The organism is Roseomonas sp. OT10 (genome assembly GCF_020991085.1).
GTDB lineage: Bacteria > Pseudomonadota > Alphaproteobacteria > Acetobacterales > Acetobacteraceae > Roseomonas > Roseomonas cutis.
This window is the reverse complement of the sequence record NZ_CP087719.1, coordinates 4,945,001-5,057,942: the sequence shown is the minus strand read 5'-3', so window position 1 is coordinate 5,057,942 and position 112,942 is coordinate 4,945,001. Positions and strand designations below refer to the sequence as shown.

Here is a 112,942-nt window from a genome sequence, read left to right as displayed (position 1 = left end):
CGGCGCTGGCATAGTCGAGCCGGCCCGGCCGCGCCTTCGCCAGGGCCAGCAGCTCCTGCACGGAGTTCACGCCCAGCTTCGGCGAGACCACCAGCACCGTCATGATGCGCGCGCAGACGGCCAGCGGCGCGAGGTCCTTCAGCGGGTCGTAGCCGGCATTGGGGTAGAGTGCCGGGTTGATCGCCAGGGTCGCGGTGTTGGCGATGCCCAGCGTCTGCCCGTCCGGCCGCGCCTGCGCCACCTCCCGCGTGCCGAGCGAGCCGCCGGCGCCGGCGCGGTTCTCCACCACGCAGGGCTGGCCGAGCGCGGGGGTGAGCTGGTCCGCCACCAGCCGCGCCAGCGCGTCGTTGAAGGCGCCGGGCGGCGCCGGCACGACGATGCGCACGGGGCCGGTGGGCCAGCCGGCGCCCTGGGCCCCGGCGGGCCGCGCGGCCGGCGGCGCCAGGCCGCCCAGGACCCCGGCAGCAGCGGCGGCGAGGATGCCGCGTCGATGGGTGGCCTGCATGTCGTTCTTCCCTCCCCTTCCCCCGTCCCGCGCCGTCAGGGGCGCATCGCGGCGATGTCGTCCGGCGTGGCGCCCAGCCCGAAGCCGGGCGCGTCGCTCGGCTCCAGCCAGCCGTCCCGCGGCACCGCCATGCCGGGGAAGAGCCGCGTCTCGGCCAGCGGCACCCCGGGCGGCGTGCCGAGGAAGAACTCGCCCATCGGCGAGCCCGGCACGGCAAGGCCGAAATGCTGCCCGTAGGGCGTGTTCATCCCCGCATGCGGGATCACCGGAATGCCCGCGGCATCGGCGATGGCCGCGATGCGCAGCAGCCCCGTCATCCCCCCGGCCCAGCCGATATCCGGCTGGAACACGTCTACCCAGCGCCCCGCCGCCGCCTGGGCGAAGGGGGCGGGGGTGTACCAGTGCTCGCCCGTGGCGAGGCCCATCCAGGGCAGGCGGCGGCGCAGCGCGGCCTGGCCGTCGAGGTCGTCGGGCAGCAGGCAGTCCTCGATCCAGCGCAGCCCGTAGGGGCGCAGCCGCCCGGCCAGCCGCACGGCGTAGTCCAGGTCGAAGGCCATCCAGCAGTCGAGCATCAGCTCCACCCGCGGCCCGACCAGCTCCCGCGTGCGGGCCACCAGCGCCTCGTTCGCCTCCAGCCCCTCCAGGCCGTCGGCCGGGCCGTGCGGGCAGGCCAGCTTGGTGGCGCGGAAGCCCAGCTCCATGTGCCAGTCGGTGTCGTTGCCGGTGGCGTAGCAGGGGATGCGCGGGCGCGACGGGCCGCCGATCAGGCTCCAGACCGGCTGGCCCAGCACCTTGCCCTTCAGGTCCCACAGGGCGAGGTCGATGGCGCTGATCGCATAGGTGCCGAGCCCGGCCGGGCCATAGGGCGAGGCGGCGCGGCCCATCATGTCCCACAGCCGCTCCGTGGCCAGCGCCGGCTCCCCGACCAGGAGCGGGCCGAGATGGCCGTTGACCGTCTCGATCACCGGCGCGCCGTAGCGGCTGACGCCGAAGCCCCAGCTGCCGTCGCTGGCCGTGACCAGGCAGCCCACCCCGGGCCAGGAGGGCCGCCAGGCGGCGCGCAGCCGCTTGAAGCGGGGGTGGCGGGACATCGGGCCGGCGACCTCCGCCGCCGCCGTCCAGGCCGGGCGGCGCGGCGCCGTGGTGCCGGGTCCGCCGACGAGGTCGCTGCGGATGGCGAAGGCCTCGACCCGCGCGATGGTCAGCACGGGCGGTCCGTCCCGGCCCGTCCCCCGTCCCCGCCCTGGACGTCCTCGCAGCCTGGCACAGCGCGCCTCCCCTTGAATTAGCGCTAACATGACCGGCATGGCCGCGGCCGTAAAGGGCGAAGCCGGGCCGGATAGGCCGGCCGGCTTCCTTGCCAGCCCCCGGCCCCGGCGGCACCCTCCCCCGATGGCCGGCCCCCCCGACCCATCCCCCGATCCCGCTCCGGATCCATCCCTGAGGCCACCCCGGCCGCGCCGGTCGCGCGGCACGGGCCGCGTGCGCATCGAGGACGTGGCCCGCCTCGCCGGCGTCTCCGCCCAGACCGTCTCCCGCGTCCTGCGCGACCCCGAACGGGTGAGCGAGCCGGTGCGCGCCAGCGTCCGCGCCGCGGTCGCCCAGGCCGGCTACGTGCCCAACCTCGTCGCCGGCTCGCTGGCCTCCAACCGCAGCCGCATCGTGGCGATCATCGTCCCCACCCTGGCCAATGCCGTGCATGCCGGCTCGGTCGAGGGGCTCTCCGACGCGCTGCACGCCGCCCGGCACGAGGTGCTGGTGGGCACCACCGGCTACGACCGCGACCGCGAGCGGGCGGTGGTGCGCGCCTTCCTCGGCCGGCGGGTGGACGGGCTGGCCATCGCTGGCGGCGTGCTGGACCCGGAGGCGGCCGTGCTGCTGCGCGCGGCCGCCATCCCCACCGTCCAGCTCTGGGAACTGCCCGAGGCGCCGGTGGACATGGCCGTGGGCGTGCGGAACCGCGAGATCGGCATGGCGGTGGCGCGGCACCTGGCCGGGCGGGGGCGGCGGCGCCTGGCGGTGGTGGGGCATGCCGCCGCCTCGGACACCCGGGCCGCCGACCGCGTCGCCGGCTTCGTGGCGGAGGCGCAGCGCCTCGGCCTGCCCGAGCCGCTGCGGCTGCAGACCGCGCGCCCCTCCGCCCTGAAGGAGGCGGCGGCGCTGCTGGAGCCGCTGCTGCGCGGGGCCGCGCCGGCCGAGGCGGTGTTCTGCGCCGGCGACCAGATCGCCATCGGCCTGCTGCTGGGCGCGCGCCGCGCCGGGGTGGCGGTGCCGGAGCGGCTGGCCATCGTGGGCGTGGGCGACAGCGACCTCGCCGCCCTGGTCTCCCCCGCGCTGACCACGGTGCGCATCCCGCGCTACGAGATGGGCTTCGAGGCCGGGCGGATGCTGCTGCGCCGCCTGCAAGGCGAGACGGTGGAACCCCGCCGGGTGGATCTCGGCTTCGAGCTGATGGTGCGGGAGTCCGGCTGACCGGAACGGGTTTGACAGCGGCTTCGTCGCCGCCCTAGCGTGTTAGCGCTAAATCGCCGATCCGGAAAGCGACGGCGGGAGGAGGACGGCCATGGCCAGGACCGGCATGCCCCTGGAATCGCCCCGCGGCACATCGCGGAGGTCGGGCAAGGGCCGCGCGCCGCTGCCCGGCCGGCGGCTGGTCCTGTCCCTCGGCCTCGCGCTCGGCCTCGCCGGGCCCGCCGTGGCCCCCGCCATGGCCCAGGACCTCCGCCCGGTGCCGCGCAACCGCACGCTGATCACCCAGGGCTGGGACCTCTACAACCAGGTGCCCTCGCCCACGAACCTCAGCCCGTACAACGGCGTGCTGCTGCACGCGCGCAACGTGCTGCACTACACGGTCAACGAATCCCTCGCCTACACCAACCACATCACCAACGAGATCATCCCCTGGCAGGCGGAGAAGCTGGAGACCAGCGCCGACTTCCGCGAGGTGACGGTCACGCTGCGCCCCGGCGTGCGCTGGGCCGACGGGCAGCCGATGACCGCCGAGGACGTGGTCTTCACCATCGACACGCTGAAGGCCAACGCGCCCGGCATGGTGATGTCCGGCCCGATGCGCGACTGGGTGGAGAGCGCCACCGCCACCGATGCGCGCACCGTCCGCATCCGCCTGACCCGTCCCAATCCGCGCTGGGCGCAGGACACGCTGGCCACCGGCCAGACCACGCGCTTCGTCGTGCTGCCGAAGCACATCTGGGCCGGGAAGGATGCGGCGAGCTTCGGCTTCCTCGACATCGCCCAGGGCTGGCCCGTCGGCACCGGCCCCTATCGCGTGGTGCGCAGCGACGCCAACGGCATCGTCTTCGACCGGCTGGAGCGCTGGTGGGCGGTGGAGGCCGGGCTGGTCCCCGCCCTGCCGGCGCCGGAGCGCATCGTCTACCGCCCCGCCACCGTCGAGGCGCTGCCGCAGCTCTTCGCCGCGGGCGAGATCGACATGGGCCGCGCCCTGCAGGCGGGCGAGTTCGAGGCCGCCCGCGCCCGCAACCCACGCCTCGTCACCTGGGCGACGAAGGGGCCGGTCTGGGGCGTCAGCGCCGCCTGCCTCAACCGCCTCGCCTTCAACAACCAGGCGGCGCCCTTCGACAAGGCACCGGTGCGCCAGGCGATCGCCGCGCTGATCGACCGCGACCAGATCGTGGAGCTGGCCTGGGAAGGCGCCTCCCCCGCGGCGCTCGCGCCCTTCTCCTCCTTCGGCGGCGTGCAGGCGCATGTCCGCCCCATGGAGGCGATGATCCGCGAGGCCACCGCCTCGCCCGACCGACCGCGCGCCGAGCGGCTGCTGACCGAGGCAGGCTTCCGGCGCGGCCCGGACAACCGCTGGCGCCAGCCGGACGGCCAGCCCTGGCAGGTGACGATCATGGCCCGCCAGGGCGCGCCCATCGCGCCGGTGGTCGCGCGCCAGCTCCAGTCCTTCGGCATCGACACGGTGTTCCGCCCGATGCAGGACGCGCCCTATTTCGACGCGATCAACGGCGGCGGCTTCACCGCCGTGCTCTTCGACCATTGCGGCAGCCTCTACGATCCGTGGCAGACGCTGGAGCACTTCCACTCCAAGTACGCCGCCGCGCCGGGGGCGCGCATCCCGAACCTGCGCGCCATGACGCGCTACGCCAACCCCGAGCTGGACGCGCTGCTGGACCGCATGGAGGCCCGCGCGCCGCTGCCGCAGGATGCGGAGTACCAGGCGCTGGTCCGCGACGCGACGCGCATCGTCCTGCGCGACATGCCCCAGGTGGTGCTGACGGAGGAGATGTACCCCGTCACCTTCAACACGACCTACTGGACCGGCTGGCCCAGCGCCGCCGACCCCTACGTCGCCCCCTTCGCCGCCTGGGACGGCTTCGCCCTGGTGGTGCACCGGCTGCGGCCGCGTTCGTGAGGCGTGGCGCTGTCCCCCGGGGAGAAGGCGCTGCCTTCTCCCCGCTACCCCTCATCCGCCAGGAGCAGAGCCCCTGGACCCGCATTCACGGGGCGTGGTCGCGCCGGGGAGCATGGCTCCCCGGCGACGGCGGCGGCAGCCAAAGCGGCCTTGAGGGATCGTCTGGTGCCCCGCCTGTCCACGCTTTCCCTGGGTTCCACCCTCGCCTGACGGCTTCCGCGAGGGCCAACTCCCGGCGGGGCCCGGGGGGATACGATCCCCCCGGCCAAGGGAGGGTCCGGGAGGGAACGGCGTTCCCACCCGGGCGGCGGCGGAACGGGAACTGACCCATGGGCCGCTACATCCTGCAACGGCTGGGCATGGCGCTGCTGGTCGTGCTGCTCGCCGTCACCATCAACTTCGCCATCCCCCGCGCCATGCCGGGCGATGCGGTGGAGGCGCAGCTCGCGCAGCTTTCCGCCGGCGGCGGGCAGGTGGGCGACATGCGCGAGATCGCCGGGGCGATGCGCGCGCGCTTCGGGCTCGACCAGCCGCTGTGGCACCAGTACCTCGCCTGGGTCGGCGGCGCGCTGCGCTTCGACCTCGGCGTGTCGGTGGTCAACTACCCGCAGCCGGTCTGGGAGGTGATCCGGGACTCCCTGCCCTGGACGATCGGGCTGCTGGGGACGGCGACGCTGATCGCCTTCGCGCTCGGCACCCTGCTGGGCGGCGCCATGGCCTGGCCCGGGGTGCCCGGCTGGGTGAAGGCGCTGGGGCTGCCGCTGCTGGTGCTCTCCGCCGTGCCCTACTTCATCCTCGGCGTGGTGCTGCTGGCGGTGCTGGGGCTGGCCTGGGGGCTGTTCCCGGTGGCGGGCGGCTTCCCCTTCGGCGAGGTGCCGCGCCCCGACCTGCGCAGCCTGGGCCTGCTGCTGTGGCACGCGGCGTTGCCGGGGCTGTCGATCGTGCTGGCCTCGCTGGGGCTTTGGGCGGTGGCCATGCGCGGGCTGCTGGTGGGCGTGCTGGGCGAGGACCACATCACCCTGGCGGAGGCCAAGGGCCTGCCGCCGCGCCGCATCTTCCTGGCCTACGGGCTGCGCAACGCGATGCTGCCGCAGCTGACCCAGCTCGCGCTCAAGCTGGGGCAGCTCGTCTCCGGCGCGATCCTGGTCGAGGTGATCTTCGCCTATCCCGGCATCGGCTACCGGCTCTACCAGGCGATCCACCAGAAGGACGTCTTCGTGGTGCAGGGCATCGTGCTGCTGCTCTCCGTCTCCATCGCGCTCGCGATGCTGCTGCTGGAGCTGCTCTATCCGCTGGTGGACCCGCGCGTGGCCACGGGGAGGGCCGGGTGAGCGCCGCCACACCGCTGGCGGTGCCACGCCCTTCGCCGCTGCGCCGGCTGCTGGCGCGGGCCTGGCGCGAGCGGCTGCTGGTCTTCGGGCTTGGCCTGCTCGCGCTGCTGGCCCTCGCCTCGGTGGCGGCGCCGCTGGTGGTCGATCCGGCGCTGGCGGAGATCGGCGCCACCCGCCCGCGCCGGCCGCCGGGCGCGGAGCATTGGCTGGGCACGGACACCCAGGGGCGCGACGTGCTCGCCGCGCTGCTGCGGGCGCTGCCGCAGACGCTGAAGATCGGGCTGCTGGCGGGGCTGCTGGGGCTGGGGATCGGCGGGGTGCTGGGGCTGCTCGCCGGCTGGTTCCGCGGCGTGACCGACGCGGTGATCCGCACCCTGGCCGACGTGGTGATGACCATCCCCGCCATCGCCGTGCTGGTGCTGGTCGCCGTCAACGTGCGCTCCATGACCGTCTGGCTGATGGCGGTGATCGTCGCGGGCCTCGCCTGGATGCTGCCGGCGCGCGCGGTGCGGGCGCAGGTGCTGTCCCTGCGCGAGCGCCCCTGGGTGGACGTGGCGCGGCTGAACGGCGCCGGGCCGCTGCGCATCGTGGCGACGGAGCTGCTGCCCAACCTCGCGCCCTACCTCGCCGCCAGCTTCGTCACCGCCGTCTCCGGCGCGATGCTGGCCACCGTGGGGCTGGAGGCGCTGGGGCTGGGGCCGCAGAACGAGCTGACGCTCGGGATGATGTTCTACTGGGCGCAGTATTCCGGGGCGATCCTGCGCGGGCTGTGGTGGTGGTGGGTGCCGCCGGTGGTGGCGCTGGCGCTGATCTTCGTGGCGCTGCTGGCCGCCTCGGCGGGGATGGACCGGCTCGCCAATGCGCGGCTGCGGGTGGAATCGTGAGCGAGGCGCCCGTCCTCTCGGTGCGCGGGCTGGAGGTGGGCTTCGCCACCGCCCGCGGGCTGGCGCGCGCGGTGGCCGGGGTCTCGCTGGAGCTGCGGCCCGGCGAGCGGCTGGGGCTGGTGGGGGAGAGCGGCTCCGGCAAGACCACCACGGCGCTGGCGCTGATGCGGCTGATCCGCCCGCCCGGGCGCGTCCTGGCCGGCGAGGTGCGGCTGGAGGGGCGCGACCTGCTCGCCGCCTCGCCCGCCGAGTTGCGGCGGCTGCGCGGGGCACGGATCGCCCTGGTGCCGCAGGGGGCGATGAACGCGCTGAACCCGGTGCTGACCTGCGGCGCCCAGTTCGAGGACCTGTTCGACGCGCATGGCGTGCCCCGGCGGGGGCGGCGGGAGCGGATCGCCGCGCTGCTGGAGAGCGTGGGGCTGGAGCCGGCGGTGATGCATCGCCACCCGCACGAGCTGAGCGGCGGGATGAAGCAGCGCGTCTGCATCGCGCTGGCCATCGCGCTGCGCCCGGCGGTGATCGTGGCGGACGAGCCGACCAGCGCGCTGGACGTGATCGTGCAGAAGCAGGTGCTGCGCACGCTGCTGCGGGTGCAGCGGGAGATCGGCGCGGCGGTGGTGATGGTCGGGCACGACATGGGGCTGATGGCGCAGTTCGCCCAGCGCATCGGCGTGATGTACGCGGGCCGGCTGGTGGAGCTGGGGCCGGTGCGCGAGATCTTCGCCCGCCCGCGCCACCCCTATACCCGTGCCCTGATCGAGAGCCTGCCGGGCTTCGGCCCGCGCGGGGTGTTCCGCGGCATCGCGGGCGTCGCGCCCTCGCTGCTCTCGCCGCCGCCGGGCTGCCCCTTCCACCCGCGCTGCCCGCGCGCGGAGGCCCGCTGCCTGGCGGAGGCGCCGGGCGAGACCTGGCTGGCCCCGGACCATCTCGCCCGCTGCCATTTCGCGCGGGAGGCCGTTCCCCTTGCCGCTTGAGGTGCGGGAGGCGCGGGTGGGCTTCGGCGGCGGGCTGTTCCGCGGCCCGCGCAAGGAGGCGCTGCGCGGCGTCTCCCTGCGCCTGCCCGCCGACCGGCCGGAGATCCTGGCCGTGGTGGGGGAGAGCGGCAGCGGCAAGACGACGCTGACGCGTCTGCTGCTCGGGTTGCGCCGGCCGGATGCCGGGCGGGTGACGTGGCGCGGGCGCGACCTCGCCACGCTCGACGCCGCCGGCTTCCGCGACTACCGGCGCTCGGTGCAGGCGGTGTTCCAGGACCCCTTCGGCGCCTACAACCCCGCCTATCGCGTGGACCGGATGCTGCTGCTTCCGGCCCGCGCCTTCGGGCTGGCCGGAAGCGAGGCCGCCGCCCGCGCCCTGGCGGAGGCAGCGCTGGAGCGCGTCGGCCTGCGCCCGGCGGAGACGCTGGGCCGCTTCCCGCACCAGCTCTCGGGCGGGCAGCGGCAGCGGCTGATGGTGGCGCGGGCGATCATGCTGCGGCCGCGCGTGATCGTGGCGGACGAGCCCGTCTCGATGGTCGATGCCTCGCTGCGCGCGACCATCCTGGAGAGCCTGTACCGGCTGCGGCAGGAGGACGGGGTCTCGCTCGTCTACGTCACCCACGACCTGACCACCGCCTGGCAGCTCGCCGACCGGGTGATGGTGATGCGCCAGGGCGAGGTGGTGGAGGAGGGCGAGGTGGAGCAGGTGATCGGCACCCCCCGCCACCCCTACACCCGCGCGCTCCTCGATGCGGTGCCGCCGCCCGATCCCGCCCGGCGCTGGCTGGAGGAGGCGGCGTGATCCTCGACGCGCATTGCCATGCCTGGACGCGCTGGCCCTACCGGCCCGCCGTGCCCGATCCCGGCCGCGGCAGCGCGGCGAACCTGCTGTGGGAGATGGAGCGGAACGGGGTGGGCCGCGCCGTGGTGATCTGCGCGGGGATCGATGGCAATCCGGACAATGCCGCGGATGTCGCGGCGGAGGCGGCGCGCTCGGACGGGCGGCTGGTCCCCTTCGCCGATTTCGACTGCCGCTGGCACGAGACCCACCACGCGCCCGGCGCGCCCGGCCGGCTGGCGGCGCTGCTGGACCGCTTCCCCGGGCTGCGCGGCGTGACCCACTACCTGGACGAGGACGCGCCGGCCGGCTGGCTGCTCTCGGAGGAGGGGCTGGCCTGCCTCGCCCTGCTGGAGCGGACAGGGCTGGTGCTGAGCCTCGCCACCGGCCCCGCCCAGGCGGAGGCGGTGGCCGAGGCCGCCGCCCGGGTGCCGCGCCTGCCGATCCTGGTGCATCACCTGTGGCGGGTGCCGGCCGGCGACGAGGCGGCGCTGGCCCGCGTCGCCCGCGTGGCGACGGGGCGGCCGAACCTGTTCCTCAAGCTCAGCGGCTTCGGCTATGCGGTGGCGGAGGGCTGGGACTTCCCGCTCCCCGGCGCCCAGGCGGTGGCGCGCGCGCTGGCGGCGGCCTTCGGGCCGGACCGCCTGCTCTGGGGCTCCGACTGGCCCGTCTGCACCCGGTACATGACCCACCGGCAGGCGCTGGAGATCGTCCGGCGGCACGGCCCCGCCCTGCCGCCGGCGGCGATGGAGGCCGTGCTGGGCGGCACCATGGCGCGGCTCCTGGAGGGCTGGCGGCCCGATCGCGGGAGACCGGGCGCATGACCCGCGTGGCGGTGATCGGCGCCGGCTGGTACGCGGCGGCGAGCCACATCCCCACCCTCGCCTCGATCCCCGGCGTGGTGCTGGACGGCGTCTGCCGCCTGGGCGCGGCGGAGCTGGAGCGGGTGCGGCGGGAGTTCGGCTTCGCCTTCGCCTCGGAGGATGTCGCGGCCGTGCTGGCCCGCCGGCCGGAGGCGGTGATCGTCGCCTCGCCGCACCCGTTGCACCACGCCCATGCCGCCGCCGCGCTGGAAGCCGGGGCGCATGTGCTGGTGGAGAAGCCGATGACGCTGGACCCGGCCGGGGCCTGGGACCTGGTGGCGCGGGCGGAGCGGCTGGGGCGGCACCTGCTGGTGGCGAACGGCTACCACTGGCGGCCCGGGCTGGCGGAGATCCGCGCGCTGTTGCAGGGCGGCGCGGTGGGGCGGATCGAGCATGCGGCCTGCTCCTTCGTCTCCGCCACCCGCCCGGTCTTCGCCGGTGCCGTCGGGCTCCGGCGCTGGGGCGAGGCCTTCTTCCGCCCCGATCGCGGCACCTGGCAGGACCCCGCTGCCGGCGGCGGCTTCGCCTGGGGGCAGATGTCGCATGCGGTGGCGCTGCTGCTCTGGCTGACCGGGCTGGAGCCGAAGGCGGTGGCGGGGGCCATGCTGGGCGAGCCGGTGGACCTGGCCTGTGCCGCGACCCTGCGCTGCGCCGGCGGGGCGGTGGCAACCCTGTCCGGTGCCGCCGCCTGGCCGGAGGGACAGCGCGCCCTGCTGCGGCTCCTCGTGACGGGAGAGGCCGGATCGCTGGAGCTGTCGCTGGACCAGGACCGGGCGGCGCTGCACCGGCTGGACGGCGCGCCACGCGACCTGTCGCCCCCCGCCGGCGCCTGGAGCTACGACTGCGAGGGCCCGGTGCGCGCCCTGGTCGCGCTGGCCCGCGGCAAGACGGTGGAGAACCTGGCGCCCGGCACGCTCGGCGCGGGAACCGTGGGGGTGCTGTCGGCATGGCACGCCTCGGCCCATGCAGGGAGAGTGGCCGTGCCCGTCGCCGGGCCACCCACGAGATGAACGATGAAGGCGTGCTGTGGTGTTCCGGCAGTGGACTGGGAGGGGACGCCGTCCCCTCCCAGACCCTCCCCTGCTGGGGCCACAAGCGGGCCCCGTACCCCGCTGGGAGTCTAGTGCTGGCTGCTGCCGTCAGCCTGCGGGCTGATCCCTGACGGCGCGCGGACAGGCGGGACTCCGGAATAGCTTTGAAGGCGTCAGCGAGGGCTGAGGCCGGTCCCGCCGAGGAGCATAGCTCCTCGGCGCCTCGACCCCGTGTCCGGCTGTCCCGCGGCAGCGCCGATCGGGTCCAGGGCCCGCAGGGTCCTGGCGGAGTGGGGGTATCGGGGGCGAGGCAGAGCCTTGCCCCCGGGCCACGGGCGCCAGTCCGGCAGGCGGCAGCGCATCGCGCCGCGCGGATCAGACTCGCGCGGCGAAGGTCAGCGGGGGGGTCTGTCGCGGCACGGGGCGCAGCCCTGCCTCGCCATAGGTGTCCGGCTGCGCCCGGGGCAGGGCGGCGCCGGCAATGGTTTCGATCACCCGCGACTGCAGGGCGATGGCGCGTTGCAGCAGCCGGCGGTTCTCCTCCGACAGTGCGGAGAGCCGGGTGGACAGTTCCCGCGTCGCCTCGCGTTGGTCCCCTTCCACCCGGGCGCCCGTGCCGCGTGCCGCGGCGAAAGCGGCGGCGAAGGCGTCGGAGGCGCGCAGCTTCGCATCGGCCAGCCGGCCGGCGCCGGCGAAGTCGAGGCGGGCGAGGGCCTCGTTCTCCTGGGTCAGGGCCTCGGCGAGGCTTTGTCCGGCGGTGATCAGGGGCTGCATCATCCTGGCGAGTCTCCACCTGTCGTGGTTGAGGAAGCGTGTGCGCCGGGGGCCGCGGATTGCGTGCGCAGCATCTCGCGCAGCACGGCGTCGGCGAGGCCGATGCCGCCCTGCCTCGCCCAGCCCTGGGCATAGGCGTCCACCAGCATCGGCCGCCACGTGGCCTCCGCATGGCCGCCGCCGAAGGCGCCGCGATCGGCGTGCAACGTGGCGAAGGCGGGTTGCAGCAGGGCGCCCAGCGCCTGGGCCTCGAAGCGTTCCGCCGCCTGGCGCATCGCGGGCGTCGCCGCGGCGGTGGAGACGGGGGGAAGGATGCGGGCGGTGGTCATCAGCGCACCTCCAGCTCGGCCTGGAGGGCGCCGGCCGCCTTGATGGATTGCAGGATGGTGATCATGTCGCGCGGCCCCACGCCCAGCGCGTTCAGCCCGCGCACCAGGTCCTGGAGGGTGACGGAGCGCGGCAGGATGCCCATGCGGCGCTCCCGCTGGTCGTCCACCTCGATGCTGGTGCGCGGCGTCACCACCGTCTCGCCGTTGGACAGCGGGCCGGGCTGGCTGACCTGCGGCGTCTCGGTCACGCGGATGGTCAGGTTGCCCTGGGCGATGGCCACGGTGGAGATGCGGACGTCCGCGCCCATGACGATGGTGCCCGACGCCTCCTCGATCACCACGCGAGCCGACTGGTCCGGGGTGACGCGGAGCTGCTCGATATCGGAGAGCAGGCCGGGGATGTCGCGCCCGCCGGACAGCAGCACCACGGTGCGCGGATCGGTCGCGGTGGCGATCGGCCCCAGGCGCTGGTTGACCGCGGCGGCGATCCGCCGAGCGGTGGTCAGGTCCGGGTTGCGCAGGGACAGGCGCAGCCGGTCGCGCCCGGCCAGCTCGAAGGGCACCTCCCGCTCCACCACCGCGCCGGAGGCGATTCGCCCGGCGGTCGGCACGCCGCGCTGGACGGAGGCGGCGGCCCCCTTGGCCCCGATGGCGCCCGTCGCCACCGCGCCCTGGGCCACGGCATAGACCTCGCCGTCGGCGCCCAGCAGCGGCGTGACGAGCAGGGTGCCGCCGGTCAGGTTGGTGGCGTCGCCCAGGGCGGAGACGGCGATGTCGATGCGCGAGCCTGGGCGGGCGAAGGCGGGCAGGTTCGCCGTGACCATCACCGCCGCGACGTTGCGCGTGTCGAGCTGCCGCTCGTTGTCGCGGGTGTTGACGCCCAGGCGTTCGAGCATGCCGACCAGCGACTGCCGGGTGAAGACCGCCGAGCGCAGCCGGTCCCCCGTGCCGGGCAGCCCGACGACGAGGCCGTAGCCGACGAGCTGGTTGTCCCGCACCCCCTCCACGTCGGCGATGTCCTTGATCCGCACCTGCGCCGCGGCCGGCCCCGGCGGGAGCAGGACAGGCAGCAGGACGGCGAGGAGCAGCAGGGCGGTCTTCGCCCTTCGGAAACCGGATCGCGTCAGCATGGCGTCACCTCGTCGGCGCCGGGTGAGCGCAACCGGCATGCCAGCGGAACCGGCGGGGGAGGGCGGCAGGAAGTGCCGGGTGGGCGGCGAAACCCGCCGGGCCGCGGCAAAGGAGGCAGAAGGCCATGCAGGGAGTGGGCGAGATACGCGGCCATGGAGGGGCAGCGCCGTCCCGGCGCAGCCGGTCGCCGGGCGGCTTCGTCCTGCCGGGGCCGGAGGGGGCGGCGGGCGGCGCGGCGGGGGCCGGGCCTCTCTCGGCCGCCGCCCCGCTCGGCCTGCTGGCCATCCAGGAACGGCCGCCGGATCCGGGGGAGCGGGACGAGCGGGCGGCGCGGCGGGGCAGGCTGCTGCTGCAGGAGCTTCAGGAGATGCAGCAGGCGCTGCTGGGCGGGAGGCGCGATCCGGCGCGTCTCCAGCGGCTGGCGGCACTCGCGGAGGGCGAGCTGCCGGCCGATCCTGTCCTGCGGGAGGTGATGGAGGCGGTCGTCCTGCGCGCGAGGGTCGAGATCGCCCGTGCCGCCGCCGCAACATCGGCCAGGGAAAACTTGCCGTAACAGGAACTTCTCACCTGCCCTCTTGGCGGGGCAGCCATGCGGACTGTATGAGGCTCACGGTTTCGTGGACCGGGAATGCCGCCGGTGCCGCGAAATCAGAAGGGATTCGCGCGATGCTGATGACGCTGCCGCCGGACTATCGCCCCTCTGAAACCGAACCCTTCATGAATCCACAGCAGTTGCAGTACTTTCGCCAGAAGCTGTTACGCTGGCGCCAGGATCTTTTGCGCGAGGCGGGCGTGACCCTGTCCTCCATGGGCCAGGGCGGGATCATCGAGGCCGACCTGACCGACCGCGCCAGCGTGGAAACCGACCGCGCCCTGGAGCTGCGCACCCGGGACCGGGCCCGCAAGCTGATCTCCAAGATCGACCAGGCGCTGGAGCGGGTGGAGAACGGCACCTACGGCTACTGCGAGGAGACGGGCGAGCCGATCGGCCTGCGCCGCCTCGAGGCCCGCCCGATCGCCACCCTGTCGATCGAGGCGCAGGAGCGCCACGAGCGCATGGAGCGGGTCCACCGCGACGACTGAACCAGGGCCGGTCCCCGTCGGACGGGCCCGGCACCGCCGGGCGGCCCGCGATCGCGCCGCGTTCCGCCTCCGTCCCGCGCGCCCGGCTCCGGCCCCCGGCGCTGTTCCGGCGCTCAGGCCAGCAGCCCGCCCATCGCCTCCGTCGAATCGCTGTCCGGGAAGGCCCGGGCGATCGCCGCCGCCGGCAAGCGCAGGTGGTCGCGCAACAGCCCCTTGACCAAGGCGCGCAGATCCGTGGTCGGCTGCAGATCCCGGTTCTCGAACAGGCTCCCCGGCTTCAGCCCCGGCCAGTCCCCCGCGACCCGCCCGCCGGCCACCGCCCCGCCGGCCAGGAAGGCGACGCCGCCCGTGCCGTGGTCGGTGCCCAGGTTGCCGTTCACGCGCACGGTGCGGCCGAACTCCGTCATCACCAGCACCGCCGTCCGCGTCCAGGCCTCGCCGAGATTGGCCTGCATCCAGGCCAGCCCCTCGTCCAGCTCGCGCAGCACGCCGCGCAGCCGGTTCTGCTGCCCGGCATGGGTGTCCCAGCCGCCCAGCTCCAGCGCCGCCACCCGCGGCCCGTCCGGGGCGGCCAGGATCTGCCCGGCCGCGGCGGCGAGCGGCACGAAGCCGTTGCGCCGGGCGGTGCGGCCCAGCACCTCGCCCGCATAGCCGCGGGCGCGCAGCCCCTCCGCCACCGCCGGGCCCAGCACGGGATCGGCCTGGCTCAGCTCCAGCAGCCGGGCATAGAGGTCCGCCTCCGGCCGGGCGGAGCGCGGGGCGGCATACATCCCGACCGGGGCGGGGCCGCGCAGCAGCAGGGGCAGGTCCGTGCCCACCGCCAGCCCGGTCCGGGCCCGCTGCCCCTCCTGCGGCAGGCCGGAGATGGCGCGGTTCAGCCAGCCGGAGGAGAGGGTCCGGTCCGCCCCGCTCTCCAGCAGGTCCTGGGCGTCGAAATGGCTGCGGGTGCGATAGGGGCCGGCGACGGCGTGGACGACCAGCAGGCCACCCTCGCCATAGATGCGGTGCAGGTTGGGGAGGCCGGGATGCAGGCCGAAGCGGCCGCCCAGATCGAGCACCCCGCCCTCCTGGCCGGGCTCGGGCAGGGCCAGCGGGCCGCGCAGCTCCGCGAAGTCGGGTTCGGCATAGGGCTGCACCACGGCCAGCCCGTCCATGGCGCCGCGCAGCAGCACCACGACCAGGCGTGCCTCGCCGGCCGGCCCGGCGCCCAGCGCCAGCCGGGCGGGACCGGCCGCCGCCAGGGCGGAGAGGCCGAGCAGCAGCCCCCGGCGCCCCAGGGCGGTGCGGCCGATGGCGGGGAGATGGGAAGCAAGCTCGCTCATCGCCGCTGGAACTCCGGGCTGCCGAGGAGGAGGGTGAGGCCGTCGCGGTTGGAGCCGGCGCGCAGCACCGCCGTCCGCGTCTCCGGCCGGGCCAGGGGGCCGAGCGCCAGCTCCAGCGAATCGCGCGCCCCGACCCGGGCGTAGCGTCCGCTCAGCCCGTGCATCTGGTCCAGCCGCTGCAGCACGCCCTCGGGGCTGGCCCAGTCGGCGGCGCGGTCCGGCCAGCCGTTCGGCTGCGGCGCCACCCAGACCGGCTGGCCCAGGGCGTCGCACATGCCGCGCGCCCGGTCGCCATCCGCGGCCGTGGCGCCGAGCGCGCGGAAGGCGGCGACCGCGAGATCCTGCGGCGCCCGCAGCTTGGACAGCGGCGGGCTCCAGGCCGCCTCCAGCCCCACCAGGGCGCGGGCGGCGGCGGCGAGGTCGCCATCCGTGTCGCGCAGCACCCCCTCCAGCACCGCGACCGCCTCGGGCGGCGGTTCATCGGCCACGAAATGCCGCGCCAGCTTGAGGGCCAGGTGGCGGTGCGTCGCCGGGTGGCCCGCCAGCCAGCGGAGGGCGACGTCGATCGAGGCCTCGCCCGGCTCGAAGCGCCGGCCCAGGATGGTCTTGGCCCCGGGCTGGTGATTCGCCGGCCGGAAGAGCGGGCCCAGCGGGTCGCGGCTGCCTTCCACGCTCAGCCCGGTCAGCAGCTTCGCGAACTCGGTCACGTCCTGCTGGGTGTAGCCGCCGGCGGGGGAGAGGGTGTGCAGCTCGAGGATCTCGCGGGCCAGATTCTCGTTCAGCCCGCGCCCGCTGCGCCGGCCCCAGGGGCTGTCCGGCCCGATCGAGCTGTTCTGGTTCAGGTAGTAGAGCATGGCCGGGTGCCGCTCGGCCGCCACCACCATGTCGGCGAAGCGCCCCAGGACGTGCGGCCGGATCGCCTCGCGCAGGAAGGGGGCGGCCAGCACGGTGACCAGCCCCTCGCGCCGGCTGACCGTGAAGTGGTTCGTCCAGAAGGCAAGCAGCCGCTCCCGGAAGGGGGTGTCCGTGACGATGCAGCGGCCGAGCCAGGCCGCCTGCTCGGCGACGAAGAGGCGGCCGCGCCGGTAGGGGATGCCGGGGGCGGGCGGATTCTGCTGCTCCTCCCGCCACAGGGCCAGGCCTTCCAGCGCGTCGGGCGGCGCGGGCCAGCCCTCCGGGACGGGCGGCGGGGCATCGGGCCCCTCCAGCTGGCGCAGCAGCCAGGCCCGCGGGTCGTCGGGCGGCGCCTGGTCCGGGCGCGGGCCGAGGCCGAAGCGGATGCCGGCGATGAGGGCCAGTGGCTCCATGCTGCGGGCGCCCCCAAGGTTGCACCACTTGGCCTAGCACGCCGCGGGCCGGGGGGATGCAATCAAGTGTGACGCGGCCGCCGGGAAGATGCCCCCGCAGGCGCCCCGGGGAAGTGCCCCGGAGGCGATGGCCCGGCCCGGCGGCATGGCGGGCGGGCATGGCGGGGCGGCGCAGCGCCCGCTTGCAATCCGGCGCGTGACGGCGCACATGGGGCGCGTCAAACCGGGCGGCCGCAGCCCCCGGCCGGAACCCCATCCTGGTGAAATCCCAGGTCAGACACTTCGGCGGGCGAGGCGGCGGCAGCCGGCCCCGGGTCCCGCCGCAACGCTTGTACGCGGCTCGCGCCGCGACCCATGGAGGCCCACGTGGCGCGCACCCCACTCGAGCGGATCCGTAACATCGGCATCACGGCGCATATCGACGCCGGCAAGACGACCACGACCGAGCGCATCCTCTACTATACGGGCAAGTCGCATAAGATCGGCGAGGTCCACGACGGCAACACCACCACCGACTACATGGAGCAGGAGCGCGAGCGGGGGATCACCATCACCTCCGCGGCCGTGACCGCCGTGTGGAAGGACTACCGCATCAACGTCATCGACACGCCCGGCCACATCGACTTCAACATCGAGGTGAACCGCTCGCTGCGCGTGCTCGACGGCGCGGTGTTCATCATCGAGGGCGTGGCCGGCGTGCAGCCGCAGTCCGAGACCAACTGGCGCCTCGCCGACCGCTACAACGTCCCGCGCATCATCTTCATCAACAAGCTGGACCGCACGGGCGCCGACTTCTACCGCGCCGCCGCGACGCTGACCGAGAAGCTGGGCATCAACTGGGTCGCCCTGCAGCTGCCGATCGGCATCGAGGACAGCCTGAAGGGCGTGGTCGACCTCGTCGAGATGAAGGCGCTGATCTGGGAGGGCGACGAGCTGGGCGCCCAGTACCACGAGGCCCCGATCCCCGACGACCTGAAGGAGAAGGCGGACGAGTACCGCCAGATCCTGCTCGACACCGTGCTCGGCGTCGACGACGCGGCCATGGAGCAGTACTTCGAGAAGGGCGACGTGGACGTCGCGACCCTGAAGGCCTGCATCAAGAAGGGCACGATCTCCGGCGAGTTCCGCCCGGTCTTCTGCGGTTCCGCCTTCAAGAACAAGGGCGTGCAGCCCCTGCTCGACGGCGTGGTGGACTACCTGCCGAGCCCGGTCGACATCGAGGGCATCAAGGTCGCCCCCGAGGAGGGCCAGGACGAGGACGCCGAGCGCCGCGTGATCCCGGCGGACGAGAACGCGCCCTTCGCCGGCCTCGCCTTCAAGATCATCAACGACAAGTACGGCAACCTGACCTTCGTCCGCGTCTACCGCGGCGTGCTCCGCTCCGGCGACACGGTGCTGAACACGACCAAGGAGGGCAAGGAGCGCGTCGGCCGCATGTTCCAGATGCACGCCGACAAGCGCGAGGAGATCAAGGAGGTCTTCGCCGGCGACATCGCCGCCTTCGTCGGGCTGAAGGACACCGGCACGGGTGACACCCTGGCCTCCGCCGAGGACCCGGTGGTGCTGGAGCGCATGGCCTTCCCGGTGCCGGTCATCGACATCTCCGTCGAGCCGAAGACCAAGGAGGGCGTCGAGAAGATGACGCTCGGCCTGCAGAAGCTGGCGGGCGAGGACCCCTCGCTGCGCCTGAAGACGGACCAGGAGACGGGCCAGACCATCCTCTCCGGGATGGGCGAGCTGCATCTGGAGATCATTATCGACCGCCTCCGCCGCGAGTACGGCGTGGACGCCAATATCGGCGCCCCGCAGGTCGCCTACCGCGAGACGATCAGCAAGGCGCACACCGAGACCTACACCCACAAGAAGCAGTCGGGCGGCTCGGGCCAGTTCGCCGAGGTGAAGATCCAGTTCGAGCCGCTGGAGCGGAACAAGGGGATCGAGTTCGTCAACGCCGTCGTCGGCGGCGCGATCCCGAAGGAGTACATCCCGGCCGTCGACAAGGGCATCAAGGTCCAGGCCGACACGGGCGTGCTCGCCGGCTTCCCGACGGTGGACTTCAAGTTCACCCTGCTGGACGGCAAGTACCACGACGTCGACTCGTCCGCGCTCGCCTTCGAGATCGCCGGCAAGGCCTGCTTCCGCGAGGGCATGAAGAAGGCCGGCCCGGTGATCCTGGAGCCGATCATGGACGTGGAGGTCACCACGCCTCAGGACCATGTCGGCGACGTGGTGGGCGACCTGAACCGCCGCCGTGGCGTGATCCAGTCCCAGGACATGGCCGGCACCTCGGTCATCGTCCGGGCGCACGTGCCGCTGAAGGAGATGTTCGGCTACATCTCCAACCTGCGTGGCATGACGAAGGGGCGCGCCTCCTTCTCCATGCAGTTCCACCACTACGATCCGGTGCCGCGCAACGTCGCGGACGAGATCATGAAGGCCAGCGCCTGACCTGCCGGCGCGGCCCCGCTTCCGGCGGGGCCGCCTCGCACGACGGACTTCGGATGACGCGGGCGAGACCATCGCCCGCGTCATTCGCGTTTCCGCGCCCTGGTCCGGACGTGATCCCGGCGGGATGAGCTGACCCGTCTTGCTGCCGTGTGACCCCGCGGCGGACCGGGAGGGGACGCTGTCCCCTCCCAGACCCTCCCCTGCCGGGGCCACAAGCGGGCCCCGGTCCCCGCTGGGAGTCTGGTGCTGCGCGGCTGCCGTCAGCCTGCGGGCTGAACCCTGACGGAGCTCGGACAGGCGGGACTCCGAAAAAACTCAGAAGGGGTCAGCGAATGCTGCGGCCGTGCCCGCCGAGGAGCATGGCTCCTCGGCGCCTCGACCCCGTATCAGGCTGTCCCGCGGCAGCGCCCCTCGGGTCCAGGGCCCGCAGGGTCCTGGCGGAGTGGGGGTATCGGGGGCGAGGCGGAGCCTTGCCCCCGGGGAACGGGCACCCGTCCGGCAGACGTCAGCGCATCGCGCCGCCCGTATCAGGCCCCGACCTGCCGCAGCCAGTCCTGGAGGTTGTAGGCCATGCTCAGCCGGGCGATGCGTCCGTCGCGGATCGCGAGGAAGGCGCCGGCCGGCAGGGTGTAGCGCTGTCCGGTGGCGGGGGGCAGGCCCTCGTCGGTCGCGAGGTACTCGCCCTCCACCACGAACTCCGCCGCGGCGCGGGTGCCGGTGGCGTCCACCATCACGACGATGTCGCGCAGCCGCTCGCGGTAGCAGCGCTCCATATGCGCCAGGAAGGCGGCGAAGGCCTCGCGCCCCACCTGCCGCCCGCCCTGGTTCACGTCATGGGCGACGTCATCCGTCAGGCAGGCCAGCATGGCCGCCCAGTCGCCGGCGTTGAAGGCGTCGTAGTAGCGGCGGACCAGTGTCTCGGTCGGGTGCATCGGCATCCCCTCTCTGCCTGTTTTCCGGGCCTTCCTTGCCGGCCCCCCGGGGGCGCCGTTATGGTGCGCCGCGTCATGGACGCCAAGCCGCCCTCCTTCCAGGAGATCATCCTCCGCCTGCACTCCTACTGGAGCCGGCAGGGCTGCGTGATCCTGCAGCCCTACGACATGTCCGTGGGGGCGGGCACCTTCCACCCGGCGACGACGCTGCGCGCCCTGGGGCCGAAGCCCTGGGCGGCCGCCTATGTCCAGCCCTCCCGCCGGCCCTCGGACGGACGGTACGGCGAGAACCCGAACCGGCTGCAGCACTACTACCAGTACCAGGTCATCATGAAGCCCAGCCCGGCGACGGCCCAGGACCTGCTGCTGGCCAGCTACCGCGAGATCGGGCTCGACCCGCTGAAGCACGACTTCCGCTTCGTCGAGGACGACTGGGAGAGCCCGACGCTCGGCGCCTGGGGGCTGGGCTGGGAGGTCTGGTGCGACGGGATGGAGGTGGGGCAGTTCACCTACTTCCAGCAGGTCGGCGGCATCCCCGTGGTGCACCCCAGCTTCGAGATGACCTACGGCCTCGAACGGCTGGCGATGTACGTGCAGGATGTCGAGAACGTCTACGACCTGGACTTCAACGGCGCCGGCACGAGCTATGGCGACGTCTTCCTGCGGGCGGAGCGGGAGTTCAGCGCCTACAACTTCGAATTCGCGGACGTCCCGCGCCTGTTCCAGCACTTCGCGGATGCGGAGGCCGAGTGCAATCAGCTCGCCGACCGGGACCTGCCGCTGCCGGCCTATGACCAGTGCATCGCGGCCAGCCACCTGTTCAACCTGCTCGATGCGCGCGGCGCCATCTCCGTCACGGAGCGCGCCGCCTATATCGGCCGGGTGCGGACGCTGGCGAAGCGCTGCTGCGAGGGCTGGGTGGCGGGCGAGGATATTGCTGCGCCGCACAACCAGAGCGCGTGACAAGGCCTCCCCTGCCTTCTACCCTCCATCCTGACGCTTCTACCGGAGCCGCCCCTTGGGCCAGATGAACGTCAAGGACGAGGCCCTGATCGCCGAGGCCCGGGCCCTGGCGGAGCTGCTGGGCACCAGCGTGACCGGTGCGCTCCGCGAGGCGGTGCGCGACCGGCTGGCGCGGGAGCGCACGGCGCGGGAAGCCGTGGCAGAACGACAGCGCAAGCTCGATGCCATCCTGGCCATCACCGCCCGCACGGCGCCGCTCCTGGCCGGCTCGGAGGCGGAGTTCGATCACGGCCGGCTCCTCTACGACCCGGACACCGGGCTGCCGGCATGATCCTCGATACCTCCGCCCTGGTGGCCATCCTGCGCCGGGAGGCGGAGGGCGCGCGGTTCAGCACCCGCCTGGCCGAGGCCGCCCGCCCCGCCTTGTCCGCCGTGACGCTGTTCGAGACGGCGATGGTGGTCGAGTCGCGCGGCGGGCCGGCGGCCGGCCAGGGGCTGGACAGCCTGCTGGCCGAGGTGGCGGTGGAGGTGGTGCCGGTCACCGCCGAGACGGCCCGGCGCGCCCGGGACGCCTGGCGCACCTTCGGCAAGGGCCGCCATCCGGCCGCCCTCAACGTCGGTGACTGTTTCGCCTATGCCCTCGCCCAGGAACGCGGCGAGCCCCTGCTCTACAAGGGCGAGGATTTCGCCCGAACGGATGTGAAGCCCGCCCTCTGATGCCCGAACTCCTGCTCGAACTCTTCTCCGAGGAGATCCCCGCCCGCATGCAGGCCCGGGCGGCGGAGGATCTCGGCCGCCTCCTGGCCGAGGCGCTGAAGCCCGCGGGCCTCGTGCCGCAGGACCTGCGCACCTTCCACGGCCCGCGCCGCATCGCCCTCGCCGCGACCCTGCCGGAGGCCACCGCCGCCGTGTCGGAGGAGCGCCGCGGCCCGCGCGCCGACGCCACCGGCCCGGCGCTGGAGGGCTTCCTGCGCTCGACCGGCCTGACGCGCGAGCAGCTGGAGGCGCGCGAGGGCAAGGGCGGCACCTACCTCTACGCCGTGATCCGCCGCGACGGCCGCGCCACGTCGGAGGTGCTGGCGGAGGCCATCCCGCCGCTGCTGCGCCGCTTCCCCTGGCCGAAGTCGATGCGCTGGGGAGGGAGCTCCGCCTTCACCTGGGTGCGGCCGCTCAAGCGCATCCTCTGCGTCTTCGGCGGCGCCGTGGTGCCCTTCGACCTGCGGCTCGGCGAGGATGACGGCCACGGGCTGGCCTCGGCCGAGCTGACCGAGGGCCACCGGCTGCTGCATCCCGGCGCCTTCCCGGCGCGCTCGCTGGCCGAATGGCAGGCGGGGCTGCGCGAGCGCGGCGTGATCCCCGAGGCGGGCGAGCGCGAGCGGCTGATCGAGGAGGGCGTCGCCCGCCTGGCCGCCGCCGAGGGGCTGGAGGTGGTGCCGGACCGCGGGCTGCTGGCCGAGGTGGCCGGGCTGGTGGAATGGCCGGTGCCGCTGCTCGGCCGCATCGACGACGCCTTCATGGACCTGCCGCCCGAGGTGATGCGCACCACCATGCGGGTGAACCAGCGCTACTTCGCCCTGCGCCACCCGGATGGGCGGGCGGCGAACCGCTTCGCCCTCGTCGCCAACATCGAGGCGACGGATGGCGGCCAGGCGATCGTCGCCGGCAACGAGCGCGTGCTGCGCGCCCGGCTGTCGGATGCGCGCTTCTTCTGGGACCTGGACCGCAAGACCCGGCTGGAGGCGTTCCTGCCGAAGCTGGATAGCGTCGTCTTCCACGCCAAGCTCGGCACCCAGGGCGAGCGCGTGGCGCGGCTGGAGCGGCTGGCCCGCTGGCTGGCGCCCAAGGTCGGCGCCGATGCGGAGCAGGCGGCGCGCGCGGCACGCCTGGCCAAGGCCGACCTCGCCACTGGCATGGTGGGCGAGTTCCCGGAGCTGCAGGGCATCATGGGCCGCTACTACGCGCTGGCCGGTGGCGAGGCGCCCGAGGTGGCGGAGGCGGTCGGCGCGCACTACCGCCCGCTCGGCCCCGGCGATGCCGTGCCGTCGGAGCCCGTGGCGGTGGCCGTGGCGCTGGCGGACAAACTGGACCAGCTCGCCGGCTTCTTCGCGGTGGACGAGCGGCCGACCGGCTCCGGCGATCCCTATGCGCTGCGCCGCGCGGCGCTGGGGGTGATCCGCATCGTCCGGGAGAACGGGCTGCGTCTCTCGCTCGCCGATGCCTTCGCGGAGGCCTTCTTCGGCTACCCCGCCGCCACCGGCACCACCGCCGACCCACGCTTCGGCATGGCCGTCGCGACGGAGCGGCAGCAGGCGGGCTTCCGGCCGCCGGCCGGCTCGGCGCACCCGCCGATGGTCGCCTCCTTCGCCGACGGGCTGGTGGACTTCCTCGCCGAACGCCTGCGCGTGCAGCTCCGCGCCGAGGGGGCGCGGCACGACGTGCTGGCCGCGGTGCTGGGCAGCGGCGACGACGACCTCAACCGCCTCCTCGCCCGCGCCGAGGCGCTGCGCGGCTTCCTCGCCACGCCGGAGGGCGCCGACCTGCTCGCCGCCTATCGCCGGGCTGCGAGCATCCTGCGCATCGAGGAGAAGAAGGACGGCCCGCATCCCGAGGGCGCGGAGGCCCACCTTCTCGTCGCCCCGGCGGAGCGCGCCCTGGCGGAGGCCCTGGCCCAGGCCGGCCCCGCCGCGTCCTCCGCGCTGAGGCACGAGGACTTCGCCGCGGCGATGGCGGCCCTGGCGGCGCTGAAGCCGCCCGTGGACGCCTTCTTCGACGGCGTCACCGTGAACGACCCGGACCCGGCGCTGCGTCGCAACCGCCTGGGCCTGCTCAAGACCCTGCGCGGCGCGATGGACCGCGTCGCCGATTTCTCGAAGATCGAAGGCTGAGGAGCCCCGCATGAGCACGACGACCACCAAGTGGGTGTACGGCTTCGGCGCCGGCCGGAACGACGGCAAGGCCGAGATGCGCAACCTCCTCGGCGGCAAGGGGGCGAACCTGGCGGAGATGGCCTCGATCGGCCTGCCGGTGCCGCCGGGCTTCACCGTCACCACGGAGGTCTGCACCTACTACTACGCCCATGACAAGCAGTACCCGGCTGAGCTGAAGGACCAGGTGGCCGAGGGGCTGGCGCGTGTCGAGCAGGCGGTGGGCGCGAAGTTCGGCGACGCCGCCAACCCGCTCCTCGTCTCCGTCCGCTCCGGCGCGCGCGTCTCCATGCCGGGCATGATGGACACGGTGCTGAACCTCGGCCTGAACGACGAGACGGTGCTGGGCCTCGCCCGCCGCTCGGGCGACGAGCGCTTCGCCTGGGACAGCTACCGCCGCTTCATCCAGATGTACGGCTCCGTCGTGCTCGACGTGGACCACCACCGCTTCGAGGAGATCATCGAGCAGGCCAAGCTCGATTCCGGCGTCATCGAGGACACGGAGCTGACGGCCGCCGACTGGCAGCGCGTGGTCGAGGGCTACAAGGAGACGGTGGCCGACGCGATCGGCAAGCCCTTCCCGCAGGACCCCGAGGCGCAGCTCTGGGGCGCGATCGGCGCCGTGTTCGGCAGCTGGATGAACCCGCGCGCCAACACCTACCGCCGCCTGCACGACATCCCGGCGGACTGGGGCACGGCGGTCAACGTCCAGGCCATGGTCTTCGGCAACATGGGCAATGACTGCGCCACCGGCGTCTGCTTCACCCGCGACCCGTCGACCGGCGAGAACGTCTTCTACGGCGAGTACCTGATCAACGCGCAGGGCGAGGACGTGGTGGCGGGCATCCGCACGCCGCAGCCCATGTCCAAGGCCCGCGCCAAGCCCGGCGAGACCTCCATGGAGGAGGCGATGCCGGAGGCCTATGCCGAGCTGTGCAAGGTCCGCGAGACGCTGGAGCAGCACTACAGCGACATGCAGGACATCGAGTTCACGGTGCAGAGCAACAAGCTCTACATGCTGCAGACCCGCAACGGGAAGCGCACCGCGGCCGCCAGCCTGAAGATCGCGGTGGACATGGCCGAGGCGGGGCTGATCGACCGCACGGAGGCGGTGAAGCGCGTCGCTCCCTCCTCGCTCGACCAGCTCCTGCATCCCACCCTCGACCCCAAGGCACAGCGCAAGGTGCTGTCCAAGGGCCTGCCCGCCTCGCCCGGTGCCGCCTGCGGCGCCGTGGTCTTCTCGGCCGAGGAGGCGGAGGCCCGCGCCCAGAAGGGCGAGGCCGTCATCCTGGTGCGCATCGAGACGAGCCCCGAGGACATCGCGGGGATGCACGCGGCCAAGGGCATCCTGACCACGCGCGGCGGCATGACCAGCCACGCGGCTGTGGTCGCACGCGGCATGGGCCGCCCCTGCGTCGCCGGCGCCGGCGGGGTGGTGGTGGACTATGCGGCGCAGGCGCTGGCCGCCGGCGGCGTGACGGTGCAGGCGGGCGAGACCATCACGCTGGACGGCGCCACGGGCGAGATCTTCCTGGGCGCCGTGCCGATGATCGAGCCGCAGCTCTCGGGCGACTTCGCCACGCTGATGGGCTGGGCCGACGAGGTGCGCCGCCTGAAGGTGCGCGCGAACGCGGAGACGCCGCTGGATGCCGACACCGCGCGCAAGTTCGGCGCCGAGGGCATCGGCCTGTGCCGCACGGAGCACATGTTCTTCGACGCGGAGCGCATCGGCTCGGTCCGCCAGATGATCATGTCCGAGACGGAGGGCGGCCGCCGCGACGCGCTGGCCAAGCTGCTGCCCTTCCAGCGCTCCGACTTCGTCGAGCTGTTCCGCATCATGGCCGGGCTGCCGGTGACGATCCGCCTGCTCGACCCGCCGCTGCACGAGTTCCTGCCGCACAAGGACGAGGAGCTGGCGGAGGTGGCGGAGAGCCTGGGCACCGACCTCGCCACCATGAAGCGCCGGGCGGCGGAGCTGTCGGAGGCGAACCCCATGCTCGGCCACCGCGGCTGCCGCCTGGGCGTGACCTATCCCGAGATCTACGAGATGCAGGCGCGCGCCATCTTCGAGGCGGCGATCGAGATCGCCGAGGGCGGCGGCGAGGCGCCGGTGCCCGAGATCATGATCCCGCTGGTGGGCATGAAGAAGGAGCTGGAGATCACCCGCGCCCAGGTCGACAAGGTGGCGCGGGAGGTCTTCGCGGCGAAGGGCCGCACGCTGGAGTACTCGGTCGGCACCATGATCGAGCTGCCCCGCGCGGCGCTGACGGCGGACCAGATCGCCGAATGCGCGGACTTCTTCTCCTTCGGCACCAACGACCTGACCCAGACGACCTTCGGCCTGTCGCGCGACGATGCCGGCAAGTTCCTGCCGACCTATGTCGAGAAGGACATCCTGCCCAAGGATCCCTTCGTCTCCATCGACGTGGACGGCGTGGGCGCGCTGGTCGAGATCGCCGCGGAGAAGGGACGCAAGGTCAAGGGCACGCTCAAGCTCGGCATCTGCGGCGAGCATGGCGGCGACCCGGCCTCGATCCAGTTCTGCGAGAAGGTCGGACTCGACTACGTGTCCTGCTCGCCCTACCGCGTGCCGGTCGCACGGCTGGCCGCGGCGCAGGCCGCCCTTTCCGGCGGCGTGGACCGCACCGCCTGACGAAAGGCGCGCCGCGGGTGCCACCGGGGTCGCCCCGGGAGGCGATCCGGGAGGCGATCCAGGCCGGGAAGCGCCGGTAACGGGGCCGGGGAGGCGGGAGAGATCCGGTGGTGGACCGGGAGGGGACGCTGTCCCCTCCCAGACCCTCCCCTGCCGGGGCCACAAGCGGGCCCCGGTCCCCGCTGGGAGTCTGGCGCTTCGTGGCTGCCGTCAGCCTCCGGGCTCAGCCCTGACGGAGCGCGGACAGGCGGGACTCCAGAATAACTTTGAAGGCGTCAGCGCGAGCGGAGGCCATACCCGCCGAGGAGCATGGCTCCTCGGCGCCTCGACCCCGTATCCGGCTGTCCCGCGGCAGCGCCGATCGGGTCCAGGGCCCGCAGGGTCCTGGCGGAGTGGGGGTATCGGGGGCGAGGCAGAGCCTTGCCCCCGGGCCGCGGGCGCCAACCGGCAGACGTCACCGCATTACGCCGCGCGGATCAGACATGCCGCACGAAGCCACCCTGCTGATGGGGGCTATTGGGCCGGCGTGGACCTCCGCAGGATCATGGCACCGGATCGGCTGCCGCTCGCGGCGGGCTGGTGACGAGCCGCCAGGGCGGGCACGACTCCCCGGACGGTCACAGGAGGATACGCGTGAGGAAGCTGCTCAACGACCCGCGCCGCGTGGTGCGCGAGATGCTGGAAGGCGTTGCCGACCTCCATCCTGGCCTGGCGTTGCTGGAGGGCGAGGATGTCGTGCTGCGCGCCGACCTGCCGGAGCCGGCGGCGCGCCCGGTGGCGGTGATCTCCGGCGGCGGGGCCGGGCACGAACCGGCCCATGCCGGCTATGTCGGGACCGGGCTGCTGTCGGCGGCGGTGGTGGGGGACGTGTTCACCTCGCCCAGCGTGGACGCGGTGCTGGCCGGAATCCGGGCCGCCGCCGGCCCCGCCGGGGCGCTGCTGGTCGTCAAGAACTACACCGGCGACCGCCTGAACTTCGGCCTGGCGGCCGAGCTGGCCCGCGCCGAGGGGATCCCCGTGGAGATCGCCGTGGTGGCCGACGACGTGGCGCTGCGCGACACGGTCGAGCCTGCGCGGCGCCGCGGCATCGCCGGCACGGTGCTGGTCCACAAGCTGGCCGGTGCCGCGGCGGCGTCCGGCCTGCTTCTGGCCGAGGTCGCCCGGATCGCGCGGGAGGGCGCGGCCGCGATCGGCTCCATGGGCGTGGCGCTGGGTGCCTGCACCGTCCCCGCCGCCGGCCGCCCGGGCTTCGACCTGGCGGAGGGCGAGGTGGAGCTGGGCCTGGGCATCCATGGCGAAGCAGGGGTGGAGCGCGGCCCGCTGCGCCCGGCGGATTCGCTGGTGGATGGCATGCTGGACGTCATCCTGGACGATCGCGGCCTGGGTGAAGGGGCGCGGGTGGCGCTGCTGGTCAACGGGCTGGGCGGCACCCCGCCGATGGAGCTGGCCGTGATCGCCCGCCGGGCGCTGGCGCGGCTGCGCGAGCGGGGGCTGGTCGTGGAGCGCGCCTGGACGGGGAACTTCCTCACCGCTCTGGAGATGCCCGGCTGCTCGCTCTCGGTGCTGCCGGTGGATGCGGCGCGCCTGCGCCTGCTGGATGCCCCGGCGCAGGCGCCGGCCTGGCCCGGCGGCGGCATGGTCCCGGCCCAGCGCGCCGTGCTGCCGGTGCCGGGCGGGGACGCGGCGCCACCGCAGGGACCGGAACCCGGCCTGCCGCACGGGGCCGGCGCCCCGGCGATCCAGGCAGCGGTCCTGGCCGCGGCGGCGGCGCTGGAAGCCGCCGAGGCGGAGCTGACGGAGCTGGACAGCCACGCCGGCGACGGCGACCTGGGCATCAGCATGGCGCGTGCCGCCGCCGCGATCCGCGCCATGCCCGACACGGTCTGGGCGGATGCACCGACCGCCCTGGCGGCGCTGGGCCGCACGCTGCGGCGGGCCCTGGGGGGCAGCTCGGGACCCTTCTACGCGACCGCCCTGCTGCGTGCGGCGCGCGGGCTGCCGGCCACGCCATCGGCGGCGGACTGGGCCGGGGCGCTGCGACGCGGCGTGGCGGCGATCGCCGAGCTGGGCGGCGCCCGGCCCGGCGACCGCACCATGCTCGACGCCCTGCACCCCGCCGCCGAGGCCTTCGCCGAAGCCGTGGCGGCGGGGCAGGCGCCCATGGCCGCCTGGTCAGAAGCGGTCGCCGCGGCGGAGGCGGGGGCGGCCGGCACGGCCGGGATGCGGCCGCGCCTGGGGCGGGCAAGCTACCTGGGCGACCGTGCCCTGGGCACGCCCGATGCCGGAGCGGTGGCGGCCGTGGTCTGGTTGCGGGCAGCCTTGCCCGACCGGGGCGCCGCTTTCGCCGACGGGGCGGCCGACGGCCAGGGTGGGACGGGATGACGGCTGCGGCGCCGGTTCCGGACCGGCCGCGATGCCTCCCCTCCAGACGGCGCAGGCCGGGGGCCGCCATGTGGCGGCCCGGGCCCTGTGCCATCGAGGTAGGGGCCTGGCCGCCGGCCGCGGCTGTCTTGCTCCCCGGGCGGCGTGATAGGCTGCCATCCGGGCCCGGACGGCAATCCGGATATCCGGGCCCGACCCCTGGCGCGGCGGGAGCGACCCCATGAGCCCCGACATCCTGGCCCCCACCGGGCTCCCCATCGAGGCGCCAGCGGGCGCCTCCCCGGATGCCCCCTCGGCGCCCCCATCCGCCGACGCGGACGCCCTGCTCGCCGCCCTGCTGGCCGAGCTGGGTCCGCGCACCGTCCTGGCCGGGGCGGAGGTCCCCGCCCGCAACGGGAAGGACTGGAGCACCCTGGACCCGGTCCGGCCGCTTGCCGTGGTGCGCCCGACCACGGCGGAGGAGGTCGCCGCCACGCTGCGGCTCTGCGCGCGCTTCGGCGTGCCGGTGGTGCCGCAAGGCGGGCTGACCGGACTCTGCGGCGGCGCGCTGCCCGTGGCGGGCGGCATCGCCCTCTCGCTGGAGCGTATGACCGGCGTGGAGGAGATCGACCCGGCGGTCGCGACCATGACGGTGCGCGCCGGCACGCCGCTGCAGACGGTGCAGAAGGCGGCGGAGGAGGCAGGATTCTTCATGCCGCTCGACCTCGGCGCGCGCGGCTCCTGCGCCATCGGCGGCAATCTTTCGACCAATGCCGGGGGCAACCGCGTCATCCGCTACGGCATGGCGCGGGAGATGGTGCTGGGGCTGGAGGTGGTGCTGCCGGACGGCACGATCGTCCGCAACCTCAACAAGATGCTGAAGAACAACGCGGGCTACGACCTGAAGCAGCTCTTCCTCGGCAGCGAGGGGACGCTCGGCATCATCACCCGTGCCGTGCTGCGGCTGTTCCCCCGACCCGGCTGCACCATGGCCGCCCTCTGCGCCCTGCCCAGCTACGGCGACACCCTCCGCCTGCTCGGCGCCGCACGGCGGGGGCTGGGGCCGCTGCTCTCCGCCTTCGAGGTGATGTGGCCCGACTACTGGCAGGTGGTGACGACGCGGGTGCCGGGCGTGCGCGGCCCCGTCGCGGGCGGGCACGCCTCCTACGTGCTGGTGGAGGCGCAGGGCATGGAGGAGGCGGTGGACGCGCCGCGCTTCCAGGCCTGGCTGGAGCGGCAGGCGGAGGAGGGCATCCTGGCCGATGCCGCCGTCTCGCGGTCGCTGGCCGACGTGCAGGCCTTCTGGGGCGTGCGCGACGCCTGCGCCGAGTTCCCGCAGGTGCTGGGCCCGCACGAGGCCTTCGACATCGGCCTGCCGGTGGCCGCGATGGACGACTATGTCACCGCCTGCAAGGCAGGGCTGGAAGCGCGGCTGCCCGGCGCCGTCGCGTTGTTCTACGGGCATATCGGCGACGGCAACATGCACATCGTCGCCTGCCTGCCCGGCGCCTCGCCGCAGCCGAAGCTGGCCATCCAGGAGGTGGTCTACGAAACGGTCCGCCGCTTCGGCGGCACGGTCTCGGCCGAACACGGCATCGGCCTGACCAAGAAGCCCTGGCTCGGCCACGTGCGCAGCGAGGCGGAGATCGCGCTGATGCGGACGATCAAGGCGGCGCTGGACCCGCAGGCGCTGCTGAACCCGGGCAAGGTCATTCCATAGGCGCAGCCGGGCGCCGTTCCGTTCGCCTCATACCGACGGCGGGATGACCCGACCCCGTGGTGCTGTCGTGTTGGGGCGTGGGACCGGGAGGGGACGCCGGCCTGCGGCATCGACGCCGTGCGTCGATCCCCGTCCCAGACCCTCCCCTGCCGGGGCCACGAGCGGGCCCCGGTCCCCGCTGGGAGTTGGTTCTGTGCGGTGGGCGTCGGCCTCCGGGCTCAGCCCTGACGGCGCGCGGACAGGCGGGACTCCAGAAGAACTTCGTAGGCGTTCAGCGAGTGTGGAGGCCGTACCCGCGGAGGAGCATGGCTCCTCGGCGCCTCGACCCCGTCGCAGGCTGTCCCGCGGCAGCGCCAAATGGGTCCAGGGGCTCTGCTCCTGGCGGAGTGGGGGTATCGGGGGCGAGGCAGCGCCTTGCCCCCGGGCCACGGGCGCCCCCTACGCCGGCACGGATCAGTGATTGTCGCGCGGCACGCCCTTGGTCTGGGCGATACGCTGGTACTGCACGGCGGGCTCCAGCACTGCGCCGGACTCCATCTGGCCCACCATGCTGCGCTGGATCTCCTGCCAGGGGGTCTGGTGCGCGGGGTAGTGGTAGCCGCCGGCGGCGGCGAGGTCGATCCGGCGCTGTTCCAGTTCCTCCTCCGGGATCAGGATGTCGGCGGTGCCGCGGCGCAGGTCGATGCGCACGCGGTCGCCCGTCTTCAGCAGGGCGAGCCCGCCGCCTGCCGCCGCCTCGGGCGAGGCGTTGAGGATGGAGGGGGAGCCGGAGGTGCCGGACTGCCGCCCGTCGCCGATGCAGGGCAGGGAGGTCACGCCCTCGCGGATCAGGTAGTCGGGCGCGCGCATGTTCACCACCTCGGCCGCGCCCGGATAGCCCACGGGGCCGGCGCCGCGCATGAAGAGCACGCTGCGCGCGTCGATCCCCAGCGCGGGATCGTCGATGCGGTGGTGGTAGTCCTCCGGCCCGTCGAAGACGACGGCCTTGCCCTCGAAGGCGTCAGGGTCGTTCGCGTCGCTGAGGTAGCGGTCGCGGAACTCCTTGGAGATGACGCTCAGCTTCATGATCGCGGAGTTGAACAGGTTGCCGCGCAGCACCCGGAAGCCCGCATGCTCCTTCAGCGGCCGGTCGTAGGGACGGATCACCGCCTCGTCCTCGATGGCGGCGTTGCGGCAGTTCTCGCCGATGGTGCGGCCGTTCACCGTCATCGCATCCTCGGCGATCAGCCCCTGCTGCATGAGCTGGTTCACCACCGCCGGGACGCCGCCGGCGCGGTAGTAGTCCTCGCCGAGGTACTCGCCGGCGGGCTGGAGGTTCACCAGCAGCGGGATCTGCTCCCCGTACTTCTGCCAGTCGTCGATGTTCAGCTCCACGCCCATGTGCCGCGCCAGCGCGTTGAGGTGGATCGGCGCGTTGGTCGAGCCGCCGATGGCGGAGTTCACCCGGATGGCGTTGAGGAAGGCGTCGCGGGTGAGGATGTCGGAGGGCTTCAGGTCCTCGCGCACCATCTCCACGATGCGCTGGCCGGTGAGGAAGGAGACCTCCTGCCGGTCGCGATAGGGCGCGGGGATGGCGGCCGAGCCCGGGAGCTGCATGCCCAGCGCCTCGGCCAGCGAGTTCATCGTGCTGGCCGTGCCCATGGTGTTGCAGTAGCCGGTCGAAGGCGCGGAGGAGGCAACGAGCTTCACGAAGCCGGCGTAGTCGATCTCGCCCCGCGCCATCATCTCCCGCGCCTTCCAGACGATGGTGCCGGACCCCGTGCGCTCGCCGCGGAAGTTGCCGTTCAGCATCGGCCCGACCGAGAGGGCGATGGCCGGGATGTTCACCGTCGCCGCCGCCATCAGGCAGGCGGGGGTGGTCTTGTCGCAGCCGATGGTCAGCACCACGCCGTCGATCGGGTAGCCGTAGAGCAGCTCCACCAGCCCCAGATAGGCGAGGTTGCGGTCCAGCCCTGCGGTGGGGCGCTTGCCCGTCTCCTGGATGGGGTGGACGGGGAACTCCACGGCGATGCCGCCCGCCTCGCGGATGCCCTCGCGCACGCGCTTGGCCAGCTCCAGGTGGTGGCGGTTGCAGGGCGAGAGGTCGGAACCGGTCTGGGCGATGCCGATGATCGGCCGGTCGCTCTGCAGCTCCGCCTGGCTCAGCCCGAAGTTCATGTAGCGCTCCAGGTAGAGCGCGGTCATGTCGGGGTTGTCCGGATTGTCGAACCAGGCGCGGGAGCGGAGCTTCGAGGCAGTCTTTGGCATGGTTTGGGGCTCCCAAGGCACGTCTGGACGGTTCTGCGGAGGCTGGACGCCGCGGGGCCCGGGCCGGCCGGACCGGGCATCACCGGCGGATCATGCCCCCGGTCGGGGGTATCCGGCCAGCACCCCGGGGCGGGCAAGGCTGCGGACGGGGCCCCGGTCCGGCTTCCGCACGCCCCACCCGCCCCGGATGATGGGCGCTGCCGCGAGGGCGCCGCGGCGTTCGCCTCCGGCGCACTTTCCGGCCGCTGGGGCAGGGTCCACACTCGGGGCAATAGAGGGGTGGAAACGCGCGTTGAGAGTGCCTTTGTGGGCCAGCGCCCTGGCCGCGACGCTGATCGTCCAGATCGTCAGTTCCTTCGCCTCCCTCGCCATTCCCCTGATAGGCCCGCCGCTCATGGCGCGCGCCGGGCAGCCCCCGGAAGGCATCGGCGTCGTCTCTGCCATGACGTCGGCCGGCATCTGCTGGTGCCTGGCTTGCGGGGGCCCGATGCTCGGCCATCACGGGCCGGTGCGCACGCTGCAGATCGGCCTGGCCTGCATGGCGCTCGGGCTTTTCGTGCTGTCGCAGCCCCTGGGCCCGCTCGGGCTGCTGGGGGCGCTGGCCATCGGCTTCGGGGCCGGCCACAACACGCCCGCCGGCAGCCAGATCCTGGTCCGCTCGGCACCGCCGCGGCATCGCACGCTGATCTTCTCGATCAAGCAGGCGGGTGTCCCGCTGGGCGGCGCCCTGGCGGGGCTGGTGATGGCGCCGCTGGTGGTGGCGCAGGGCGTGCCCGCCGCCATCGGTGCCGTCATCGGCCTCGTCCTGCTCACGATGCTGGCCGTGCAGCCGTTCCGCCGGCGGCTGGACCGCGACCGGGGGGCGGACCAGCCGCGCTGGCCCCGCGCGCTCTTCTCTCCCGCCACGGCGATGCGCGCCGTCGGCGTGCTGCGCTCGCATCCCTCGCTGCCGCTGCTGACCGCCCTGGGTGCCTCCTTCTCGGTGGTGCAATCCTGCCTGGTGGCCTTCACGGCCACCTACGCCGTCACGCGCCACGATGCCTCCCTGACCGAAGCCGGCGGGATCCTGGCCACGATGCAGGGGGCCAGCATGCTGGGGCGCATCGCCCTGGGCTGGCTGGCCGACCGGACAGGGCATGTGCTGCGGCACCTGGCATGGCAGGCGATGGCCTCCGCCGTGGCGGTCGTGCTGCTGGTCTTCGCCGCCGACCAGGCATCCTGGGCGCTCCACGCCTGCGCGGCCCTGGCGGGCGCCACCGCCATCGGCTGGAACGGCGTGCACATGGCGGAGCTGGCACGCGTGGCGCCTTTGCCCCTGGTGAGCGACGTGACCTCCGCCGCGACCCTCTTCGGCTTCGTCGGATCGATCTGCGGACCGCTGGCCTTCTCCCTGCTGGTGAGCTGGACCGGCAGCTACGACCTGGCCTTCCTCGTCGTGGCAGCCCAGCTTGCCGGCTTCGGAATCGCCACCGCCCTGATGCTGGGCCGCGAAGCCCCGCAGATGAGGGATCCCTCCTGAGACGCGCAGCGTGATGCCCGGAGTCCCTGGGGGCGTGGTAACCGTGGCCCGGGGGCAAGGCTCTGCCTCGCCCCCGTACCCCCCACTCCGCCAGGACCCTGCGGGCCCTGGACCCGATCAGCGCTGCCGCGGGACAGCCTGACACGGGGTCGAGGCGCCGAGGAGCCATGCTCCTCGGCGGGACCGGCCTCCGCTCGCGCTGACGCGCTCTGAACCTTTTTCGGAGTCCCGCCTGTCCACGTTCCGTCAGGGTTCAGCCCGGAGGCTGACGGCAGCAGCCAGCACCAAACTCGCAGCGGGGGCCGGGGCCCGCTTGTGGCCCCGGCAGGGGAGGGTCCGGGACGGGGATCGACGCACGGCGTCAGGCCGGCGTCCCCTCCCGGTCCCACGCCCGAACACCACAGCACGACAGGTCAGCTCATCCCGCCGCCGGTATGATGTCGCGGCACCATGGCTGTGGCGGAACGGCCCCTGGGGACGCCTTGCCCCAGGGGAGTCTCCATCAGGGGAAGGTCACGGTGCTGACGTTGCACAGGTCCACGTTGCGCCGCTCTTCGGCCCGGCCGCCCTCGTACTCCACGCGGATGTCGTAGTCGCACTCGCCGGCCGGCAGGCGGATGGCGAAGGTCTGGCCCGGCGCGATGGTGGAGTTGCCCAGCCGGTCTTCGCCCCAGCTGCTGTCGCTGGACAGGGAGGCGCGCACCACCAGGATCGGGGAGCGGGTGTTGTTGACCAGGTTGAAGGACGGGTTGCCGGTCCGCGAGGCCTGGGCACCGCCCTTGCCGCTGCTGCCACCCCCGGCGGCCGCCTGGCCGAACACCACCTCGCGCAGCGTGCAGGTGTTGATGTTGCGGCGCTCCTCCGCCCGGCCACCGTCATAGACGACGCGGATGTCGTTCACGCACTGCCCGCGCGGCAGGCGGACGGGGAAGGAGCCGCCGGCGTTCAGCACGTTGTTGCCCAGCAGGTCCTGGCCCCAGGTCGACACCTGGGCGGAGGAGACATAGGCCTCCATGATCGTGTCGCTGGTGCGGTTCACCAGGTTGAAGCTCGGATCGTTCTGCCCGCCGCCCTGCGCCGCCGCGGGATGGATGCCGCAGACCACCGCCAGCAGGGCGAAAAGCGTGATCCGGCGCGGCAAGAGGGCGACCATGATTCGTTCTCCGTGCAATGGCATCAGGACCCTAGCGTCGTGCATTCCGCTTCGCATGGCTACAAGCCCGTGAGGAAGGCCGGAACGGGTGCGCCGGGAGGGACGAGGGCGGATAACTATATTGTAACATTTACCTGACGACACGCTTCGCTCATCTGTGCTGCACTGCGGCAGAGGCTGGCCGGCAGCGGATGTTCCGCAGGCCCTGAACCTGGGAACAGGGCCATGACGCTGCAGATCCTCTTCGGCAACGATAGCTGGGCCGGGCAGTGGTACCTCGCGGGGACCGACATCAGCACCCTGCCGGACCCGCTGACCGGCCTGCCGCGCGGCAGCTCCGTCCTGCAGCCGCCCGCCCTGCCGCCCTTTCCGTCCACGCTGTTCGGCGGGCTGGTGCGCCACCTGGGCAGCGCCGCGGGCTTCGCCCACGCCTTCGATGCCACCACCGTCTGGAATGCCGTGAAGAACGCCCAGGCGGTCAGCGACACGGCCGAAAGCCTGCGGCTGGACGGCTTCGTCCATGCCGACGTGGTGCTGGGCGGAACCGCGGGCGAGGGCTCGGTGGTGGAGATCCTCGGCGCGAAGCGCGGCAACGTCGTCACCGGCGCGGGCGACGACACCGTCACCCTCCGGATGCTGACCAACGGGGCCGACTGGTCCACCGGCTTCCGCATCAGCACCGGCGCGGGCGACGACACGGTGGTGCTGACCGGCCTCGACCTGGCCGCGAAGCGGGCGGAGGGGGATGTCACCTACCTGGGCGGCGCGCCGGGCGGCACGTCCTACAGCAGCTCGGGCGACACGCAGAGCAGCTTCACCGACCTGGGCGCGGGCAACGACCGCTTCACCGGCCATGGCAGCCGGGATACGGCGGCCGGTGGGTCGGGGAACGACCGGCTCGACGGCGGCGGCGGCGATGACGTCCTCGCCGGCGGCGACGGGCAGGACACGCTGCTGGGCGGCACGGGGCGGGACAGCCTCTCCGGCGAGGCCGGCCAGGACAGCCTTTTCGGCGGGGATGGCGACGACACCCTCCTGGGCGGCGAGGGGAACGACACCCTCGTCGGCGGCAACGGCGCCGATTCCCTCGTCGGCGGCGATGGTACGGATACCGTGGCCTATGCCGGCGCGCCCACCGGCGTGGTGGTCAACCTGGCCGACCCCGCCGCCAACACCGGCTGGGCGGCGGGCGACCGCTACACGTCCATCGAGCGGGTGACGGGCACCGCCTTCGCCGACCGCCTTACCGGCAGCAGCGGATCGGACACGCTGGTCGGGCTGGCCGGCGCGGACACGCTGTATGGCGGGGCGGGCGCGGACCGGCTGGAGGGCGGGGACGGCAACGACCACCTGCAGGGGCAGGACGGCAACGACACGCTGGTGGGCGGCGCCGGCACCAACTTCCTCAACGGCGGCGCCGGGGCCGATCGGCTGGAAGGCGGCAGCGGCACCGACGTGGCGCAGTATGTCGATGCGCCCGCCGGCGTGGTGGCCAGCCTGGCCGACCCGGCCGCCAACACGGGCTGGGCGGCGGGCGACACCTACCGGGCGATCGAGAGCCTGCACGGCTCCGCCTTCGCCGACCGCCTCTCCGGCGATGGCGGGGTGAACGGCCTGTACGGGCTGGGTGGGAACGACGTGCTCGCCGGCGGCGGCGGCGGCGACCGGCTGGAAGGCGGACAGGGCAACGACACGCTGGCCGGCGACCTGGGCGACGACACGCTGTCGGGCGGCGCTGGGGATGACAGCCTCTCGGGCGGGGCGGGCAACGACCGCCTCTCCGCCGATGACGGGCATGACCGGCTGGATGGCGGCGCCGGGGACGACCTCTACCTCGTCCAGGGCACGGCCGGGGCCGGCGCCGGTCCCGGCATCTACATCGAGGATTCCGACGGCACGGACACGCTGGACGCCTCCGCCGCCGCCGGGCCGCTGATTCTGGACCTCGACAGCGGCGGCAGCGTGGGCGGGCGCAGCATCGTCCTCTCCGGCGGCGACACGGTGCTGACGCCGCTCGACGTCGTGTTCCTGCAGGATCTCTCGGGCTCCTTCTCCGACGACGTCGTCACGGTGCGCGGCCTGGTGCCGAAGCTGGCGGATGCCATCACCGCGGTGCAGCCGGACAGCCGCTTCGCCCTGGCCTCCTTCGTGGACAAGCCGATCGCCCCGTTCGGCGACCCCGGCTCCGGCGACTACGCCTACCGCACCGACCTGGCGCTGACGAACGACGATGCGGCGCTGCAGCGTGCCTATGACGGGCTGGCGGTGCTGGGCGGCAACGACGCCCCCGAATCCCAGATGGAGGCGCTGCTCCAGGTCTCCGTGCGGCAGGCGGAGATCGGCTACCGCGCCGGCTCCACCCGCGTCGCCATCCTCTTCACCGACGACACGGCGCACGAGGCGGGGGATTTCGCCGGCGTGCCGGCCAACGACGGCGACGCCGTGCTGGACGGCACGCCGGCCTCCACCGGCGAAGACTACCCCGGCCGGGCGCAGCTCCGCGACGCGCTGCTCGCCGCCGACATCGTGCCCGTCTTCGCCGTGGTCGAGGGCATGCAGACCTACTACCAGGGGCTCGTGGCCTCCCTGGGCTTCGGCAGCGTGGTGACGCTGGACAGCGACAGCGCCAACATCGTGCAGGCGGTGGAAAGCGCGCTGCGCTACGTGACCACGGCGGTGGTGGAGAACGCGGTCGGCACCGCCCGGGACGACACGCTGAAGGGCAACGCGGCGGACAACCGGCTGACCGGCGGGCGCGGCGCCGACACCTTCGCCTTCGAGGACGAGCTCGCCGGCCGTGGCATCGACTTCGGCCAGGACGTGGTCACCGACCTGAACCGGGCGGAGGGCGACGTCATCCGGCTGGAGGGCCTGGGGGTCGGCAGCTTCGCCGACCTGGCGATCGCCGTCAGCGGCGGCAACAGCCTGATCACCATCGGCAGCGGCACGATCCAGGTGCTGGGCCGCACCGACCTGGGCGCGTCGGACTTCCTCTTCGCCCCCTGACGCCGGCCCGGCGTGCGGAGCCGGCGCGCCGGCTGCGCCGGGCGTGGGCATCCGCCCAGCGGCCGGGCAGGCGGATGGCGGCCGGGGCCGCTTTTCCGGCCGGGCCGGGCTGCCGTCCGCCCCCGCCGCGCGCCATCCTGCCCGCCGATCGGGAGAACCACATGACGACACGACGATTCCTCGGCACCGCCCTGCTGGCGGGCCTCGCCGCGCGGCCGCTGCGGGCGCAGACGGCCGGCAGTCCCCCCTGGCCGGACCGGCCGGTGCGCTTCCTGGTCGGCTTCGCGCCGGGCGGCTTCAGCGACATCATGGCCCGCGCCACCGCCGAACAGTACACCGCCGGCCTGGGCCAGACCTTCGTGCTGGAGAACCGCTCCGGCGCCTCCGGCACCATCGCCGCCGATGCCGTGGCCAAGGCCAGGCCGGACGGCTCCATGCTCCTCTTCGGCCATTCCACCTCGAACGCGGTGGCGGCGGCGCTCTTCTCCAACCTGCCCTATGACTGCACCCGCGACTTCACGCCGATCGCCCAGGTCGCGGTGCACCCGCACCTGCTGGTGGTACCGGCCGCCTCGCCCCACCACGACCTCGCCTCGCTGCTCGCGGCGGCCCGGGCGAAGCCGGGGGCCATCAGCTTCTCCTCGGCCGGCATCGGCTCCGTCCACCACATCGCCTGCGCCGCCCTGGCGCAGAAGACGGGGGTGGAGTTCACCCACGTCCCCTATCGCGGCAGCGCCCCGGCCATGGCCGACCTGCTCGCCGGGCGCGTGGACATGACCATCGAGGGCATCGCCGCGGTCGGGCCGCTGATCGCCGACGGCAAGCTGCGCCCGATCGCGGCCGGCACCCAGGCCCGCATCGCCCGCCTGCCCGACCTGCCCACGCTGAAGGAACTCGGCGTGGACGGCATCGACGCGGCAAGCTGGGTCGGCGTCTTCGGCCCGCCGAACCTGCCGCCGGAGATCGTGGCGAAGCTGGTCGCGGCCACGGACAAGGCCATGACGGCGCCAGCCATGCAGAAGGTCATCGCCGACGGCGGCTCCATCCCCGCCACGCGGCGGGGCACGGAATTCGCCGCCTTCGTCGCGGAGGAGGTGGAACGGTACAAGGCGGTGCTGGGGAACGGACAGATCGCCCTGTGACCCCGGGGGCAAGGCTCTGCCTCGCCCCCGATACCCCCACTCCGCCAGGACCCTGCGGGCCCTGGACCCGATCGGCGCTGCCGCGGGACAGCCGGACACGGGGTCACGGCGCCGAGGAGCTTGGCTCCTCGGCGGGTACGGCCTCCACCCTCGCTGACACCTTCTGAAGCTTTTTCAGAGTCCCGCCTGTCCGCGCTCTCCCTGGGTTCAGCCCGGAGACTGACGGCTGCCGCGCAGCACCAGACTCCCAGCGGGGGCCGGGGCCCGCTTGCGGCCCCGGCAAAGGAGGGTCTGGGACGGGGATCGACGCACGGCGTCGATGCTGCAGGCCGGCGTCCCCTCCCGGTCCCCCGCCCGAACACCACAGCACGACGGGTCAACCCCATCTCACCGTCGCTATCAGCGCGCGGGCCGAACCGTCACCGGGCGGGACCAGCCTCCCGCCGGGGTCCGGGGGCCGGCTCGCCCCCGGCGGAGGGGGTATCGGGAGAGGCGGGGCCTCCCCCGGGGAACGGGCGCGATGCCACGAGGGAGGCTTTACCCCGCGAAGGGATCGCTCATCAGGATGATGTCGTCACGCTCGGGGCTGGTGGAGAGCATGGTCACCGGCGCCTCGACCAGCTCCTCGATGCGGCGGACGTACTTCACCGCCGTCGCCGGCAGCTCCGCCCAGGAACGGGCGCCGCGGGTGCTTTCCTTCCAGCCTTCCATCGTCTCGTAGACCGGCTCCACCGCCGCCTGGGCGGCGGGCGAGGCCGGCAGGCGCCGCAGCACCTCGCCGCCCAGGCGGTAGCCGGTGCAGACCTTCAGCTCCGCGAGCCCGTCCAGCACATCGAGCTTGGTCAGCACCAGCCCGGCCACGCCGCCGACCTTGACCGCCTGGCGCACCAGCACGGCGTCGAACCAGCCGCAGCGGCGCGGGCGGCCGGTGACGGTGCCGAACTCGTGGCCGCGCTCGCCGAGCTGCCGGCCGATCGCGTCGTGCAGCTCCGTCGGGAAGGGGCCGGAGCCGACGCGGGTGGTGTAGGCCTTGGCGATGCCCAGCACCGTGCCGATGGCATGCGGCCCGATGCCCGCCCCGGCGGCCGCGTTGCCGGCGACGGTGTTGGAGGAGGTGACGTAGGGGTAGGTGCCGTGGTCCACGTCCAGCATCACCGCCTGGGCGCCCTCGAACAGCACGCGCTTGTTCTCGTGCCGCGCCTCGTCAAGCCGCTCCCAGGCGGCCTCGGCATAGGGCAGCAGCTTGGGCGCGAGGTCGAGCAGCTCGGCCAGCAGCGCCTCCTTGGTGAACTCCTCCGCCCCCAGCCCGCGCAGCAGCGTGTTGTGGTGCAGCAGCAGCTCGTCGAGCTTGTGCGCCAGCGTCTCCGGCTCGGCCAGGTCGCACAGGCGGATGGCGCGCCGCGCCACCTTGTCCTCGTAGGCCGGGCCGATGCCGCGCCCGGTGGTGCCGATCTTGTTGTCGCCCCGCGCCGCCTCGCGCGCCTTGTCGATGGCCGGGTGCACCGGCAGGATCAGCGGCACGTTCTCGGCGATGCGCAGGTTGTGCGGGCCGACCTCCAGCCCCTGCGCGCCGACCTTCGCGATCTCGGAGAGCAGCGCCTTCGGGTCCAGCACCACGCCGTTGCCGATGATGCCCAGCTTGCCGCGCACCACGCCGGAGGGCAGCAGGCTCAGCTTGTAGGTCTGGTTGCCCACCACCAGCGTGTGGCCGGCATTGTGGCCGCCCTGGAAGCGCACGACGATGTCGGCCCGGCTGGCGAGCCAGTCCACCACCTTCCCCTTGCCCTCGTCGCCCCACTGGGCGCCGATGACGGCGACATTGGCCATGGTTCAGTCCTTTCCGGCGACCGACAGGACCGCCTCGCGCCCCGTCGGCGCGGCGATCGGCACGGCGTCCCCGCCGCGCAGGAAATGGGTGCAACGCAGGGCGCGGGGATCGTCCGCCGCCGAGAGCGCGGCGATGGTGACGTGGCCGGCCGCGCGCAGGGCGGCCGCGTCATCCGCCTCCGCGTCGAGCGGCACGAAGACCCGCAGCGGCTCCGGCGCGCGGGGCGCCGCGCGCAGCACGGCGTCAGGATAGAGGGTCAGGCCCGTCGCCGGCTCCTCGCCCGAGCGGTAGCGCCCGCCCTTCGCCAGCTCGCCGGTTCGCCCCGGCCCGTAGACGGTGTAGGCGACGCCGGTGTGGTAGCCGAGGCCGCGGAACTCCACCGGGTCCAGGGTGATGCGCAGCCCCGGCGCGCGGCGGCGGATGGCGGCGATCACCGCCGCCGCGTTGTCCGCGATGGCCCGCGCGGCGGGCGGCAAGGCACAGCGCTCCAGCGCGGCCAGGGCGGCGTCGGCCGGGCCGGTGGCGGCCAGCAGCTCGGGCAGGAAGTGGGCGGGCGGGCCGGCGGCGATGGCGAGGCGGGTGACGGCGGCGGCGTCCTTGCGGTCCAGCGCGAAGGCCAGGGCGTCGCGGTCCTCGCCGGTCAGCCCGGCCGCGTCCAGCAGGGCGGGCGACATGGCGGGCAGGGTGATGTCCAGCCCGACCCCGGTGACGCCGATCCGCGCCAGCGCCTCGATGCCGACCAGCGCGACCTCCGCGTCGGCGGCGGGGCTGTCGTGGCCGATCAGCTCGATCCCCGCCTGCGGCAACTGCCGCTCGGGCGCGAGCTGGGTGCCGCGCACGCGCAGCACCTGGCCGGAGTAGGAGAGCCGCAGCGGCCGGGCGAGGTGGCGCAGCCGGGTGGCGGCGATGCGCGCGACCTGCGGCGTCGTGTCCGCGCGCAGGCCCATCATGCGCTGGCTGACCGGGTCCATCAGGCGGAAGGTCTGCTCCGCCACGGCGGCGCCGGAGCCGGCGAGCAGCCCCGTCTCGAACTCCAGCAGCGGCGGCTTCACCCGCTCGTAGCCATGGGCGGCGAAGACGGCGAGCATCGCCTCGACCAGCGCCGCCTCGCGGGCCGCGTCGGGGGGCAGCAGGTCGTTCAGCCCGGCGGGCAGCAGGGCCGGGTTCGGACCGTCGGCGGGCATGGCCTTCCCCTCCTCCTGGCTCCGAGGGCGCGGCTGTGTGACAGGCACGGGCGCGCGCGGCAAGGCCGGAGCGCCGAGCCCTGGGTTGCGGCCGCCGCGCGGCGCATGCCCGCCCGGAGGCGGCCACCCGAGTGTGACAATCGGCCCGGGCGCGTTGTGCGCTGCCGGCCGGCTTGCCCAGAATGCCGGCATGACACGATTCCGCCCGCTCCTTGCCGCCGCGCTGGGCCTTGCCACCCTGGCCGGCGCCGGCTGCTCCACCGACCCGTCGCAGCCCTACCTGTTCGGCCTGGGGGATCCGGTCCGGGCGGGGGCGCTGTCGGCGCCGTGGGATTTCGGCCGCACCGGCCAGCTCGCCGGCCAGCCCACCGCCGCGGCGCTGGCCGCCTTCCGGGTGGAGCAGCTCGCCCGCGCCGCCGAAGTCGAGCCGCTGTGGCAGGTGGATGTCGACCCGCTGCTGCAGCCCCGGCTGCGCATGGCGCGGGCGCAGATGCGCGAGGCGCTGGGGGTCGCGCCCTCCGTCCCGCCGGAGGTGGCGATGGGCGCCTTCTACGCCGCCTTCACCGCCCTGCGGCGCGACGACCGCGCGGCGGCGGCGGCGGCGCTGGCCGTGCCGGGCTTCACCCTGGGCGGCGAGGGCACGCTGGCCCGGCTGGACGACCTGCCGCGCCTGCGCCTGGTGGACGAGGCGGCGCAGGCCGTGGCGCAGGAGGCGAGCCACCCGAGCTGGACCTCGCGCGGCCGGCGGCGCTAGCCCCACGGAAGGGGCCGGGCCGGGCCGGGACCGGGACGCAAGGCGGGCCACCTCCCCTCGCCCGGGCCAGGCGGCCCGCGCCGGAGGCCGGCGCCCGTCACGCGCCGGGACGCATGACGCCCGCAGCCGCGCGGTCCGCCTCGCCCGGCCGGGGGCCGGCGCCGGCCCTGGCGGTGCTGCGCGAGGCCGGCTTCGGCACCCTGCGCGCGGCGGCGAAGACGCCGTTCAACCCGGTGCCGGAGGCGGGCCCCCGATCGGGCCGGCGACGGGCGGGACGAAGATGGCGTCGATCCGCGCATCCAGGCGGCCATCGCCACCGGGCCGCAGCATCAGCGCGTCGCCCAGCACCGCCAGGCCCGGCGCCACCGCCCACCCCGCCCACTCGCCCGCGGGCATCGGCGGGCCGGGCAGGCGTGCCCGGTGGGCCGGGTCGAGCACGGAGACGAGCTCCACCGGACGCTGCTCCAGATAAGCGCGCAGCTGCACCGCCAGCCCGGGCGGCGGCCGCCAGCCGGGGCGGTGCAGCAGGGTGAAGGGCCGCTCGTCCCAGCCGGCGTAGAGGGCGTCCAGCGCCCGGCCCAGCCCGTGCGACAGGCGGCCGGCCGCGCCGGGCGGCAGGGCGGCGAGCGGCCGGGGCTCCGGCCCCAGCAACCCCTCCACCACGGTGGTCACGGGCGAGGCCCGCCGGGCGGCCTCGAACCCCACCGCCCCCGGCCGGGGCGGCAGCCGGGCCGCGCGCGGGAAGGCGGCGACCAGCGCCGCGGCGTCCACGCGCGGTGCGCGCGGCTCCGCCCGGGCCAGGTCGTCGCGCCCCAGCCGGTCCAGCGGCCAGGGGGCGCGGGGGGGGTTGTCCACCTCGCCGTACCAGTCCTCGAACTTGAAGCGGCCCGCGACGTCCGCCGGATCGCCCAGCCACAGGCTCGGCCGCCCCAGCGCCTCGGCGAAGACCAGCCCGTGCAGGCTCTGCGACAGCACCACCTCGGCGCCGATGATCCGGCGCAGCGGCTCCAGCCCATCGGTGCGCATGTCCACCAGGGTCACGTCGTCGCCCAGGCCGGGGAAACCGCGGAAGGCGGGGTGGCCGGTCATGGACCAGTGCGGCACCAGCGCGGCGCGATGGCGGAAGCCGTCGCGCCGCACCTCCTCCTGCCAGGCCCGGACCTGCGGCAGCCGGGCGACCAGGACGCCCGGATCCCCCAGCGGCACCTCCGGCACGCGCAGCCCGCCGGCGCGCAGCGCCGCGACGGTCCGCCGCCCCCGCAGGGCGGCGATCCGGCCGGGGGCCAGCGGCGGCATTGCCGCATCCGGCCGGTGCAGCCCCACCCCCCAGGCATGCGAGGCGGCCGTCGCCAGCCACAGGATGCTGCCGATCGGCAGCACGTGCTCCTGCCCCGGCGGCACCGCGACCGCGGCGAGGCCGAGCACGTCGCGCAGCAGCCAGGCGGCGACGGCATCGCCGCAGTTGCGCAGCGGATTCCAGGTGCGGATGCCGACGCGCTGCATGTCCTCGCCGCCAGGGATGCCGGATCACACCCCGCGCGCCCGCCACGGGCAAGCGCGCCGCCCCGGATGGGGGGGGAGCGGCGGGAGGCATGCGGCTTGCAAAGCCCCGGGGGCCGCGCCGCCACGACGCCGCGCCTTCATCGGGACAGGGAGCCGCACAGCGTGAGGACATCGAGGATCACGGCCGCCCTGCTGGGCATCGGCGTCACGCTTGCCGCGAGCCTCGCGGCGCCGCGCGAGGCCGTGGCGCAGGGCCAGCCCGGCGTCCTGCGCATCGCCATGACGGCGGCGGACGTGCCCACCATCACAGGCATGCCGAACAACGGCTACGAAGGGATGCGCTTCCTCGGCTACCCGGTCTTCGAGAGCCTGGTGCTGTGGGACCTCTCGCGCGCCGACGTGCCGGCGCCGCTGAAGCCTGGACTGGCCGAGAGCTGGGCGCAGGACCCGGCCGACCCGAAGATCTGGCGCTTCACCCTGCGCCAGGGCGTCACCTTCCACGACGGCACGCCCTTCAACGCCGATGCGGTGATCTGGAACCTGGACCGCTTCCTCAAGGACGGCGCGCCGCAGGCCGAGCCGCAGGGGGCGGCCATCACCCGCGGGCGGCTTTCCGGCATGGTCGCGGGCTACCGCAAGGTGGACGACCGCACGGTGGAGTTCACCACGCCGCGGCCGATCTCCTACTTCCCCTACATCAGCACGGTGATCCTCTTCGCCTCGCCGAAATCGTGGGAGGATGCGGGGCGCGACTGGGCGAAGGTGGCGCAGACCGGCGCGGCCGGCACCGGCCCCTTCCGCATCACCCGCTTCACCCCGCGCCAGAGCGTGGAGCTGTCGCGCTTCGACGGCTACTGGGACGTGCCGCGCCGGGCGAAGCTGGACCGCGTGCTGCTGCTGCCGATCCCGGAGGCGAACACCCGCCTCGCCGGCCTGCGCTCCGGGCAGGTGGACTGGATCGAGGTACCGCCGCCCGACGGCATCCCCTCGCTGAAGCAGGCCGGGTTCAGCGTCGTCACCAACTCCTACCCGCATGTCTGGCCCTGGATCTTCGCCATCGGCAGAGCGAGCAGCCCCGCCGCCGACCTGCGCGTGCGGCAGGCGCTGAACTACTGCGTGGACCGCGACGGTCTGGTCGGGCTGCTGAACGGCACGGCGGAGCCGGCGGTGGGCTTCTACAACCGCTCCAACCCGCTCTTCGGCAATCCGCAGAACCAGTACCGCCTGGACCCCGCGAAGGGGAAGGCGCTGCTGGCCGAGGCGGGGTACGGCCCGCAGCGGCCACTGAAGCTGACGGTGGGCATCTCCACCTCCGGCTCCGGCCAGATGCTGCCGCTGCCGATGAACGAGGCGCTGCAGGAATCGCTGCGCGAGCATTGCGGCGTGCAGGTGGAGTTCCGCACGGTGGAGTGGAACACCCTGCTCACCGGCCTGCGCTCGGCGGTGGACAGCCCCGCCTGGCTGGGGGCGGATGCGCTGAACATCTCGCTCGTCTCCTCCGACCCCTCGGTGATGGCGCGCTGGTTCCTCGCCTCCGCCATCGCGCCGCGCGGGCAGAATGCGGGCGGCTTCGACGATCCCGGCTTCGAGGCGGCCTTCGCCCAGGTCGAGACGGCGACCGACCCGGCGACGGCGAACGCCGCGCTGACCCGCGCGCATGAGCGGCTGGTCGACGCGGCGCCCTGGCTCTACATCGTGCACGACCTCAACCCGCGGGCCATGGCGCGCAACGTGACCGGTTTCGTCTCGGCGCAGAGCTGGTTCCAGGATCTCGCCACGGTGGACAAGCGATGAGCGCCCCCCTGCACTTCGCCACCGTCGCGGAGCTGTCTCGCCTGATCCGGATGCGCCGCCTCTCCCCGGTGGAGCTGGCGGAGCACTGCTTCGCCCGCATCGACGCGCTGGACGGGCGGCTCTGCACGGTCATCGCCCCGATGCGCGAGGCGGCGATGGCCGAGGCCCGTGCGGCGGAGGCGGAGATCGCCGCCGGGCGCTGGCGCGGCCCGCTGCACGGCATCCCCGTCGGGCTCAAGGACATCTACGAGACGGAGGGCGTGCCCACCACCGGCGGCTCCGCGCTGTTCCGCGATCACGTGCCGCTGGAGGATGCGGAGACGGTGCGCCGCCTCCGCGCGGCAGGGGCGGTGATCCCGGCCAAGCTGAACACCTGGGAGTTCGCCGTCGGCGGCACCTCCTTCGACCTGCCCTGGCCGCCCTCGCGCAACCCCTGGGACACGGAGCGCGACCCGACCGGCTCCTCCACCGGCTCGGCGGTCGCGGTCGCGGCGGGGATGCTGCCGGCGGCGCTGGGCTCGGACACGGGCGGCTCGATCCGCGGCCCCGCCGCCTGGTGCGGCATCGCCGGGCACAAGCCGACCTACGGGCTGGTCAGCCGGCGCGGCGTGCTGCCGCTGGCCTTCTCGCTCGACCATGCCGGGCCGATGGCCTGGACGGCCGAGGACTGCGCCCTGCTGCTCCAGGCGCTTGCGGGCTACGACCCGCGCGATCCCGGCAGCGCGGAGGTGGCGATCCCCGACTACGCCGCCGCCTGCGCCGAGGGGGCGGAGAAGGGCCTCGCCGGGCTGCGCGTCGGCGTGGTGCGCCACTTCTACGAGGAGGATGTGGCCTGCGAGCCGGCGGTCCTCGCGGCCATGGAGGATTCGCTCCGCGCCCTGCGCGACCTGGGCGCCAGCCTCCGCGACGTGACGCTGGCGCCCTTCGGCACCTGGGCCTCGGTCGGGCTGCTGATCTCGCGCTCGGAATCTCACGCCATCCACGCGGAATGGCTGCGCGCCACGCCGGAGCTCTACGGCGCCTATGGCCGGGAGCGGCTGATGGCCGGCGCCTTCGTCCCCGCGCCCGACTACGTCAACGCCCAGCGCCACCGCACCCGGCTGGTGACGGAAGCGGCGGCGGTGATGCGCGAGGTGGACATCCTGGTCTTCCCCACCTCCCGCCAGGTGGCCTCGCCGATCGGCGAGGACATCTTCGGCAGCGGCAACGGCTCCGCCTTCTTCAACCGGCCGCACAACCTGCTGGGCTGGCCCGCCCTGTCCGTCTGCAACGGCTTCGACCCGGCCGGCCTGCCCATCGGCCTGCATATCGGCGGCCGCCCCTTCGAGGACGCGCTGGTGCTGAAGGTCGGCGCGGCGATGGAACAGGCGCTGGGCACGCGCGGGCGCCGGCCCGCCATCGCCCTGGAAGGAACGGCGGCATGAGCGAGACCCCCTTCGAGGCCCGGCTGCGCGCCCTCGGCCTGCGCCTCTCGCCCGAGGATGCGAAGCGGATGGAGGCGACCGTCGCCGCCATGGAAAGCGCCCTGCAGGTCGTGCGCGTCCCCCGCCCGGCGGCGGAGGAGCCCCTGGTCGCCTTCCGCCTGCCCTGGCCCCGGCAGGGCTGACGCGCCCCTCGCCGGGGGGGGTCAGCGCCCCGCCGTCCCTTCCCGGGGCTCTTCCGGCACCGGCGCGCGCAGCTCCGGCGGGATCACGCCGCGCCCGTCCCACTGGCGGATCCGCTCCACCTCCAGCGCGGCGGGGCCGCCGCCCAGGGCGGGCGACAGCGCGACCGAGGCGGCGCGGGCCTTGCCCAGCTCGCGTTCCGCCACCACGCGCCGGAACGCGTCGCCGGGATCGATCCCCGTCACCACGAAGGACACCACCTCCACATGCAGCAGCGCCCGGGCCCGGGCGCGGAGGTCGGCGGTCAGCGCCTCCTGGAAGGCGGCATTGTCGCGGATGGCGCGCTCCAGCCCGAACTGGCCCAGCACCGCCTGCACCGCGCCCGCCATGAGCTGCGGCATCATGGTCAGCGGGCTGCGGGTATGGGCATAGCGCCAGCGGATGTCCTCCTCGGTGCCCTCGCGCCAGAAGGCGGCGCCGAAGACCGTGGCGGTGTAGCCCTCGGCGCTCACCGCCGTCATGCCGCGGCTGTCGGATGAGCGGTCGGCCATCACCAGGGCGGTGTCGAAGACCGTGCGGCGGAGCGACCAGGGATTGACCCAGCGGTCCTGGCCGGGGCCGTAGACCGCCATGACCTCGCCGCCGCGAGAGATCACGACCCGCTCCGTCGCCCCGGGGCGGACCATGAAAAGACGGTCGAGCAGCAGGCCGGCGACCAGCGCGACGACCAGCCCCGCCACCACCCAGCCGGCCCGGCGCCGGCGGGGCGAGGCGCTGCGGCCGGCCGGTGGCGGCGGGGCCTCCTCCGGCGGCGGCGGGCGCAGGTTTCGTGTCTCCGTGCGGTTGTCCATGCCGCTGCCGACGGCCTCCCTGCTCCTGGCCCACCGCCGCCCGCCGATCGGATCGGCCCGGCTCTGGCCCTCACAGCGCGCGGGAGGAGGATTCGTTCCCACCGGGGCGGTGGGGGCCGGGCCGGAATGTCACGGGATTGTCAGCCGAAAGTCATCCGAATGAATCATCGCCGGTCCTATCCTGTGGCCACACCATGACCTCCGATCCTCCCGACAAGGCCCTCTGGCACCGGATCCGGTCCGCGCTGCTGGCGGAGATCCGCGATGGCCGCCTCGCCCCCGGGGCGCGGCTGCCGACCGAGACGGCCCTGATGTCCCGCTTCGGCGTCGGCCGGCACAGCGTCCGCCGCGCCTTGGAGGCGCTGGAGACGCAGGGGCTGGTCAGCATCCGGCACGGCAGCGGCAGCTATGTCCGCCCTGCCGGGGTGCTGGACTACCGGCTGTCGGAGCGGACCCGCTTCTCGCAGAACCTGCTGGAACAGGGGCGCGAGCCCTCCGGCACCCTCCTGTCCGGGATCGACATCCCCGCCCCGCCGGGCGTGGCCCTGGCGCTGCGGCTGCCGGAAGGGGAGCCGGTGCACTGCCTGCGCCGCCTCGGCCTCGCCGACGGCGCGCCGGTCAACCTCTCCACCGCCTGCTACCCCGCCCGCCGCTTCCCCGGGCTGCTGGAGGCGTTCCGGGACGGGGACGGCATCAGCAGGGTGCTCGCCGCCTATGGCGTGGCCGACTACCTGCGCCTCACCTCCACCATCACCACCCGCCTGCCCAGCGCCGGGGAGGCGCGCCACCTCGACCAGGCCGCGACCGACCCGGTGCTGGTGGTCTGCAAGGTGGATGCGGACCTGTCCGGCGTGCCCATCGCCTGGTCGGAGACGGTCTGGGCCGGGGCGCGGGTGCAGCTTTCGATCGACAATTCGGCCCTGCTCGGCCGTGACGGAGATGCCGCCGATGTGGCTGGGTAACCTGCGGCTGGTCCTGCCGGATCAGGTCGTCGCGCGCGGCGCGGTGCGGATCGAGGGCGGCACCGTCGCCGCCATCGCCGAGGGCGAGGCCCCCGGTCCCGCGATCGACGGGCGCGGGCTGACGCTGATCCCGGGCCTCGTCGACCTGCATGGCGACATGATCGAGAAGGAGGTGGAGCCGCGCCCCGGCGCCCCCTTCCCGCTGCCCGTCGCGGTGGCCGAGCTGGACCGCCGCCTCGCCGCCTCCGGCGTCACCACCGCCTATGCCGGCGTCTCCTTCGCCGAGACCCGCGACCGCGGCCACCTGCGTTCCGAGGAGAAGGCGCGCGGCATCGTCGAGGCGGTGATGGCCGCGCGCGACGGGCTGCTGGTGGACCTGCGCGTGCACGCCCGCTTCGAGGTGACCAACGCGCGCGCCGAGCCCGTGCTGCGGGAGCTGGTGGGGCGGGAGCTGGTGCACCTGGTCTCGCTGACCGACCACACGCCGGGCCAGGGCCAGTACCGGCAGCTCGAGCACTACGTGAGCTACTACGTCCGCGCCCATGGCCACGACGCGGCGGCGGTGGAGGCGGAGGCGCGCGCCCGCATGGCCGCGCGCGAGGCCACGCCGCTCGCCTGGGAGGTGGCGCAGGGCGTCACCGGCCTGGCCCGCGAGCGCGGCATCCCCATCGCCTCGCACGACGACGACACGCCCGAGAAGGTGCGCGTGATGCAGGCGCTGGGCGCGACGATCAGCGAGTTCCCCGTCACCGTCGCCGCCGCCGCCGAGGCGCGCCACCTCGGCCTCGCCACGCTGATGGGCGCGCCCAACGCCCTGCGCGGCGGCTCCATGACCGGCAACATCTCCGCCCTGACCCTGGCCGAGGCAGGCCTGCTCGACGCGCTGGCCGCCGACTACCACCAGGGCGCCATGCTGCCGGCGGTCTTCGCCTATGCCCGCACCGGCGTGATGCCCCTGCCGGAGGCGATCGCGCTCGTCACCCGCAACCCGGCCCGCGCCGTGGGGCTGGAAGACCGTGGCGCCGTCGCGGAAGGGCAGCGCGCCGACCTCGCCCTGGTCGAGGACCGCGGCGACGCCCCGCCCCGCATCCGCGCGACGCTCCGGGCCGGGGTGCCCGTCTATTCGGATGGCACGCTGCGGCTGGACGGGCTGGTGGCGTGATGCGTGGCGCGACCCCCCGGGGGAAAGACGCCGTCTTTCCCCCCATCCCCCCTATCTGCCAGGACCCTGCGGGCCCTGGACCCGGTGGGTGCTGCCGCGGGACAGCCGGACACGGGGTCACGTCGCCGGAGGTCGTGGACCTCCGGCGGGTTCGGCCACCGCGCTCGCTGCCGGATTCTTCCGCTTTCTCTGCGCTCCGCCTGACCACGCGCTCTCCGGGTTCGGCCCGAAGGCCAAACCCCTGGCCGCGCGGAGCCAGACTCCTGCCGGGGTCCGGGGGCCGGCCCGCCCCCGGCGGAGGGGGAATGGGGGGAGGCGGCGCCTCCCCCGGGGAACGAGCGCAACGGCAACGGGGACCGCAGCCATGACCGAGGCGAGACGCCGCTGGATGGGGGTGCTGGCCCGGGCCGGCGCCGGGGAGATCGAGGCCCGGCTGGAGGCCACGCCGCTGCCGGCGCACACGCGGCTGCGCGGCCCGGAGACGGGGCTGGTGATGGTGCGCGGCCGGGCCGGGGGGGACGGGGCGCCGTTCAACCTGGGCGAGATGACGGTGACGCGCTGTGCCGTGCGGCTGGCGGACGGGGCGGTGGGCCATGCCTACCGCGCCGGGCGGGATGCGCGGGCGGCGGAGCTGTCCGCCGTGCTGGACGCGGCCTTGCAGGACCCGGCGCGGCGCGGCGCGCTGCTGGACGGGGTGATCGCACCGTTGGCCGAGGCACAGGAGGCCGCGCGGCAGGTCCAGGCGCGCAAGGCGGCGGCCACGCGGGTGCAGTTCTTCACGATGGCGAACATGCGATGAGCGACCTGCTTCCCGGCTTCGCCGACCCCGTCGCGGGGCCCCAGGCGACCTTCCGCGCGGTGCTGGAGGCGATGGCCCGGCCGGGCCGCGTCTTCCGCCTGCCGCTGGCGCCGAGCGGTCCGGCGCCGCTCTCCCCCGCCGCCGCCGCGGTGCTGCTGACGCTGGCCGATGCCGAGACGCCCGTCTGGTCCGATGCCGGCGCGGCGGCGGCGGAATGGCTGCGCTTCCATGCCGGCTGCCCGCTGGTGGATGGCGCCTCGGGGGCCGCCTTCGTCCTGGCGACCGGCACGCCGCCGGCGCTGGGCACGTTGGAACCCGGTAGCGACGAGGAGCCGCACCGCTCCGCCACGCTGGTCCTCCAGGTCGCGGCGCTGGAGGAAGGTGCCGGCTGGCGCCTGACCGGGCCGGGGATCGAGGCGGCGCACCGGCTGCGCGTGACAGGCGCGCCGGACGGGTTCCCGGCGGCATGGGCGGCGAACCGGCGGCGCTTCCCCTGCGGCGTGGACGTCGTCCTCTGCGCCGGGGACCGGGTGGCGGCGCTGCCGCGCAGCGTCGCGATCGCGGAGGGCTGAGGCGATGTACGTCGCGGTGAAGGGTGGCGAGCGCGCCATCGACAACGCCCATGCCTGGCTGGCCGAGGAGCGCCGCGGCGATCCCGCCGTGCCGGAGCTGGGCACGGAGCAGATCGCAGGCCAGCTCACCCTGGCGGTGGACCGGGTGATGGCCGAGGGCTCCTGCCACGACCGGGACCTCGCCGCGCTGGCGATCAAGCAGGCGCGCGGCGACCTGATCGAGGCGGTCTTCCTGCTGCGCGCCTATCGCACCACCCTGCCGCGCTTCGGTGCCAGCGCGCCGCTCGACACGGCGGCGATGCGGGTGCAGCGGCGGGTGTCGGCCACCTACAAGGACCTGCCGGGCGGGCAGGTGCTGGGGCCGACCTTCGACTACACCCACCGCCTGCTGGACCCGGCCCTGGCCGGAGAGGGCAACGCCCCGTCGCCGGCCCCGCAGGCCGAGCCGGGCGAGGACGCGCCGTGCGCCCGGGTCAACGCACTGCTGGCGGCCGAGGGGCTGATGCAGGCGGAGGCGTCCTCCGACGCGGAGCCGGGCGACCTGACGCGCGTGCCGCTCGCCTTCCCCGCCGGGCGGGCGCTGCGGCTGCAGAACCTGGCGCGCGGCGACGAGGGCTTCCTGCTCGGCCTCGCCTATTCCACCCAGCGCGGCTATGGCGGCAACCACCCCTTCGTCGGCGAGGTGCGGCAGGGCGCGGTGACGGTGGAGTTCACCCCGCCGGAGCTGGGCTTCGCGGTGGAGCTGGGCGATCTGGTCGTGACGGAATGCCAGATGGTGAACCAGTTCGCCGGCTCGCGCAGCGAGAAGCCGCAATTCACCCGCGGCTACGGCCTGGTCTTCGGCCGCACCGAGCGGCGGGCCATGGCCATGGCAATCGTGGACCGCGCCCTGCGCGCGGGCGAGCTGGGCGAGGAGGTGCTGGGCCCGGCGCAGGACGAGGAGTTCGTCCTGTCGCATTCCGACAATGTCGAGGCGACCGGCTTCCTCGAACACCTGAAGCTGCCACACTACGTCGATTTCCAGAGCGAGCTGGAGAGCGTGCGCGCCATGCGCGCGGCGGCGGAAGCGACGCCCGACGAATCCTTCCGGGAGGCCGCGGAATGAGCGACGCCGCGATGAACGACACGCCGACCTCCGGCTACAACTTCGCCTATCTGGACGAGGGCACGAAGCGGATGATCCGCCGCGCGCTGCTCAAGGCCGTGGCGGTGCCGGGCTTCCAGGTGCCCTTCGGCTCGCGCGAGATGCCGCTGCCCTATGGCTGGGGCACCGGCGGCATCCAGGTGACGGCGAGCGTCATCGGCCCGGACGACACGCTGAAGGTGATCGACCAGGGCGCGGACGACACGACCAACGCCGTCTCCATCCGCCGCTTCTTCGCCCGCGTCGCGCCGGGGTTGCGCACCACCGAGCGCACGGAGGAGGCCACGGTGATCCAGACCCGCCACCGCATCCCCGAGACGCCGCTGCGCGAGGGGCAGGTGATGGTCTACCAGGTGCCGCAGCCCGAGCCGCTCTACCGGCTGGAGCCGCGCCGCGCGGAGACGCGCCGCCTGCACGCCCTGGCGGAGTACGGGCTGATGCAGGTGAAGCTCTACGAGGACATCACGCGGCACGGGCGGGTCGGCTCCTCCTACGACCATCCGGTGATGGTGAACGGGCGCTACCTGATGTCGCCCTCGCCCATCCCCGGCTTCGACAATCCCAAGCTGCACCGCTCGCCCGCGCTGATGCTGTTCGGCGCGGGGCGCGAGCGGAGGCTCTACGCCGTGCCGCCCTACACGGCGGTGGCCAGCCTGGATTTCGACGACCATCCCTTCGTGCCGCTGCGCGCCGACGGGACCTGCGAGCTGTGCGGCTCGCGGACCAGCTACCTCGACGAGGTGGTGACGGACGACAAGGGCGGGCGGATCTTCGTCTGCTCCGACACGGATTACTGCGGCCAGCGGCAGCAGGCGCTTCCGGAGGCAGCGGAATGAGCGAAGACCCCATCCTTTCCGCCCGCGACCTGCACCTGCGCTACGGCGCGGTGCGGGCGCTGGACGGCGCGGCGCTCGACCTCTGGCCCGGCGAGGTCCTGGCCATCGTGGGCGAATCCGGCTCCGGCAAGTCCAGCCTGCTGCGCGTGCTCTCGGGCGAGGGCCGGCCGGATTCCGGCACGGTGCTCTACCGCGACCCGGCCGGCGGGACGCTCGACGTGCACGGCATCGGCGAGCCGGCGCTGCGGCGGCTGGCCCGCACCGAATGGGGCTTCGTGCGCCAGGACCCGCGCGAGGGGCTGCGCATGGGCGTCTCGGCCGGCGGCAATGTCGGCGAGCGGCTGATGGGCCAGGGCGCCCGCCATTACGGCCGCATCCGCGAGGAGGCGGCGCAGTGGCTGGAGCGGGTGGAGATCGACCGCGCCCGGCTGGACGACGCGCCGCGGCTGTTCTCCGGCGGCATGCGCCAGCGCCTCCAGATCGCCCGCGCCCTGGTGACGCGGCCGCGCCTGGTCTTCATGGACGAACCGACCGGCGGGCTCGACGTCTCCGTCCAGGCGCGCCTCCTCGACCTGATCCGTGCGCTGGTGGGCGAGCTGGGCCTCGCCGTGCTGCTGGTCACGCACGACATCGCCGTGGCGCGGCTGCTGGCGCACCGCATCGTGGTGATGCGCCACGGCCAGGTGGTGGAGGAGGGCCTCACCGACCGGGTGCTGGACGATCCGCGCCACCCCTACACGCAACTCCTCGTCTCCTCGGTGCTGGCGGCATGAGTCCTTCCGACAACGACTGGATCCTCAAGGCCGAAGGGCTGGCCAAGGGCTTCACCCTGCATCTGCGCGGGGCGACCATCCCCGTGCTGCGCGATGTCGGGCTGACCGTCTCGCCCGGGGAATGCGTGGCGCTGTCCGGCCCCTCCGGGGCGGGCAAGTCCACGCTGATGCGGCTGCTGCAAGGCAATTACGGGGCCGATGCCGGTTCCATCCTGGTGCGCCGGCCGGATGGCGCGGTGGTGGACCTCGCCGCCGCCCCGCCGCGCGCCGTGGTGGCGCTGCGCCGCGACACCATCGGCTATGTCAGCCAGTTCCTGCGGGTGATCCCGCGCGTCTCCGCGCTCGACGTGGCGGCGGAGCCGCTGCTGGCCCGCGGCGTGGCGCGGGAGGAGGCGCGGGCGCGCGCCGCCGCCCTGCTGCGCCGGCTGAACCTGCCGGAACACCTGCACGCGCTGCCGCCCGCCACCTTCTCGGGCGGCGAGCAGCAGCGCGTGAACCTGGCGCGCGGCTTCATCGCGCCCTTCCCGCTGCTGCTGCTGGACGAGCCCACCGCCAGCCTGGACGCCGCCAACCGCGCCGTGGTCATCGGGCTGATCGACGAGGCCAAGGCGCGCGGCGCCGCGCTGATCGGCATCTTCCACGATGCGGAGGTACGCGACCGCGTCGCCGACCGGCTGTTCGAGGTGCTGCCGCTGGCGAAGGCGGCATGACCCTGCGTGGCGCCCTGGTGGCGGTGGTCGGTCCCTCCGGCGCCGGCAAGGACACGCTGCTGACGGCGGCCCGCGCGGCGCTGCGCGACGATCCGCGCTTCGTGGCGATCCGCCGCGCCATCACCCGCGGCCCCGACCCCGCGGGCGAGGATCATCGCCCCGTCTCCGTGGAGGACTTCGCCCGCGAGCGCGAGGCCGGCGGCTTCGCCCTGTGGTGGGAGGCGCACGGGCTGCTCTACGGCATCCCGCGCGCTCCGCTGGAGGGCGCCCTGACCGAGGGCCGGGTGGTGCTGGCCAACCTGTCCCGCCACATCCTGCCGGAGGCCGACGCCCGCTACCCGCTGCGCGTGATCGAGGTCACCGCCCCCACCGAGGCCCTGGCCGCCCGCCTCCTGGCGCGCGGGCGGGAGGATGCGGCATCCGTGGCCAGGCGCCTCGCGCGGCAGGTGCCGCTGCCGCCGGGGCTCGACCTCGTCACGGTGCTGAACGATGGCCGCGTCGAAGACGGCGTCGCGCGGCTGGTGCAGGAGTTGCACCGCATCGCAGCAGAAGCAGCCGTGGGCCGGGCGGCCTGAGCCCCCTCCACCAGGGTCCGAAGCCGGGCCACCAGCGCGATGGACGCCTCGGGCCGACGCGCCCGTACCAGGCGGACCGCGGGATGTCGCGCCCGGCGGCCCGGCGTCGGACCGGGAGAGGACGCCGTCCCCTCCCAGACCCTCCCCTGCCGGGGCCACAAGCGGGCCCCGGACCCCGCTGGGAGTTTGGCGCTTCGTGGCTGCCGTCTGCCGTGGGCTGAACCCTGACGGGGCGCGGACAGGCGGAACTCCAGAATAGCTTTGAAGGCGTCAGCGAGTGCTGCGGCCGGTCCCGCCGAGGAGCATGGCTCCTCGGCGCCTCGACCCCGTATCAGGCTGTCCCGCGGCAGCGCCAAATGGGTCCAGGGCCCGCAGGGTCCTGGCGGAGTGGGGGTATCGGGGGCGAGGCGGAGCCTTGCCCCCGGGCCACGGGCGCACCCCGCACCGGCAGACGTCAACGCATGACGCCACGCGGATCAGGCGGCGCCGCCATCCAGGACGATGGTCTCGCCGGTCATGTAGGTTGCGCCCACCGCCAGGAAGAGGATGCCCTGTGCGATCTCCCCGGCGCGGCCGAGGCGATGGAGCAGCGTGCGATCCACGGTCCCGGCCTTACGGTCTTCCGGCCAGGAGGCTGTCCACGGCGTCTCGATCAGGCCGGGCGCGACGGCGTTCACTCGCACCTCCGGCGCCAGGGCGCGGGCCAGGCTGCGGGTCAGGTTGATCAGCCCGGCCTTGCTCGCCGAATAGGCGATGCTGCTGCCGCGCAGCCCGAGGCCCGCGACGGACGCGGTGTTCACGATCGCTCCCCGGCTGGCCCGCAGCGCCGGCGCCGCCGCGCGCGCGCAGCGGAAGGGGCCGAGCAGGTTGGTCGAGAGCAACGACTGCCAGAACTCCTCGGTCATCGCGTCCAGGTCGGCGAAGGCGATCGGCCGGGGCGCCCCCGGCATACCGGCATTGTTCACGAGGATGTCGAGGCCGCCGAGGCGGTCCAGCGCCCCCTGCACCAGGGCTGCGGAGCCGGCCGGGTCCGCGACGTCGCCCGGGGCGGCGATGACGTCGAGCCCCTGCCGGCGCAGGCGGGCGCATTCGGCCTCGCCCCGCGGATCGGCTGCCAGGTGGTTCAGCGCGACCCGCGCGCCGCAGCTCGCGAGAAGCTCGACCGTCGCGAGGCCGATGCCCGAGGCCCCGCCGGTCACCAGAACCCTGCGGCCGGCCAGGTCGGCTGTCAGCATGGCGTTCCCCCCTGCTCCCTTGCCGGGGATCATGGCAGGTCTGGCGGCGGCGGTCGCGGCCCTCGCGGCACGGGCCCCGGCTAGCCCTCCCGCCGGCCGACGCCCCCCGCCAGGGCGGCGCGCAGGCGGCTGGAGACGGTGTCGATCAGCGCCACCACCAGCAGGATCAGCAGCACGATGAAGGCGACCACGCCCCATTCCAGGGTGCGGATCATCTCCGACAACATCAGTCCGATCCCGCCCGCCCCGACGATGCCGATGATGGTCGAGGAGCGGGTGTTGGATTCGAACAGATAGAGCACGTGCCCCGCCATCACCGGCAGGACGGCGGGCAGCACGCCGAAGCGGATGCCGTGCAGCCGGCCGCCGCCGGCGGAGGCGACGCCCTCGACCGGCCGGCGGTCCGCCGCCTCGATCGCCTCGGAGAACAGCTTGCCGAAGGTGCCGATGTCGCTGGTCATGATCGCCAGCACGCCGGCGAAGGGGCCGAGCCCGACCACGCTGACCCAGATCAGCGCCCAGATCAGTGCGTCGACCCCGCGGATGCAGTCCAGCCCCCGCCGGGAGAGGAAATGCACCACCCGCCCCAGGGAGGTGTTGCGCGCCGCGAGGAAGCCCAGCGGGAAGGCGACCAGGGCCGCGCCCAGCGTGCCGAGGAAGGCGATGGCCAGCGTCTCGGCCATCAGGCGCAGGATCAGCAGGAAGCGCGACCAGCTCCCCGGCTCGGGCGGGATCATCAGCCCCAGGAAGCGCAGCAGCTGGTCCAGCCCGCCCACGATCCGCGCCGGCGAGAAGTCCAGCCGCCACAGGCCGAAGGCGAAGAGGCCGATGGCCGCGGCCAGCAGCGCCATGCCACGCAGCCGCGCCGGCGAGAGCAGGCGGAAGGGCGCGGGATGCCGCGCGCGCAGCCCGGCCAGGTCGGCCAGCGCGGCGTCGTGCAGCGGGCGTGGCATCCGCCGGGGCGTGGCGAGGCTCATCGCGCGCCCTCCAGCGTGCCGATCAGCCGGTGCCGCATCCATTCGGTCAGCAGGTCGATCAGCGACACGGTCAGGATGATCAGCAGCAGCAGCGCCGCCACGTCGTTGTAGTAGAATTTGCGGATCGCCTCGATCAGGTCCTGGCCGATGCCGCCGGCGCCGACGAAGCCCAGCACCGAAGCCTGCCGCACGTTGATCTCGAAGCGCAGCATCGCGTAGCTGGCGAAGTTCGGCAGCACCTGTGGCAGGGCGGCGAAGCGGACGATGGCGGGCCAGGAGGCCCCGGCGGCCCGGGCGCCCTCGACCGTCCGACCGTCGATGTTCTCCACCACCTCGGAGAACAGCTTGCCCAAGGCGCCCATGGAGTGGATGGCGATGGCCAGCACCCCCGACACCGGGCCCAGCCCGAAGGCCATCACGAAGATCAGCGCGAAGACGATGTCAGGGACGGTGCGGCAGAATTCCAGGAAGCGGCGCACCGCCCCGCGCAGCCAGGGGTCGGCCACCAGGTTGCGCGCCGCGGCGAAGCTCAGCAGCCCGCCGCCGACCGCCCCGGCGACCGTGCCGAGATAGGCGATCAGCAACGTGTCGCCCAGCAGGACGAGCCACTTGCGCCAGCCCCAGAGCCACTCGCCCGGTGCCTCCCAGACGCGCAGGCCGGGCGAGGTCTCGGACTGGGTGAGGCGGTCGAAATAGCCGAAGAACTGGCCGATGTGCTCGCCCAGGCGGAACAGGTCCACCTCCGCCACGCGGGCGCTGAGCAGGGCGAGCGCCGCGATGACCAGCGCGGTCAGCAGGGCGCGCCGGCGCGGGCCGCGCTGGGCGGCGCGATAGCCGCCCAGGAGCTCGTCGAGCCGCGCGCCGGGCAGGGTGTTCGGGGTGGCCGTCATGCTCGTTCAGGGATTCTGCCTGCCGCCCCGGCCGGCGGCGCCGGGGCGGCAGGCCGGGGCGCGGTGGTCAGGCGCGGCGGCGCAGGTTGTCGACGAAGCGGTTCAGCTCGATGATCGGCTGGTACGCGGCGTTGTCGACCGCGACCCAGGGGCCCTGCTTGCCCTCGTAGATCTTCGTGAAGCCGGCCGGGTCCTCCTTCGGCATGGCCAGCGTGGCGGTGCGGATCGCGTTGCGCAGATCCTCCGGCAGCGAGGTCAGGTAGGCCATCGGCGAGTTCACGATCTGGTCGGACTTGAAGATGATGCGGAAGTCGTCCGCCTTCACCATGTTCTTGCGCGCCATGCGCAGCAGGTTCGACTCCTGCTCGTCGTTCCACCAGTTGGCGGCCATGTCGACCGTGCCCTGCTGCAGCGCGATGACCGCGTTCTCGTGGCTGCCGGTGTAGACGACCCGGCCGAAGAACTCCTCCGGCGTGATCCCCATCTTGTTCAGGGCGAAGCGCGGCACGTTGTTGCCGGAGGTGGAGTTCGGGTCGACCAGGCCCAGGTTCCTGCCCTTCAGGTCCTCGACCTTCTGATAGGGCGAGTCCTTCTTCACGTAGAAGACGGAGTAGTAGCCCTTGGTGCCGTCGAGGTTCGTCTCGATGGCGAAGGCCTCGATCCGCGCGCCGGTCATCAGCGCCCGGGCGAAGGAAGGCGGGCCGTAGGAGGCGATGTGGATGTTGCCGGCGCGCTGGCCCTCGATCACCGCGGCGTAGTCGTTGGCGATGCGCAGCGTGACCTTGGTGCCGAGCTTCCTCGACAGGTAGTCGGTGAAGGGCGTCCAGCGCTCGATCACGCCGGAGGCGTTCTCGGAGGGGATGATGGCGAAGACCAGCTCGGGGTAGCGGCTGGCCCAGCCGGCTTGCGCCCGCGCCGGGGTCGGCACGGCCAGGGCGGGCATGGCCAGGGCGCCGGCGGTGGCGCCGAGCAGCAGGCGGCGTTGCAGCATCATGGGTCGTTCACTCTCTCGGGGGAGGGGCGGCCGCGGCGCGGCCCGCCGGAATTCAGGGCCGCGCGGCGGCGGTCAGGGCGGAGGAGACCATCGCCGCGACATGGGCAGGCACGGGGATGGGCTCCGCCACCTCGGCCGTCTCGAAGCCGTAGAGGGCGCGCACCGTGGCATCGTCCAGCGCGGCGGGCGGCCCGTCGAAGACCAGCCGCCCGTCGGCGAGGCCGATCAGCCGGTCGCAGTAGCTGCGCGCGATGTCGAGCGAATGCAGGTTGCACAGGACGGTGATCCCGTCCTCGCGATTGATCCGGGCCAGCGCATCCATCACCAGCTTGGTGTTGCGCGGGTCGAGCGAGGCGATCGGCTCGTCCGCCAGGATGATCTCCGGCTCCTGCACCAGGGCGCGGGCGATCGCCACGCGCTGCTGCTGCCCGCCGGAGAGGCTGTCGGCCCGCTGGGCGGCCAGCCCGGCCATGTCGAACCGCTCCAGCGCGGCGAGCGCCATGGCGATGTCCGCCTCCGACCACAGCTGCAGCAGGGCGCGGTGCGCCGGCACCCGGTTCAGCCGCCCCACCAGCACGTTGGTCAGCACGTCGAGCCGGCCGCAGAGGTTGAACTGCTGGAACACCATGGCGCAGCGCGCGCGCCAGTCGCGCAGCGCCCGGCCGCGCAGCGACGTGACCTCCGTGCCGTTCCACGCGATGCGCCCCTCGCTGGGATCGACCAGCCGGTTGAGCATCCGCAGCAGCGTGGACTTGCCGGCGCCGGAACGGCCGATCACGCCGACGAAGGACCCCTGTTCGATGCGCAGCGACAGCCCGTCCACGGCCCGCCGGCCGCCGTAGCTTCGGGTCACATGATCGATCGTGAGCATGGCGGCGGTGCTACGCGGATTTGCCTGCGGTCTGATGACAGCCGCGTGAAGGCGTCGTGACACCTGCCGCCCGGCGGCGGCGCCTAGCGGCCGGTCAGACGAACTGTCCCCGCAGGAAGCCCAGGGCCGGCAGGGGCCGCCAGCCGCGCGGCAGGTCGGAGCGGCGGATGGGGGACACGCTGTAGTTCGGCACGGGCATGCGGGCGCTGCGCAGGAAGCCGGCATAGGCGCGGACCTGCTGCTCCCGCCAGTCGCGATCCGCGTCGGCCGCCGCGCGGCTGGGGTAGATGTTCGCGATCCGCGAGCGCCGGCCGACCGCGGCCACCACCGCCCAGAGCCGGTCGTCGCGCAGTTGGCTGAAGCTGACGACCTGATCCGCCGTCCCCGGATAGGCCTCCCGGTTCACGCCCCGGCCTCGTGCTGGCGGTCCCTGGCAATGGTCACGACGGTCCTCCGGCAGGGGAAAGCCATGGTCCGGGGCATGGGCTGGCCACCGGCCCCTCGGCAACAGGAGATAGGAAGGCGGCCGCGGGCTGCGAAGGGTCGCCGGCCCCGGTGCGGCGGGGGGGCCAATCGGGGGGCCAATCGGGGCGCCCGCCTCCGGGATCCGACGGCGTGGCGGCGCGGCATCAGGCGGCCGCCCCTCCCCCATGAGCCGGCCCGGGGGCCTGCATCGCTTCCGGTGGCGCCAAGACACCCTCCCGCCCCATGCCGGGCCGTCCTGTCCTGATGGGAACGGTAGAGGGCTGGCCCGGCGCTGTCGTCGGCCGGGCGTCCCCCGGCGTTGCGCCGCTGCCGCCGGGGCGGCCCTGCTGCCGGTGCGGGCGGAGCGCGGGCGGTTGGAGCTGGGCGCCGTGGCGGTGGGAGTGACGCTGGGGCTCTGCGGCACCGAGATGGTGGCGCGAGCACTGGCGGCGTCGGGGCTGATGCTGGGGACGTTGGCCGCACCCAGGATGGGCGGGGTGCTGGCAGGGGTCGGGGTGGAGGCGTGCCTGTGGGCGTCGGCAGTAGGTTCGCGTGCAGGCCGGGGTGCTGCGGGGGTTGGTGGGGCAGCCGGGGGGTGTGATCCGCCCCTCCCCCTACCCGGCCCGAGCCGTCACGATCCCGCCAGCCAATCCTCGCAACGCAGCCCCGCCACCCGGCCGAACTCGCCCAGGTTGCCGGTCACGACCACCAGCCCACGGCTGCGCGCCTGCCCGGCGATCATGAGGTCATAGGGGCCGATCACCGCGCCCTGGCGCTCCAGCTCCGCGCGGATCTGCGCCGTGTGGGCGGCGGCCGCGTCGTCGAACGGCAGCACGGCCAGCCGGGCGGCAAAGCGCTCCACCTCCCGCCGCACCTCCGCCGGCCGGGCCGAGCGCTCCGCGCCGTACAGCAGCTCGTAGCGCACCACCTCGGAGGTGCAGAGCGCCTCGGCCTCGGCATTGAAGCGCTCCCGCAGGCCCGCCGGCCGGTCGCGCAGCACGCGGATGCACAGGTTGGTGTCGAGCAGGTAGCGCGGCGTCACAGGGCCTCGCGGTCCTGCATCGGCGGCTGTTGCCGTTCCCCGAGATCGACACCGGGGGCGGCGAAGAAGTCGTCCCACGCCGCGTCGGCCGGGGCGATCACGCGGCGGACCCCGTCGCGCAGGATGACCACCTCGCGCACGCCGGCTTCGAAGGCGACGCCCTTCGGCAGGCGCACGGCCTGGGACCGGTTGGACAGGAACAGGGTGGTGCGGGTTGGCATGCCGTCATTGTATATCCCATCGGGATATCAAATCCAGCCCGTCGCTGAACCATCGCGCCGCCGCCGCGGCAGTCGGTCACGCCGGGGCGCGCTGGGCTCGTGTCAGCGGGGGTGATGAAGGCGACCGTCGGGCGCGGCCGTTGCGGGGCGGCGGTTGGAGCGGGGCTAGCGGCGGGGGTGTGGGCCGGGTTCGACCCACTCCAGCCCTCCCGCTACCCCCGCCCCACCCGCTCCAACCCCATCAGCACCCCGCCGGCCACCAACCCCCAGAACGCCGCCCCGATCCCTCCGAACGCCACCCCCGAGGCCGACACCGCGAAGCACACCACCGCCGGCAGCCGGTCGCGCGTGTCGGCCAACGCGGCGGCCAGCGCGCCGCCCAGGCTGGACAGCAGCGCCAGCCCCGCCACCGCCTGGATCAGCAGCGGCGGCGACGCCGCGATGAAGGCCGCCGCGAAGCTCGCGAACAGCCCCAGCACGACATAGGCCGCCCCCGCCGAGGCACTCGCCACCCAGCGCCTTGCCGGGTCCGGATGCGCCTCCGGTCCCGCGCACAGCGCGGCCGTGATGGCGGCCAGGTTCACCAGATGCCCGCCGAACAGCCCGATGATCCCGCTCGCCACCCCGGTCGAAACGAAGATCGGCGCGATGGCCGGGCTGTAGCCATTGGCCCGCAGCACGGCGAGGCCGGGCAGGTTCTGCGAGGCCATCGTCACCAGGAACAGCGGCAGGGCGATGCCGATCGCCGCCCCGGCGGTGAAGACGGGCGGCACGAACACCGGCTGCGGCCACACATCGTGCAGCGCCCCTGCCGGGATCGGCGTCGCCAGCACGACGAGGACGGCCGTGACCAGCACCGCCAGCGGCACGGCGAAGCGCGGCGCGAAGCGTCCGGCCAGCGCCCAGACCAGCACCACCGGCAGGGCCAGCGCCGGCATGGCCCCCACCGCCCGCACGGGGGCGAAGCACAGCTCCAGCAGCACCCCCGCCAGCATGGCGGCGGCGAGGCTCATCGGGATGGCCGCCACCGCCCGGCCGAAGGGGCGCCACAGCCCCGCCGCCACCACCAGCGCCGAGGCCAGCAGGAAGGCCCCCACGGCGGCGGGAAAGCCCCCGGCCGGCACGCCGGTCGCGACCAGCAGCGCCGCGCCGGGCGTGGACCAGGCGATGGAGATCGGCATCCGCGTCCACCAGCCCAGCCCGATGCCGAGCAGCCCTTTGACGACGCACAGCGCCAGCAGCCCCGACGCCGCCTGCGCCGGGCTGGCCCCCACCGCCGCGAGGCCGGCGAGGACGATGGTGAAGGAGGAGGCGAAGCCGACGACGCCGGCCAGCACGCCGGCGGAGACGGGTTGCAGCAGGGAGGCGGGCGAGGCGCCGGGAACGGGGTCGCGGGGCATGGGGCGGTCCTGTCGGCGGGCGGGGCTAGCGCCCCTTCCACACGGGCGGGCGCTTGCCCAGGAAGGCGTCCATCCCCTCGCGGAAATCCTCGCTCATGTAGCAGGAGAGCAGGATGTCGCGCGTCTCCTCGGGCGCCATCCGCTCCTTCACCCGCCGCACCGCCTCCTTCGTCGCGCGCAGCGTCAGCGGCGCGTGCGAGGCGACGAGGCGGGCAAGCTCCAGCGCCCGCGGCATCAGGCCCGCGGCATCGGCCACCACCTCCGACACCAGCCCGACCGACTTCGCCTCCTCCGCGCCCAGCAGGCGGGCGGTGAAGATCATCTCCTTGGTCCGCGCCGGGCCGATCAGCGACACCAGCCGCGTGATGTTGGAAACGGACAGCGTGTTCCCCAGCGTGCGCGCCACGGGGAAGCCGATGCGCGTCCCGGGCTCGGCGACGCGCAGGTCGCAGCACAGCGCGATCCCCGCCCCGCCGCCGGTGGTGGCACCGTTCAGCGCGGCGACGGTCGGCACCGGACAGGCCTCCAGCGCGCCCAGCACGCGGTCGATCCGCTGCTCATAGGCGATGGGGTCGGCCTCCGTCTTGAAGGCGCGGAACTGCGAGATGTCCGTCCCGGCGGCGAAGGCCTTCTCCCCCGCGCCGGTCAGGATCATGGCGCGGATGCTGCCGGAGCGCCTGACCTCGGCCCCGATCTCGGAACAGATCTCGGCCAGCCGGTCATACATGGCGAAGGTCAGCGCGTTGCGCGCCTGCGGCCGGTTGAAGGTGACGAAGGCGAGGTCGCCCTCGACGCGATAGAGCAGTTCGTCGGTCATGCGGGCCGTCCGTGGCTGGCGAGTCGGAAGCGGGGCCGGGTCGGCGCCCTGCCCCTTCCTACGCCCAGGAAGCGCAGATTGGCGACCGGCCGGCGCACCGTGACCGCGTCGTCGCCCTGGCGGCTAGCGGCACATAGCCGGCGCGCTGGGCCTGCTCGATATCGGCCACGAACTTGCCCACCTGGGCCAGGCGGCCGGAGTCCTCGCCCGATTCCCTGGCCTTGCCCAGCGCGCGGCGCGCGTGGTTCTCGATCCGACAGGCGCCGAATTCCTGCGGGGTGATCGGGCTGTTGGGGTCGCCGGCCGCGCGCAGCCCCCAGCCGGGCCGCTGCCTGGCGATACAGGCCGCCCAGCACGCCATCGCCCAGCCGCGCGCGGCGGTAGAGCCGCGCCAGGTCGCCCGGCGGGTGAAGCACGATCCGGCCGCCCTCCAGCAGGATGCCCGCCGGGCGGCCGAGGGGACCGTCGAGCAGCGCCTCGCGGGTGCTGCCGAAGCGTTCGCCATCACGAGGCGGGACGGAATTGCGATCTTCCGGTTCTCCCGTTACATCCTGGTCCGTGGCGGCGTTGCCTTCCTTGCCGGTCCCAGTCTCTGCTTGGTCTCCAGGCACCCTGGCCGCAGGAAACCACCTGCTTCGGCGGGCATGACCTGGGCGCCGTCGCTTTCCGCGCCAGCCTTGTTGGCAGCAGGTGGCGTCACTATAACAAGACCATTCACGCCATCGCCCTGGGCGTTGGGATCGAGGGTGGACACCACGCTGTCCACATTCATCGTGGCGGGATACTTCCTCACCGAAACGGTCGCCAGCTCCCTCCGCTTCGCGGGGATTTCCTCCAGGGAGAGGACCGAGCCATCTGGCATGCGCTTCACGAACCCCACCCGATCTTTGCCGAACCGGTCTTTCGTCCCGGAAAAAGATGCGGTCCGGCTGCTGAACCACGGCTGGCAGGATTTCAGGTCAGCATCCGTCACGGCGATCTGACCACGCGACCGTTCGGTCTTCTCGTCGTCGTGGTTCTCGATGGTGTGACGCGCGGCCAGTATGATTCAGTTCGAGACGTGCCCAGGTCTCCCTTCCGGGGGCATGCCCTGGCCAGCAGGCCGCTTCGATGACCGCTCGGATCGCATCAACGGTGTGCGGCTCGACGCTATGGCGGATGTCGTCATCGCCAGCATTGAGATGCCGCCCATCACCCGCTAGATTGGGTATGACCCCTGCGGCGCGGTTCACGGGCTCCGTGAGCCGGAAACCATAGAGGGCTGGTTTTAGGGCCTGGTCTTCGGACCCGGCAATCTCGGCCGCCCACTCCCCCCGCAGGGGACTTTCTTTCCCGATGCCCAAGGCATCGTCCCGAGCCGCTTCCCGGACCCATGGGTCAGCAGGTTTGGCGTCGTTGAACTCCACCGCCTCCACCATATGGAGCCCGTTCGGCGTGGTGCCGTCCACGATCTCCTGGACCGTCAGTTTCGCCCGCATGGCACGGCGATCCGGCGTCACCACCAGCGCAAGGAAGCGGTACAGGGCGTCGATGTTGGGGGCGCCTTCACGGTCCGGCTTGCCCCAGCCGAGGATCGCCCGCTCGAACAACTGGTCGGCATTGGCCACGGCCAGAGAGTGGGCCGCGGGGCTTCCCGATTTCCCCACCGCCTTGCGACTGATACGGACGGCGGGATGGCCTGGTCCATGCCGGCGCGGGGTGCGCCCGTGGCCCGGGGGCAAGGCGCTGCCTCGCCCCCGTACCCCCACTCCGCCAGAACCCTGCGGGCCCTGGACCCGATCAGCGCTGCCGCGGGACAGCCTGACACGGGGTCGAGGCGCCGAGGAGCATGGCTCCTCGGCGGGACCGGCCGCAGCATTCGCTGACGCCTTCAAAGCTATTCTGGAGTCCCGCCTGTCCGCGCGCTCCTTGGCTTCAGCCCGGAGGCTGAAGCCTACCGGAAGCACCAGACTCCCAGCGGGGACCGGGGCCCGCTTGTGGCCCCGGCAGGGGAGGGTCTGGGACGGGGATCGACGCACGGCGTCGATGCCGCAGGCCGGCGTCCCCTTCCGGTCCCTCGCCCGAACACCACAGCACAATCGGTCAGGTCATCCCAACGTCGGTATGGGCATCTTGTCGAGGGTGCTGCGAGGCACGACAGCCTCCAACCCGGTCGTGTCATTGGTCAGGGGCTTGTCCTGGAATCTGGAGACGGCCTCCCGGGCCTCGCGGAAATTGCTGGCCGTTCGACCCGTGCGGCCTCGACAAAGCGGCCCGGGCCGATGCTGAACGACGTGCGCTCCGGCGAAACCCTGGCGCCCGGCAGCACCAAGTAGCTGGTGCCCTCATCCGCCGCCCCGGCAGCGCGGCGCCAGGCCCCCGCGCGGGGGGGGGAGGCCCGCGGGGCACCCTGCCGGCCCCGGCGCCGCGCGTCACTCGGCGGCGATCCTCCCGGACTGCACGACCTCCTTCCAGCGCGCGATCTCCTGCTTCTGGAAGGCGGCGAACTCGGCCGGGGTGCTGGCCACCACCTCGAAGCCGATCTCTGCCATGCGGCGCATCGTCTCCGGCGTGCGCATGGCCGCCACCGCCTCGCGGCTCAACCGCTCCAGCACCGGGGCGGGAAGGCCCGCCGGCCCGCCGAAGCCCTGCCAGGAATAGACCACGAAGTCGCGCAGCCCCGCCTCGCCGGCGGTCGGCACCTGCGGCAGCAGGGGGCTGCGCTCCTCCGAGGTGATGAGGATGGGCTTCACCCGCCCGTCGCGGATCTGCGGCGCGATGGAGCCGAGGTTCTGGAAGGAGAGCTGCACGTTGCCGGCGATCAGGTCGGTGGTCGCGGGGGCGCCGCCGGCATAGGGGACATGGGCGATGTCGGTGCCGGTGCGCTGCTTGAACATCTCCATGGTGAGATGGTCGGAGGAGCCGATGCCGCTGGTGGAATAGGACACCTTGCCGGCGTTCTGCTTCAGCCATTCCACCAGCCCGGCCAGGTCGTTCGCCGGCACCTGCTGCGGGTGGGCCACCAGCACGTTGGGCGTGCGGACCGTCTGGGTGATGGGGGTCAGTTGCGTCACCGGGTCGTAGCCCAGGTTCGGCCGCAGCGCGGCGTTGATCGCCCAGACGCTGATCGGCGCGTGGATCAGGGTGTAGCCGTCCGGGGCGCTGCGAGCGACGAAGCGCGTGCCGAGCTCGCCCGTCGCGCCGGGCCGGTTCTCCGCCACCACCGCCTTGCCCAGTGCCTGCTGCATCGGCACCGCCATGGCGCGGGCCACGATGTCGGAGGAGGAACCCGGGGCGAAGGGGACGATGATCGTCAGGTTGCGTGCCGGCCAGGCCTCCTGCGCCCCCGCGCGGCGAGGCAGCAGGGCGGCCGCCGGCATGAGCGCGCCGCCGGCCAGCAGGGTGCGACGGTGCATGGGGTTCCTCCCGTTCTGATTCCGGCACCACCCTGCCATGAACGATTCCGGAAGGCACCCGCCGCGGCGGGGAAGGCGCGGCGCCCTCCCCGGGGGCTGTTCAGGCCGCGAGCTTCTCCGCCCGGCGGTCGAAACGGGCGAGGCGGCGGAGCAGGTACTCCACCTCCGTCTTCGCCTTGGCGGACATCCCCGCCGCCGGCTTGCGCTGGGCGTCGGAGGCGATGATGCCGCGCTTGGCCATCACGTACTTGCGGATGGCGAGCCCCACGCCCGGCTGCTGCTCGTAGCGCAGCAGCGGCAGGTGGGCGTCGAACAGGTCGTGCGCCGCGTCGCGCTTCCCCTCGGCCTGGAGGCGGACGACCTCCACCAGCATGTCGGGGAAGGCATAGCCGGTCATGGCGCCGTCCGCGCCCCGCTCCACCTCGAAGTCGAGGAACAGCCCGCCATTGCCGCAGAGGATGGAGATCGGGCGCAGCGACCCGTCCGCCTGCCAGCCGCGCAGGGTGGAGATCTTCTCCAGCCCCGGCCAGTCCTCGTGCTTGAGCATGACGCACGAGGGGTTCTCGGTGACGATGCGCTTGATGACGCCGGGCGTCATGACGACGGAGAAGTTCAGCGGGTAGTCCTGGATCACCCAGGGGATGTCCTCGCCGATCGCCTCGACCGCCTGGCGGTAGTAGCCCGCGATCTGGTCGTCGGTGCGCAGCGTGTTCGGCGGGGCGATCATCACCCCCGCGGCGCCGGCCTCCATCGAGGCCGTGGCCAGCGCCCGCATCGCCGCGAAGCCGGGGGCGGAGACGCCCACGATCACCGGCAGGTCGCCGGCGCGGCGGATGAAGCGCCGCGCGATCTCCAGCGCCTCCGCCCCGTCCAGCTTCGGCGCCTCGCCCATCACGCCCAGCACGGTCATGCCCGTGCTGCCGACCTCGCGGTAGAAATCCGTCATGCGGTCGATGGAGTCGAAATCGATGCGCCCATCCGCGTGGAACGGCGTGGGGGCGATCGGGTAGACCCCTTTCGCGGTGTGGTCGAGCGGCATCGGTCCCTCCGGCGGGTTGGCAGCGGTCGGGGCCGGTTATGCACCCGCCGGGGGATTTGCCAAAGGCGCGGCCGCCGCGGGCCAGGGCCCTCGGTTCATGGCACCGGGTGGGTGTCGTCCGGCCGCTGCGGCGGCAGCTTGATGGCCAGCGTCCGGAAGCGCCCGGTGGTGGCGCGCGAGCCGGCATGGTGCGTGCCGCGCGGGATGACGATCAGGTCGCCCGGCTTGATCTGCACCTCCCGGTCGTCCAGCCAGAAGCTGCCGGCGCCGTCGAGGATGAGCTGGATCTCGTCCGCATCCTTGTGGAAGTGCTTGAACACGTTGCCGCTCTGCACCGCCACCGTGCCCTCGGGCGTCGCCACCAGCAGGCGGGAGCGCAGGTCGGTGTTGTTGACCAGCGGCCCGATCTCCTCGTCCGTCATGCTGAGCAGGTTGACGATGCGCGGCGTGGGCGCGGCGCCGGCCGGCTGCGCCCCGGCCGGGGGCAGCAGATGCGGGGCGAGCAGCCCGGCGGCGAAGGCGGCGGCCAGGCCGGCGCAGAGGCGGATGCGACGGGCGGGAAGGCGCATGGGTGTCTCCTCCTGGGATGCGGCCGTGCGGCCGTCCCGGCGCGAGTATGACAGGCGGCGCGGCCCCCGGAAGGGATCGGCCCGGCTGGATCGACCCGGCTGGATCGACCCGGATGAACCGGTCCCGGCGGGCCAACTCGGATGGGCCGGCCCAGGCGGATCAGTCCGGCACCCAGCCCCGCTCGCGCAGCAGCGCCGCGACCCGGCCCGTCTCGTCCAGCGGCGCGTGCGGGGCGGGGGTGGCGCCCCCGTCCAGCATCCCGGCGACGCCCGCCGCGACCAGGCTCTCGGCCAGCCGGCGGTGGCGCCCCTCCTCGCGGGTCGCGACCAGAACCGGCGCCCCGGTCGCCCCGGCCTCCGAGAGCATGGAGACGCTGTCCCCCGTGACCACCACCGCATCCGCCCAGGCCAGGAAGCCGGCATAGGGGTTCGGCCCCGCATCGCCCCAGCGGAACAGCCGGTGCGGCAGCGGCGCCAGCGCGGCGGCCAGGGCGGCGGTGGCCTCGGCCCCGGTGCGGCGGCTGGCGGTGGCCATCACCCCCGCGCCGGGGAAGCGGGCCAGCAGTTGCGGCACCAGCCCGGCGGCGAGGCCAGGGTCCATCCCCTCCCCCCGCACCGGCCCGCCCAGCAGCAGCGCCACGCGCGGCCGGGGCAGCGCCGCCAGCGCCCCCCATTCCGCCCGCGCCGCCACCAGCCGCTCCGGCGAGAGGCGGTGCAGCGCGCCCAGCACGGGCAGCAGGTTCGGCGCCGGGGCGGGCGCGTCGTGGCGGCCGACCAGCAGCAGGTCGAAGTCGCGCGCCCCGAAGCCCGGTCGCATCATGTGCACCGTCCGGGCGCCCCGCGCCCGCAGCCATCTCGCCACCGGGGCGGAGCGCCGCCCGGCCGAGAGCACCAGCGCGGGCGCCGGCTGGCCCGCGACGCGGGCCCGGGCCTCGCGCGTCAGCCCCGCGAGCGTCGGCACGGGCCAGGGCAGCCGGGCGAGCGGCCCCCATTCCAGCGGCACGGTCCGGAAGGGCACGCCCAGCCGCTCCGCAAGCCCCAGCGGCTGGGCGGCGGTGCCGGCGCGGGGATCGGCCAGGACCCAGACGCGATCGCCGCTCACGCGATGCCCCACGCGGGCGGTTCCGCCCGGCTTCTCCACGCGGGCGGTTCCGCCCGACGCCGTTCTGCCGTAACCCTGACACCCGAAGGAGCCTCGACCCGCATGACTGCCCGACACGCCCCCGAACCACGAGTTTCCGACTGGGACCGCGACGCGGCCCTCACCACCGCGCGGATCCTGCTGGAGATCAAGGCGGTCAACTTCCGGCCGGAGGAGCCCTACACCTTCACCTCCGGCTGGAAGTCCCCCGTCTACATCGACGTCCGCCGGATCATCTACTTCCCCCGGGCGCGGGCGAAGATCTGCGAGCTGGCGGTGGAGAAGATCGGCCGCCACATCGGCTACGAGACCATCGAGGCCGTGGCGGGCGGCGAAACCGCCGGCATCCCCTACGCCGCCTGGATCGCCGACCGGATGATGGCGCCGATGGCCTATGTCCGGAAGAAGCCCAAGGGCTTCGGCCGCAACGCCCAGATCGAGGGCGACGTGCCCGAGGGCAAGCGCACCCTCCTGGTGGAGGACCTGACCACCGACGGCGGCTCCAAGATCGCCTTCGCCCAGGCGCTGCGCGACGCGGGCGCGATCTGCGACCATACCTTCGTCATCTTCTTTTACGGCGTGTTCCCCGGCGCCTTCCAGACGATGAAGGAGATGAACCTCACCCTGCACCACCTCTGCACCTGGTGGGACGTGCTGGAGGCGTGCCGCGAGCAGCCCTATTTCGAGGAGAGCGCGCTGCGCGAGGTGCGCAAGTTCCTGGAGGACCCGGTGATGTGGTCCAAGAGCCATGGCGGGGTCGGCAGCGCCGAGGAAGCGAAGGCGCTGATGAAGGCGAAGACGGCGGGGTGAGGCCGGAAGTCGAATGATGGACCAGACTTCAGCCGCGTGATCTGCTTTTGCGGAGGGTCTCTATGGCCTTCCTTTGCGCATCAGAAATGCGGTACCAGCGTGGGTGTTCTTCGACGTGGCACGATTTGCATAGGGCACGCAGGTTGCTCCATGCATTGTTACTGACCACGCCGTCGCGGTGATGCGTATCGAGGAGCCCCTGATTCTCCGTGCAGTCCACGCCACATCTCTCACACCGCCAGTTCTGGAATTTCCGGTACTCCTTCGAAACCCTGTTCCAATCCGCAGTGTAACCGAAATGACGAGCGGTCTCATCGGTTCGTGACGGAACATGTTCGAAGTGGGTCGAATGAGTTTCCAGAAATTCGCGGCGCGAAAAGTTCCTAACTCGCTCATTCCGCGCCTCGGCATCGCACCGACGATAGTCCCGCCAATTAAGGAAACTCAGGCAAAGCCTACAGACATGCAAATCGGCTCTTCCAGACTCCAAATCACCACTTTCCGTCCTCACGACCATTTTGAACGACTTTTCAGCCTCATCCGTAGCAACGTACCGTTCAAATCGTCCGCTGCGCTTCATTTCATCCAGCTTGCGACACCAAGCAACATGGAAGCGCGGCAGGAGATTGTCCGGACCACCCGCAGAAGCGAGGGATTCGAAGGCACGACTGGGTTCCATGATGTACAGGAAGACCCGCACACCCTCAGCAGTAAGAGTTCCGGCTTCCCCAACTTTGAGATCTTCAAGGCTGACTTCTTTCTCGAAGATCGGGCGAGGAGGCTCGACCGGCAACCGGTCGCGCACTTTCCAGTCCCAGGACGCTTGCGGAGCTCCCATCCGGACGCGCAAACGATCCAGTTCTGCCAGCCATGACATGACGTCGTTCATCGGACAGCGTCCAGCACGCGCAGAACTTTCTCCCTGGCACGTGTCACCACTCGAAATTCGACCCGGCGGGACCGTTCGGTATCCTCCTCGGCATTCAGCCGCGCAATCGGGCGAGCCGAGGCAAGTCCGTTCGCAGTCACTGTGGACCTTGCCCAGTCACGATAACTCTCAAGAGCCCTCGCCGTCAGCACAACTTCCAGTACTGAACGAGTACGGTCCTGCGACAACGCCATGTTGCGGAAGAAGGCGTCGGTCGGGCTCGTCGCACCGTTCCATTCCGAGGAGGTATGTCCCTCAATGCGCACCTCTTCTATACTGGTGCTGTTACGCGACAACACCGCCAGATACCGAGGCAGAAACTCTTCCAGCACTCGGCGGAATTCGGGGCGCAACCTCGCCTGCCCCTGCTCGAAGAGTAGGTCAGGCGCGCGAAACCGCACCGCAAGGCGCGCGCGATCCAGTTCGCCTCCCCATCGAGGAAGATCGGAGCCGATGCTCTGTTCCAATTCATCGGCAAGGCGTCCTTCGTCCTCTGTAAATGCCACGACGATCTGCCGAACGCGCTCGCGCGCCTCCTCTAGGTCTGCATTGCGGTCCACGAGCGGTCGAAGATAACTCACGGCCAGGAACAGGAAAATGATCATCAGACCTGACATCAGGTCCGCCACGGAGAGCCACTGCTCACCCTCTTCTGGCGTGACCTTTCGCCGCATTAGTGCGGGTGTCATCGGCGCCCCTCATGCTCAAAGGACGGTCGCTCGCCACGGAAATTCTGACTGCGTTCCACAATGAGGAGTATCTCCCGAAGGCGGTCAGCCAAGGGTCTGTAGTCACTGGCAAAATGACTGGTGATGGACACCAGTGATTTTCCGAAATCTTCGACGACATCCTGGAATTTCTTGTTGATCTCCGTATCTACCCAACGGATCTGCTGTCCCAGGCCATCTGCAATTTTGCTGAATTCTCGTTCGGTCGTGGTCTGAAGCTGTTTGGCCACAGCATTTACCGTGCTCGTGAGCTGCGCCAAGCTTGCTTCATTCGCTACCCGCAACCGCTCCTGCAAGCTGACACCCAGGTCGTCGATTGCCTTGCGGACATGCTCACCAGAGGTAGACGCGTCCTCGCGAAGACGTTCGAAGCCTTGTCGGAGAGCTTCCAAACTTTTCTCCTGCGTAGTCTGAGCGGCCTCGGCCCCGGTCTTTACCGAGACCGCGACGGACTCGACGGACTGCGCGGACCTTTCCAGTGCGGTCGTGGTCCTCGACGCGGCACCCCCAACGGCCAGGACAAACCCGTCAGCGTGCTCAACCAGGGCGACGCCGTGTGCGCGGGTTGCCTCGCGGAACTCATCCACTGCCCGGCGGCTCTCCGCCATTGCAGTGCGGACATCTGCTGCGAACGCTTCGGTCATCTCCAACAGTTTGGCCTGAATCGTCGGGAATGCGTTCTGCGCCTTCTCGGCCATGTCCCGAAAGGCAGCGAGACGACGTTCCAGATCGTCACGTAGCCGTGCGGACGCTGTCAAAGTCGCTTCCATCGAGGCAGCAAACTGAACGAGATGACCGCTGCTCGCAGCGATCGCCTCGATGCCTGCCCGCGCGGCCCGAATGCCAGCCTCTCCCTCCCGCAGGGCCGCGGCGTTCGCCTCCATTTGCGTCCGGTATGCCTCTTGCCAGTCCAAAAGGCGCCCGACGGCGGCATTCAACTGCTTGAAGTTCTCACCGAACTGCTCGCTCAGTTTGCTGTTGAAATAACGGATCAATCCTTCCAATGCCTTCACCAGCCCGGCAGTGACGCCCTCGGACAATGTAGCGGCAATACCCCTCACCTCCCTCACCAATGCCAGGGCAGACTCGTCGGCCGTCCGCCGGCTTTCCGCAAATTGTCTCTCGATCTCATAGCGCAGTTCGCCGCCTGTGCGTTCGGCTGCGGCTGCCGCGTCCTGACCGGCCTTACGAGTCGAGCGCAATTCGTCCACAAGTTCGTTGCGAAGCTTTTGTACCTGCGTTACGAGACTCGAATCGCCGTCACCGACTAAACTGCCCCGGACACGATCAAGCCCCGCCACCATATCGCGCCTGGTTTGTTTCGCCTCGTCGCTAATGGTTCCTAAAAGGGCGATGACGGCCTCAGCACCACCATCCTCCGTCATCGGTCCACGCTCGCCCACCACGATCGAGATCAGTTTGACCAGAAGACCTGATCCCGTTCCGATAACGCTTGTCACGAAGGCCGTCTTCATCCCGTCCAGCAAGAGCGGAACGCTCGCGTTGAGGTCCGCGACATTGAAACGGAGAAGGCCGACAAGGATGCCGAAGAACGTGCCCAGGACGCCCAGGGCGGTCAGCATTCCCGGTGCGATCACTGTCAGACGGTTGAGGGGGCGCACAGACAGGAACACGCCGGCGATGGCCAGCATGGCCAAGGCGAGGATGGCGCACGTAAACAGGAGGTTCAGCGGCGGCTGCAGAGCGGCAGCCAAGACTTCCATGAGCATGAACGCCATCCTGTTCTTCGCTCGCCATGACGGATAGAATCTTAGTAAAAAAATTTAGACGCTAGTGCGCTTTCCGGCAGTGAATACCACTTTGGGTAGAATATCCAGCCGCGCCCAGACAGCCCCGGGCCTTGTGCGACGGTTCGGAGTGTCCGAACTTGCGGGAATGCTGCCATTTCCAGTCCTGCTTCAGGCTCGCTGGCCGACGCGCTTCACGCATCGCTTCATGGCGGCAGTTGCTATCTCAGCAATCGCTTCGCCCGTCACGGCACAACCCCCGCCACCCGCCCGCGAGCAGCTCACCATCGGGATCACCCAGTTCCCCTCGACGCTGCACCCCAACATCGAATCCATGGTGGCGAAGTCCTACACGCTGGGCTTCACCCACCTGCCGCTCACCGCCTACGGCCCCGACTGGACGCTGCAATGCCTGGGCTGCGACACCCTGCCCTCGTTGGAGAACGGGCAGGCGGTGCGGGAGACGACGCCGGACGGCAAGCCCGGGCTGCGCGTCACCTGGCGCCTGCGCGAGGGGCTGCGCTGGGGCGACGGCACGCCCGTCACCGCGGAGGACCTGCGCTTCGCCTGGGAGGCCGGCCGCGCCTTCGAGACGGGCTTCGGCGGCGCGGAGTTCTATCGCTCCGCCTACGAGTTCCTCTCCGACGACCCGCGCAGCGTGACCCTGCGCTTCGACAAGGTCACCTTCGACTACGCTTCCGCCGGCAACTTCGTTCCCCTGCCCGCCCGCCTCGAACGCCCGCGCTGGGAGGCGGACAAGCGCGGCTACCGCTCCCGCACCGGCTACGACACGGAGAGCGCCAACCCGGGCCTGTGGAGCGGCCCCTACCGCGTCGCCGGCGTGCAGCCCGGCGCCAGCATCGCGCTGGAGCGCAACCCGGGCTGGACGGGCCCCGCCCCCGCCTTCCAGCGAATCATCATCCGTGCCGTGGAGAACACCGCCGCGCTGGAGGCGCAGCTCCTCGCCGGGCAGGTGGACATGGTCGCGGGCGAGCTGGGCCTGCCGCTGGACCAGGCGATCGCGCTGGAACGCCGCACCGGCAGCCGCTTCCGCTTCGAGTACAAGCCGGGCCTGGTCTGGGAGCACATCGACCTCAACCTGGACAACCCGGTCCTGGCGGATGTCCGGGTGCGGCAGGCGCTGCTGCTGGGCATGGACCGCGGCCGCATCGTGCAGAGCCTCTACGGCGGCCGTCAGCCGGTCGCCGCCACCGGCATCCACCCGGACGACCCGATGTCCGACCCCGAGGTCCGCCGCTGGCCCTTCGACCCCGCCCGCGCCCAGGCCCTGCTGGAGGAGGCCGGCTGGAAACCCGGCGAGGGCGGCATCCGCCGGAACGCGGCGGGCGAGCGACTGTCCTTCGAGTTCATGACCACCGCCGGCAACCGCGCCCGCGAGCAGGTGCAGCAGGTGATCCAGGGCATGTGGCGCGCCATCGGCGTGGAGGCGCGCATCCGCAACGAGCCGCCGCGCGTCCTCTTCGCGGAAACGCTGTCGCAGCGCCGCTTCACCGGCGGCGCCCTCTTCGCCTGGGTCAGCAGCCCGGAGAACGTGCCGCGCAGCACGCTGCACTCCTCGGAGATCCCGACCGCCGAGCGCAACTGGTCGGGCCAGAACTACCCCGGCTTCCGCAACGCGGAGATGGATGCGCTGATCGAGGCGCTGCCCGAGGAGCTGGACCCTGCGAAGCGCCGGCCCCTCTGGGCGAGGCTCCAGGCCATCACCGCCGAGCAGCTCCCCGCCCTGCCGCTCTGGCACCGCGCCGACGCGCATGTCTGGCCGCAATGGCTCGACGGCGTGCGGCCGACCGGGCACCTGAACTTCTCCTCGCTCTGGGTGACGGAGTGGAAGGTCCGGTAGGGATGGCGCCCGTGGCCCGGGGGAAAGGCTCCGCCTCTCCCCCGATACCCCCACTCTGCCGGGAGCAGAGCCCCTGGACCCCCTTGCACATGCGCGTGGTGCCGGGGGCGCGCCGGGGAGCCCGGCTCCCCGGCGACGGTAGCGCGGGCACTTGCGGCTGTTCCGCTATCCTGGCCAGCCTCCAAGCCCGCGCCGTCACGGCGCCGCCGCCCACCGATGGCGGACTCCCGGCGGGGTCCGGGGGCAGCCCGTGCCCCCGGCGGGGGTCCAGGGGGCGGCGCCCCCTGGGGGCCACGGGCACGGCGCCATGCTGGGCCTGATCGGCTGGCGCCTGCCGCAGATCGCGGTGACGCTGATCCTCCTCTCGCTGGCCGCCTGGTTCGCGATCGGGCTGATGCCCGGCGACCCGGCCTCGCTCGCCATCATCATGGACCCGCGCCTGACGGCCGAGGACGTGGCGCGGCTGCGGGCGCTGCACGGGCTGGACCAGCCGCTGCTGCTGCGCTGGCTCGCCTGGGCGGGCGGGGTGCTGCACGGCGAGTTCGGCTTCTCGCGCCTCTATGCCCGCCCGGCGGCGGCGGTGCTCTGGCCGGCGCTGGGCTCCACCCTGGTGCTGCTGGGGGTGTCGCTGGCGCTGGCCGTGGGGCTGGGGGTGGCGATGGGGATGCTGGCGGCGCTGCGGCCGCGACTCGCCTGGGCGGTGGATGCGGCGACGGTGCTGGGACAGGCGGCGCCGGCCTTCTGGCTGGGCATCCTGCTGATCCTGCTCTTCGCCGTGACGCTGGGCTGGCTGCCGGCGGGCGGGTCCGCCGATACGGGCTGGCCGGAGGAGGCGCGCTTCCTGGTGCTGCCGGTGGCGACGCTGGCGCTGCACAACCTCGCCGCCTATGCGCGGCACACGGCGGCGGGGATGGGCGAGGCGCTGCGCCAGCCCTTCGTCACCGCCGCCCGGGCGCGGGGCGCGGGCGAGGCGCGGGTGGCCTGGCTGCACGCCTTCCCCCAGGCGGCGGTGCCCGTACTGGCGGTGGCGGCGATCGATGCCGGCGCGCTGGTCTCGGGCGCGCTGGTGACGGAGACGGTCTTCGCCCGGCCGGGGATGGGCAAGCTGCTCTACGACGCGGTGATGGGCAACGACTACAACCTCGCCCTGCTGGCGCTGCTGCTGGTGGCGCTGGTGACGATGCTGGCGACGCTTGCGGCGGATCTGGCACAGCGGGCGCTGGACCCGAAGCTGCGGTGAGGGGCGCGCGGTGACGGGAGGCGATGAGGCGGCAGCGGCCCCCGGTGGCGGGGCGGCGCCGGCCCGGACCGGTGCCCCGCCCCCGGCCACGCGCCGGGCCTGGCCGCTGCGCCTCTGGCTCGGGCTGGGGCTGCTCGGGCTGCTGACCCTGGCGGCCGTCCTCGGCCCCGCCCTGGCCACGGCGCACGGTCTGGAGGCGGAGATGCCCGACCTGCTGGAGCGCTTCGCCCCCGCCTCCGCCGCGCACCCGCTGGGGCGGGACGAGCTGGGCCGCGACGTGCTGGCGCGGCTGCTCGCGGGCGCGCGGGTGTCGCTGGCGGTGGGGCTCGCCACCGCCCTGGTCGCCACGGCGCTGGGCACGGCGGTCGGCGTGCTGGCGGCCTGGAAGGGCGGCTGGGTGGAGGCGCTGCTGATGCGCCTGGCCGACGGGCTGCTGGCCCTGCCGGCGCTGCCGCTGCTGGTGCTGCTGGCGGCGGCGGACACCTCCGTCATCGGCCTGCCGCGCGGCGAGGCGACATCGGACGTGATCCGCATCGTCGCCATCCTGGCCGCCTTCGGCTGGGTCGGCGTCGCGCGGCTGGCGCGGGCGGCGGCGCTCTCCGTCCTGGCGCGGGACTGGGTGCGGGCGGCCCGCGCCCTGGGCGCCAGCGAGGCGCGGGTGCTGGCGCGCCACGTCCTGCCCAGCCTCGCCGCGCCCGTCTCGGTGGCGGCCGCGCTCTCGGCGGCGGGGGCGATCCTGGCGGAAAGCACCCTCTCCTTCCTCGGCCTGGGCATCCAGCCGCCCGTCCCCTCCTGGGGCAACATGCTGGCCAATGCCCAGGACCTGGTGCTGTCGGCGCCCTGGGTGGCGCTCTGGCCCGGCCTCGCCATCGTCGCGGCGGTGGCGGGCTTCACCCTGCTGGCGGATGGGGTGCGGCGGGCCGGGGCAGGCGGATAGCCGCCCCGCGCGGGACAGCGAGAACCGGGGCGCCGGGGGACCCGGTCAGTGCGCGGCGGTCAGGCGCACCCGCACCGGCATGACGCCGATGGCCGCCAGCCGGGCGGCCTGCCGGTCGCGATAGGCCTCGGCGGAACGGCGATCGGCGAAGCGGTAGATGCCGCCGGCCAGGCCCTGCTCCGCATCCTCGGTCCAGATCTTCCAGCACAGGCCGGGAATCCGCGGCAGCTCCTCCGCCATCTTCCGCAGGACGTCGTCCACCGCCCCCGCCGCCGGACCGCGCGAGGGGAATTCCATGACCAGCGTCACCGCCCGTTCCATGGCCGTTGCCCCTGTCAGTCGCGCGCCCGGCCGTCGATCGACCACCGGCCGCCGCCCTGGCCCGCCGCCATCAGCAGCCCGCCGACCAGGCCGACATTGGCCATGAAGGCGTGGAACTCGCGCACCGCCGCCTCGCCGGGCAGGGCCCAGTAGGCGTGGAAGACATAGGTGACGATGACGGTGAAGGCGACGAGGCCCAGCGCGGCGACCCGCGTGTACAGGCCCAGCATCAGCCCGAGCCCCCCCAGCGCCTGGCCCAGCGTGGCGATCACCAGCATCGGCTCGGCATGGGGGACGCCGAGCATCGTCATCGCCTCCACCGTCGGCTCCCATTCCGGGATGTGGCCCAGCGCCCCCAGCGCGTAGAGCGCCCCGAGGATCACACGGCCCACGGCATAGGTCAGGCTGGTGTCGCCCAATCCGGGCGCGGCTTCGGCGTGGACGGTGGCGGACATGGCGTGATCCCTCGGCCCCTTGCTGCCCCCCGCATCAGTGGTCGGGGCGCGCGTCACGAGGCTTCCTAGCGGTGCCGGGACGGGGGAGGCTCCACCCGAATGAGTGGAAGCCGCGGCCTTGCCAGGGCCGCGGGGTTGCAGCCTTGCAGGCCCCGGCGGGCGCGCCCGCCGGGGCCGGGCGTCAGCCCTCGGAGGCCACCGTGCGCTGGGTCTGCTCGCCCAGCCCCTCGATGCCCAGGCGGATGGTCTGCCCGGCCTTGAGGAAGGTGGGCGGCTTCAGCCCCAGCCCGACGCCCGGCGGGGTGCCGGTGCTGATCACGTCGCCCGGGTGCAGGGTGATGAACTGCGAGACGTAGGAGACGACCTTCTGCACCCCGAAGATCATCGTGCGGGTGGAGCCGTCCTGGTAGCGCTTGCCGTCGACCTCCAGCCACAGGCCCAGGTTCTGCGGGTCGGGCACCTCGTCCTTCGTCACCAGCCAGGGGCCGAGCGGGCCGAAGGTGTCGCAGCCCTTGCCCTTGTCCCAGGTGCCGCCGCGCTCGATCTGCCACTCGCGCTCGGAGACGTCGTTGCAGACGGCATAGCCCGCGACGTGGTCCAGCGCCTGCGCCTCGGACACGTTCTTGGCCTTGGTGCCGATGATGATGGCCAGCTCGACCTCCCAGTCGGTCTTCACGCTGCCCTTCGGGATGACGACGTCGTCATCCGGGCCGCTCAGCGCGCCGAGGGACTTGAGGAAGATGATCGGCTCCTTGGGGATCGGCGCGCCCGTCTCGGCGGCATGGTCGGCATAGTTCAGGCCGATGCAGACGAAGTTCTTCATCCCCGCGACGGGCGGGCCCAGCCGGGTGCCGGCGGCGACCTCCGGCAGGGTGGCGGTGTCGAGCCCGGCGAGCTTCGCCAGCCCCTCGGGCGACAGCGCCGCGCCGGCAAGGTCGGGGATCACCCCCGACAGGTCGCGGATCGTGCCCGACGCATCGAGCAGGCCCGGCTTCTCGGCCCCGTCCGGGCCGTATCGCAGCAGCTTCATGACAGTGTTCCCCTGGCGTTGAGCACCGGCCTGCCCCGCCCGGTGGCGGGGGGCCGGCGAGATGGGAGGCGCGCTGGGACGGGCGCCGGCGGAGGCTATACCGTCCAACCGCCGTCGATGACGATGGACTGCCCGGTGACGAAGGCGCTTTCGTCCGAGGCGAGCCAGACGGCCAGCGCCGCGATCTCCTCCGCATTGCCCAGCCGGCCCATCGCCTGGCGGGCGACGAAGGCGGCGCGGGCCGCCTCGACCGAGCCGGCGGCCGAGGCATTGGCGGCGATGCGCTCGCCCAGGCTGGGCGTGTCCACCGTGCCGGGGCAGATGCAGTTGCAGCGGATGCCCTTGCCCACGTTGTCGATGGCGACCGAGCGGGTGAGGCCCTGCACCGCCGCCTTGGTGGTGCCGTAGACGAAGCGGTCCGGCGCCGCCTTCAGCGCGGAGGCGATGGAGGCGATGTTCACGATCGCCCCGCGGCCCTGGGCCTGCATGCCCGGAAGGGCGGCGGCGATGGTCTTCCACATGGCGCGCACGTTTAGCGCGAAGGCGAAGTCCCATTCCTGGTCGGTGCAGGTCAGCGCCGTGTTCTGGTGCACGAAGCCCGCGCCGTTGAACAGGATGTCCAGCGGCCCGGCGCCGCCGATGGCGTCCTTCACCGCCGCGTCGTCCAGCACGTCGAGGGCGAGGGTCCGTGCCCCCTCCAGCCCCGCGAGCTTGTCCGCGTCGCGATCCGTCGCGATCACCTCCGCCCCCTCGGCGAGGAAGGCGAGCGCGGTGGCGCGCCCGATCCCCTGCCCCGCCGCCGTGAGGAAGGCACGCTTGCCGGCCAGACGTCCCGCCATGGTCCCTTGTCCCTTGTTCCTGCCGTTCACTGGTCGTGGCGGGGCCCGGCGCGCATCCCGGCGGCGCCGCGGCGCGCGGCCGCGTCCCCCTGCAACCGCCGCCACCGGTCCGGCCGGGGCGCCGGGCCGCGTCGCCGGGCACCCCGGGGCGCGGACCATCGGGGCGGGCGCGGCCGGGCAACCGCCCACCTTTCCACCCCGTCATGCTGCTTTCCCCCCGCCTGCGGTGACAAAGAGTGTCGGCCCTCCCGACCCCCGTCAACGTCGCGCGATCCGTGCCATATCAGCTCACGATCAGGGCCTGGATCCGGCCAGCGGAGAAACATGCCTCCTTCGATTGCGCCCCTTCGGCCGCTCCTGTCCGGGGCCGAGCCGCGTCATTCCGTGCTGCGCCGCAGCGCTGTCCGGCTTGCGGCCGCGGCCCTGGCCCTCCTCCTCCCCGCTGCGCCGCACGCCCAGGAACGCCCCGCCTCCCCGCCCGTCGCGGTCAGCGCCGCCCCCGCCACGGTCGGGCCGATGCCCGTGGAGGTGACCACCAACGGCAATGCCGAGGCGCCGTCCGTCATCTCCGTCCGCGCCCGGGTGGACGGGCAGGTGCAGCAGGTCCACGTCCAGGAGGGGCAGGTGGTCCGGAAGGGCCAGCTCCTCTTCACTCTGGACAGCCGCACGGCCCAGGCGCTGCTGGAACAGCAGCAGGCCAACCTGCAGCGCGACCGCGCCCTGCTCGCCCGCGCCCAGTCGGATGCCCAGCGCTATGCGAGCCTGCGCTCCGACGCCTTCGCCTCCGCCCAGCGCGCCGAGCAGGCCCAGGCGGACGCCCTCTCCCAGGCCGCCATCGTGAAGGCCGGCGAGGCGGCGGTGGAGCAGACCCGCCTGGCCGTGGACTACGCCACCATCCGGGCCGAGGCCGATGGCCGGCTGGGCGCCCTGCCGGTCAAGGCGGGCAACTTCGTCCGCGCCTCCGAGGGAGCGGTGCTGGCCACCATCACCCAGACCGACCCGATCCTCGTCACCTTCGCCGTGCCGGAACGCTGGCTGGGCGAGCTGCGCGCCGCCCAGGGAAGGGGCGAGACCCCGGCCGTGCTGGCGCATGCCCCGGATGACGCCCTGCCGCCGGCCCAGGGGGAGCTGGTCTTCATCGACAGCGCGGTGGACACGGCGACGGGCACGATCCGCCTCAAGGGCCGCATCGCCAACCCGGATTCCCGCTTCTGGCCAGGCCAGTACCTGGAGGTGACGCTGGTGCCGCGCACCGAGCCGCAGGCGCTGTCCGTGCCGGTGGCGGCGGTGCAGACGGGGCAGCAGGGCCGCTTCCTCTACGCCGTCCGCCCCGAGGCCGCCGGCCAGGGCGCCGCGCCGGCCCCCGGCGGGGCGGCATCCGGGGCGCCGCCGGGCGAGGCCGGCCGCCGCACCGGCACCGCCCGCCGCGTGCCGGTGCAGGTGGTGCGCTACGCCGCCGGCCGGGCGGTGGTGCAGGGCGAGCTGGCCGATGGCGAGCTGGTGGTGACGGAGGGCGCCCAGCGGCTCCAGGACGGCGCCCGCGTCGCCCTGCGCACCGAGCCCGCCGCCCGGCCCGGCCGCGGCAGCCCGCCCGGCGAAGGCCCGCAGGCCCAGGCCGCCGCGCGATGAACCTCTCCGCCCCCTTCATCCGCCGCCCGGTGATGACCGGGCTGCTGGCGGTCGCGGCGGTGATCGCCGGCATCCTGGGCTACCTCGCCATGCCCGTGGCCGCGGTGCCGCGGGTGGACTTCCCCGTCATCACCGTCAGCGCCCAGCTTCCCGGCGCCAGCCCGGAGACCATGGCGACCTCCGTCGCCCTGCCGATGGAGCGGGAATTCTCCACCATCACCGGGATCGACCAGATCTCCTCGACCAGCGGCCAGGGCACGACGCAGATCACCCTGCAGTTCGTGCTCGGCCGCAACATCGACGCGGCGGCGCAGGACGTGCAGGCGGCGCTGACGCGCGCGCAGCGGCGCCTGCCGACGGAGATGACGCAGCCGCCCTCCTACCGGAAGTCCAACCCGGCCGACGCGCCCGTCCTGCTGCTCACCCTCTCGGGCGGCGACGTGCCGCTCTACCGGCTGAACGACATCGCCTCGACGCTGATCGCCCCGGCGCTGTCGCGGGTGAACGGCGTGGCGCAGGTCGTGACCTATGGCGAGCAGCTCTACTCCGTCCGGGTGCGGATGCGGCCCGACCGCCTCGCCTCGATGGGGCTGACGCTGGACCAGGTCAGCGGCGCCATCGCCTCCGCCAGCTCCAACACCCCCGTCGGCACCCTCTCGGGCGAGCGGCAGCAGCTCGTCCTGCGTTCCAACGACCAGCCGGCGGACGCGGCGGAGTTCGGCGAGCTGGTGGTGGCCGGGCGCGGCGGCGCGCCGGTGCGGCTGACCGACCTCGCCGACGTGGCGGACGGGGTGCAGAACGACCGCGTCGCCTCCTACCGCAACGGGGTGCGCGGCCTGACGCTCGCCGTGCAGCGCCAGCCGGACGCCAACACGGTGGAGGTGGTGGACGGCGTCGTCGCCGCCCTCCCCGGCCTGCGCGCCGCGCTGCCGCCGGGCACCCATCTGGGCGTCGCGCTGGACCGCTCCACCTCCATCCGCGCCGCCGTGCACGACGTGCAGGAGAGCCTGGTGATCGCCATCGCCCTGGTGGTGCTGGTGGTCTGGCTGTTCCTGCGCCGGCTGATGGCGACGCTGATCCCGATGGTGGCGGTGCCCATCTCGCTCGCCGGCACCTTCGGGCTGATGTACGTGCTGGGCTACGGCATCGACAACGTGACGCTGCTGGCGCTGACGCTCGCCGTCGGCCTCGTCGTGGACGACGCCATCGTCATGCTGGAGGTGGTGGCGCGCCACATCGAGGAGGGGGTGCCGCCGCTGGAGGCGGCGCTGAAGGGCTCGCGCGAGATCGGCTTCACCATCATCTCCATCACCCTCTCGCTCTGCGCCGTCTTCCTGCCGATCCTGCTGATGGGCGGCGTGGTGGGGCGCGTGTTCAACGCCTTCGCCGCCACCGTCAGCCTCGCGGTGCTGGTCTCCTGCGTCGTCTCCCTCACCCTCACGCCGCTGATGGCCGCCTACCTGCCGGCGCACCCGAAGCCCAACCGGGTGGACGCGGTGCTGGAGCGCGGCTTCAAGGCGGTCGAGCGGGGCTATGCCTGGGCGCTGGACATCGCGCTGCGCTGGCGCTCCGTGGTCTGGCTCGGCTTCCTGGGCTCCGTCGCGCTCGCCGGCTGGCTGGCGGTGACCATCCCCAAGGGCTTCTTCCCCATCGAGGATACGGGGCTGCTCAACGTCTCGACCGAGGGGCCGCGCGACGCCTCCTTCGACGCCATGCTGGAGCTCCAGGGCCAGGCGGCGCAGATCATCCAGCGCAACCCCTACGTCGTCACCGTCGCCTCCAACGTCGGCGCGGTCGGGAACAGCCTCTCGATCAACCAGGGGCGCATGTTCGTGGAGCTGAAGCCGCGCGACCAGCGGCCGCCGATCGGCGAGGTGGTGCAGCAGCTCCGCCGCGAGGTCTCCCGCGTGCCGGGCCTCCAGGTCTTCCTCCAGCCGATCCAGAACCTGTCCTTCGGCGCGCGGCAGGCGCGGACGCTCTACATCTACACCCTCCAGGGGCTGGAGACGGGGCCGCTCTACGACTTCGCCCAGCGCGTCGCCGCCCGGCTGCGGCAGGACCACCTGCTCCAGGACGTGAACACCGACCTCCAGCTCGACGCGCCGGTGGTGCAGGTGCAGGTGGACCGCAACCGCGCCGCGGCGCTGGGCGTCTCCGTGGACCAGGTGCGGCAGGCGCTCTACTCCGCCTTCGGCTCGCGCCAGATCGCCACGATCTATGCCGAGGCCAATGCCTATCCGGTGATCGTCGAGGCCCTGCCGGAGGACCAGCGCGACGAATCCGGCCTGTCCAAGCTCTACCTGCGCTCCAACACCGGCCGCCTCGTGCCGCTCAGCGCACTCGCCAGCGTCACCCGCTCCACCGGGCCGCTGACGGTGGCGCACCAGGGGCAGCTCCCGGCCGCGACCATCGGCTTCAACCTCGCCCCCGGCGTGTCGCTGGGCGACGCCACCGCCTCCATCGAGCGGACGGTGCAGGAGCTGGGCGCGCCGGCCGGGGTGATCGGCGCCTTCTCCGGCACAGCGCAGATCTTCCAGCAGGCGCTGGCCGGCCAGGGGATGCTGGTGCTGGCGGCGGTGCTGGTGATGTACCTCGTCCTCGGCGTCCTCTACGAGAGCCTGGTCCACCCGCTGACCATCCTCTCCGGCCTGCCCGCCGCCACGCTGGGCGCGCTGCTGACGCTGAAGATCTTCCACCTCGACCTGTCGGTGATCGCGGTGATCGGCATCCTGCTGCTGATCGGCCTGGTGAAGAAGAACGCGATCATGGTGGTGGACGTGGCGCTGGCCCGGCAGCGGGAGGGCGAGGACGCGCTGACCGCCGTGCGCCACGCGGCCGTGCTGCGCTTCCGCCCGATCCTGATGACCACCCTGGCGGCCGCCGCCGGCGCCGTGCCGATCGCCGCGGGCTGGGGCGCGGCGGCGGAGCTGCGCCAGCCGCTCGGCCTCGCCGTGGTGGGCGGGCTGGCGGTCAGCCAAGCGCTGACGCTGTTCGTGACGCCCGTCCTCTACCTGGGCTTCGAGGCGCTGGGCGAGCGGCTCTCCCGCCGCCGGCGCATCCCCGCCGCCAATCCGCCTATCGGGCCGATCAGCCCGGCGCCGGCGGAGTAGCCCGGCACCGCTCATCACGGCTTCGCGACCGGGCCAAAGCGGCGCTAGGCTCCCTCCCGCACCGGAGGGAGCCAGCCTTGCCATCGGGACTGTCGCGTCGCGCCCTGCTCGCCACCCCGCTGGCCGGGGCCTCCCTGGCCGCCCTCCCGGCCGCCGCCGCGGAGCCGCCGCTGGTGCTGGCGGGCATGGGCTCCTTCCACCTGGGCGGGCGGGAGGCGACGGTCAGCGGCCGCCCGGCGCGCGAGGTGCCGGCCCAGCCCGGCCAGCCGCCGCTGCGCATCGATCCCAACGGCACCTACCAGGTCGAGGGGATGTACGTGCAGTACCACATCCCCGAGCCCCGGCGCGGCCGCTTCCCCCTCCTCCTCTGGCATGGCGGCGCCACCACGGGGGTGGTGTGGGAAAGCACGCCGGACGGACGCGAGGGCTTCCAGCAGTGGTTCCTGCGGCGGGGCTGGCCCGTCTACGTCTCCGACGCGGTGGAGCGCGGCCGCGCCGGCTGGGCGATGTTCCCGGAGATCACGGCGGGCGAGCCCGTCTTCCTGACCAAGGACAACCCCTGGGAACGGTTCCGCATCGGGCCGGGGCGCGGCTCCTACCACGGGCGGCTCCAGCATGCCGGCGGGCAGTTCCCGGCCGAGGCCTACGACGCCTTCACCCGCCAGCTCGTGCCGCGCTGGACGACGACCAACGCCGCCACCCTGGCCGCCTATCGCCAGCTCCTGCAACGGGTGGGCCCGGCGGTGGTGATGGCGCACAGCCAGGGCGCGGGCTTCGCGGACCGGGCGGCGCGGGCGGAGCCGGGCCTCGTGAAGGCGCTGGTGCTGATCGAGCCGGCCGGGCTGGGCGAGGCGGCCGGCGCGCCCCTCGCCGCGCTGCGCGACGTGCCGGTGCTGCTGCTCTACGGCGACTTCATCGACGGCGACGCGCGCTGGTCCGCGATCCGGCGCCAGGGGCTCGACCTCGCGGCGAAGCTGCGCGGTCTCGGCGGCACGGTGGACGTCGTCTCCCTGCCGGAGCGTGGGCTGCGCGGGAACAGCCACCTGCTGATGATGGAGCGCAACAACGCCGCCGTGGCGCGGCTGATCCAGGACTGGCTCGCCGCGCGCGGGCTGTGGGAGTAGCGGCCCCGCCGTCAGGCCGGGCGCACGTTCCAGAACACGGCATAGCCATCCAGCACGCCGGTGATGCCGTTGCGGTAGGCCGTGGGCTGCAGGTGCTGGCCGAGCGGGTAGTAGGGCACGTTCGCCATCGCCTCGATCTGGATGTCGCGGCAGATCGCGGCCTGCGCCGCCTCGTCCGGCGCCTCGAACCAGGCGTCGCGCAGGGATTCGATGCGCGGGCTCTCCGACCAGCCCGGGTATTCGCCGTTGCCGCGCAGGGCGATGTGGCCGGCGGGGTTCAGCCAGTCCGTGCCGGCCCAGGTGGTGACGAAGGCGCTCCACCCGCCCTCGGAGACCGGGCCACGCCGGTTGCGGCGCTGGAGCATGGCGTTGAACTCGACGGCGTAGATGTCCACGGTCATCCCCGCCTTCTTCATCATGTCCGCCGCGACGGCGCCCAGCGACACCCCGGCGGCGGTCGAGGAGGGCACCATCAGCAGCACCGTCTCGCCCCTGTAGCCGGCTGCCTTCAGGGCGGCGCGCACCTTGTCGTGGTCCCGCGCGCCCTCCAGCACGCCGAGCCCGGCGGTCGAGGCCATGGGCGTGCCCGGGCAGAAGAAGCCGAGCGGCGTGTGGTACAGCGAGGGGTCCGTCCCCACGATGCCCTGCATGAAGGCCGCCTGGTCCAAAGCCCCCCAGAGCGCCTGGCGGATGGCCGGGTTGTTGAAGGGCGGCTGGAGGTGGTTCAGCCGCATCATGCTGACGAAACCCGTGGGGTCGAGGTTGCGCACGGTGACGCCGCGCGCCCGCTTCAGCAGCTCCAGCTGGTCGTGATAGGCGTATTCCTGCCAGTCCATCTCGCCGTTGATGAGCGCGCTGGAGGCGGTGCCGGTGTCCGGCATGGTCGTCCATTCGACCCGGTCGTAGTGGACGACCTTCGGGCCGGAGGTCCAGGTCAGCTTGCCGTCCTTGCGCGGGACATAGTGCTCGAACCTCGCATAGGCATTGCGCGCGCCGGGCACGCGCTCGTCGGCCAGGAAGCGGAAGGGGCCGCTGCCGATCATCTCCGGCACCTGCTTGAACGGATCGGTCTCCGCCAGCCGTTCCGGCATCATGGCGCAGACCGGAACGGACGCCTTGCCCAGCGCGATCGGCAGCAGCGGGAAGGGACGCTTCAGCCGGAAGCGGATGGTCCGGTCGTCGGGGGCGGACAGCTCCTCCGTCGTGGCCATCAGCGTCCCGCCGAAGGGGTCGCGCTTCGCCCAGCGCCGGATGCTCGCCACGCAGTCGCGCGCCAGCACCCTCTCCCCGTCGTGGAAGCGCAGCCCGTCGCGGAGCGTCAGGGTCCAGAGCGTCCCGTCCTGCTCCACCACATGCCCGTCCACCATCTGCGGCGTGGCCTGGTAGCGGTCGTCCATGCCGTAGAGCGTGTCGAAGACCATGGTGCCGTGGTTGCGCGTGACATAGGCGTTGGTCGTCACCGGATCGAGCGTGACGAGGTCCTGCTGCGGGGTGAAGCGCAGGGTGGTGGCGGAAGCGGCCCGCAGGACGGACGGTGCCGACACCGCAGCCCCCGTCGCCATCAGGCCCGTGGCCGCCAGGAAGGTGCGTCGCTGCATCGGAAGACTCCGCTCGGGCCATGCCTCCTCCGGCCCGGTCCCGGTCTCCGGGTCGGGGAAGGCAATGCCGGGTGATGGCCGCGCGCGTCCCGGGCGGGAGGGTAGCGCCCCGCCCGCCCCGGTCAACCGGGCCGCTGCCGCGGCGCTCGCGCAGACGTCACCGGCGCGTCACGCGGCGGTCACGCGCCTCGCGTAAGCGCGGGGACGAACGGAACCGAGGGCCGCATGCAGCAGAGCCAGCCGAGGCGCCGCTACCGCAGCATCTTCATCTCCGACGTGCACCTGGGCACCCGGGACTGCCGTGCCGACTTCCTGGCCGACTTCCTGACGCGGGTGGAGTGCGAGCAGCTCTACCTCGTCGGCGACATCGTCGACGGCTGGCGGCTGCGCAAGTCTTGGTACTGGGATGGCGACCACGACGCGGTGCTGCGCCGGCTGCTCTCCATGGCGCGGCACGGCACGCAGGTCACCTACATCCCCGGCAACCATGACGAGATCTTCCGCGACTGGCTGGGGCTGGAGGTCGCGGGCATCCGCCTGGAGCGCCAGGCGGAACACCGCACGCTGGACGGCCGCCGCCTGCTGGTGATGCACGGCGACGAGTTCGACAGCGTCGTCTGCTATGCCCGCTACATCGCGCTGCTGGGGGACAACGCCTATACGGCGGCGCTGTACCTGAACCGCTGGTTCAACCTCGCCCGGCGGCGGCTCGGCTATCCCTACTGGTCGCTGTCGCAATGGCTGAAGCGCCAGGTGAAGGAGGCGGTGAAGGCCATCGACCGCTTCGAGGTGGCGCTGGCCACCGAGGCGCGGCGGGGCGGCTATGACGGCGTGGTCTGCGGCCACATCCACCATGCGGAGATGCGCGACGTCGGCGGCGTGCTCTACATGAACGACGGCGACTGGGTGGAATCCTGCACGGCCCTGGTCGAACACGCCGATGGCCGCTTCGAGCTGCTCGACTGGGCGCAGGAGAACGGGCTGAGCCTGTGGCGCGAGGCGCAACCGGGCAGGGAGGCCGTGCCGGCCTGAACGCCGGCCGCCAGCCCGCCCGGGCCGCCGCGACCCGCGGCCACCGGAGCGGCCACGGGTCGTCCCGCCTCAGCGGTTGGTGTTGGTCCCGGGGACCGGGCCGGTGCCGGAGCCGCCACGCGCCGAGGCGCTGTTGCTAGTGTCGCTGGGGGTGGCGCCCGTGGTGTTGCGGGTCGTCGGGACGCTGGCGGAGGCATCCGGCGTCACCACGGAGTTCTGGCCCGGCCTGGGCATGGGCGTGACCGGCTGGCCACCGGCCGTGGGCTGGCCGGCGGGGCTGGGCGTCTGCGCCCCGGCCGGAAGGGCGGCGACGCCCAGGCCGGCCGCGAAGGTGGCGGCCGCGAGAAGATTCCTGATCATGACTTGCGTCTCCCGGTCGCGGAAGGCCGGCCGATCCGGCCTGGCTGAACTCCCGTCGCGGACAGAACACCCGTCCGGCATGGACGTTCCCGCGCCGGATGCACACAAATGCGACAGGTTTCGCGGGACCTCCGGCGCTCGGTCGGCCCCTGGTCAGTTCCTGCCCGGGCGGCACTTGTCGGCGATCATCTCGCCGATCGGGATGGCCGAGGTCGCGGCGGGCGACGGGGCGTTGTAGACGTGCAGCATCCGGTCCGTCTCGCCGAACAGGAAGTCGTGGACCAGGGTGCCGTCGCGCATCACCGCCTGGGCCCGGATGCCCGCCTCCATCGGCAGCAGGTCGGCGAGCGTCAGGCTGGGGCAGTACTTGCGGCACTCCTCCAGGTAGCCCGGCTTCCAGAAGGAGTTCCTCAGCTCCGTCGCCGCGGATTTCCGGTTCTTCAGAACCGTCTTCCAGAAGCCCGGGAAGGCCGCGTACTGGAACAGGTCGCGCAGGTTGACGGAGCCCTTCGGATAGCCCTCCCGCGCGAAGCCCACCACGGCGTTGGGCCCGACCGTGACGCTGCCGTCGATCATCCGCGTCAGGTGGACGCCGAGGAAGGGCAGGTCCGGGTCGGGCGCCGGGTAGATCAGCGAGGAGACGATGTCGTTGCGGCTGGGCGGCAGGCGGTAGTACTCGCCGCGGAAGGGAATGATCTGGTGGCGGATTTCCAGCCCCGCCAGCCGTGCCAGCCGGTCGGATTGCAGCCCGCCGCAGACGATCAGCCGCTTCGCCGTCCAACGCCGCTCCCCGGCCTGCACCTCGACCTCGGCCGCCGTCTCGCGGATGCCCGTGACCTCCGTGCCCAGGGCGATGACGCCGCCCGCCGTCTGGATCTCGCGCCCCATGGCCTCGCAGATCTGCAGGTAGCTGACGATGCCGGTGGAGGGCACGAAGAGCGCGCCGAGGCCGGTGATGTTGGGCTCGCGCCGGCGCAGCTCCGCCGCGTCGATCCGCTCGACCTCCACGTCGTTGGCGACGGAGCGCTCGTAGAGCGCCTCCGTGCGCTGCATCTCCCGCGCGTCGGTGGCGACGATCAGCTTGCCGCAGACCTCGAAGCGGATGTCGTGCTTCTCGCAGAACTCCTTCGTCGCCTGGGCGCCGCGCCGGCACAGCTCCGCCTTCAGGCTGCCGGGGGCATAGTAGATGCCGGCATGGATCACGCCGCTGTTGTGGCCCGTCTGGTGGCGGCCCAGCCCCTCCTCCTTCTCCAGCAGGATCAGGCTGGCGCCGCTCTCGCGCCGCAGCAGCTCGCGCGCCGTGGCGAGGCCGACGATGCCGCCGCCGATGATGCAGTAGTCGTGGATCATGCGTCCCTCGCGTGCTGGCCCTGCCCGCGCCGATCCGGCCGGGGTGGCACGGTGCGGCGGGACGGGCGGTGCGGAGGGCCCCGAGGCTTCCGGGCCGGCCACCGTCCCGCCACGCGCGACGGGTCGCGGACCGGCTGCGGCATCGGGGGGTCGGGGCGGGCCCGGCCGTCGGGCGCAGGTTACCATACCGACCCATCGCAGCAACGGCGCTTCCGTCCCGCGCCGCGCGGCGGCGGGCGCGAGGCCCGGACCGGTGCCGCCCTGGCCTCGGATCGGCCTGTTTCAAGGAAGCGGGCGATGCCGCGCCCCGCCCCCCGCTCTCACGCGACTGTGCGTCCGGTCACGCGGCCCCGTCTCATTCCTGCCGCTTTCTCCGTTAGCCTGCCCCGCGACACCGAAGCCCGAAGGAGAGGAACGGGATGCACACTGCCCTGTCCGCCGCGCTCGCCGGCCTCGTCATCGCCCCGCTCGCCACCGCCGCCGTCGCGCAGGTCCCGACCGCCCCCGCCCCGGGCCAGCCCCTGCCGCGCCTCGTCATCGGCGCGCCCGGGCGCTGCCAGATGACGGTGGACGGACAGTCGCGCCCCTGCACCAGCGGGCTGGTCTACGTCCAGAACGCCAACAACAGCATCCTCCTGTCGGTACAGTCGGGGCGCGACGTGACCATCGGCTTCCAGGGCGACGGCGATCGCCAGCCGCGCCCCGAGGAGTACACGCTCTTCCTCTCGCGCATGCACACCTCGATCGCCGGCCGCAGCGCGGCGAAGGACGTGCGCGGCACCTGCGAGATCCGCATGTCGGCGGACGGCAGGACCTGGCACAACGCCACCTGCCGCGCGACGGACCGCAACGGCATGGTGACGGTGGTGACGTTCACCGGCGATGGCCGCCAGGTCGCGGCATCGCGGCCGGGACAGGAGCCCGCCTCGCCCGCCCCGGGCACCTCGCTCCCGAAGAGCTGAGCGCGACGCCGTCAGGCGGAGAGCGTGGCCGCCCGCAGCCGCTCGCGGTCGTCGGGCGTGGCCAGCGCCTGCTCCGCATGGTCCAGGGCCAGCCTCGCCTGGTGCCGCGCCGCCTCGCCGAAGGTCTCGGGGGCCAGCGCCGCCAGGGAGTGCAGCGCCTTCTGCAGGCGAAGCTGGACCTCGATCAGCCCGGCGCCGTCGCGCGCGATCGGGGCGAAGGCATCGTCGAGCATGTCCTTCGGCGAGAGCGCCGGCACGCGCAGCCGGGGATGCCCGGCCGGCTGCCCCGCCTCCCCCTCCTCCTGGGGCTGCGCCCATTCCCACAGCACGCGGAGTTGCGTGCCCAGCACGGCGATCGCCGTGCCGGAATCGGCGACGGTGGGCGGCAGGGCGCGCGAGGCGATCTCGGCCAGGACGACCAGGCCGAAGCGGGGATCGTGGTCGAACTCCCGCGCCTCGCCGACCAGGAAGGCGTCGCGCACCCGCCCGACCGCGGCCTCGTCCAGCCCCTCCGGCACCCAGCAGAGCGGGCGGGACGGGTCGACGAAGGCGCCCGGCAGCGCGTCCACGTCCAGCACGCGCTCCTCCCCCTCGCCCAGCGCCGCGTCCAGGGAGGCCATGTCGATGTGCTGGACATAGCCGATGGTGGCCGGGAAGACCGGGCACGGCGCGCGCTCGCCCGGCAGGCGCGGGACGCCGCCCATCAGCGGGGCCTCGCGCCGCAGCCGCATCGCCTTCACCGCCGCCTCCTCCACGCTGCGCAGCGTGGCGCCGACGCGGCCGAGCCGGGTGAGCTGCTGCATCCAGCGCAGCAGCGTGACCACGATCAGCACGATGACGGCGACGGTCGCGCCGAGCAGCACGACCCGCCCGCCGCGCCCGTAGATGCCCGTGGCGAGGGCGATGATGCCCACCACCGCGAAGAGGAAGGCGCCCAGGAAGGTGGCCAGGGCCGACTGCGCCACCCGGTCCTGCGCCAGCAGCTCCGTGGCGCGCGGCGTGACGGCGGAGGCGGAGCCCAGCGCCGTGACCATCACCGTCAGCGAGAAGGTGGTCGCCGCCAGCATCGAGGAGGCGAGCACGTTGAGGATGGCGCCCGCCGCGTCGGCGCCGACGGCATAGGCGAAGTCCTCCGGCACGTGCGGCTGCGCCACCGCCGCCACCAGGGCGGTCAGCACGCCGGCGGCACAGTAGAGCGTCGCGCGGAACCAGGGCTGGCGGACGGCGCGGCCCAGCCGCAGCCGCCACCGCGGGAGGACCCCCCGTGGCATGTCAGCGGGGCGGCGTCAGGCGGGGGACTCTTCCAGGAAGACTTGCACGGCCTGGAACAGGGCTCCGCGGTTGCGCTCCAGCATCATGGTATGGGTCCCCTCCCCCAGCACGACCAGCCGCTTGCCCGGGCTCGCGGTCAGCAGGGGAAAGAGCTCGAAGGCGCGGATGGGCGGCGTGTCGCGGTCCCATTCGGCCACCACCAGCAGGGTCGGCATCGTCAGCTTCGCCGGGTCGTAGCCGGCCTTGCCCTGCGACCAGTCGCGCAGGTCCACCAGCACGCCGTTGGGGGCGCGGAGGACGGAGGGCACCTGCCGCGCCCCGTCCGGATCGGTGGCGAAGGTGGCGTCCGCCCAGTGCTCGAACCATCCCGGCGGGATCAGGTTGGCGCGCCGGTCCTGCGGCACGCCGTTCATCCAGCGTTCCCGCGCCTGGGCGCGGGTGACGCTGCGGAAGGCGCCGGAGACCTCGCCCAGGGCGGCGGTGCCGCCCGTCCAGACGGGCGCGTAGAGCACCGCGCGTTCGACCTGGCCCGGATTCTCCGTGGCGAAGCGGCCGACCAGGGTGGTGCCCCAGGACCAGCCGATCAGCGACAGCCTGGGCAGGCCGCGCTTCTCCCGGATGTGGCGCACGGCGGCGGCGACGTCGGACACGGCCTGCGCCGCCGTGGTCAGCGGCGCCGCCCCCTCGGGCGGGCGGGACATGGCGTCGTCGCGCGTGGAACGCCCGTAGCCGCGCAGGTCCACCGACCAGACGTCGAAGCCGCGGCCGGCCATGTAGTCCATCCACGACACGCCCGCGAGCGGCAGGTCGAAGGTGGTGCTGGCCGGGTAGGTGGCCCCGTGGACGCAGAGCACGGTCCGCGCCGGGCTGGCCGGGGCGCCGGATTCGGGACGCTTGTTGCGCAGGTAGAGCTGGACGCCGGGATCGCCGCCGGGGACCAGCATCTCCTCCATCGCGACTCCGGCCGGCTGGGCGCCGGCGGGGCGGGCCAGGAACGGCGCGGCGAGGAGTGGCGTGGCGAGGAACGGGGCGGCGAGCAGGTTGCGTCGGCGCATCGGGCTTCCTTCCTGGGGGGCCGCCCGGGGAGGCATCCCGGAACGGGCCTTGCGGGGCCGCTCCGGTCCCTGCCGGGCGGCCTCCTGGCCGGGCGAGCCTAGCCCGGCTACACCCACCCCGCCATGCACCCCCCGGAGATCACGACCGGCGCCGCCGCCGCCGGCTGGCGCGCCGAGGCCGGGGCGATGCTGGCCCTGGCCTGGCCGCTGGCCCTGACCAACCTGGCGCAGATCGCGCTGACGGCGACGGACACCGCCTTCCTCGGCCGCCACTCCACCGCCGCCCTCGCCGCCGTGACCATCGGCGCCGCGCTGTGGTGGGCACTGCTCGCCCCGGCCTTCGGCATCGCCTTCGCCGCCGCGGCGATGCTGGCGCAGGAGCATGGGCGCGGCGGGCGGGGGCGCGTCCGGCGGATGCGGCGCACCGTGCGGGCGGCGCTGCAGGGCGGGCTGCTGGCCTGCCTGCCCTCCGCCCTGGCGATCTGGCATGCGGAGCCGGTGCTGCTCGCCCTGGGGCAGGACCCGGCCCTGGCGGCGCTGGCGCAGGACTACCTGCGGGCCATGATCTGGGGCCTGCCCGGATTCCTGGCCTTCCTGGTGCTGCGCGGCTTCCTGGCGGCCCTGGAGCGGCCGCGCCCGGCCCTGGCGGTCTCCCTCCTCGCGATCGGGCTCAACGCCGCGCTGGGCTGGGCGCTGATCTTCGGCCATGCCGGGCTGCCGGCGCTGGGCGTCGCGGGCGCCGGCCAGGCCAGCGCGGCGTCGGAGCTGTTCATGGCCGCCGCCCTCGCCGCGCTCTGCGCCCGCGACCGGCGGCTGCGGCGCTACCGGCTGGCCGGGCGGCTCTGGCGCTGGGACGGGGCGAGGCTGGCGGAGCTGGCGCGGCTGGGGGCGCCGATCACCGTGCAGATGGCGCTGGAGATCGGCATGTTCGGCGCGGTCGGGCTGCTGATGGGCCAGCTCGGCGCCGCCGCCGTGGCCGCGCATGCGGTCGCGCTGCAACTGTCCGGCCTGAGCTTCATGGTGCCGCTGGGGGTCGGGCAGGCCGCCACCGCCCGGGTCGGCGCGGCGGCCGGGGCGGGACGGCCGGTGGCGCTGCGGCGCGCCGGCTGGATCGCGATCGGGCTGGGGGCCGGGTTCATGGCCCTGGCCGCCCTGGCGATGCTGCTGCTGCCGGGGCGGCTGGCCGGCCTGTTCCTGCGGCTGGAAGGGGCGGAGGGCGCGGCGGTGGCCGGCCTGGCGGCGCAGCTGGTCATGATCGCCGGCCTGTTCCAACTGGGCGACGGGGTGCAGAGCGTGGCCGGCGGCGCGCTGCGCGGGCTGCAGGACACGCGGGTGCCCATGCTCTTCGCGGCCGGGGGCTACTGGCTGCTGGGCCTGCCGCTGGGCTGGGCCCTGGCGATGCCGCTCGGCCTCGGGCCGCCGGGGGTGTGGACCGGGCTGGCGGTGGGGATCACCCTGGTGGCCGGGCTGATGACCTGGCGCTGGTCGCGTCTGTCGCGCGGGGCCGGGGCGGGATTCGGGAGAATGGCATGGCACAGGCAAGCGCGCCCCTCTGGCGGCGCCGGCTGACGGCGGAGGATCTGAACCGCGGCATGGCCGATACCCTGTCCGGGCTGCTCGGCATGCGGGTGACCGCGGTGGAGCCGGACCGGCTGCTGGGGGAGATGCCGGTGGATTCCCGGCACGTGCAGCCCTGGCGCATCCTGCATGGCGGGGCCTCGGTCGCCCTGGCCGAGACCCTGGGCAGCCTGGCCTGCTACATGGCGCTGCCCGAGGGGCGCCGGCCGGTGGGGCTGGAGATCAACGCCAACCACCTCTCCGCGGTGCCGGAGGGCGGGGTGGTGACCGCCGAATGCCGCCCCCTGCATGTCGGGCGCAGCACCCAGGTCTGGCAGACGGAGATCCGCCGGGCGGATGGCCGCCTGGTCTGCGTGTCCCGGATCACGTGCGCGGTACTGGACGATCCCAGCACCCCCGCGGCCTCAGACTCTGCTTGAAGCGGTTATGCTGCGGCGCAACATAATCCCCGCCCCGCCCGTTCCGGGGACGAGGAGTTGCCCGTGAAGACACCCCGATCGAGCCTGTCGGACCTGGTCCGCCGCACGCAGGCGACCGCGCGCGCGGCCACCACGCCGCCGGCCCGGCCGTTGCAGGAGCTGACCGGCTTCGGCAGCGACCCCGGTTCGCTGCGCGGCCTGGCCTACGTGCCGGACGGCCTGCCGGACGGGGCGCCGCTGGTGGTCGCGCTGCATGGCTGCACCCAGACCGCGGCCGCCTATGACCGCGGCTGCGGCTGGTCCGACCTGGCGGAGCGCATGGGCTTCGCCCTGCTGCTGCCGGAGCAGCGCCGGGCCAACAACGCCAACCTCTGCTTCAACTGGTTCGAGCCGGGCGACGTCTCCCGCGACCAGGGCGAGGCGGCCTCGATCCGCCAGATGGTGGCGGCCATGCTGGAGCGGCACCGGCTGGACCCGCGCCGCGTCTTCGTCACCGGCCTGTCCGCCGGCGGCGCCATGACGGCGGCGCTGCTGGCCGCCTATCCGGACGTCTTCGCCGCCGGCGGCATCGTCGCGGGCCTGCCCCACGGCGCCGCCTCCGGCGTGACCGAGGCGTTCGAGGCGATGGGCGGCGGGCGCGACCGCCCGGCCGGCGCCTGGGCCGAGGCGGCCCGCGCCGCCTCGCCCGCCGCCGCGCAGGGCCAGGGCTGGCCGCGCGTGACCATCTGGCACGGCGATGCCGACCGCACCGTGGCGGTGAAGAACGCGGCCGCCCTCGCCGCCCAGTGGGTGGGGCTGCACGGGCTGCCCGTCGCCCCGGACCGGCGCGAGAGCCAGGGCGTGGACACCTGCCTGCAGTGGCGCGGCCGGGACGGGCGCGTGGCGGTGGAGTGCCATATCGTCGCCGGCATGGGGCATGGCGTCCCGCTGCGGCCCGGCTCCGAATCCGGGCAGAGCGGCGAGGCGGCACCCTACCTGCTGGATGTGGGCCTCTCCTCCTCCCATGCCATCGCCGCCTTCTGGGGCCTGGCCGAACGCCCCGGCTGGAAGCCCGCGCCGCGGCCCGCCAACGACCCGGTCTCTCCCTGGCCGGATGCCATCCCGGCCTCCCTGCCCACTGGTCTTCCCAGTGGCCTGCCCACCGGCCTCCCCGGCATGGCGGCCGAGGCGACGGCCGGCCGGGACCCCGGCTCGGTCATCCGCCGCGCCCTGACGGCGGCGGGGCTGATGCGGCCCTGATGCGGGCAGGGGCTGGCCGTGCGGAACGGTCGTGGCACGGCCCCCCGGGGGAGGCGTTGCCTCCCCCGTAGCCCCCTCCACCGGGGCCACAAGCGGGCCCCGGACCCCGCTGGGAGTTGGTTCTGCGCGGTTGCCGTCAGCCGGCGGGCTGAACCCTGGGAAAACGTGGACAGGCGGGGCTCTGGAAGCCGAATCAAAGGTCGCGCGTGCTGACGCGACAGTCGCCGGGAAGCATGGCTCCCCGGCGCGCCCCGGCGTCCGTGAAAGGGGGTCCGGGGGCTCTGCTCCTGGCGGAAAGGGGGGGACCGGGGGGACAAGGCGGAGCCTTTCCCCCAGGCGGCCGCCGATGCGGGGCGACGTTCACCCCATTCGGCAGCCGCCCTCGCTCTCCGGGCGGAAGGCGTCGTCGCCGGGCACGGTGAGGAGGACGCTGCACAGGTCGTCGGGGTTGGCGCGCTTTGCCTCCGCCTTGGCCTCGAGCAGCTTCACCTCATGGATCTTGCGCCCGTCGGCGCGGATGCGGCCGGCGCCGAAGGCGTCGTCGTCCGTCGGCATCTCCTTCATCTTGCGGATCGCGGCGGCGCCATCGGCCTTCGCCGCCGCCGCCCCCATGGCCGCCGCGGCGCGCAGGTAGTGGTAGGCGGCGCCATAGGTGCCGGCGTGGATCATGTTGGGCAGGCGCCGGCCCGGCATGTCGGGGCGCAGGCGCTCGGTGAAGCGGCGGGCGCGGTCGTCCTGGAAGGCGTAGAAGCTCTCGACGAAGGTCAGGCCCTCGGCGGCCGCGGGCGGCAGGGAGGCCACGTCCGGCGCGTAGAAGGACAGCGCCACGATGCGGATGCCGCGCTTGGCCAGGCCGAACTCGGCCGCCTGCTTCAGCGCGTTCAGCGTGTCGTCCCCGGAATTGGCCAGCGCCAGCACGCCGGCCCGCGCCGACTGGGCCTGGAGCAGGTAGGAGGAGAAGTCGGTGGTCCCGGGGAAGGGGTGCCGCACCTGCCCCACCACGGCGCCGCCGCCGGCCTTCACGAAGTTGGCCGTATCGCGTTCCAGCGCGTGGCCGAAGGCGTAGTCGGCGGTGACGAAGAACCAGCGGTCGCCGCCGGCGCGCTTCACCGCATCGGCCGCGACCTTGGCCAGCATGTAGGTGTCGTAGGTCCAGTGGACGTGGTTGGGCGAGCAGGCGGACCCGGTGAGGTCCGCCGTGCCGGCGCCGGAGATCAGCAGGACCTTGTTCTTCTGCCGCGTCACCCCCGCCACGGCCAGCGCCACGGAGCTGGTCGGCACGTCGAGGACGGCGTCCACCCCGTCCTGGTCGAACCAGCGGCGCGCGAGGGTGGCGCCGACATCGGGCTTGTTCTGGTGGTCGCCGGCGATGACCTCGGCGCGGATGCCGAAGGCGGCCTCCGCCTCCTTCGCCGCCAGGCGCGCGGCGGCGACCGAGCCGGGGCCGGTCTGGTCGCGATAGGGGCCGGACTGGTCGTTCAGCACCGCCAGCCGCAGGACCGGGCCGCCCGCCCCCTGTCCACGCACCGCCGGGGCGGCCAGGGGCACGGCGGCAAGCCCGAGCCCGGCCGCGAGAGTCGTCCTGCGCTGAAGCACCGCTTCCTCCATCCCCGGTCCGGCCGGGCTTCCGATGGAGGAAGGCTAGACCGCGCGGGCGGTCCCGTCAGCAGTGGGTCGGCGTGGCCTCCAGCGTCTCCAGCTTGCCGTCCAGGCTGAACTCGCCGAAATCCATCTTCAGCTCGTCCGCCACGCCGTTGGCGTAGTAGCGCAGCCCGACCTCGTAATCGGGGGCCGCGGCGCCGCCGCCCGAGGAGTCCTGGCCGAAGAAGGCGATCCGCATCCGCCCGCTGGGCTCGTTGGCCAGCAGCGGGAAGCGCGGCTGCGCCGGGCCGTTGCCGTCCCAGGACGAGATGACGGTGGTGCTGTCCTGCGCCCCGTCCTCGCCCGTGCCGTCCATCAGCGGCGCGACCAGGAGGCGCTGGCTGCGCCGGGCGGCGTCGATGGCGCGGATGGTATGGCCCATGGGCAGCAGCGTGCCGGGGGGCAGCGTCACCTCCTTGGCCTGCGGCTGGGTGTAGCGCGCGACGCCCGAGCCGTCCGGCTGCAGCGTCGCCTCGCCCTGGATGCGCTGGCTGACCGCGCCCTGGGTGGCCTGCGTCATGGAGAAGCGCAGGCTGCGGCCGTCCTTGCCCTCGAAGGTGGCGTAGTCGGACGCCGTCTCGATCTGCTGGCCGTCGCGGTTGACGATCCGCAGGGTCAGCCGCTGCCGGGTGGTCCAGCCGTCGCAGGCGTCCAGCACCTCGAACAGCATCGCCCCCTGGACCTGGGCCACGTCCCCGTTCTCCCGCACCTTGTCCAGCGTCAGGCGATAGGCGGCGCGGTGCGCCGCCATGGCCTCCGCCCCCGGGATCTGGCCGGCCGCCGGGGTTCCGGCGGCGACGGGCCTGGCCTGCGGCGCCGGGGCCTGGGCGGAAACCGGCACCGCGGCCAACAGGGCCAGCCCGGCCAGCAGGGCCCGGCGGAAGCGCGGGGAGGAGGGGAGGCGGCGCAGGAACATCGACCGGGTCCTTCGGAGGGCTTCGCCCAATCTAGGTGCTCGCCTTCGGCGTGGCACCCTTCGCGGGCGGCGGAAGATCGAGCCTGATCGACAGTTCCTTCAGCCGCGCCGGCTCCACCGGGGCGGGGGCGCCCATCATCAGGTCCTCGCCCTGCTGGTTCAGCGGGAAGAGGATGACCTCGCGGATGTTGGGCTCATCGGCCAGCAGCATGACGATGCGGTCGATCCCCGGCGCGGAGCCGCCATGCGGCGGGGCGCCGTAGCGGAAGGCGTTCAGCATGCCGCCGAAGCGCTCCTCCACCTGCGCCGCCGTGTAGCCGGCGATCTCGAAGGCTCGGATCATGATGTCGGGACGATGGTTCCGAATGGCGCCGGAGGACAGCTCAATACCGTTGCAGACGATGTCGTACTGGAACGCCTTGATCTCGAGCGGGTCCTTCGAGTTCAGCGCCTCCAGCCCGCCCTGCGGCATGGAGAAGGGGTTGTGGCTGAAATCGACCAGCCCCGTCTCCTCGTTCAGCTCGTACATCGGGAAATCGACGATCCAGCAGAAGCGGAACTCGTCCTGGGCGATCAGGCCGAGCTCCTCGCCCAGCTTCGTGCGCACCTTGCCGGCGAATTTGGGCGTCTCGTCCTTCTTGCCGGCGGCGAAGAAGACGGCGTCGCCGGGCTGGAGGCCGCAGGCGGCGCGGATCGCCTCCACGCGCCCGGCCTCGAGGTTCTTCGCGATCGGGCCCTTGGCGCCGTCGGGCGCGAACTGGATGTAGCCGAGGCCGCCCGCCCCCTGCTCGCGCGCCCAGTCGTTCAGCTTGTCGAAGAAGCCGCGCGGGTTGCCCGCCGCGCCCGGGGCCGGGATGGCGCGCACCATGCCGCCGGAGGCCGCGATCCTGGCGAAGAGGCCGAAGCCGGAATCCGCGAAATGCTCTGTCACATCCGTGATACGCAGCGGGTTGCGCAGGTCCGGCTTGTCGGAGCCGTATTCCAGCATCGCCGTGTCGTAGGGGATGCGCGGGAAGGGCGCGCCGTACACCTTCCGCTCGCCCGCGAACTCCTCGAAGACGCCCGCGATCACCGGCTCGATGGCGGCGAAGACGTCCTCCTGCGTGACGAAGCTCATCTCGAAGTCGAGCTGGTAGAACTCGCCCGGCGAGCGGTCGGCGCGCGCCGCCTCGTCGCGGAAGCAGGGGGCGATCTGGAAGTAGCGGTCGAAGCCCGCCACCATGGCGAGCTGCTTGAACTGCTGCGGCGCCTGCGGCAGCGCGTAGAACTTGCCGGGGTGGTTGCGCGCCGGGACGAGGAAGTCGCGCGCCCCCTCGGGGCTGCTGGCGGTCAGGATCGGCGTCTGGAACTCGGTGAAGCCCTGCTCGATCATGCGGCGGCGGATCGAGGCGATGACGCCCGCGCGCAGCATGATGTTGCGGTGCTGCTTCTCCCGCCGCAGGTCGAGGAAGCGGTAGCGCAGGCGCAGCTCCTCGGGGAACTCCTGGTCGCCCGCCACCTGGATCGGCAGCACCTCGGCGGCGGACTGGACCTCCAGCTCGCGCACCCGCAGCTCGACCTCGCCGGTCGGCAGCCTGGGGTTCACGGTGGCGCCCTCGCGCAGCACCACCTCGCCGGTCAGGGTCACCACGCTCTCCGGGCGCAGCCGGTCCGCCGCCTCGAAGACGGGCGAGCCCTGGGCCACCACGCACTGGGTGACCCCGTAATGGTCGCGCAGGTCGAGGAAGAGCAGCCCGCCATGGTCGCGCTTGCGGTGCACCCAGCCCGAGAGCCGTGCCGTGCTGCCGGCGTCGGACGCGCGCAGGGCGCCGCAGGTGTGGGTGCGATAGGCGTGCATGGGGAACCCTGAAGCCGTCGGTCGGAACGGGGCGGAGAAGGGGCACCCTGCCCCGCCCTGTCAAGCCTGCCGGCTTCCGGACCTTGCTCCGGCACCCGCCTGCGGGGGCATGGCAGCGTCCCGGACGCCGCTCCGAGGCTCCCTCCGGTGTGCCGCGGCGCGGACGACGCGGGGCAGCCGCCGGCCGGCAGGAGCCGGGGCCAGGTCAGGAGGCGGGGCCGATGAATCGCTGGAACCAGACGGAGCTGATCCAGGTGCCGTTCTTGCGGGCGTATTCCCTGAACACCCCGACCTGCTCGAAGCCGAGCCGGCGGTGCAGGGCGATCGAGGCGTCGTTCGGGAGGGCGATGCCCGCGACGGCGACGTGCACGTCCCGGGATGCAAGAGGCTCCAGCAGGGCGGGGTAGAGCGCCGTGCCGAGCCCTTTGCGGCGGCGGGGATGGTCCAGGTAGATACTGGTCTCCACAGCCGTCTCGAACGGCCCGGCCGCCCGATACCTGCTGCTGTAGGCACAGCCGACGACCCTGTCCGCGATCTGCCCGACCAGGACGTGGTATCGCTTCCGGTCATAACGGCGGAACCAGGCCCCGCGTTCTTCCATCGTCCAGGGCTCTGTCCGGAACGTCACGTGGCCATTGAGAACGTCATGGTCGAAGATGGCATCCAAGCCGGGCAGATCGGCCTCGCAGGCCGGCCTGATGACAAGATCCGATACCCGGTGCTCCTCGTCTCGCGCATGCGGGGACCGCCCGGAGGGTGGCCGCCTCGTTCGCCAGCGGCGGCGCCCGCCAGCATGCCCGGCCGGGAACCGCTCCTCCCGCGATGCGTTGCCGTGGAAGGCGCCCCTGGGGAGCATGGCACATGGCGACGACGGTTGGCGACCAGGTCTGCGAGCGGCTGCACGCCTGGGGGGTGCGGCGCATCTACGGCTATCCGGGCGACGGGGTGAACGGGCTGATCGGCGGCATCCAGCGCTCCGAGGGGAAGATCGACTTCATCCAGGCGCGGCACGAGGAGATGGCCGCCTTCATGGCCTGCGCCCATGCCAAGTACACGGGCGAGGTCGGGGTCTGCCTCGCCACCTCCGGACCCGGGGCGATCCACTTGCTGAACGGGCTCTACGACGCGCGGGCGGACCACCAGCCGGTGGTGGCGCTGGTGGGGCAGCAGGCGCGGGCGGCGCTGGGCGGGCACTACCAGCAGGAGGTGGATCTGCTGAACCTGTTCAAGGACGTGGCCGGCGCCTTCGTGGAGCAGGTCAGCGTGCCGGAGCAGGTGCGGCACCTGATCGACCGCGCCTTCCGCATCGCCAAGGCCGAGCGCGCGGTGACGGCCATCATCTTCCCCAACGACATCCAGGAGCTGCCGGCGGTCGAGGTCCCGCCGCGCGAGCACGGCACCATCCATTCCGGCCTGGGCTACGCCGCGCCGCGGGTGATGCCCTCGGACGGCGACCTGGAACGGGCGGCGGAGGTGCTGAATGCCGGGAAGAAGGTCGCCATGCTGGTCGGCGCCGGGGCGCTGGAGGCGACCGACGAGGTGCTGCAGGTCGCCGACGCCCTCCAGGCCGGGATCGCCAAGGCGCTGCTGGGCAAGGCCGCCGTGCCGGACGAGCTGCCCTTCGTCACCGGCTCGATCGGCCTGCTCGGCACCAAGCCGAGCTGGGAGATGATGCAGGGCTGCGACACGCTGCTGATGGTCGGCTCCGCTTTCCCCTATTCCGAGTTCCTGCCGAAGGAGGGCCAGGCGCGCGGGGTGCAGATCGACCTCCAGCCGCGCAACCTCTCGATCCGCTACCCGATGGAGGTGCCGCTGGTGGGCGACGCCGCCTCCACGCTCCGCGCCCTGCTGCCGAAGCTGAAGGTCAAGACGGACACCGCCTGGCGCGAGGGCATCGGGAAGGAGGTGGCGGAATGGTGGAGGGTGCTGGAATCCCGCGCCATGCAGCCGGCCGATCCCATCAACCCGCAGCGCGTCTTCCACGAGCTGTCGAAGCACTTGCCCGACCGCTGCATCATCGCGGGGGATTCCGGCTCCCACACCAACTGGTACGCGCGCGACGTGAAGCTGCGGCGGGGGATGATGGCCTCGCTCTCCGGCGGGCTGGCGAGCATGGGCTCCGGCGTGCCCTATGCCATCGGCGCGAAATTCGCCCATCCTGACCGGCCGGTGCTGGCCATCTGCGGCGACGGCGCGATGCAGATGAACGGGCTGGCGGAGCTGCTGACCATCGCCAAGTACCGCGACCGCTGGCCGGACCAGCGCCTCGTCGTGCTGGTGCTGAACAACCGCGACCTGAACCAGGTGACCTGGGAGCAGCGGGTGATGGAGGGCAGCCCGAAATTCGAGGCGTCACAATCCCTGCCCGATTTCGACTATGCGCGCTTCGCTGAGAGCATCGGCCTCACCGGCATCCGCGTGGACGATCCGGAGAAGCTGGGCGACGCCTGGGCCCGCGCCTTCGCCGCCGACCGGCCCGTGGTGCTGGAGGCGCGGACGGACCCGAACGTCCCGCCCCTGCCGCCACACGTCACGCTGAAGCAGGCGCTGGGCTTCACCAAATCGATGGCCGGCGAGCCGGAGCTGGGCAGCGTCATCGCCAACACCGCGCGGCAGGTGGTGGGCACGCTGCTGCCCGGCCGGGGCTGAGGAGAGCGCCATGCGGAGCAAGCTGCTGAACGAGGCAAATGGCCTGCGCACCTACGCCGTTGTCTTCGACAAGGGCGAAGAGGTGATGGAAGGGCTGAAGCGGTTCGCGGAGAGCGAGCAGGTCTTCGCCGCCCAGGTGACGGCGATCGGCGCCTTCCAGGCGGCGGAACTCGCCTTCTACCTCTGGGAGAAGAAGGACTACGAGAAGATCCCCGTGGAGGAGGATACGGAGGTCCTCTCGCTGCTCGGCGATATCGGGATCGACATGCAGAATAAGCCAGCGCTGCACCTGCACGCGGTACTGGGACGGCGTGACGGCAGCACCGTCGGGGGCCACATGTTCAAGGGCGTGGTCCGCCCGACACTGGAAGTGATCGTGCAGGAAACACCCGCCCACCTGCGCCGGGTGCCGGATGCAGCCAGCGGACTGGCGCTGATCGACCTGAAGGCCAGCTGACACGGACGACGGGATGCGCCGGTCCGCTTGCCCGGCGTGGTACCGGTGGCCCGGGGGCAAGGCGCTGCCTCGCCCCCGTACCCCCACTCCGCCAGGACCCTGCGGGCCCTGGACCCGATCAATGCTGCCGCGCGGATGGCTGCGACGGGGTCGAGACGCCGAGGAGCCATGCTCCTCGGCGGGTATGGCCGCAGCATTCGCTGACGCCCTCTGAAGCTTATTCAGAGTCCCGCCTGTCCGCGCTTCGTCAGGATTCAGTCCGCAGACTGACACCCACCGCACAGAACCAACTCCCAGCGGGGACCGGGGCCCGCTTGTGGCCCCGGCAGGGGAGGGTCTGGGAGGGGACAGCGTCCCCTCCCGGTTCGACGCCCGAACACCACAGCGCCGAGGGCGAGGTTATCCCGCCGTCGGTATGATGCCGGCGGTGCGCGAAGCCAACTTCTGGGTCCTCCTGGGGGCGGCCTTTATTCCGGGACGATCCCCGCCTGTTCCGCGATCCGGGCATTGCGTCCGGCTTCCGCGTCGATGAAGCGCCGGAAGCTCGCCCGGTCCTCGGCCACCGGCTCGGCTCCCTGCTCGGCCAGGCGCGCGCGGATGTCCGGATGGGCCGACAACGCCTGGACGGCGGCGTTCAGCCGGTCCGCCTCGGCCTCCGGAAAGCCCTTCGGGGCCCACAGGGCGTACCACAGGGTGAAGTCCAGACCCGGCAGGCCCTGCTCTGCAATGGTGGGGATGTCCGGGGCGCGGGGGGAGCGGCGGGGCCCCATGATGGCGTAGGCGCGTAGCCGCCCATCCGCGATCTGCGGCAGGGCGGACCCCAGTGGCGCCACCATCAGCGCCGTGTTGCCGGCTATCAGGTCGGTCAGCGCGGGGGCCGTGCCACGGTAGGAGACGACGAGGCTGTCCACCCCGATGGCGCGCTTGAAGCTCTCGGTCGCGAGATGCCCCATGGCGCCGAGGGCCGAGTTGGCGAAGGCGAACTTCGTCGGCTCTGCCCGCATCGCGGCGACGAGCGCGGCCACGCCGCCTTCGGGCGTGAGGCGCGGATTGCCGACCAGAACCATCGGCGCGGTGGCCAGCCGCGCGATCGGCGTGAAATCGGTCACGGGGTCGTAGGGCACGCTGCGCATGACCTGCCGCGCCATCAGATGGATGTCGGCGTTGACAAGGAACGTCTGGCCGTCGGGTGCGGCATTCGCGACCTCGGCGGCACCCAAGGTGTTGTTCGCGCCCGAGCGGTTCTCCACGATCCAGGTGGTGCCCAGGGTCTCGCTCAGGCGAGCGGCGAAGAGGCGGCCGATCACGTCGATGGCGACGCCGGGTGCGGCGGGAACGACAAGGCGGACAGGCCGGCGCTGTGCGCGGGCCGGGCCCGCGAGGCCAAGCAGCAGGGCGGCGGTGGTGCCGAGTTGGCGACGTCGCATGTGCAAGCTCTCCTCCTAGATGCCACCGAAGCCGGCACGGGCGCGCCAGTAGGCCCAGGCGCGGTCGAGGGGACGTTCGCCCATCAGCATCTCGCTGGCCTGGCGGGTCTCGCCATCGGTCAGGAAGCGCGGGGTGCCCATGCCCATGGCATGGGTCTGCAACTCCGCATTGTCCTTCATGCGGATGCAAACGAAGACCACGGCGGGCAAGGAGTGCGCGGCGCAGGTGGCGCCGTGGTTGCGCAGCAGCACGGCGCGCCCGTTGCCCAGGGCGCGGGCCAAGCTGTCGGCCCGCGGCATGTCGTCGATCAGCATGTTGGTGTCGCCGAACTCGTCGCGGCTGTCCCAGACCGGGACCGGGCCGCCCAGCACGGAGGCCATGTGGAAGATGGGCCGCAGCGGCACATCCGTCACGGTATAGGGCAGTACGGCAGGACAATGGTGGTGCACACAGGCCTGCACGTCCGGCCGGGCGGCGAAGATGCGCGCGTGCAGCCCGCTTTCGAGATAGGGGCGCAGGCCCTTGGGATCGACCGGAACGCCGTCCAGCGTGAACTCCAACAGATCGTCCCGCGTCACCAGCTCGGGCGAGCGGGAGCGGGAGACGAAGAAGCGGTCGGGGCGGTCGGGGTGGCGCACGGCGACATGGCCGAAGTCGTCCAGGACCCCTTCATGCGCGAGGATGCGATTGGCGATCACAAGGTCGCCGAGCAACGCGTGCAGATCCTGGGTCAATGGAGGCTCCTCCCATGATGTCCAGCCAGAGGCCCTGGCTGTCAGCGCTTGCAGGAACCGGGATTCCCGGCCCGCTTGGCCCTGTCATGGCATGATGCCGTTGTGGCTTGAAGGAGGTCGCGATGCCCGAGCGGGGATCGGACCGCGGCAACTGAGCGCCCAGTCGCCCGGAAACCGTGCGAACGCAAAAGTGCCGCTTGCGGAGTGGTGCTCCGAAGCGGCTTTTCACGGACTGATTGTGCAGGCAATCGTGGATGCGGGGACAGGATTTGAACCTGTGACCTTCAGGTTATGAGCCTGACGAGCTACCGGGCTGCTCCACCCCGCGGGGGTGATGTTGAAGGGATCCCGTCTGGCGGCCTGGCGGCGACCGACTCTCCCGCAGCTTAAGCTGCAGTACCATGGGCGCAGGGGCGTTTCACGGCCGAGTTCGGGATGGGATCGGGTGTGGCAGCCCCGCAATGGCCACCAGGCCACCGGACGGGAACGGATGTGGGGATTGGGTGTGAGGGGGTGAGTGGGAGTGCGCTTTGGTGCTGCGTGCGGCGGGGTTTTTGAGGCCCCGGCGGCGGCTGTGGTGGTGATGGAGTTCGATCGGGCGATTAGGACCGCTCGGCTGCATCCGTTACCGGACTTCTACCTGCGGCCTATCGACGTGGTGGTCTTCCACGGCCCTTGGGGAGACCTCGTTTAGAGGCTGGTTTCCCGCTTAGATGCCTTCAGCGGTTATCCGTTCCGCACTTGGCTACCCGGCGATGCTCCTGGCGGAACAACCGGTGCACCAGAGGTACGTCCATCCCGGTCCTCTCGTACTAGGGACAGATCCTCGCAAGTCTCCAACACCCATGGCAGATAGGGACCGAACTGTCTCACGACGTTCTAAACCCAGCTCACGTACCGCTTTAATCGGCGAACAGCCGAACCCTTGGGACCTGCTCCAGCCCCGGGATGCGATGAGCCGACATCGAGGTGCCAAACCTCCCCGTCGATGTGGACTCTTGGGGGAGATCAGCCTGTTATCCCTAGAGTACCTTTTATCCGTTGAGCGATGGCCCTTCCACGCGGGACCACCGGATCACTAAGGCCGACTTTCGTCTCTGCTCGCGCTGTCGCGCTCGCAGTCAGGCGGGCTTATGCCTTTGCACTCAACAGCCGATGTCCGACCGGCCTGAGCCCACCATCGCGCGCCTCCGTTACCATTTGGGAGGCGACCGCCCCAGTCAAACTGCCCACCACGCAGGGTCCTGGCCCGGGCTGACCGGGCTCAGTGAGATGCCAGAAAGGCGCAGGGTGGTATTTCAAGGTTGCCTCCACCGAAGCTAGCGCCCCGGTTTCCATGGCTCCCACCTATCCTACACAGCCCCTTCCTGGCACCACTGCGAAGTTGCAGTAAAGGTTCATAGGGTCTTTCCGTCTGACCACGGGTACCCCGCATCTTCACGGGGAATTCAATTTCGCTGAGCCCATGCTGGAGACAGTGGGGAGGTCGTTACGCCATTCGTGCAGGTCGGAACTTACCCGACAAGGAATTTCGCTACCTTAGGACCGTTATAGTTACGGCCGCCGTTTACCGGGGCTTCAGTTCGGAGCTTGCACTCCTCCCTTTAACCTTCCGGCACCGGGCAGGCGTCAGACCCTATACGTCATCTCTCGATTTCGCAGAGCCCTGTGTTTTTACTAAACAGTCGCCACCCCCTGGTCTGTGCCACCCCACACTGGTTGCCCAATGCGGGGTCTCGCTTATCCCGAAGTTACGCGAGCAATTTGCCTAGTTCCTTCAGCATGGTTCTCTCAAGCGCCTCGGTATACTCAACCAGTCCACCTGTGTCGGTTTCGGGTACGGTCTGTACGACAGCGCTATTTCCTGGACCGCTCCACCAGCCACCCCAATCCGATAAGGGATGACAGGACTTCACGGTCGTCACGTCTGTCAGGCCCAGGAATATTCACCTGGTTTCCATCGGCTACGGCTTTCGCCCTCGCCTTAGGGGCCGGCTCACCCTGCGCGGATTGGCCTTGCGCAGGAACCCTTGGACTTTCGGCGAGAGGGGTTCTCACCCTCTTTGTCGCTACTCATGTCCGCATTCTCACTTCCGATACCTCCAGGACCCCTCACGGATATCCCTTCGCAGGCTTACGGAACGCTCCGCTACCGCGCTTCCAATGGAAGCACCCACAGCTTCGGCACGTGGCTTGAGCCCCGTTACATTTTCGCCGCAAGACAGCTATTAGACCAGTGAGCTATTACGCTTTCTTTAAAGGATGGCTGCTTCTAAGCCAACCTCCTGGTTGTTTTGGCCGTCTCACATGCTTTCCCACTTAGCCACGATTTGGGGGCCTTAGCTGGTGGTCTGGGTTGTTTCCCTCTTGCCCATGGACCTTAGCACCCACGGACTGTCTGCCGCCCTGCACTCCTCGGTATTCGGAGTTCGGTAGGGTTTGGTAGGGCTTTGGGCCCCCCTAGCCCTTCCGGTGCTCTACCCCCGAGGGTGACCGAACGACGGTCTACCTCAATAGATTTCGCGGAGAACCAGCTATTTCCGAGTTTGATTGGCCTTTCACCCCTAGCCACAGCTCATCCCCGACTTTTTCAACAGGCGTGGGTTCGGCCCTCCAGTGGGTGTTACCCCACCTTCAGCCTGGCCATGGCTAGATCACTCGGTTTCGGGTCTTCTGCCGGCAACTCAAGCGCCCTTATCAGACTCGCTTTCGCTGCGCCTACACCTCTCGGCTTAAGCTCGCTGCCAACAGAAACTCGCGGACCCATTATACAAAAGGTACGCCGTCACCCCACAAGGAGGCTCCGACTGCTTGTAGGCGTTCGGTTTCAGGTCTCTTTCACTCCCCTTGTCGGGGTGCTTTTCACCTTTCCCTCACGGTACTTGTGCACTATCGGTCGCCAGAGAGTATTTAGGCTTGGAGGGTGGTCCCCCCACGTTCAGACAGGGTTTCACGTGCCCCGCCCTACTCAAGGACCCATGGGAGCCATACGCCTACGGGGCTATCACCCACTCTGGCCGAGCTTTCCAGCTCGTTTGGCTTAACTCCCACAGGCCACTGGCCTGCTCCGCTTTCGCTCGCCACTACTCGCGGAATCTCTGTTGATGTCTTTTCCTCCGGGTACTGAGATGTTTCAGTTCCCCGGGTTCGCCTCCTGCCCCTATGAATTCAGGACAGGATCTCCCATGCGGGAGGGGTTTCCCCATTCGGACATCCGCGGATCAACGATCGCTCGCATCTCCCCGCGGCTTTTCGCAGCGTGCCACGTCCTTCATCGCCTTCTGGCGCCAAGGCATCCACCGAACGCCCTTCATTCGCTCCATTCACTCAGCCGCCGCCCGCACGCAGGACCAAGGCGCACCCGCCATCCCTTCCGGGACCGCTGCCCGCCTCCTGCCCCGCATGTCCAATCGGACAGCGGCAACACCGAGACACTCTCACTCACTTCGTTCCACGACCCTTCAGGCAGGCCTTTCGGCCCGACCCTCCCGGATCGCGTCACACCAAATCCTCTTCAACTGTCAAAGATCGCCGGCTCCTCCAGCCCTCAGGCTGGCGGACAACCCGCCGGGGTTTGCCGGATCCGGCAGCACGATCCGCGGCCGATGCCCATGGCTCGCGCCATGGCCGCATCGCCGGTCCGGACCGGACCGCAAGCTCGTCTCGCGTCATGCGCCTTCGCTCGCCTGGAGGCGATCGGGTTCGAACCGACGAC

At 72.8% G+C, this 112,942-nt stretch carries 96 protein-coding genes, 2 tRNA genes and 2 rRNA genes (2 of these 100 cut by a window edge); 49 read left to right on the top strand and 51 right to left on the bottom strand.

The annotated features are described in order from the left end of the window. Window positions 1-505: the 5' portion of a Bug family tripartite tricarboxylate transporter substrate binding protein gene (locus LPC08_RS23015; protein ID WP_230450551.1), read on the bottom strand. 497 nt of this gene lie to the left of the window's left edge; 505 of the gene's 1,002 nt are visible here — the first part of the coding sequence; its start codon is at window positions 503-505; its stop codon lies off the left edge, out of view. Window positions 506-540: 35 nt separating this feature from the next. Then, window positions 541-1,713 (bottom strand): enolase C-terminal domain-like protein, encoded by a 1,173-nt coding sequence (locus tag LPC08_RS23010; protein WP_230450550.1) that lies wholly within the window; start codon window positions 1,711-1,713, stop codon window positions 541-543. A 274-nt stretch (window positions 1,714-1,987) separates the two neighbouring features. On the opposite strand from LPC08_RS23010, the gene LPC08_RS23005 reads away from it, so the two are divergent. The 8 genes from LPC08_RS23005 to LPC08_RS22970 all read left to right on the top strand — a co-directional run bounded on the left by LPC08_RS23005 (window position 1,988) and on the right by LPC08_RS22970 (window position 10,798). Continuing rightward, a complete protein-coding gene (locus LPC08_RS23005) occupies window positions 1,988-2,977 on the top strand; it encodes a LacI family DNA-binding transcriptional regulator (RefSeq protein WP_230450549.1) in 990 nt (329 codons plus the stop codon). Between the two features lie 91 nt (window positions 2,978-3,068). Then, window positions 3,069-4,898, top strand: a complete 1,830-nt coding sequence (locus tag LPC08_RS23000; RefSeq protein WP_230450548.1) for an ABC transporter substrate-binding protein — start codon at window positions 3,069-3,071, stop codon at window positions 4,896-4,898. Window positions 4,899-5,227: 329 nt separating this feature from the next. Further along, entirely contained in the window at window positions 5,228-6,229 is a 1,002-nt protein-coding gene (locus LPC08_RS22995; protein WP_230450547.1) for an ABC transporter permease, read from the top strand. Continuing rightward, the gene (locus LPC08_RS22990) at window positions 6,226-7,113 is read left to right on the top strand and encodes an ABC transporter permease (RefSeq protein WP_230450546.1); all 888 of its coding nucleotides are present in this window, start codon (window positions 6,226-6,228) and stop codon (window positions 7,111-7,113) included. The genes LPC08_RS22995 and LPC08_RS22990 overlap by 4 nt, the downstream gene beginning before the upstream one ends. Beyond that, window positions 7,110-8,087, top strand: a complete 978-nt coding sequence (locus tag LPC08_RS22985; RefSeq protein ID WP_230450545.1) for an ABC transporter ATP-binding protein — start codon at window positions 7,110-7,112, stop codon at window positions 8,085-8,087. The genes LPC08_RS22990 and LPC08_RS22985 overlap by 4 nt, the downstream gene beginning before the upstream one ends. Next, on the top strand, window positions 8,077-8,889 hold the full coding sequence (locus tag LPC08_RS22980; RefSeq protein WP_230450544.1) for an ATP-binding cassette domain-containing protein: 813 nt from the start codon (window positions 8,077-8,079) through the stop codon (window positions 8,887-8,889). Before LPC08_RS22985 ends, LPC08_RS22980 begins: the two co-directional genes overlap by 11 nt. After that, window positions 8,886-9,749 (top strand): amidohydrolase family protein, encoded by an 864-nt coding sequence (locus LPC08_RS22975; RefSeq protein ID WP_230450543.1) that lies wholly within the window; start codon window positions 8,886-8,888, stop codon window positions 9,747-9,749. The genes LPC08_RS22980 and LPC08_RS22975 overlap by 4 nt, the downstream gene beginning before the upstream one ends. Beyond that, a complete protein-coding gene (locus LPC08_RS22970; RefSeq protein WP_230450542.1) occupies window positions 9,746-10,798 on the top strand; it encodes a Gfo/Idh/MocA family protein in 1,053 nt (350 codons plus the stop codon). The genes LPC08_RS22975 and LPC08_RS22970 overlap by 4 nt, the downstream gene beginning before the upstream one ends. 396 nt (window positions 10,799-11,194) lie before the next feature. Here the strand turns inward: LPC08_RS22970 and LPC08_RS22965 are convergent, their stop codons facing one another. From LPC08_RS22965 to LPC08_RS22955, 3 genes are read right to left on the bottom strand one after another with little or no spacing between them, the layout of a single operon-like run. Beyond that, window positions 11,195-11,596, bottom strand: coding sequence for a hypothetical protein (locus LPC08_RS22965; RefSeq protein WP_230450541.1), 402 nt, complete (start codon window positions 11,594-11,596; stop codon window positions 11,195-11,197). Beyond that, window positions 11,593-11,922 carry a rod-binding protein gene (locus LPC08_RS22960; RefSeq protein ID WP_230450540.1) on the bottom strand — a complete coding sequence of 110 codons (330 nt, stop codon included), beginning with the start codon at window positions 11,920-11,922 and terminating at the stop codon, window positions 11,593-11,595. Before LPC08_RS22960 ends, LPC08_RS22965 begins: the two co-directional genes overlap by 4 nt. After that, a complete protein-coding gene (locus LPC08_RS22955) occupies window positions 11,922-13,052 on the bottom strand; it encodes a flagellar basal body P-ring protein FlgI (RefSeq protein WP_230450539.1) in 1,131 nt (376 codons plus the stop codon). Before LPC08_RS22955 ends, LPC08_RS22960 begins: the two co-directional genes overlap by 1 nt. A gap of 125 nt (window positions 13,053-13,177) precedes the next feature. Here LPC08_RS22955 and LPC08_RS22950 point away from each other — a divergent pair, with 125 nt between their 5' ends. After that, a complete protein-coding gene (locus LPC08_RS22950; protein ID WP_230450538.1) occupies window positions 13,178-13,606 on the top strand; it encodes a flagellar assembly protein FliX in 429 nt (142 codons plus the stop codon). Window positions 13,607-13,719: 113 nt separating this feature from the next. Beyond that, entirely contained in the window at window positions 13,720-14,136 is a 417-nt protein-coding gene (gene dksA / locus LPC08_RS22945; RefSeq protein WP_230450537.1) for an RNA polymerase-binding protein DksA, read from the top strand. Window positions 14,137-14,249: 113 nt separating this feature from the next. Here dksA and LPC08_RS22940 read toward each other — a convergent pair whose 3' ends face one another. Beyond that, window positions 14,250-15,458 carry a DUF1501 domain-containing protein gene (locus LPC08_RS22940; protein ID WP_230450536.1) on the bottom strand — a complete coding sequence of 403 codons (1,209 nt, stop codon included), beginning with the start codon at window positions 15,456-15,458 and terminating at the stop codon, window positions 14,250-14,252. Then, window positions 15,455-16,765, bottom strand: coding sequence for a DUF1800 domain-containing protein (locus LPC08_RS22935; protein WP_230450535.1), 1,311 nt, complete (start codon window positions 16,763-16,765; stop codon window positions 15,455-15,457). The genes LPC08_RS22940 and LPC08_RS22935 overlap by 4 nt, the downstream gene beginning before the upstream one ends. Before the next feature lie 354 nt (window positions 16,766-17,119). Here LPC08_RS22935 and fusA point away from each other — a divergent pair, with 354 nt between their 5' ends. After that, entirely contained in the window at window positions 17,120-19,213 is a 2,094-nt protein-coding gene (gene fusA / locus LPC08_RS22930; protein WP_370643267.1) for an elongation factor G, read from the top strand. 527 nt (window positions 19,214-19,740) lie between these two features. Here fusA and LPC08_RS22925 read toward each other — a convergent pair. Further along, window positions 19,741-20,145: a ketosteroid isomerase-related protein gene (locus LPC08_RS22925; protein WP_230450533.1), complete on the bottom strand. Its 405-nt coding sequence runs from the start codon at window positions 20,143-20,145 to the stop codon at window positions 19,741-19,743. A 75-nt stretch (window positions 20,146-20,220) separates the two neighbouring features. Between LPC08_RS22925 and LPC08_RS22920 the strand changes: the two genes are divergently transcribed. The 7 genes from LPC08_RS22920 to LPC08_RS22890 all read left to right on the top strand — a co-directional run bounded on the left by LPC08_RS22920 (window position 20,221) and on the right by LPC08_RS22890 (window position 30,766). Beyond that, window positions 20,221-21,108 carry a glycine--tRNA ligase subunit alpha gene (locus LPC08_RS22920; protein WP_230450532.1) on the top strand — a complete coding sequence of 296 codons (888 nt, stop codon included), beginning with the start codon at window positions 20,221-20,223 and terminating at the stop codon, window positions 21,106-21,108. A 64-nt stretch (window positions 21,109-21,172) separates the two neighbouring features. Further along, complete coding sequence (locus tag LPC08_RS22915) at window positions 21,173-21,439, top strand: type II toxin-antitoxin system VapB family antitoxin (RefSeq protein ID WP_230453140.1); 267 nt, start codon at window positions 21,173-21,175, stop codon at window positions 21,437-21,439. Beyond that, the gene (locus LPC08_RS22910; protein WP_230450531.1) at window positions 21,436-21,825 is read left to right on the top strand and encodes a type II toxin-antitoxin system VapC family toxin; all 390 of its coding nucleotides are present in this window, start codon (window positions 21,436-21,438) and stop codon (window positions 21,823-21,825) included. The genes LPC08_RS22915 and LPC08_RS22910 overlap by 4 nt, the downstream gene beginning before the upstream one ends. After that, on the top strand, window positions 21,825-23,993 hold the full coding sequence (gene glyS / locus LPC08_RS22905; RefSeq protein WP_230450530.1) for a glycine--tRNA ligase subunit beta: 2,169 nt from the start codon (window positions 21,825-21,827) through the stop codon (window positions 23,991-23,993). The genes LPC08_RS22910 and glyS overlap by 1 nt, the downstream gene beginning before the upstream one ends. Before the next feature lie 10 nt (window positions 23,994-24,003). Beyond that, window positions 24,004-26,685: a pyruvate, phosphate dikinase gene (ppdK, locus tag LPC08_RS22900; RefSeq protein ID WP_230450529.1), complete on the top strand. Its 2,682-nt coding sequence runs from the start codon at window positions 24,004-24,006 to the stop codon at window positions 26,683-26,685. 633 nt (window positions 26,686-27,318) lie between these two features. Beyond that, the gene (locus LPC08_RS22895) at window positions 27,319-29,067 is read left to right on the top strand and encodes a dihydroxyacetone kinase family protein (protein WP_230450528.1); all 1,749 of its coding nucleotides are present in this window, start codon (window positions 27,319-27,321) and stop codon (window positions 29,065-29,067) included. Window positions 29,068-29,287: 220 nt separating this feature from the next. After that, a complete protein-coding gene (locus LPC08_RS22890) occupies window positions 29,288-30,766 on the top strand; it encodes an FAD-binding oxidoreductase (protein WP_230450527.1) in 1,479 nt (492 codons plus the stop codon). Window positions 30,767-31,219: 453 nt separating this feature from the next. On the opposite strand, the gene LPC08_RS22885 is transcribed toward LPC08_RS22890, so the two are convergent. Next, window positions 31,220-33,013: an IlvD/Edd family dehydratase gene (locus LPC08_RS22885; RefSeq protein ID WP_230450526.1), complete on the bottom strand. Its 1,794-nt coding sequence runs from the start codon at window positions 33,011-33,013 to the stop codon at window positions 31,220-31,222. A 304-nt stretch (window positions 33,014-33,317) separates the two neighbouring features. Between LPC08_RS22885 and LPC08_RS22880 the strand changes: the two genes are divergently transcribed. Continuing rightward, window positions 33,318-34,532: an MFS transporter gene (locus tag LPC08_RS22880; protein ID WP_230450525.1), complete on the top strand. Its 1,215-nt coding sequence runs from the start codon at window positions 33,318-33,320 to the stop codon at window positions 34,530-34,532. A gap of 502 nt (window positions 34,533-35,034) precedes the next feature. Here LPC08_RS22880 and LPC08_RS22875 read toward each other — a convergent pair. Next, complete coding sequence (locus tag LPC08_RS22875) at window positions 35,035-35,685, bottom strand: hypothetical protein (RefSeq protein WP_230450524.1); 651 nt, start codon at window positions 35,683-35,685, stop codon at window positions 35,035-35,037. Window positions 35,686-35,910: 225 nt separating this feature from the next. On the opposite strand from LPC08_RS22875, the gene LPC08_RS22870 reads away from it, so the two are divergent. Then, window positions 35,911-38,691 carry a VWA domain-containing protein gene (locus tag LPC08_RS22870; RefSeq protein WP_304622045.1) on the top strand — a complete coding sequence of 927 codons (2,781 nt, stop codon included), beginning with the start codon at window positions 35,911-35,913 and terminating at the stop codon, window positions 38,689-38,691. Window positions 38,692-38,852: 161 nt separating this feature from the next. Beyond that, on the top strand, window positions 38,853-39,833 hold the full coding sequence (locus LPC08_RS22865; RefSeq protein ID WP_230450523.1) for a Bug family tripartite tricarboxylate transporter substrate binding protein: 981 nt from the start codon (window positions 38,853-38,855) through the stop codon (window positions 39,831-39,833). A gap of 537 nt (window positions 39,834-40,370) precedes the next feature. On the opposite strand, the gene LPC08_RS22860 is transcribed toward LPC08_RS22865, so the two are convergent. Both LPC08_RS22860 and LPC08_RS22855 read right to left on the bottom strand, forming a co-directional pair. After that, window positions 40,371-41,660 carry an adenylosuccinate synthase gene (locus LPC08_RS22860; protein WP_230450522.1) on the bottom strand — a complete coding sequence of 430 codons (1,290 nt, stop codon included), beginning with the start codon at window positions 41,658-41,660 and terminating at the stop codon, window positions 40,371-40,373. 3 nt (window positions 41,661-41,663) lie between these two features. Further along, window positions 41,664-42,845 carry an ATP phosphoribosyltransferase regulatory subunit gene (locus LPC08_RS22855; RefSeq protein ID WP_230450521.1) on the bottom strand — a complete coding sequence of 394 codons (1,182 nt, stop codon included), beginning with the start codon at window positions 42,843-42,845 and terminating at the stop codon, window positions 41,664-41,666. 190 nt (window positions 42,846-43,035) lie between these two features. Between LPC08_RS22855 and LPC08_RS22850 the strand changes: the two genes are divergently transcribed. Next, window positions 43,036-43,599 (top strand): hypothetical protein, encoded by a 564-nt coding sequence (locus tag LPC08_RS22850; RefSeq protein WP_230450520.1) that lies wholly within the window; start codon window positions 43,036-43,038, stop codon window positions 43,597-43,599. A gap of 225 nt (window positions 43,600-43,824) precedes the next feature. Here LPC08_RS22850 and LPC08_RS22845 read toward each other — a convergent pair whose 3' ends face one another. Beyond that, complete coding sequence (locus LPC08_RS22845; protein WP_230450519.1) at window positions 43,825-45,102, bottom strand: glycosyltransferase family protein; 1,278 nt, start codon at window positions 45,100-45,102, stop codon at window positions 43,825-43,827. 162 nt (window positions 45,103-45,264) lie between these two features. On the opposite strand from LPC08_RS22845, the gene LPC08_RS22840 reads away from it, so the two are divergent. From LPC08_RS22840 to LPC08_RS22830, 3 genes are read left to right on the top strand one after another with little or no spacing between them, the layout of a single operon-like run. After that, entirely contained in the window at window positions 45,265-46,896 is a 1,632-nt protein-coding gene (locus LPC08_RS22840) for an ABC transporter substrate-binding protein (RefSeq protein WP_230450518.1), read from the top strand. Beyond that, entirely contained in the window at window positions 46,893-48,320 is a 1,428-nt protein-coding gene (locus tag LPC08_RS22835) for an amidase (RefSeq protein WP_230450517.1), read from the top strand. Before LPC08_RS22840 ends, LPC08_RS22835 begins: the two co-directional genes overlap by 4 nt. After that, on the top strand, window positions 48,317-48,502 hold the full coding sequence (locus LPC08_RS22830; protein WP_230450516.1) for a hypothetical protein: 186 nt from the start codon (window positions 48,317-48,319) through the stop codon (window positions 48,500-48,502). The genes LPC08_RS22835 and LPC08_RS22830 overlap by 4 nt, the downstream gene beginning before the upstream one ends. Before the next feature lie 21 nt (window positions 48,503-48,523). Here LPC08_RS22830 and LPC08_RS22825 read toward each other — a convergent pair whose 3' ends face one another. Next, window positions 48,524-49,351, bottom strand: a complete 828-nt coding sequence (locus LPC08_RS22825) for an SPFH domain-containing protein (RefSeq protein WP_230450515.1) — start codon at window positions 49,349-49,351, stop codon at window positions 48,524-48,526. Between the two features lie 194 nt (window positions 49,352-49,545). On the opposite strand from LPC08_RS22825, the gene phnF reads away from it, so the two are divergent. From phnF to phnN, 9 genes are all read left to right on the top strand, one after another. Next, entirely contained in the window at window positions 49,546-50,313 is a 768-nt protein-coding gene (gene phnF, locus LPC08_RS22820) for a phosphonate metabolism transcriptional regulator PhnF (protein WP_230450514.1), read from the top strand. Next, entirely contained in the window at window positions 50,300-51,475 is a 1,176-nt protein-coding gene (locus tag LPC08_RS22815) for an alpha-D-ribose 1-methylphosphonate 5-triphosphate diphosphatase (protein ID WP_230450513.1), read from the top strand. The genes phnF and LPC08_RS22815 overlap by 14 nt, the downstream gene beginning before the upstream one ends. Window positions 51,476-51,839: 364 nt before the next feature. Beyond that, the gene (gene phnG, locus LPC08_RS22810) at window positions 51,840-52,274 is read left to right on the top strand and encodes a phosphonate C-P lyase system protein PhnG (RefSeq protein ID WP_230450512.1); all 435 of its coding nucleotides are present in this window, start codon (window positions 51,840-51,842) and stop codon (window positions 52,272-52,274) included. Next, the gene (phnH, locus tag LPC08_RS22805) at window positions 52,271-52,846 is read left to right on the top strand and encodes a phosphonate C-P lyase system protein PhnH (protein WP_230450511.1); all 576 of its coding nucleotides are present in this window, start codon (window positions 52,271-52,273) and stop codon (window positions 52,844-52,846) included. The genes phnG and phnH overlap by 4 nt, the downstream gene beginning before the upstream one ends. A 4-nt stretch (window positions 52,847-52,850) precedes the next feature. Beyond that, a complete protein-coding gene (locus LPC08_RS22800) occupies window positions 52,851-53,951 on the top strand; it encodes a carbon-phosphorus lyase complex subunit (protein WP_230450510.1) in 1,101 nt (366 codons plus the stop codon). Further along, window positions 53,948-54,826 (top strand): alpha-D-ribose 1-methylphosphonate 5-phosphate C-P-lyase PhnJ, encoded by an 879-nt coding sequence (locus tag LPC08_RS22795; protein WP_304622044.1) that lies wholly within the window; start codon window positions 53,948-53,950, stop codon window positions 54,824-54,826. Before LPC08_RS22800 ends, LPC08_RS22795 begins: the two co-directional genes overlap by 4 nt. After that, entirely contained in the window at window positions 54,823-55,599 is a 777-nt protein-coding gene (phnK, locus tag LPC08_RS22790) for a phosphonate C-P lyase system protein PhnK (RefSeq protein ID WP_230450509.1), read from the top strand. Before LPC08_RS22795 ends, phnK begins: the two co-directional genes overlap by 4 nt. Continuing rightward, window positions 55,596-56,309 carry a phosphonate C-P lyase system protein PhnL gene (phnL, locus tag LPC08_RS22785; RefSeq protein ID WP_230450508.1) on the top strand — a complete coding sequence of 238 codons (714 nt, stop codon included), beginning with the start codon at window positions 55,596-55,598 and terminating at the stop codon, window positions 56,307-56,309. The genes phnK and phnL overlap by 4 nt, the downstream gene beginning before the upstream one ends. Continuing rightward, complete coding sequence (phnN, locus tag LPC08_RS22780) at window positions 56,306-56,884, top strand: phosphonate metabolism protein/1,5-bisphosphokinase (PRPP-forming) PhnN (RefSeq protein WP_230450507.1); 579 nt, start codon at window positions 56,306-56,308, stop codon at window positions 56,882-56,884. Before phnL ends, phnN begins: the two co-directional genes overlap by 4 nt. A gap of 476 nt (window positions 56,885-57,360) precedes the next feature. On the opposite strand, the gene LPC08_RS22775 is transcribed toward phnN, so the two are convergent. From LPC08_RS22775 to LPC08_RS22730, 10 genes are all read right to left on the bottom strand, one after another. After that, entirely contained in the window at window positions 57,361-58,119 is a 759-nt protein-coding gene (locus tag LPC08_RS22775; RefSeq protein WP_230450506.1) for an SDR family NAD(P)-dependent oxidoreductase, read from the bottom strand. A gap of 80 nt (window positions 58,120-58,199) precedes the next feature. Beyond that, entirely contained in the window at window positions 58,200-59,096 is an 897-nt protein-coding gene (gene phnE, locus LPC08_RS22770) for a phosphonate ABC transporter, permease protein PhnE (protein WP_230450505.1), read from the bottom strand. Continuing rightward, on the bottom strand, window positions 59,093-59,986 hold the full coding sequence (gene phnE, locus LPC08_RS22765) for a phosphonate ABC transporter, permease protein PhnE (RefSeq protein ID WP_230450504.1): 894 nt from the start codon (window positions 59,984-59,986) through the stop codon (window positions 59,093-59,095). Before phnE (LPC08_RS22765) ends, phnE (LPC08_RS22770) begins: the two co-directional genes overlap by 4 nt. Before the next feature lie 67 nt (window positions 59,987-60,053). Further along, window positions 60,054-60,980, bottom strand: a complete 927-nt coding sequence (gene phnD / locus LPC08_RS22760; protein WP_230450503.1) for a phosphonate ABC transporter substrate-binding protein — start codon at window positions 60,978-60,980, stop codon at window positions 60,054-60,056. Between the two features lie 52 nt (window positions 60,981-61,032). Next, a complete protein-coding gene (gene phnC / locus LPC08_RS22755) occupies window positions 61,033-61,851 on the bottom strand; it encodes a phosphonate ABC transporter ATP-binding protein (RefSeq protein WP_230450502.1) in 819 nt (272 codons plus the stop codon). 94 nt (window positions 61,852-61,945) lie between these two features. Further along, on the bottom strand, window positions 61,946-62,257 hold the full coding sequence (locus LPC08_RS22750) for a hypothetical protein (RefSeq protein ID WP_230450501.1): 312 nt from the start codon (window positions 62,255-62,257) through the stop codon (window positions 61,946-61,948). 690 nt (window positions 62,258-62,947) lie between these two features. Further along, complete coding sequence (vapC, locus tag LPC08_RS22745) at window positions 62,948-63,358, bottom strand: type II toxin-antitoxin system tRNA(fMet)-specific endonuclease VapC (protein WP_230450500.1); 411 nt, start codon at window positions 63,356-63,358, stop codon at window positions 62,948-62,950. Beyond that, window positions 63,355-63,579 carry a type II toxin-antitoxin system VapB family antitoxin gene (vapB, locus tag LPC08_RS22740; protein WP_230450499.1) on the bottom strand — a complete coding sequence of 75 codons (225 nt, stop codon included), beginning with the start codon at window positions 63,577-63,579 and terminating at the stop codon, window positions 63,355-63,357. The genes vapC and vapB overlap by 4 nt, the downstream gene beginning before the upstream one ends. A 212-nt stretch (window positions 63,580-63,791) precedes the next feature. Further along, entirely contained in the window at window positions 63,792-64,979 is a 1,188-nt protein-coding gene (locus LPC08_RS22735; RefSeq protein ID WP_230450498.1) for a benzoate/H(+) symporter BenE family transporter, read from the bottom strand. A gap of 25 nt (window positions 64,980-65,004) precedes the next feature. Beyond that, window positions 65,005-65,796: an enoyl-CoA hydratase/isomerase family protein gene (locus LPC08_RS22730; RefSeq protein ID WP_230450497.1), complete on the bottom strand. Its 792-nt coding sequence runs from the start codon at window positions 65,794-65,796 to the stop codon at window positions 65,005-65,007. 173 nt (window positions 65,797-65,969) lie between these two features. On the opposite strand from LPC08_RS22730, the gene LPC08_RS22725 reads away from it, so the two are divergent. After that, complete coding sequence (locus LPC08_RS22725; protein WP_230450496.1) at window positions 65,970-66,779, top strand: hypothetical protein; 810 nt, start codon at window positions 65,970-65,972, stop codon at window positions 66,777-66,779. Here LPC08_RS22725 and LPC08_RS22720 read toward each other — a convergent pair. From LPC08_RS22720 to LPC08_RS22700, 5 genes are all read right to left on the bottom strand, one after another. Further along, complete coding sequence (locus LPC08_RS22720; protein WP_230450495.1) at window positions 66,756-67,403, bottom strand: hypothetical protein; 648 nt, start codon at window positions 67,401-67,403, stop codon at window positions 66,756-66,758. The genes LPC08_RS22725 and LPC08_RS22720 overlap by 24 nt on opposite strands. A gap of 804 nt (window positions 67,404-68,207) precedes the next feature. Continuing rightward, a complete protein-coding gene (locus tag LPC08_RS22715; RefSeq protein ID WP_230450494.1) occupies window positions 68,208-69,191 on the bottom strand; it encodes a Bug family tripartite tricarboxylate transporter substrate binding protein in 984 nt (327 codons plus the stop codon). Between the two features lie 100 nt (window positions 69,192-69,291). Beyond that, entirely contained in the window at window positions 69,292-70,230 is a 939-nt protein-coding gene (locus LPC08_RS22710; protein ID WP_230450493.1) for a dihydrodipicolinate synthase family protein, read from the bottom strand. A 95-nt stretch (window positions 70,231-70,325) separates the two neighbouring features. Then, window positions 70,326-70,799, bottom strand: a complete 474-nt coding sequence (locus LPC08_RS22705; protein ID WP_230450492.1) for a cupin domain-containing protein — start codon at window positions 70,797-70,799, stop codon at window positions 70,326-70,328. Between the two features lie 160 nt (window positions 70,800-70,959). After that, window positions 70,960-71,901, bottom strand: a complete 942-nt coding sequence (locus tag LPC08_RS22700) for a mitochondrial fission ELM1 family protein (protein ID WP_230450491.1) — start codon at window positions 71,899-71,901, stop codon at window positions 70,960-70,962. A gap of 102 nt (window positions 71,902-72,003) precedes the next feature. On the opposite strand from LPC08_RS22700, the gene LPC08_RS22695 reads away from it, so the two are divergent. Next, window positions 72,004-72,750, top strand: coding sequence for an orotate phosphoribosyltransferase (locus tag LPC08_RS22695; protein ID WP_230450490.1), 747 nt, complete (start codon window positions 72,004-72,006; stop codon window positions 72,748-72,750). A gap of 28 nt (window positions 72,751-72,778) precedes the next feature. Here LPC08_RS22695 and LPC08_RS22690 read toward each other — a convergent pair whose 3' ends face one another. Genes LPC08_RS22690 through LPC08_RS22680 form a run of 3 tightly spaced genes read right to left on the bottom strand, consistent with a single transcriptional unit; the run spans window position 72,779 to window position 76,145 of the window. Next, window positions 72,779-73,639 (bottom strand): HNH endonuclease signature motif containing protein, encoded by an 861-nt coding sequence (locus LPC08_RS22690; RefSeq protein WP_230450489.1) that lies wholly within the window; start codon window positions 73,637-73,639, stop codon window positions 72,779-72,781. Beyond that, window positions 73,636-74,352 (bottom strand): OmpA/MotB family protein, encoded by a 717-nt coding sequence (locus tag LPC08_RS22685; protein ID WP_230450488.1) that lies wholly within the window; start codon window positions 74,350-74,352, stop codon window positions 73,636-73,638. The genes LPC08_RS22690 and LPC08_RS22685 overlap by 4 nt, the downstream gene beginning before the upstream one ends. An 11-nt stretch (window positions 74,353-74,363) precedes the next feature. Beyond that, on the bottom strand, window positions 74,364-76,145 hold the full coding sequence (locus LPC08_RS22680) for a hypothetical protein (protein WP_230450487.1): 1,782 nt from the start codon (window positions 76,143-76,145) through the stop codon (window positions 74,364-74,366). 217 nt (window positions 76,146-76,362) lie between these two features. Here LPC08_RS22680 and LPC08_RS22675 point away from each other — a divergent pair, with 217 nt between their 5' ends. The 3 genes from LPC08_RS22675 (at window position 76,363) to LPC08_RS22665 (ending at window position 80,192) form a co-directional block, all read left to right on the top strand. After that, entirely contained in the window at window positions 76,363-78,015 is a 1,653-nt protein-coding gene (locus LPC08_RS22675) for a peptide ABC transporter substrate-binding protein (RefSeq protein WP_230450486.1), read from the top strand. 307 nt (window positions 78,016-78,322) lie between these two features. After that, entirely contained in the window at window positions 78,323-79,255 is a 933-nt protein-coding gene (locus tag LPC08_RS22670) for an ABC transporter permease (RefSeq protein ID WP_230450485.1), read from the top strand. Between the two features lie 10 nt (window positions 79,256-79,265). After that, window positions 79,266-80,192, top strand: coding sequence for an ABC transporter permease (locus tag LPC08_RS22665; protein ID WP_230450484.1), 927 nt, complete (start codon window positions 79,266-79,268; stop codon window positions 80,190-80,192). 45 nt (window positions 80,193-80,237) lie between these two features. On the opposite strand, the gene LPC08_RS22660 is transcribed toward LPC08_RS22665, so the two are convergent. From LPC08_RS22660 to LPC08_RS22645, 4 genes are all read right to left on the bottom strand, one after another. Next, window positions 80,238-80,513: a YdhR family protein gene (locus LPC08_RS22660; RefSeq protein ID WP_230450483.1), complete on the bottom strand. Its 276-nt coding sequence runs from the start codon at window positions 80,511-80,513 to the stop codon at window positions 80,238-80,240. Between the two features lie 14 nt (window positions 80,514-80,527). Next, entirely contained in the window at window positions 80,528-80,968 is a 441-nt protein-coding gene (locus LPC08_RS22655) for a DoxX family protein (RefSeq protein ID WP_230450482.1), read from the bottom strand. A 181-nt stretch (window positions 80,969-81,149) separates the two neighbouring features. Continuing rightward, window positions 81,150-81,998 (bottom strand): fumarylacetoacetate hydrolase family protein, encoded by an 849-nt coding sequence (locus tag LPC08_RS22650; RefSeq protein ID WP_230450481.1) that lies wholly within the window; start codon window positions 81,996-81,998, stop codon window positions 81,150-81,152. Window positions 81,999-82,093: 95 nt separating this feature from the next. Then, complete coding sequence (locus tag LPC08_RS22645; RefSeq protein WP_230450480.1) at window positions 82,094-82,837, bottom strand: SDR family oxidoreductase; 744 nt, start codon at window positions 82,835-82,837, stop codon at window positions 82,094-82,096. Window positions 82,838-83,161: 324 nt separating this feature from the next. Here LPC08_RS22645 and LPC08_RS22640 point away from each other — a divergent pair, with 324 nt between their 5' ends. From LPC08_RS22640 to LPC08_RS22630, 3 genes are all read left to right on the top strand, one after another. Beyond that, a complete protein-coding gene (locus LPC08_RS22640; RefSeq protein ID WP_230450479.1) occupies window positions 83,162-84,466 on the top strand; it encodes an efflux RND transporter periplasmic adaptor subunit in 1,305 nt (434 codons plus the stop codon). Continuing rightward, window positions 84,463-87,576 carry an efflux RND transporter permease subunit gene (locus tag LPC08_RS22635; protein WP_230450478.1) on the top strand — a complete coding sequence of 1,038 codons (3,114 nt, stop codon included), beginning with the start codon at window positions 84,463-84,465 and terminating at the stop codon, window positions 87,574-87,576. The genes LPC08_RS22640 and LPC08_RS22635 overlap by 4 nt, the downstream gene beginning before the upstream one ends. 77 nt (window positions 87,577-87,653) lie before the next feature. Further along, window positions 87,654-88,700: an alpha/beta hydrolase gene (locus tag LPC08_RS22630; protein ID WP_230450477.1), complete on the top strand. Its 1,047-nt coding sequence runs from the start codon at window positions 87,654-87,656 to the stop codon at window positions 88,698-88,700. A gap of 11 nt (window positions 88,701-88,711) precedes the next feature. Here LPC08_RS22630 and LPC08_RS22625 read toward each other — a convergent pair whose 3' ends face one another. Beyond that, window positions 88,712-90,298: an ABC transporter substrate-binding protein gene (locus LPC08_RS22625; protein WP_230450476.1), complete on the bottom strand. Its 1,587-nt coding sequence runs from the start codon at window positions 90,296-90,298 to the stop codon at window positions 88,712-88,714. Window positions 90,299-90,523: 225 nt separating this feature from the next. On the opposite strand from LPC08_RS22625, the gene LPC08_RS22620 reads away from it, so the two are divergent. Continuing rightward, a complete protein-coding gene (locus LPC08_RS22620; protein ID WP_230450475.1) occupies window positions 90,524-91,330 on the top strand; it encodes a UDP-2,3-diacylglucosamine diphosphatase in 807 nt (268 codons plus the stop codon). Between the two features lie 69 nt (window positions 91,331-91,399). On the opposite strand, the gene LPC08_RS22615 is transcribed toward LPC08_RS22620, so the two are convergent. Beyond that, the gene (locus LPC08_RS22615) at window positions 91,400-91,690 is read right to left on the bottom strand and encodes a hypothetical protein (RefSeq protein ID WP_230450474.1); all 291 of its coding nucleotides are present in this window, start codon (window positions 91,688-91,690) and stop codon (window positions 91,400-91,402) included. A 153-nt stretch (window positions 91,691-91,843) separates the two neighbouring features. Continuing rightward, entirely contained in the window at window positions 91,844-93,040 is a 1,197-nt protein-coding gene (lhgD, locus tag LPC08_RS22610; RefSeq protein ID WP_230450473.1) for an L-2-hydroxyglutarate dehydrogenase, read from the bottom strand. Window positions 93,041-93,459: 419 nt separating this feature from the next. Between lhgD and LPC08_RS22605 the strand changes: the two genes are divergently transcribed. After that, the gene (locus LPC08_RS22605; protein WP_230450472.1) at window positions 93,460-94,002 is read left to right on the top strand and encodes a hypothetical protein; all 543 of its coding nucleotides are present in this window, start codon (window positions 93,460-93,462) and stop codon (window positions 94,000-94,002) included. A gap of 11 nt (window positions 94,003-94,013) precedes the next feature. On the opposite strand, the gene LPC08_RS22600 is transcribed toward LPC08_RS22605, so the two are convergent. Both LPC08_RS22600 and LPC08_RS22595 read right to left on the bottom strand, forming a co-directional pair. Continuing rightward, complete coding sequence (locus LPC08_RS22600; protein WP_230450471.1) at window positions 94,014-95,273, bottom strand: DUF2254 domain-containing protein; 1,260 nt, start codon at window positions 95,271-95,273, stop codon at window positions 94,014-94,016. A 15-nt stretch (window positions 95,274-95,288) separates the two neighbouring features. Continuing rightward, complete coding sequence (locus LPC08_RS22595; RefSeq protein ID WP_230450470.1) at window positions 95,289-96,329, bottom strand: alpha/beta hydrolase; 1,041 nt, start codon at window positions 96,327-96,329, stop codon at window positions 95,289-95,291. A 123-nt stretch (window positions 96,330-96,452) separates the two neighbouring features. Between LPC08_RS22595 and LPC08_RS22590 the strand changes: the two genes are divergently transcribed. The 3 genes from LPC08_RS22590 to LPC08_RS22580 all read left to right on the top strand — a co-directional run bounded on the left by LPC08_RS22590 (window position 96,453) and on the right by LPC08_RS22580 (window position 99,565). After that, complete coding sequence (locus LPC08_RS22590) at window positions 96,453-97,898, top strand: MATE family efflux transporter (protein WP_230450469.1); 1,446 nt, start codon at window positions 96,453-96,455, stop codon at window positions 97,896-97,898. Beyond that, window positions 97,859-98,326 (top strand): PaaI family thioesterase, encoded by a 468-nt coding sequence (locus tag LPC08_RS22585; RefSeq protein ID WP_230450468.1) that lies wholly within the window; start codon window positions 97,859-97,861, stop codon window positions 98,324-98,326. Before LPC08_RS22590 ends, LPC08_RS22585 begins: the two co-directional genes overlap by 40 nt. A 63-nt stretch (window positions 98,327-98,389) precedes the next feature. Next, window positions 98,390-99,565 carry an extracellular catalytic domain type 1 short-chain-length polyhydroxyalkanoate depolymerase gene (locus tag LPC08_RS22580; RefSeq protein WP_230450467.1) on the top strand — a complete coding sequence of 392 codons (1,176 nt, stop codon included), beginning with the start codon at window positions 98,390-98,392 and terminating at the stop codon, window positions 99,563-99,565. A 360-nt stretch (window positions 99,566-99,925) separates the two neighbouring features. Here LPC08_RS22580 and LPC08_RS22575 read toward each other — a convergent pair whose 3' ends face one another. From LPC08_RS22575 to LPC08_RS22560, 4 genes are all read right to left on the bottom strand, one after another. Further along, a complete protein-coding gene (locus LPC08_RS22575; RefSeq protein ID WP_230450466.1) occupies window positions 99,926-101,161 on the bottom strand; it encodes an ABC transporter substrate-binding protein in 1,236 nt (411 codons plus the stop codon). A 67-nt stretch (window positions 101,162-101,228) separates the two neighbouring features. After that, on the bottom strand, window positions 101,229-102,122 hold the full coding sequence (locus tag LPC08_RS22570; RefSeq protein ID WP_230450465.1) for a cell envelope integrity EipB family protein: 894 nt from the start codon (window positions 102,120-102,122) through the stop codon (window positions 101,229-101,231). Window positions 102,123-102,153: 31 nt separating this feature from the next. Next, window positions 102,154-103,959, bottom strand: a complete 1,806-nt coding sequence (gene aspS / locus LPC08_RS22565; protein WP_230450464.1) for an aspartate--tRNA ligase — start codon at window positions 103,957-103,959, stop codon at window positions 102,154-102,156. A 205-nt stretch (window positions 103,960-104,164) separates the two neighbouring features. After that, complete coding sequence (locus LPC08_RS22560; protein WP_255702290.1) at window positions 104,165-104,815, bottom strand: GNAT family N-acetyltransferase; 651 nt, start codon at window positions 104,813-104,815, stop codon at window positions 104,165-104,167. A 5-nt stretch (window positions 104,816-104,820) separates the two neighbouring features. On the opposite strand from LPC08_RS22560, the gene LPC08_RS22555 reads away from it, so the two are divergent. Continuing rightward, a complete protein-coding gene (locus tag LPC08_RS22555) occupies window positions 104,821-106,608 on the top strand; it encodes a thiamine pyrophosphate-requiring protein (protein ID WP_230450462.1) in 1,788 nt (595 codons plus the stop codon). Window positions 106,609-106,618: 10 nt separating this feature from the next. Then, window positions 106,619-107,065 (top strand): PPC domain-containing DNA-binding protein, encoded by a 447-nt coding sequence (locus tag LPC08_RS22550; RefSeq protein WP_230450461.1) that lies wholly within the window; start codon window positions 106,619-106,621, stop codon window positions 107,063-107,065. 467 nt (window positions 107,066-107,532) lie between these two features. Here LPC08_RS22550 and LPC08_RS22545 read toward each other — a convergent pair whose 3' ends face one another. The 6 genes from LPC08_RS22545 to LPC08_RS22520 form a co-directional block, all read right to left on the bottom strand. Continuing rightward, the gene (locus tag LPC08_RS22545; protein ID WP_230450460.1) at window positions 107,533-108,492 is read right to left on the bottom strand and encodes a Bug family tripartite tricarboxylate transporter substrate binding protein; all 960 of its coding nucleotides are present in this window, start codon (window positions 108,490-108,492) and stop codon (window positions 107,533-107,535) included. 15 nt (window positions 108,493-108,507) lie between these two features. Then, window positions 108,508-109,227 carry a class II aldolase/adducin family protein gene (locus tag LPC08_RS22540; RefSeq protein ID WP_230450459.1) on the bottom strand — a complete coding sequence of 240 codons (720 nt, stop codon included), beginning with the start codon at window positions 109,225-109,227 and terminating at the stop codon, window positions 108,508-108,510. Window positions 109,228-109,478: 251 nt separating this feature from the next. Beyond that, window positions 109,479-109,555 (bottom strand) — tRNA-Met (locus LPC08_RS22535). Between the two features lie 30 nt (window positions 109,556-109,585). Next, window positions 109,586-109,700: ribosomal RNA gene (gene rrf / locus LPC08_RS22530) — 5S ribosomal RNA — on the bottom strand. Window positions 109,701-109,808: 108 nt separating this feature from the next. Beyond that, a 23S ribosomal RNA gene (locus LPC08_RS22525) occupies window positions 109,809-112,550 on the bottom strand. 364 nt (window positions 112,551-112,914) lie between these two features. Next, window positions 112,915-112,942 (bottom strand) — tRNA-Ala (locus LPC08_RS22520); it runs 44 nt beyond the window's last position.

Bases quoted from the DNA above. Each gene is read 5' to 3' on its own strand.
- phnN (WP_230450507.1), top strand. From the start codon at position 56,306: ATGACCCTGCGTGGCGCCCTGGTGGCGGTGGTCGGTCCCTCCGGCGCC.
- LPC08_RS22910 (WP_230450531.1), top strand. From the start codon at position 21,436: ATGATCCTCGATACCTCCGCCCTGGTGGCCATCCTGCGCCGGGAGGCG.
- LPC08_RS22590 (WP_230450469.1), top strand. From the start codon at position 96,453: ATGCACCCCCCGGAGATCACGACCGGCGCCGCCGCCGCCGGCTGGCGC.
- LPC08_RS22795 (WP_304622044.1), top strand. From the start codon at position 53,948: ATGAGCGACGCCGCGATGAACGACACGCCGACCTCCGGCTACAACTTC.
- fusA (WP_370643267.1), top strand. From the start codon at position 17,120: ATGGAGGCCCACGTGGCGCGCACCCCACTCGAGCGGATCCGTAACATC.
- LPC08_RS22825 (WP_230450515.1), bottom strand. From the start codon at position 49,351: ATGGACAACCGCACGGAGACACGAAACCTGCGCCCGCCGCCGCCGGAG.
- LPC08_RS22995 (WP_230450547.1), top strand. From the start codon at position 5,228: ATGGGCCGCTACATCCTGCAACGGCTGGGCATGGCGCTGCTGGTCGTG.
- LPC08_RS22835 (WP_230450517.1), top strand. From the start codon at position 46,893: ATGAGCGCCCCCCTGCACTTCGCCACCGTCGCGGAGCTGTCTCGCCTG.
- LPC08_RS22585 (WP_230450468.1), top strand. From the start codon at position 97,859: ATGGCACAGGCAAGCGCGCCCCTCTGGCGGCGCCGGCTGACGGCGGAG.
- LPC08_RS22860 (WP_230450522.1), bottom strand. From the start codon at position 41,660: ATGGCCAATGTCGCCGTCATCGGCGCCCAGTGGGGCGACGAGGGCAAG.
- LPC08_RS22685 (WP_230450488.1), bottom strand. From the start codon at position 74,352: ATGCGGCGAAAGGTCACGCCAGAAGAGGGTGAGCAGTGGCTCTCCGTG.
- phnK (WP_230450509.1), top strand. From the start codon at position 54,823: ATGAGCGAAGACCCCATCCTTTCCGCCCGCGACCTGCACCTGCGCTAC.
- phnE (WP_230450504.1), bottom strand. From the start codon at position 59,986: ATGACGGCCACCCCGAACACCCTGCCCGGCGCGCGGCTCGACGAGCTC.
- LPC08_RS22605 (WP_230450472.1), top strand. From the start codon at position 93,460: ATGCACACTGCCCTGTCCGCCGCGCTCGCCGGCCTCGTCATCGCCCCG.
- phnF (WP_230450514.1), top strand. From the start codon at position 49,546: ATGACCTCCGATCCTCCCGACAAGGCCCTCTGGCACCGGATCCGGTCC.
- phnE (WP_230450505.1), bottom strand. From the start codon at position 59,096: ATGAGCCTCGCCACGCCCCGGCGGATGCCACGCCCGCTGCACGACGCC.
- LPC08_RS22885 (WP_230450526.1), bottom strand. From the start codon at position 33,013: ATGCCAAAGACTGCCTCGAAGCTCCGCTCCCGCGCCTGGTTCGACAAT.
- LPC08_RS22815 (WP_230450513.1), top strand. From the start codon at position 50,300: ATGTGGCTGGGTAACCTGCGGCTGGTCCTGCCGGATCAGGTCGTCGCG.
- LPC08_RS22550 (WP_230450461.1), top strand. From the start codon at position 106,619: ATGCGGAGCAAGCTGCTGAACGAGGCAAATGGCCTGCGCACCTACGCC.
- phnD (WP_230450503.1), bottom strand. From the start codon at position 60,980: ATGATGCTGCAACGCCGCCTGCTGCTCGGCGCCACCGCCGGCGCCCTG.
- LPC08_RS22595 (WP_230450470.1), bottom strand. From the start codon at position 96,329: ATGCGCCGACGCAACCTGCTCGCCGCCCCGTTCCTCGCCACGCCACTC.
- LPC08_RS22560 (WP_255702290.1), bottom strand. From the start codon at position 104,815: ATGCTCCCCAGGGGCGCCTTCCACGGCAACGCATCGCGGGAGGAGCGG.
- LPC08_RS23000 (WP_230450548.1), top strand. From the start codon at position 3,069: ATGGCCAGGACCGGCATGCCCCTGGAATCGCCCCGCGGCACATCGCGG.
- LPC08_RS22680 (WP_230450487.1), bottom strand. From the start codon at position 76,145: ATGGCGTTCATGCTCATGGAAGTCTTGGCTGCCGCTCTGCAGCCGCCG.
- LPC08_RS22570 (WP_230450465.1), bottom strand. From the start codon at position 102,122: ATGTTCCTGCGCCGCCTCCCCTCCTCCCCGCGCTTCCGCCGGGCCCTG.
- LPC08_RS22775 (WP_230450506.1), bottom strand. From the start codon at position 58,119: ATGCTGACAGCCGACCTGGCCGGCCGCAGGGTTCTGGTGACCGGCGGG.
- phnC (WP_230450502.1), bottom strand. From the start codon at position 61,851: ATGCTCACGATCGATCATGTGACCCGAAGCTACGGCGGCCGGCGGGCC.
- LPC08_RS22625 (WP_230450476.1), bottom strand. From the start codon at position 90,298: ATGCAGCGACGCACCTTCCTGGCGGCCACGGGCCTGATGGCGACGGGG.
- LPC08_RS22855 (WP_230450521.1), bottom strand. From the start codon at position 42,845: ATGCCCGCCGACGGTCCGAACCCGGCCCTGCTGCCCGCCGGGCTGAAC.
- phnG (WP_230450512.1), top strand. From the start codon at position 51,840: ATGACCGAGGCGAGACGCCGCTGGATGGGGGTGCTGGCCCGGGCCGGC.
- LPC08_RS22645 (WP_230450480.1), bottom strand. From the start codon at position 82,837: ATGGCGGGACGTCTGGCCGGCAAGCGTGCCTTCCTCACGGCGGCGGGG.
- LPC08_RS22970 (WP_230450542.1), top strand. From the start codon at position 9,746: ATGACCCGCGTGGCGGTGATCGGCGCCGGCTGGTACGCGGCGGCGAGC.
- LPC08_RS22890 (WP_230450527.1), top strand. From the start codon at position 29,288: ATGAGCCCCGACATCCTGGCCCCCACCGGGCTCCCCATCGAGGCGCCA.
- LPC08_RS22845 (WP_230450519.1), bottom strand. From the start codon at position 45,102: ATGCAGCGCGTCGGCATCCGCACCTGGAATCCGCTGCGCAACTGCGGC.
- LPC08_RS22545 (WP_230450460.1), bottom strand. From the start codon at position 108,492: ATGCGACGTCGCCAACTCGGCACCACCGCCGCCCTGCTGCTTGGCCTC.
- LPC08_RS22710 (WP_230450493.1), bottom strand. From the start codon at position 70,230: ATGCCGCTCGACCACACCGCGAAAGGGGTCTACCCGATCGCCCCCACG.
- LPC08_RS22925 (WP_230450533.1), bottom strand. From the start codon at position 20,145: ATGCACCCGACCGAGACACTGGTCCGCCGCTACTACGACGCCTTCAAC.
- LPC08_RS22915 (WP_230453140.1), top strand. From the start codon at position 21,173: ATGAACGTCAAGGACGAGGCCCTGATCGCCGAGGCCCGGGCCCTGGCG.
- phnL (WP_230450508.1), top strand. From the start codon at position 55,596: ATGAGTCCTTCCGACAACGACTGGATCCTCAAGGCCGAAGGGCTGGCC.
- lhgD (WP_230450473.1), bottom strand. From the start codon at position 93,040: ATGATCCACGACTACTGCATCATCGGCGGCGGCATCGTCGGCCTCGCC.
- LPC08_RS22735 (WP_230450498.1), bottom strand. From the start codon at position 64,979: ATGCCCCGCGACCCCGTTCCCGGCGCCTCGCCCGCCTCCCTGCTGCAA.
- LPC08_RS22555 (WP_230450462.1), top strand. From the start codon at position 104,821: ATGGCGACGACGGTTGGCGACCAGGTCTGCGAGCGGCTGCACGCCTGG.
- LPC08_RS22705 (WP_230450492.1), bottom strand. From the start codon at position 70,799: ATGCGCCTTCCCGCCCGTCGCATCCGCCTCTGCGCCGGCCTGGCCGCC.
- LPC08_RS22615 (WP_230450474.1), bottom strand. From the start codon at position 91,690: ATGATCAGGAATCTTCTCGCGGCCGCCACCTTCGCGGCCGGCCTGGGC.
- LPC08_RS22950 (WP_230450538.1), top strand. From the start codon at position 13,178: ATGCAGGGAGTGGGCGAGATACGCGGCCATGGAGGGGCAGCGCCGTCC.
- LPC08_RS22690 (WP_230450489.1), bottom strand. From the start codon at position 73,639: ATGAACGACGTCATGTCATGGCTGGCAGAACTGGATCGTTTGCGCGTC.
- LPC08_RS22620 (WP_230450475.1), top strand. From the start codon at position 90,524: ATGCAGCAGAGCCAGCCGAGGCGCCGCTACCGCAGCATCTTCATCTCC.
- LPC08_RS22965 (WP_230450541.1), bottom strand. From the start codon at position 11,596: ATGATGCAGCCCCTGATCACCGCCGGACAAAGCCTCGCCGAGGCCCTG.
- LPC08_RS22830 (WP_230450516.1), top strand. From the start codon at position 48,317: ATGAGCGAGACCCCCTTCGAGGCCCGGCTGCGCGCCCTCGGCCTGCGC.
- dksA (WP_230450537.1), top strand. From the start codon at position 13,720: ATGCTGATGACGCTGCCGCCGGACTATCGCCCCTCTGAAACCGAACCC.
- vapB (WP_230450499.1), bottom strand. From the start codon at position 63,579: ATGCCAACCCGCACCACCCTGTTCCTGTCCAACCGGTCCCAGGCCGTG.
- phnH (WP_230450511.1), top strand. From the start codon at position 52,271: ATGAGCGACCTGCTTCCCGGCTTCGCCGACCCCGTCGCGGGGCCCCAG.
- aspS (WP_230450464.1), bottom strand. From the start codon at position 103,959: ATGCACGCCTATCGCACCCACACCTGCGGCGCCCTGCGCGCGTCCGAC.
- LPC08_RS22955 (WP_230450539.1), bottom strand. From the start codon at position 13,052: ATGCTGACGCGATCCGGTTTCCGAAGGGCGAAGACCGCCCTGCTGCTC.
- LPC08_RS22935 (WP_230450535.1), bottom strand. From the start codon at position 16,765: ATGGAGCCACTGGCCCTCATCGCCGGCATCCGCTTCGGCCTCGGCCCG.
- LPC08_RS22655 (WP_230450482.1), bottom strand. From the start codon at position 80,968: ATGTCCGCCACCGTCCACGCCGAAGCCGCGCCCGGATTGGGCGACACC.
- LPC08_RS22870 (WP_304622045.1), top strand. From the start codon at position 35,911: ATGACGCTGCAGATCCTCTTCGGCAACGATAGCTGGGCCGGGCAGTGG.
- LPC08_RS22865 (WP_230450523.1), top strand. From the start codon at position 38,853: ATGACGACACGACGATTCCTCGGCACCGCCCTGCTGGCGGGCCTCGCC.
- glyS (WP_230450530.1), top strand. From the start codon at position 21,825: ATGCCCGAACTCCTGCTCGAACTCTTCTCCGAGGAGATCCCCGCCCGC.
- LPC08_RS22600 (WP_230450471.1), bottom strand. From the start codon at position 95,273: ATGCCACGGGGGGTCCTCCCGCGGTGGCGGCTGCGGCTGGGCCGCGCC.
- LPC08_RS22695 (WP_230450490.1), top strand. From the start codon at position 72,004: ATGACTGCCCGACACGCCCCCGAACCACGAGTTTCCGACTGGGACCGC.
- LPC08_RS22650 (WP_230450481.1), bottom strand. From the start codon at position 81,998: ATGAAGCTGCTGCGATACGGCCCGGACGGGGCCGAGAAGCCGGGCCTG.
- LPC08_RS22960 (WP_230450540.1), bottom strand. From the start codon at position 11,922: ATGACCACCGCCCGCATCCTTCCCCCCGTCTCCACCGCCGCGGCGACG.
- ppdK (WP_230450529.1), top strand. From the start codon at position 24,004: ATGAGCACGACGACCACCAAGTGGGTGTACGGCTTCGGCGCCGGCCGG.
- LPC08_RS22715 (WP_230450494.1), bottom strand. From the start codon at position 69,191: ATGCACCGTCGCACCCTGCTGGCCGGCGGCGCGCTCATGCCGGCGGCC.
- LPC08_RS22670 (WP_230450485.1), top strand. From the start codon at position 78,323: ATGCTGGGCCTGATCGGCTGGCGCCTGCCGCAGATCGCGGTGACGCTG.
- LPC08_RS22875 (WP_230450524.1), bottom strand. From the start codon at position 35,685: ATGGTCGCCCTCTTGCCGCGCCGGATCACGCTTTTCGCCCTGCTGGCG.
- LPC08_RS22850 (WP_230450520.1), top strand. From the start codon at position 43,036: ATGACACGATTCCGCCCGCTCCTTGCCGCCGCGCTGGGCCTTGCCACC.
- LPC08_RS22640 (WP_230450479.1), top strand. From the start codon at position 83,162: ATGCCTCCTTCGATTGCGCCCCTTCGGCCGCTCCTGTCCGGGGCCGAG.
- LPC08_RS22800 (WP_230450510.1), top strand. From the start codon at position 52,851: ATGTACGTCGCGGTGAAGGGTGGCGAGCGCGCCATCGACAACGCCCAT.
- LPC08_RS22675 (WP_230450486.1), top strand. From the start codon at position 76,363: ATGGCGGCAGTTGCTATCTCAGCAATCGCTTCGCCCGTCACGGCACAA.
- LPC08_RS22920 (WP_230450532.1), top strand. From the start codon at position 20,221: ATGGACGCCAAGCCGCCCTCCTTCCAGGAGATCATCCTCCGCCTGCAC.
- LPC08_RS22730 (WP_230450497.1), bottom strand. From the start codon at position 65,796: ATGACCGACGAACTGCTCTATCGCGTCGAGGGCGACCTCGCCTTCGTC.
- LPC08_RS22660 (WP_230450483.1), bottom strand. From the start codon at position 80,513: ATGGAACGGGCGGTGACGCTGGTCATGGAATTCCCCTCGCGCGGTCCG.
- LPC08_RS22940 (WP_230450536.1), bottom strand. From the start codon at position 15,458: ATGAGCGAGCTTGCTTCCCATCTCCCCGCCATCGGCCGCACCGCCCTG.
- LPC08_RS22635 (WP_230450478.1), top strand. From the start codon at position 84,463: ATGAACCTCTCCGCCCCCTTCATCCGCCGCCCGGTGATGACCGGGCTG.